The organism is Actinomadura sp. 3N407, assembly GCF_052245875.1.
GTDB lineage: Bacteria > Actinomycetota > Actinomycetes > Streptosporangiales > Streptosporangiaceae > Spirillospora.
In genome coordinates, this window is the sequence record NZ_JBQQBP010000002.1 from 57672 (window position 1) to 170472 (window position 112801).

Sequence of the window (112801 nt, forward strand, 5' to 3'; positions counted from 1 at the left end):
ATAAAGACAGAGTCTCCATCACCACCGGCGCGGATGGGCGCCCGATCGTGGCGATCGAGGACAAACATTCCGGTGCCGTCACCCTCATCAACTGCGCTGACGCCGAATGCCGCCATTCCGCGAAGAGGCAGGTGGTAGAACCCTCGGGTAGAACCTCTTTCCGGTACCTGAGTTCGGACGGCGTCGAGGTGGCCGTCCCCCCGGACGATCGCCCGGTCATCTTGCACCGCCGAATCTCGAATGGGAAGGTGCGGCTGCTTCGGTGCCGCACGCCGAGCTGCGGCGTGGTCGACGCCGTCACCGTCGCACGACCCGGCTTCGTCGGCGGGAGCCCCGACTACACGTGGCCGACACGGGCGCTGGCACTGGACCACAACGGCCTGCCCTTGATCGCCACCCACGATTTCGACGGCGGGAAGATCATTCTTCTCGCCTGTGATGCCGCCGACTGTTCTCGACGCGAAACCGTGGTGCTGCATAACGATATTCCGCAGGATTATTATCCGCCCGCGAACCTTCATATGGAGGTGGACCGGGACGGACGTCCTCAGGTTCTCGTGTCCGGCATTCAATACGGCTACCGCGGGAGCACCCGTTTGCTGATTTGCCGCGACGCCCGCTGTGGCGCGTCCTAGCCCGTACCGACGTCCCATCGATCTGCTCTACGTCCCCCTGCCCATCAGTTCCTCCCGCTTTCCGTTGCACGTTTTCGCGCTCGTCGTCATAGCGGTCGATCGGTGGCGCGTCGTACCGCGCGCAGCACCGCGTCGGTAAGCGTGATCTGCTGTCCTTCCGGGTCGGTGGCCGGGCGCTCGGGGGCCGAGGTGGTGATGTCCCACGCCGACGGGTCCAGCACGGTGGCGATCTCTTCGGCCGTGAACATCAGGTGGGGCAGGCGCGGGCGGCGGAACGTCGTCACCTCCAGGTCGGCCGGGTGGTGACCGACGATGAGCAGCGTCCCGCCGGGCCGGACGGCCGCGGCCAGCCGACGGTGCAGGGTGTCGCGCACGGACCGGGGCAGCTGCATGTACTGCACCGACACCAGGTCGTACTGCACCGGGGCGGGATCCCACGCCGCGACGTCGGCCTGCCGCCACGTGACATCCACGTCGGCGTCGGCGGCGTGCCGGGCGGCGCGGTCCAGCGCGGCCTGTGACAGGTCGACCCCGGTGACCTTCCAACCGCGCGAGGCGAGCCAGATCGCGTCCGCGCCTTCGCCGCTGCCGACGTCCAGCGCCGTGCCGGGCGGGAGGTCGGCGGCGGTGGCGAGCACATGCGGATTGGGTCTGCCGCTCCGGATCCGTTTCGCCGACCGGTACCGCTCCTCCCAGTAGTCCCCGGACAGCAGGCGAACGGTGAGCCGTGTGTCCTCGGCGACAAGGTCGGCGTTGATCGCGGCGGCCGCGGCCGCCCCGCTGGCGGCCGAGCTCATCATCTGCGCCATGACGTCGGTGACGTTGCCGGCGACCCACACCCCGGGTACGTCGGTCAGCCCCGTCGGGTCGGCCGCGATCGACTCGCCGATGCCCATCGGATGCGGGGTCGGCTCGAGACCGAGACCCGTGAGCACCCCCGAGTTGGCCACCAGCCGCGGCGGGGCCACCACCACCGAGCACGCCACGGTCGTCCCGTCGGCCAGCCGCAGGCCGGTGATCCGGTCATCGGCCACCTCCAGCGAGCCCACGGGTCCGGTGACGACGCCGATGCCCCAGGCGGTCAGCTGGGCCACCTGCCGTTCGGTCAGCGCCGGGGCGGTGTGCTGGAAGAAGGTCACCTCCGGTGTCAGCTGCCGGAGCATCAGCGCCTGGCGCACGGCCCACTCGGTGTGAGTGGCGAGCACGCCGACCGGCTGGTCGCGCGACTCCCATCCGTGGCAGTGCGGGCAGTGCACCACGTCGCGGCCCCAGCGCTCCGCCACCCCGGGGACGTCGGGCAGTTCGTCGGTGAGGCCGGTGGTCACCAGCAACCGCCGCGCCGTGATCGACCGGCCGTCGTCGAGGCTCACCTCGAACCCGCCGTCGGTACTGCGCGCCGCACCGGCCGTCGCCGGCAGCACGAGCCCGCCGTAGCGCTTGACCTCCGCACGCCCGATCTCGAGGAGTTCGAGCGGACTGATCCCGTCGCGGGACAGGAATCCATGGACGGCCTCGGCGGGCGCGTTGCGCGGCGACCCGGCGTCGACCACGACCACCGAACGCCGGGCCCGGCTCAGTACCACTGCGCCGCTCAGCCCGGCGGCACCGCCGCCGAGTACCGCGACATCGAATTTCTCCGTCATGGCAGCCACCATCGGTTCCCGATGAAAGGGGGATCAATTAAATTTGCGGGGGTGGCAAACACGGACGAGGTGGTGGCCGCGGTCGGGTCCCGGCTCCGCGCGATCCGCAAGCAACGCGAGAGGACCCTCGCCGGCGTGGCGGCCGATACGGGCATCTCGGTGTCCACGCTGTCGCGGCTGGAGGCCGGTCGCCGCCGCCCCACGCTCGATCTTCTGCTGCCACTCGCCCAGGCGTACGACATGCAGATCGACGAGCTCATCGGCGCACCGCCGACCGGTGACCCGCGCATTCACCTGCGCCCGGTGCGGCGCAACGGCATGACGTTCATCCCGCTGACCCGCCGGGCCGGCGGCGTGCAGGCCCACAAGGTGATCATCCCGAAGCGACGCCGCCCCCCTGAGCAGAGGACCCACGAGGGCTACGAGTGGATGTACGTCCTCAACGGCCGCCTCCGGCTGCTCCTGGGCGACCACGACCTGGTGCTGACCGAGGGCGAGGCGGCCGAGTTCGACTGCCGTGTGCCGCACTGGTTCGACAGCGCCGACCCCGCCCCGGTCGAGGTGCTCATCCTGTTCGGCCACCAAGGTGAACGCGCCCACCTCCGCGCCCGCTCCGCACCGCGATAGCGGCGCAGCCGCGATGAAGGGGCGCGCGCCATCGTCCGCACCCTCGTGTGGCGGTGTCGGTTCCAGTTCGGCGATCGCCGCTCGGGCAGCCGCATCCGGCGGCGGATGGCGATCGGTCCCACCGTGGCCGCGGCACGTCAGAGGCGGCGGAGCAGGTAGGCCCAGGCGTCCTGAAGCTGGGCCGGGCCGTAGCAACGATCACGCTTGGCCCGCGACTCGTCCTCGTCCGACCACGTGTAGGACGTCCCTGCCGCTGCGACCTGCAACTGCATGCGGCATGCCTTCTCCAGGAGGACGGCGGTCATCACGGCGGTGGCAACGTCCGGGCCGGCGGTGACCAGCCCGTGGCGGTGGAGCAGGAGTGCGTTGCGGTCGGCGAGAGCGGTCGCGACCGCGGCCCCGAGCTCCCGGTCGCGGATGAGGTCGCCCGTAGCCGTGAAGTGGGGGATGTCCGGAGGCCAGAAGAGAGTTCCCTCATGGCCGATCGGTCGAAGCGGGAGGCCGGTGGCGGCGAACGCGACGGCCGACTCCGCGTGGCTGTGGACGACGGCGCCGACATCGTCGCGTGCGGCCATGATCTCGGTGTGGATCGGGTATTCCAGATGGACCTTGTCTCCGCCTTCGAGCAGGTGCCCCGCACGGTCGATTCGCACGACACGTTCCGGGGTGATCTCTTCCATGCCGTAGCCGGCGGATTTCAGCCACACGCCGTGTCCGTCGGGATCGCGGCAGGACAGGTGGCCCCACACCAGGTCGGCATTGCCGTGGGCGGCCAGGACGCGGCAGCCGGTGGAGACCTCGTCCGCGGGGCTCACGGGACGTCCTTGGCGAGGAAGTCCCCGACGATGCGGTTGAACTGCCCGGGCTGCTCGAACATCGGCCAGTGCCCCGCGCCCGTGATCATGTCGAAGTGCGCGTGCGGCATGATCTGGGCCGCACGCCGGCCCACCTCGGCGGGGGTGGTGGGGTTGTGGTCGGTCCAGACGATCAGAGTCTCGTTGCCGATCCGCGCGAGGTCCGCCTCGTCCAGCATGTGGGCCCGGTTCGCCTCTCCGGGCTGCTCGGCGACCAGCTTGGCCAGCGCTTCCTCGGCTCCGGGAAGCGTGTAGTAGCGGTAGCGGCATTCGACCAGTTCGTCGGTCACCGTGGCCGGGTCGGCCATGAGCCACTCCAGCCTGGCGCGGACGCTTTCGCGCGTGGGGGCCGTGGCGGCCTTCGCGGTGACCGTCTTGACCTGGGCGTGGACTCGTTTGCTCTCATCGAGGCTCTTCTCGTCCGACAGCAGCAAGCCCGCTCCGGTCACCGAGATGACCTTTCCCACCCTGTCGGGATGCTTCAACGCGGTGAACAGTGCGGTCCATCCACCGAGGGACTGCCCCACGAGGTGGGCCCGTTTCGCTCCGATCGCGTCGAGGAATCCCAGCAGGTGTTCGGTGAAGACGGGCGCGTGGTAGGTGACGTCGGTGGGGCGCGCGGAGAGGCCGTGGCCGAGAGCGTCGATGGCGAAGACGCGCAGGCCGCGCTCTGACAGGGGGACGATGTTCCGCAGGAACGCCTCGGCATGTCCCGTCAGGCCGCCCATGAGGATGACCGCGTCGCCGTCGCCGGCCTCGATGGAGCGTGTGCGCCAGCCGGCCGCGTCCCGGAAACGCACCTCGGCGCCGAGTGAGTCAGTCCAGAAGCTCATGTGGGTCCTCCTTGGAGAAAGGCGATGAGGGCGTCGTTGACGACACCGGGCCGCTCGTAGTGCGGCCACTGCTTGGCTCCCGGGATCGTCAGGACGCGGGCGCCGGGGACGGCGGCCGCCGCCATGTCGACGACCCGGGCCGGGGTGTGTCCGTGCTCGCCCCGGATGAAAAGCGCCGGGACGGTGAGTGCGGCCAGCCGCCCGGGGGTGAGCAGGGAGGCGCCGTTGTCGGTGCCGCGTACTCGCCGATGCACCTGGCGGGCCTCGGCGGGCCGGTACAGCACGCTGCGGACCTCGACCATCTCGGGGTCCACGCCGCCGGGATCGGCGAGCAGCCCGGCGAGCCGGGTCCGGACCGCGTCCGGGGTCGGCTCGGCGTAGGCGCGGCCGCCTCGCTCGTAGGCGGCGCGGACGGTGGCGTCCGACAGCCGTTCGTCCTCCGGCTGCAGGCCGGCCGGTTCTATCAGCGCGAGCCGGCCTCCCCGGCTCGGCGCGCGCAAGGCCAGCAGGGCCGCGACCCAGCCTCCCAGCGATTGGCCGACCAGATCGGGATTCTCCAATCGCAGGGTGTCGAGGACGGCCGCCGCGTGGTCGGCGATGTCCTCCACGCCATAGCGTCCGTGGTCGGCGCGCTGGGTGAGTCCATGTCCGAGCAGGTCGAACGCGATGGCCCGGCGTCCAGAGGCGGCGATGGCGGGCAGGGTGCGGGCGAAGGTCTCCAGGTGTCCCCCGCGGCCGTGCAGGAAGACCGCCGGAGGGCCCGATCCCATGGTGACGACTCTGGTCGTCACGTCTCCGGCGCGGATCTGCCGTATCTGGGCGCCCAGCAGGTCCAGCCAGAGGCTCACAGGTGCTCTCGCAGGAACGCCAGGGTCCGTTCCCAGGTGAGTCCGGCCGCTTCGGGATGGTGGTTGGGGTGGGTGTCGTCGTGGTAGGCGTGTCCCGCGCCTTCGTAGACGTGGACCTCGGTGGGCCTGCCGCTGCGTTCGAGGGCGTCGGTGAGCCGGGAGACCTGGTCCAGCGGGATCACCTCGTCGGCTCCCCCGAAATGGGCCTGCACCGGACATCTCACCTGGTCGGCGATGTCGATGCGCGACCGTGTCCGCCCCGTCGGGCTGTAGGGGGCGGGCAGTTCCGGGAGTCCGTACAGCGGGACGGCGCAGGCGAGCCGGTCGGTGCGGGTCGCCCAGACGAGCGCCAGGCCGCCGCCCAGGCAGAACCCGACGACCGCGGCGCGGGCGGCGTTCACGTCCGTCCGGCCGGCCAGATAGTCCAGGCCCGCCTGGAGGTCGGGGACGGCCTGTTCGTCGCGGGCCGCCAGGAACGCCTTGGCCCGGCGCTCCTCCGGGGTGGTGAAGTCCTGCGGGGGCCTGCCACCGGCGCGGCTGTAGAGGTCCACGGTCAGGCACGCGTAGCCGGCGGCGGCGAACCGTTCGGTGACGTGTTCACGGTGCCTGGTCAAGCCGAGGTTCTCGTGCGCCATGACGATGACCGGCGGCGGGGGGCCGCCGGCGGCGCGCGCCGGCAGGGCGAGGTAGCCGCGGATCTCGTCCGGGCCGCTGGGGAAGGTCACCCAGCCGGCGTCGGGGGTGGTGTCCATGTTCCTCCGATTCGGGTCAGCCGGCCCGTGGCGGGGCCGGTGGCTGGATCGCCGCGGCGCGGCCCAGCCGGAGCTTGAGGTGCGCGGCGAGGGCTTCGAGTCGCCGCCGCGGCATCCGGGATGTCGGGCCGGCGACCGCGACCGCTCCGGCGGGGCGTCCCGCGACCATCACGGGGACGGCGACGCCGGCGATGCCCGCGATGAAGGCCTCGATCTCGATGGCGTATCCGCGCTGCCGACATGATTCGATCTCCCGGAGCAGAGCCGCCGGGTCGGTGATGCTCGTCGGGGTGCGCTGGGCGAGCTTCAAGGCCGGGACGATGGTCCGGGCCTCCTCGGGAGGCAGCCCGCTGAGGATGGCGCAGCTGATGCATCCGTTGGCCAGAACCGACCGGCGTCCCAGCGGCGACAGCGCCTCCGGGGAGTGCTGGGCCTCCCGCTTGCCCGTGATCAGCAGGGACCGGTCACGCCAGTCGATCTCCGCCACCAGCACGGTCTCACCGGTGGTCCAGACGAGTTCCTCCGCGATGCCCTGGGTGAGGTGGGCCAGCGCGGTGGTGGCCGAGACCAGGCTGCCCAGTTCCAGTAGCCGGTTGCCCAGGACGTACGCGCCGTCCGGCTCCTGCCGCAGGAACCCGCGTTCGACGAGGGTGACCGCGATGCGGTGGGTGCTGGTCTTGGGCAGGCCGGCCGCCTCCGCGAGCTCGGTGAGCCGGAACCGCGGGTGGGCGGCGCTGAACGCGCTCAGCACGTCCAGGGCCCGGTCGACAGAGCGGACCCCGCGGCGGCGGGGGCCGCCCGCCGCCGGCCCGCCCGCCGCGGGTCCGTCCGGGAAGGGGGATCGAGAGTCGTCCATGAGGGTGCCTCAGCCGCAGTAGGGTGGTGCCTTACTCGCATTTTCCCTGGTCACGACGGTTTCCGGCACTTTCTCGATTTTCTTGGCCCCGGGCTCCTTACGCAGCAGATCGACCACGTTCTCCACGGCCATCTCCCCGACGTCCTTGGGAGTGTTGCTGACCGTGACGGCGAACCGTCCGGAACCGACCGCCTCGACGCCTTCGGCGGTGCCGCCGTTGGTGAGGATCTTGATGTCGGTCCTGTCCGCGGCCTTGAACGCCGCTTCGACGCCGAACGCCATGTCCTCGTTGTGCACGAAGATGTACTCGACGTCCGGCTTGGCCTGCAGAAGGTTCTCGGCCACGTCCTGGGCCTTGGCCCGCTGCCAGAGGGCGGGCTGGTCGAACACGACCTTCGCCTTGGAGCCGATGCCGTTCTTGAAGGCCTTGTTCATCAGGTCGGCGGCGGCGCCCGGGGCGCCCCCGATGATCGCGACCTCGACGGGCTCGCCGCCGCTGTCCTCGACCAGCCATTCGCCGAGGGAACGGCCGACCTGCTCGACGTCGGTGACGACGGCGCCGAGGATCTTCGACTGGTCGATGCCGGACACGACCGAGGTGAGGAAGATCGGGATGCCGGCCCGGTTGGCGCGGCCGACCCCGCCCTGGAGCGAGTCGATGTTGACGGTCTGGACGACGATGACGTCGACGCCCTTGACGATCATGTCGTTGATGTTGGACAGCTCCTTGCCCGGGTCCATCGCCGAGTTGGCGGTCAGGACCTCGACGCCTTCCTCGCCGGCCTGCGCCAGCAGCGCCTTCTGAAGGCAGGTGTGGAACTGGATGCTGTTCCCGTTGACGAAGCCGATGGTGATCTTCTCGCTGGAGGGGACGGCGGCGGCCTTCTTCGTGCCCTCGTCCACCGAGCAGCCGGCGGCCGCGAGGGTGAGGGACACGGCGAGCGCCGCGTGCGGGGCCGCCGAACGCAGGCCCCTACCGGTATTGGCGAACATGAAAGATCCTTCCGGACCGGATGGGATGGACGGGTACGGGGCGGTCAGCGGGCGCGGCCCCGCAGATGGTTGGTGATGGCCGCGATGAGCAGGACGCCGCCGACCGCGACGTCCTGAAAGTGCGCGTTGACCTGGAGCAGGTTGAGCGCGTTGGCGACGATGCCGAGGAGCAGGACGCCGAGGACGGTCCCGACGAGCGTGCCGCTCCCGCCGTGCAGCGCCGTCCCGCCGATGACGACGGCGGCGACCACGGTCAGTTCGAGATGCAGTCCCCCGGTGCCCGGGCTGGCCGCGCCGAGCCTGGCCACGAGCATGGCGCCGCCCAGCCCGGCCAGCAGGCCCGCGAGCGTGTAGAGCAGAAGGCTGGTGCGCGCGACCGGGATGCCCGCCAGCCGAGCGGCGTTCTCGTTGCCGCCGATGGCGAAGGCGTTGCGGCCGAACGCCGTCCAGCGCATGACCAGCCCGGCGACCAGGCAGATGAGCACCGCGAGCACGACCAGCGCGGGCACGGCGCCCAGTACCTCGCCGAACCCCAGTTCCACCAGGTGGTCCCCGATGGAGACGCTCTGGCCGTCGATGATGAGCAGCGCCGCTCCACCGAGAACGGTGGAGGTCGCCAGCGTGGCGACGAACGGCGCCACGCGGAAGAACGTCACGACGACTCCGTTGGTCAGCCCGATCGCCGCGCCCACGGCCAGGGCCGCGAGGACGGCCGCCCACTCGTTGACGCCGGAGGCGATGAGCTGGGCGACGACGCCGCTGGTCACGGCGGCGATGGAGCCGAGTGAGAAGTCGATCCCGCCGGCGGTCATGAGCATGGTGAGGCCCACCGCCAGTACCGCGGTGACGGCGACCTGCTGGGAGATGTTGAGGAGATTCGGGCCGGTCAGGAAGACGGGACTGTTGAGTGCGGTGACCAGGGCGGTGACCAGCAGGACGGTCAGCAGGCCCAGGTGCCGGGTCAGCCCGGCCGGCAGGCTCACGCCGACGCGGCCGCGGATGTCCGCGATGGTGGTCATGGCGTCTGTCCTCCTGCGGTGAGGGATATGAGGTCATCGCGGGTGACCTGGTCGATGGGCAGGTCGGCCGCCGTCCGCCCGGCGCGGACCACGACGACCCGGTCGGCGAGCCGGACGACCTCGTCGACGTCGGAGGACGCGAGCAGGACCGCGGTGCCGCGGGCGGCCAGGTCTCCGGCCAGCCGGTGGATGTCGGCCTTGGCCGCCACGTCGACACCGTTGGTGGGTTCTTCCAGCAGGCACGCGGTCGCCTCGGTGTCGAGCCACGCGGCCAGCAGCACCTTCTGCTGGTTGCCGCCCGACAGGGTGGAGACCGCCGGGTTCGCTTGGATCGTGGTGACGCCGTACCGGTCCCGGGCGGCGCGCCCCTGCCTGCGCATCCGTCCCCACCGCACCAGCCATGGGCGTCCGAGCCCGCGGCGGGCGAGATCGAGGTTCTCGTCGACGGTCAATCCGGGCACGAGGCCGTAGGCGAGCCTGTCACCGGTGACGCACCGCAGACCCGCCGCCAGCGAGGCGCCGATGTTCCCCGGTCGTACGGCACGGCCGTTCACCCGCACCTGCCCGGACCGCGGCCGGCGAAGCCCGCTGAGGAGCGGGAACAGTTCGGACTGCCCGTCACCGGCCGGGCCGAGCACCGCGGTGATCTGCCCGGCGTGCACCTTGAGGTCGAACTCGCGCAGGCGTCCTGCGGTCACCGCGCAGAGTTCCAGCACCGGGGCGGGTTCGCGCATCGCACTGAGTTCCGGCGCCGGTTCGTCCTCGGCCGGTACATGATCGCCGGTTCCGTGGACGAGCCGGTCCCCGACCATGGCCCGCACCAGAGCCGGCAGGTCGACGTCCGTGGCCGGGACGGTGACGACGCGCCGCCCGTCCCGCATGACCGTGATCCGGTCGGCGAGATCCAGAACCTCGTCCAGGTTGTGCGAGATGTAGACGACGCCCGTCCCGCGTGAGCGCAGCGTGCGCACCAGGCGGTGGATCCGCAGGGCGTCGGCGCCGCCAAGTGACGCGGTGGGCTCGTCCAGGATGAGGACGCGTCCGCCCAGGTGCACCTCCCGTGCGATCTCCACCAGCGTCTGCTCGGCCGGGCCGAGACCGGCGGCGACCAGATCGGTGGCGATCTCGATGCCGAGGTCGGCCAGGGCGCGTGCCGCTTCCCGGTGCGTCTGCCTCCAGGCCACCTTGCCCATGCGGGTGGGCAGGCGGCCAAGGAGGAGGTTCTCGGCGATGGTGAGACCGGGGACCAGGGACCGTTTCTGGTGCACGATGCTCACGCCCGACGCGTGTGCGCGCCGGGGAGTCAGCGCCGAATGCCGGTCTCCGGCGATGACGATGGTGCCGCTGTCCGGCGCGATGGCGCCGCTGATCGTCTCGACGAGGGTGGACTTGCCCGCACCGTTCATGCCGACGACGGCGTGCACCTCCCCGGGCAGCAGCGTGAAGTCGACGCCGGCCAGGGCGTGAGCGCCTCCGAACGTCTTGCTCACCTCGCGCAGTTCCAGCACCGGTGCGGCCGCCTCGGCCCGCCCGGGCGGGGTGATTTCCACCGCTCCCCCGGTGACCTGCGCGGATTCATCGGCTGCGGGCATGTCAGCCGCCCTCTGCGAGGTCGCGGGTGTACATGTCCTGGTGGGCGACACCGAGCACGACCATGAGGTTGCGCAGCGCCACCGGGTTCATCCCGTGCGCCAGCAGCCGGTCGGAGTCCCGGCCGGCGACCGCCCGCCGTTCCGGGGCGGTCAGCGGGTAGGCGGACATGACCTCCTCCGGATCGGCGTCGAAGCGTCCGAGCAGGCCGGGCGTGTGCTCCAGGTCCCTGGCCAGCCGGTTGAGGCCGACGATGCTCACGATGCCTCCTCGGCGATCTCGAAGCCGCTGATGCCGATGCCGACGGTCCACGCGGGCATCGGCCGGTAGGCGTACACGCGCGCCGGCCCTCCGGCGGCACCCGCGGCGAGCAGCCAGGTGCGCAGTTCCAGCGCGCCGTTGCCCGCCGCTCCGGTGATGTGGTCGTCGCTCCAGTCCAGGACGTCCTCCGCACGGCCCTGTTCCAGCAGCGCGAGAAGCTCGCGGTCGAACCGCTCGTTGATCTCGCCGAAGCGGGGAAGCCCGACCCAGTGCGACAGCCCGCCGGTGGCGAGCACACCGACCCTGGTGCCGCCGGGCAGGGCGCGGGTCGTGGCCGCCAGGGCCCTGCCCAGGTCGTAGCAGCGGCGCAGGGTCGGTAGCGGTTCGGTGTTGCAGTTGACGAACAGGGGGACGATTCCGGTGCGCGCCGCCGACGGCAGCTTGGTCAGCGGCACCGTGAAGCTGTGGTCGAGCCGCATGGTGTGCGAGCGCGCCGCCTCGAATCCCCGTTCGGTCAAGCCGGCCAGCAGCCGTGCCGCGATGTCCGGCCGGCCCCGCACCGTGGGCGCGGGATTGCCGAACTCCCCCCACCCCTGGTGCTCCTCGGCGAGACCGAGGCAGAAGGAGGGGTAGTTCTCCAAGCCGAACGTCTCGTAGTGGTCGGTGGCGACCACGACGACCGCGTCCGGCTCGGCCGCGGCGATGTCCTCGTCGAGTTCTTCCCAGGCGGTGTGCAGGGCCGCGGAGACGTCGGGGTCGGCGTGGGCGTTCTTGACGATCGCACCGACGTGCGAGGTGGCGGCGGCGAACACGAGGCGTCCCATCATCCGGCCCGCCCGTCCAGCAGGCGGATGTCGTCGGGGTGCTCGCCGCCCCGGCGGACCACGTCGGTGGCGTGCAGCCGCCCGCAGGACGGGCAGGCGTACCGGCGCAGCTCCAGCTCTCGGCTGAGACGCGTCGCGTGGCCGAGCTCGTGCACGTCGTAGGTGGTCTCCAGGGCGGCATGGGGACGCCACGGTCCGTCTGCGGACGACAGCACGGAGCCGCAGCCGCAGGCGATCCAGCGCCGGCCGGCGGCCGCGATCACCTCCAGCCCGTCGCCCATCGGGTGGAGCCGGGTCCGCGGCCCGTCCGGGACGGTGGGAAGAGCGCGTTCGGGCACCCGCTCGCGGCGGTGATTCCGCAGGTCCCGCCGTCGCGCGGCGGTGGCGGCCTCGTCGATCCGCCCGTCGTCGCCGAGGACGGCCCCGTACACGCGCACGGCGGCCTCGGGGGTGACGGCACCGAAGGCCAGGTCGCCCTGGAGTGCCTCAACGGAACGATCCAGCGGATCGCCCCAGCCGCCGCCGGCCTGCGGGACGGTGGCGAGGACATCGTCGTCTCCCAGGCGGTAGAGGCCCTGGCGGCCGCGCATGACCGGCCGGTCGCCCGACAGGTCGTCCACGGCGGGGACCTCCCCTGCGGCGAGACGGCTCTTGACGTCGCTCCCGTGGACGACGGTCCGGGTGTTCTGCGCACCCGGGTACCCGCCGAAGATCCCGACGGAGTTGGGCACCTCCCAGCCGTGCGCCGAGTTCAGCGCGGTGACGTCACGGCCGCCATGGACGGTGTAGACGGCTCCCATGCTCATGCCGCCCCGGTTTCGGCCGGCTCCGCCGGAGTCGGCGACCAGGCCGCGCCACAGGTAGAGCAGCGGAGCGTCCATCTCGACGGCCTCGACGTTGGAGATGCGCTGCCGCTCGATGTTGTGCTGGCCCTGCGTCCATGCGCCGTCACGGTGGGCGTAGGCGGCACCGCCCGTGGCCAGGCAGTCCATGATCACGTAGGTCTGCCGGCGGCCGTCCGCGGCGGCTCCGGTGAGGACGAACTTGTCGGGCCCGCCGGCAGGGACGGCCTGGGCCTCGCGCAGCAGCTCGTCGGAGCAGGCCGCGAGCTTGGACAGGCATTCCGTCGCGGTCATCTCGACCAGCCAGCCCGCCTCCAGGGCGCCGCCGCTGACCGCCGCGGGACGTGACGCGTTGCAGATCAGGCCGTCCGGGCAGTGGACGTCGAGGGGCTTGAACAGGCCCTCGTTCCAGGGCGCGTCGAAGGCGAGCGTCGGCAGCAGCGCCGCCGCGATCCCCGCCATCATCCCTGAGTGGGCGCAGTTGACGTAGCCCGCGGCCTGCGGAGACGAACCGGAGAAGTCGAATCGCAGAGAGTCGCCGCGCTTGGAGAGCACCAGATCGATCACGTAGGTCACGTTGTCGGTGGACCGCGCCAGGCCGCCGTCGTTGTCGAGGAACGCGCGCGAGTGCAGGCGGGCGTCGGGCAGCCTGCCCAGCCGATCGCGCAGCCGCCGCTCGGACAGCTCGATCAGGTTGGCCATCACCTTCCGGACGGTGCCGGGTCCGTACTTGTCCGCGAGCGCGGTCATCGCCCGGATCGCGGTGTTGTTCGCCCCGACCAGAGCGCGCAGGTCCAGGTTGACCGTGGGCGCCATCCGGGTGTGAGCGAGGATCAGATTCCACACGTCGGTGCGGATCCTGCCGCCGTCGACCAGTTTGGTCGGCGGCATCTGCAGCCCTTCCTGATAGGAGTCGGTCGCGTCGATGCAGAAGCTGCCGGGTGTCATGCCGCCGACATCGACCATGTGGCACATGGCGCCGGTCCAGGCCAGCAGCTCGCCCTCGAAGAAGATCGGTGCGATCAGGCCGACGTCCTGGGCGTGCACGGTGCCCTTCCAGGGGTCGTTCACGATGAACATGTCGCCGGGGTCGATCCCGGGGTCCCCCGCGCAGTCGGTGATCACCGACCGGGTGATCGCGGCCATGGACGAGGCGTGCGACAGGATGGTGCGGCCCATCGCGGCGACCGAGCCGTCCGGAAGGTAGAGGCCGACGTTGTAGTCGCTGGCCTCGACCACGTGGGTGGAGCCGGAGATGGCGGCCAGGGTGGCGCCCTGCTCGTCGGTGATGGCCAGCAGCCGGTGCCGGATGACCTCGAAGGTGACCGGGTCGATGTCGGTGGCGTCGGTGGTCACGCCTCCCCCTTGCCGTTGATGACGAGGTTGCTGCGGCGGTCGACGGTGAGTGACTGCGAAGGCCCGATCACCACGGTGGTGCCGGCGAATTCCAAGATCGCCGGACCGCGGAGTTCGGCGCCCGCCCCCAGCCCCTTGCCGCGGTAGACCCTCGTCGCGACCCGGCCCGTCTCCGGGAAGTGGACATCGCGCTCGCCCAGGAACGCCGCGTCCGGATCGGCGGCGCCCGGGTAGGCCCCCTGCTGGACGCCGGTGATGGCGACGCGTCCCTCGACCCGCAGGGTGTGGATCTCCACTCCCGCGGCCAGGAGCGCGGTTCCCGCCCCGTAGATCCGCTCATAGGCGTCCCGGAAGTCGGCGATGAGGCCGCGGAGGACCTCGGTGGTGATCTCGCCGTCGGGCACGGTGAGCGGAAGTTCGTGGGACTGGCGGCGGAACTTCAGATGGGCGATGCGGGCGAACCGTGCCCGCGGGTCGTCCTCCAGATCCGCGCCGCACCGGCGGGCCAGCTCGTCGAAGGCGGCGTTGATCCGCGCGGCGTCCAGGTGGACGGCCGGGTCCCCGGCGCCGGGCGGGGTCCGGTGGACCTCCGTGGTCTGCACCGCCCGGTACCGGTCGGAGGTGACGGCCCCGTAGGCGGAGTGCACGGTCGAGGTCGGCGGGACGACCAATGTCGCGATGCCGGCCGCCTCGGTGTAGGCGTAGGCGTGGGTAGGCCCGGCTCCGCCGTAGGCGTAGACCACGAAATCGCGCGGATCATGCCCTTGCTCGACGGTGACCTTGCGCAGCAGATCGGCCATCTGATTGTCGGCCACCCGGCGGATGCCCGCGGCCGCCTCTTCGACGGTGAAGCCGAGCGGCTCGGCGATGTGCTCGCGGATGGCCTTCTCCGCCATGGAGCGCTCCAGCGGCATCCGGCCGCCCAGGAACCGAACCGGGTCGATGATGCCCAGGACGACATCGGCGTCGGTGACCGTCGGGCGGTCGCCGCCGCGACCGTAACAGGCGGGCCCGGGAACCGAACCGGCGCTCTGCGGCCCCACCACGAGTACCCCCGACTCGTCCACCGCCGCGATCGAGCCGCCGCCCGCGCCGATCGCGGTCACCTTGATGCGCGGCAGCGCCAGATGCAGATCGCCGACCTCCCCGGTCCGCTCCACCAGCGGTTCGCCGTCGATGATCAGCCCGACGTCGAAGCTCGTGCCGCCCATGTCGGAAGTGATCACATTCGGGTGCCCCAGCCGGGCCGCGAGGGCGGCCGAGGCCAGTACGCCCCCGGCCGGTCCCGAGGTCAGCATGGACGCCGAGCGCCGCGCGGCGTCCTCGGCCCGCATGACGCCACCGCCGGAGTCCATGATCGAGAAATCACCCGCGAAGCCCGCCGACCGCAGGCGCCCCTCGAGGTCCGCGACATAGTCGCGGATCACCGGGCCGAGATAGCTGTTGACGACCGTGGCCGCCGACCGCTCGTACTCGCCGATCACCGGGGCGACCTGGTGGGACAGGGTCAGGTAGGCCTCCGGCCACTCCTCCCCGACGATGCGCTCGACCGCCGATTCATGGGCGCCGTTGACGAACGACCACAGGAACGAGACCGCCAGCGCCCGGACGCCCTCGTCGCGCAGCCGCCGCAAGGTCGAGCGGACCTCCTGCTCGTTCAAGGCCACGACCTCGGCTCCGTCGCGGTCGACCCGCTCGGTGACCTCCGCGATCAGCGACCGCGGCACGATCTGATCCGGATTGCGGCGGCGGCTGTAGTGCCCGGTCGCCGAACCCATCCCCACCCACGAGGTCATCGACCGCTGGATGAGCATGGTGTCGCTGAAGCCGCGGGTGGTCAGCAGCGCGGTCGGCGCTCCCTTCCGCTCGATCAGCGCGTTCGTCGCCGCCGTGGTGCCGTGCGCGAAGTACACGACGGCGGCGCACAACGCCGGCAGGCTCATCCCGTAGGACCCGGCGGCGAGCCTCAACGCGTCGACGACGCCCTCGGAGCGATCCTCGGGGGTGGTCGGCGTTTTGAACAGCTGCGGGGGATGCCCGTCTTGAAGAACGACGAGATCGGTGAATGTCCCGCCGACGTCCGTGCCCACAAAGAACCGCGCCGAGGTCTCCGGTTGATGATCCACACTGCCCCCACAAGAATTTCCATCCGGTCGCCGACAAGAGCCGTGCGAGTCGACGGCGTGACATGCCGGTTACGTCTGGACAACCCTGCGGGTGTGTCCACCGTCACCGCAACGGCCTGGTCCGCAGTGCGGAACGGCGCAGCTGAAACCACGTCTGAGCAGGCCCCCGCAGGGCCCTCACCCGCCGAAGACCACAAACAGCGGCCGGTGCGGCACAGAGCCGGGAAACGAAATTCCGCAGACCTGTTCTTCGATTGACATCCCGCAGGGCCGTAGACGCCTATGAAGCCCGAGGGAAGTTTCTCGACGAGGGAGTCTCGGTCAGCTCGGATCTCGAGAGCGGCGACGTAGACCGAATGAAATGTCGACAGGTGCCCGGCTTCAGCCCCGGGGACGATCCTGATCGCGGCTTCCAGAACGCCCATCCACGCGGTAACGGGCGAGGTGGAACTCTGGTCTGCCGGTCGGAGCGCTTTCGCGGGTGCGGTGCGGAAAAGGTGCAGGGCCGCCAGACCTGTCGGTCTGACGGCCCTGTCCGGCCGGTTCATGGTCAGGCCTTGTCGAAGGTGCTCTTGGCCCACAGGTAGGAGACGGCGGCGATGCCGACGCACCAGGCGGCGGCGATGGCGCCGCTGTCGCCGATCGGGGTGCCCAGGAGCAGGCCGCGGACGGTTTCCATGATCGGGGTGAAGGGCTGGTATTCGGCGAACCAGCGCAGGGCGGTGGGCATGGAGTCGGTGGGGACGAAGCCGCTGCCGAGGAAGGGCAGCAGGATCAGGGGCATCGGTGCGTTGCTCGCGGACTCGGGGCTCTGGGCCTTCAGGCCGAGGGCGACCGACAGCCAGGTGATGGCCACGACGAACAGGGTGAGCAGGCCGGTGGCGACCAGCCATTCGACGGCGGTGGCGTTGGGGCGGAAGCCCATGGCCAGCGCGACGCCGATCAGGACGGCCATGCCGAGGAGCTGCTGGATCACGGCGCCGACGACGTGCCCGGTGAGGACCGACGGCCGCCAGATCCGCATGGTGCGGAAGCGGGCGATGATGCCTTCGGTCATGTCGGTGGCGACCATGACCGCGGTTCCGGTCGCGGCGGTCGCCCCGGCCATGAGCAGGATGCCGGGGACGACATAGTTGACGTAGACGTCGCGGCCGCCGCCCAGGCCGGCGCCCAGGGTGCCGCCGAAGACGTACACGAACAGCAGCAGGAGGATGACGGGGGTGGCGACCAGCTGGATGGTCATGGACGGGTAGCGCATGAGGCGTTTGAGTTGACGCCGGATCATGGTGGAGGAGTCGCGTGCGGCGAGGGTGAGGGTGCTCATCGTTCGGTCTCCTGCTTCTGGCCGGTGAGGGTGAGGAAGACGTCGTCGAGGTCGGGAGTGTGCACGCTGAGGTCGGCCGGTTCGATGCCCGCCGCGTCCAGCCGGGTGAGCAGTTCGCGCAGTGACGCGACACCGCCGTCGGAGGGGACCTGCAGCGTGAGCCGGTCCTCGTCGGAGGGGTCCACGAAGCCCCGGCCGAGCGCGCCGAGCGCGCCCTTGAGCGCGTCGTCGTCGGTGAACCGCAGCGACACGTGGCCGCCGGGGATGAGCCGCTTGAGCTCTTCGGCGGTGCCTTCGGCGATCAGCGTGCCGTGGTCGAGGAGGGCGATGCGGTCGGCGAGCTCGTCGGCCTCCTCCAGGTACTGGGTGGTGAGGAAGATGGTGACGCCGCTCGCGACGAGTTCGCGCACGATCTGCCACATGGAGCGGCGGCTGCGCGGGTCGAGGCCGGTGGTGGGTTCGTCCAGGAAGATCAGGCGGGGGCCGCCGACCAGGGTCATCGCCAGGTCGAGCCTGCGTTGCATGCCGCCGGAGTAGGTTCCGGCCGGTTTGCGCGCCGCGTCGACCAGGTCGAAGCGCTCCAGCAGTTCGGTGGCCTTGCGCTTGCCGTCCCTGCGGGACAGGTGCTTGAGGTCGGCCATGAGGAGCAGGTTCTCCTCGCCGGTGAGCAGCTTGTCGACGGCCGAGTACTGGCCCGTGACGCCGATCGCGCCGCGCACCTCGTCCGGCTGCCGGGCCAGGTCGAACCCCGCGATCTGGACGGTGCCGCCGTCGGCCGCGATCAGGGTGGACAGGATCTGGACGGCCGTGGTCTTCCCCGCGCCGTTCGGGCCGAGCAGGGAGAAGACGGTGCCTTGCGGGACGGCCAGGTCGACGCCGTCGAGCACGACCTTGTCGCCGTAGGACTTGCGCAGCCCGTTCGCCGCGATGGCCGGGTTCGTCATGATGCTGCTCCTTCAGAGGCTGCGGATCAAAGGGTGCGGGCGGTGATGTCGCCGTGGGAGGTGGTGGCGTGGATGTCGAGTCCGGCGGTGCCGTCGTTCTTGAGCGCGTTGCTGACGCGGCCGTAGGAGGTGCCGGCGTCCAGGCCGGCTGAGACGCCGGCGGCGGCGCTGACCGAAATGTCGCCGGACTGGGTGCGGAGCACGACCGTGCCGCGCATGGCCTCGGCGATCCGGATGTCGCCCCTCTGGGTGCTGATCTCCGCGGGGCCGTCCAGCCGGCCGATCTCGACGTCGCCGTCGGTCGCGGTGAGGCGGACGCTCGCCGCCTCGTCGATCTTGATCTGGCGGTACGCGCCTTGGAAGGCGACGTCGCCGAGGCGTCCGACGGCCCGGAACTCGGCGCTCGCGGCCTTGGCCTCGACCCGGGAGCCGGCGGGCAGCTGAACCGTCACCTCGATCGCCCCCGAGGGGCCGAGGTACTGGTTGCCGGTCGCGGCCTGGACGCGCAGGACGCCGTCGCCGTACTCGACCGTGGTCTGCTCCGCCGCCTTCACGTCGCGGCCCTTGGAGGCGTTCGCGGGCAGGATCTCGACCGCGGTGTCGGCCCGGTCTGCGGCGATGAACTGGACGCGCCCGGCGGGGACGTCCAGGACGGCGGAGATCGGGGCCGGGGTGTCGAACTTCTGCATCGTGCTCTCCCTTGCGCTTGCGGCTCGTTGTTTCGAACGATGGAAACGCTACGTTGCTTTCCAATATCGCGCAACGAGATCTTTGCACTGAAGAAGCATCTATGCAGGTAGATGCCTAGATATCATTGCAACGAGTCTCTCATTTAACGCAACGATGGAATGTTGATCGTTGCAATGCAGTGACGATTAACGCTAGGGTGGAGGCGTCGGGGAACACCGGGCGGCGCCATGGAGCACCCGTGGGCATGAAGGGAGTCAGGATGCCGGGCGGCAGGCTCACCCAGCAGGACCGCCAGCAGATCGCGCTGGGGCTGGCCGACGGCCTCGCCTACGCCGAGATCGCCAGACGTCTCGGCCGCCCGACCTCGACGATCACGCGTGAGGTCATGCGCAACGGCGGCCCCACCGCCTACCGCGCCGACCTGGCCCACCGCGCCAGCGAACGCCGCGCCCACCGGCGCACGCAGGCCGCGCCCCGGGGGGCGGACTCAGGCCCCCTGCCGCACGGACGCGACGCCGAGGCCGTGCGCGAGTACGCGGAGACGTTCACCACCGCCATGATGGAGTCGGGCCTGCCCAAGATGATGGCCCGGGTGCTCGGGGCCCTCTACACCACCGACTCCGGCAGCCTTACCGCGTCCGAACTCGCCCAGCGCCTCCAGGTCAGCCCGGCCTCCATCTCCAAAGCGATCGCCTTCCTGGAGAACCTCGACCTCGTCCGCCGGGAGGCCGCCGAAGGCCGTCGCGAGCGCTACGTCGTCGACGACCAACTCTGGTACCAGTCGATGATCCGCAGCGCCCAGACCAACGACCAGCTCGTCGCGACCGCACGCCAGGGCGTCGCCGTCCTCGGCTCCGGCACCCCGGCCGCCGCCCGCCTGGAGAACATCGCCCGCTTTCTCGACTTCGTCGGCGAGAGCATCACCCGCGCCGCCGAGCAGGCCCGCGACCTCCTCTACACCGAAACCGAAACGACCTCGGACGGCAACGCCAAGCCGAGCTCAGATCACGGATAGAGCGCCGTCCCCACGGCCACAGCACGAGACGAACCCGACCGGATGGCCGCCGACCCCATGGCGCCGGAGGCGGGAGGCGTCCAGGCGACCGCTGCCGCCGGCCGGGACACCGGCCGAGCCGGCCGCCCCCCGGTGAACGGCTATGGGATGGTCAGGCGGGTGTCGGTCAGGGAGTGGGAGACCTCGATCAGGTAGGCACCGGGTGGTCTGTGCCAGCCTTGGTCGGTCCAGATTTGGCAGGAGCGTTCGGGAACGTCGATGACCACGGTGGCGCTTGCGCCGGGTGCGGCTTCAGCGGTCGCGAAACCGGCCAGCCAGCGCTTGGGGCGGTTGGGGTCGTCGGTTTCGGGGCGAAGGTAGAGCTGGATGACTTCGCGCCCGGGTCGGTCGCCGCTGTTGCGTACGCGGACGGTCACTTGGTCGCCATTGCGGGTGGCTTCTTCGTATGTCCAGGTGGTGTATCCCTTGCCGGATCCGAATTCGAAGGCTGGTGGCGTGTCGGCTCGTTCCCAGCCGCGGTAACCGACGCGGATTCCATCCTCGTAGTGCAGGATGCCGTCGCCGGGGGCGGCCGTTGTGACGGGGCAGTCGTCCAGGGTCGCCGGCCAGGTGGTGGGGAGGCGTCCGCCGGGTTCGGCATGGCCGAGCAATAGGTCGGCCAGGGCGTGGCCGCCTTCCTGGCCGGGGAACCAGGTGAGCAGGATCGCCGCGACATCGTCGCGCCACGGCATTGGGACGGGTGCACCCGCGTTGACGACCACGATCTTGTTCGGGTTGGCCGCCGCCACTCGCGTGACGAGCTCGTCTTGGCGTCCAGGGGGGTCGAGTGATGTGCGGTCGAAGCCTTCGCTTTCGACGTCCTTGGAGGTGCCGACCACCACGACGGCCACGTCGGCCTGGTTGGCGGCTTCGACGGCCTCGGCCAGGAGGTCCTCCGGGTCGCGGACGGTGTCGGGGGCGCGGTGGCCGAGTGCGAAGGACACGGCGGGGAAGAAGCCCGGGTTCAGAAATGGAGGGTCGGTGTGCAGCAGGCTGACGGTGATCTGCCGGCCGGGGACGAGCTGCACGGCCACTTCATGCTGGAGCGGGGCGAAGATGGCACCGGCCAGGTCGGTGATGTCGGCCGTCGGCACCTGGTCGTCGAAGAGCACTTCGCCGTCCACGGTGAGCTGGAAGGCTCCGGCCCCCTCGATGCCGAGGCGGTGGGTTCCGGCAGCCGGTGCGGTGAACGTGCCGGAGATCTCGACGGAGTGGACGTCGGCCGGGTCGAGTTCGGCGGGCATGTCGCCGTGCCACATGATGGCGCCGTCCGGCAGCGGCATTTCGGCCCGGATGCGCCCTGTGGCGTCGCGCACGGTCGCGGTCAGTTCGAAGCCGTCCGCGGCGGGCCGGAACCTCGTGCTCGGGTCTGCGCCGCGCGCGTAGGTCACTTCGGCGCCCGCCGCGAGCAGCCCTTCGAGCGGGGAGACGGCGTGTTGGGGGTGGACTTGGGCGCTGCCCCCGCCCATCACCCGGGGATCTTTCGCCAGGCCGCCGATCAGTGCGATCCGTTGCTCGGGCGGGAGGGGCAGTACGCCGTTGTCGTGCAGCAGCACCGTCGACCGTGCCGCCATTCGCCTGGCTACTGCTCGGCCGTCCACCTCGCCGGTGACGGCCGGGGCAGGCGGTCCGAGCGCGCCCACTCGTTCGGCCAATGTCAGTACTCGGGCGACGTGCTCGTTGACGTGCTCCTCGGAGATTCGTCCGTCGCGGACGGCGGCTGCGAGGGCCGGACCGTAGACCGTGGCCGGGCCGGGCATCGCCACGTCGAGGCCGGCGACGGCGGCACGGGTGGTGTGGCGGGCCGCGAACCAGTCGGAGACGACGACGCCGTCGAATCCCCATTCGCCGCGGAGCACGTCGTTCAGCAGTTCGCGGTGCTCGGTCATGGTGGGGCCGTTGACGCTGTTGTAGGCGGCCATGACCCCGTACGGGCGGGCCTTTTCGATGATGTGCTCGAAGGGCGCGAGATACAGCTCCCGCAACGTCCGCTGGTCCAGCACGACGTTCGCGGTCATCCGGTCTGTCTCGGAGTCATTGGCGACGAAGTGCTTGACGGTGGCCCCGACCCCGCCCTCTTGGACGCCGATGACGTAGGCAGCTCCGATCTCACCGGTGAGAAGCGGGTCCTCGGAGAAGCATTCGAAGTGGCGGCCGCCCAGCGGGGAGCGGTGCAGGTTGATCGTGGGCGCCAGCAGGACGTGGACGCCTTTGCGGCGGGCTTCGGCGGCGAGCAGGTTTCCGGCCCGGCGGACGAGGCCGGGGTCCCATGTCGCGGCCATCGCCGTGGGGCTGGGCAGCGCGATCGAAGGTTCGGGGCCGCGCCACCGGGTGCCGCGCACTCCGATCGGCCCGTCGGACATGACCAAACGGGACCTTCATGGGCCGCACCGCGGGCCGGCTCCTGCTCGAACGCAGCGAAGGCCGCAACTCGGCGGTGCGCTTCTCCGTCACCCCGAGCCTGATCCACCGCCGTTCCACCGCCCCTCCGGACGACCGGCTCCCCGGATCGGCGCCGCTCGAACGGGTCCCGCCGGAATACGACGAGAAGGGACCGCCGGCCGGGGCTGCTCGTTAGGCGGGCGGCCGGCTGCCACACGATGTCGTGATCACAACGTCTCACTGAAAGGCTCACTGAGTCGCCCGGGAGCGCCGCGGCCGGGGTGCGGCGCTCCCGGTGTTCGCCGTGGTCCGCGAGGGTGGGCGGGGTGGCGGCGATGATCAGAAGGTCACCAGCGGGTCGCCGATGAAGTCGGCGATGAAGTTGAGGAAGAAGAACCCGAAGAACAGGAAGTTCAGCATCAGGATGACGTAGTGCCACGGGCGGGGCCGGGCCGGGCGCGGCAGCCTGCTGTTGAGGTACATGAGCATGAACGGGAAGATCAGCGCGCCCAGGTTGGACATGTTCGCCGACCACTGCACCAGGCTGACCGGCAGCGCGAGGTGCAGGATGACCCCGATGATCACCAGTAGCAGCAGCATGAACGGGTAGTAGAAGCGCCGCGGGTCGCCCTCCAGCAGGGCGCGCAGCCTGGGGCTGGTGGCGTGCGCGGCATCGGTGGTCACGCGCACCATCGCCTCGAAGATGCCGAGCTGGGTGGTGAACAGCACCAGCACGCCCAGGATCAGCGCGATGTAGAACAGCCAGCGGCCGTACTCGGCGTCCAGGGCGCCGGCCACGAAGGTCGGCACGTTCTCCTGGGTGACCTCCCGGCCGGAGATCTCGACCGCGTGGGCCATCAAGATGGTCGGCAGCAGCATGCCGATCATCGCGCCGGCGAAGAAGACGCCCCACATGTCGGTGAGCAGCAGCCGGTACCAGCGCTTCCACAGCCCCCGGTTCTTCTCGTCGTCGGGGAAGGTCACGCCGCTGGGCAGCACATCGACGCGCCGACCTCTCAGGCCCGCGATGAACCCGACCCGGTGGCCCATGCCATAGCCCTTGTCGCGGTAGTGGCCCATCACGTACCAGTTCAGCCCGGACGCCAGCGCGGTGAACCCGGCGAGCCCGCCGAGCTGGGTGGCGGTGATGCCCTCCGGCGGCGCCGCCGGGGTGACGAAGCCGGTGATGCCGTCCCACCAGATTCCGAGCGGCACCAGGAAGACGCACAGCAGCAGCAGCGTGATCAGGATGACGCTGATCAGCACCCAGTTGGCCAGCTCCAGCGCGCGGGAGACCCGGCGGGCCGCGGCGGCCATCAGGAACACCACCACCAGCAGCGCGATCGCCCAGATCCGCGGTTCCTCGGCACCCTCGGGCGCGGTCTCGGCATGGAAGAGCGCGTACAGCCCCTCCCCCGCGGAGGCCGCCCAGCCGCCGGCGATGAACGCGAAGAGGACGAGGAACACCGATGCCGGCACCCACAGGAACCAGCCGGGCGGGACGCGGCCCCAGCCCACCACCGGCACCTCACCGGTCGCGACCACGTACCGCGAGCACTCGATGTTGTAGAGGGTCTGCAGCAGCGCGGAGACGAGAATGATCCAGCCGACGCCCTCGAACCCGAACTGGCCGACCGCCTGCGGGCCCAGCAGCCACTCACCGCTGCCGATGGAGATGCCGAGCGCGATCAGGCTCGGGCCGACCGCGTACTTGACCAGCTCCTTGGGACCGATCCGGCGGACGCCGAAGACCTCCTCGGGGGTGGGCAGATCGGTGACCGCCAGGTCGGGGCGGCTCACCCCCAGCTTGTACTGCCCGGTCACGGTGGCCTTCGCCGGCCCGTCCTCGGGTGCCCTGCCGGGGTCCTCGGGAACCCCGCCCGTCGGCTCGGGGGTCTCGGTCATGGGGCGCCTCCCGCTGGAACATGCCCCCGACTTCCTCGGCTGCCTGCATGATCCGCCAGGGAGGTGCCCTCGACAAGAGGCATCGGCGTCGATTGCGGCCGTCTGCGGAATTTATTTCAAATAGAATATTCGTTCCGCCGCGGAGGGCTGCGAGCGCGTGTGCGCCGAGCCCGAAAGTGCTGTTCTTGCCGTCTGGGCCGCCGGCCTCGGCGCGTGGCGGTGTGCTCGTCACCGGGCGTCCGCACGGCAGAAGCCCGTCGACAACTTCGCCGGCATTGAGAAGATCAAGGTCGAGGGCCGGTCGGTGAACGTGTCGTGCGCCGGCGGCTCGGCCACGGACAAGCCCGTCGTCGTCCTGCTGCCCGGGCTGGGTGACGGGCTCGGCAAGATGGCCGCCCTGCAGAAGTCCCTGAGCGAAAAGAACCGGGTCTGCGTCTACGACCGGCTCGGTGAGGGCGCCAGCGACCGGCCCGAGGGGCCGCAGACCTTCGCCGACACCGGGAAGATCCTGACCGGGGTGTTCGACCGGGTCGCCGGGGACCGCCGGGGCGTGCTGGCCGGGCACTCGCTGGGCGGGATGATCGCCGCCCGGTACGCCCCCGACCATGAGGACAGGATCAAGGGGCTGGTTCTGATGGACGCCACCTCCCCCACCTCGGTCGCCGACATCAAGGACACCATCCCCGCCTCGGCCACCGGCCCGGCGGCCGAGCTGCGCGAGCAGGCCCTCGCCATCGGCCAGGGCGACAACCCCGAGCAGCTCACCATCACCGACGCCGCGGTCCGCTCCGCCGGGAACATCCCCGCCCAGGTGATCCAGCACGGCAAGCGGTTCCTGGCGGCCGTCCCCCGAGTACGGGCCCCGCCTGGAGCAGTCCTGGTCCGAGGGACAGCGCAAGTGGCTCGCGGTGTCCAGCCGCAGCAACCTCAGCACCGCCAAGACCAGCGAACACTACATCTACCTCGACCAGCCTGATGCCGCCGTCAAGGCCATCCAGCGCGTCACCGCCCAGGCCGCGCACACCGAGTGACCCTCAAAGCCGGACACGCCCGCGCCCGCACCTGCCGACCAGGGGCGGGCGCGGACGGCATGACCGAGGCAAGACCCGGTGACCGGCTCTAGTTGCCTCCCGTCTGCTTTTGGAGGCATGCCTTGAGCGCCTTTTGTGCCTTCGTGGGGTCATAGCCGGGTGGCGGCGTCCACTGCTCGCCGGTTGCCGGAACCTTGATGCCGTGCCGGCGCAGGCAGTCCGTCAAAGTGCGGATCGAGCTGGGGGGCGCGGTGCTCGGGGCGGCCGAGCCGGGCTCGGGGGACGGGGTGGCGGGCGTCGGCGTAGCGGGCGTGGAAGGAGGAGTCGCCGTCTGCGGGGCGGTACCGCCCGCATCGTCGCCGCTCCCCCCGCAGGCGCTCAACGAAAGCACCAGTGCCAGTGGCAGGACCGCGAGGCGGCCTTGGCCGAAGGTGAGCTTCATCAGGAACCTCTCGGGACGGAAGGGGCGGGCCGTCCCCGGCTGAACCGGGGACGGCCCGCGGGCATGGCGGGTACCGGTCGGAGCGTCAGGTCACCGGGTTGTCGACCAGGTAGACGGACGGCGACGGCTTGCCGCAGGTCGCCCGGGTGGGCGCGCCGCCGTCGAAGGCGAGCTGCGCGGCGGCGCCGCCCAGCATCACCCGGACGTTCTGGGATCCGGGCGACGGCTTGAACGGCCCCGCCGTCAGCGTGCCGTCCGCGGGCAGCGGGACGACGAGCCGCTGGTCGCGCACCAGGGTCGTCGCGGGGATCGAGACGCCCTGGTCCGGGATGACGTTGAGGGTCTGCGGCGTGCCGCCCTCGACCACCAGGTTCAGCTCGGACACCTTGCCCGAGACCGTCCGCACGCCCTGGTCGAGGAGGCTGTTCACCGTCTCCTTCGGCACCGTCAGCGCCCCGGACGCGTTGGTGAAGGAGAACGAACCCGACGTGCCGACCGTGAGCGGGATGCCGTCGGCGCCGACCGCGATCCCCACGTCGTGCGGCTGCCCGTTCCAGGTGCACTGGTAGGGCGCGTTGATGATGCCCGCCAGTTCACCCGACCTGGGTTCGGGGAAGTTCAGCGGCGCGCCGTGGATCTTCGCGGGCGGCTGCCCGGTCTCCCCGCCGACCGCGATCGTCAGCAGCGCGTTGCCGCCCCGCGGCTTGCAGTCCGCGGTGATCGGCAGCGAGAAGCCCGCCGAGGACTTCAGGTCGACCTTCGCGAACGCGCTGTTGAAGCCAAGCGTGACCTTGCCGTTCCGCGGGGCGGTGTACGGCCCCACGTCGAACGGGTCCTGGCCCGGCGCGGGCAGTCCGACCTTCAGCGGCTCGCCCGGTTCGACCGGGATGTCGGTGAGCGTGATCGGGTCCTCGGCGAGGTTCACCGCGTCGGGCGTCGCATTGGTCGCGCCGATGGACATGTCGCTGACCGTCGCGTCGGCCTTGTCGATGCCCAGGATCGGGGCCAGCGTGGTCAGCCAGTCCGGGAAGGTGATGCTGCCCGAGCCCTGCGTCAGCCAGAATTCCTGGCCCGGACCGAGCTGCACCGGCGCGACCCCCTGGATGTCGACGTCCAGGGGCAGCCACAGCACCGGCAGCACTCCGGCGAAGTTGATCGTGCAGGCGATCGGCAGTTTGAACCGGCCGGTGTCCACGCCGATCGCCGGCAGGTCCTGTGGGGGGATCGCGTTGGCCGCCGGGGGCGCCACCAGCGTGGGCACCAGCATGGCCAGCGCGCTGACCGCGGACAGGATCGCGGTGCGGATCGGTCTGGGACGTGCCGGACGCCCAGGAGCGGCGGGGCGTGGTGTCGGGGGGAGTCGCATGTGGTCCCTCATTCCTTCGGGGATCGGGATGCGTCCCACAGTGTGTGTCACACAGTTGACCCCCGAGTAGGAACCGGTGTGCGGTTTCCGATCGGCGAACTTCTGCCCGAACTCACAACGACGTCCCCGGGACCTCAGCCGACCTGCGCGTCCAGCGCGACGCGCAGCCGCCCAAGCACCTCCGCGTGCCAGTCGTCCAGGAGGTCCATCGCCTGCCGGGCGAGCCCCATGTCCCCCGCCTCCCAGGCGCTGATGAGCTGGTCCCACCACCACACGTGCACGCCGGGGGCGTCGAACACGACGTCGAGCACCTCCGGGACCTCGGCCAGCATCGGCCCGAGCGAGTTCAGCACCCCGAGGAAGACGCCGCCGCCGACCGCCATCGACCCCGCTCGCAGGACCTCCAGCACGCCCTGGTGGACGTCCGCCGGGCCCGCCTTCTCGTCCCGCGCCAGCATGTCGAGGCGCCGCCACGCCCGCCGCGCCGGCGCGGGGTCGTAGGCGCCGGGGTTCGCCTCGACCCTGTCCGCGACGGACTCGTAGAACATGCGCAGGGTCTCAAGGATGTCCCGGAGGATCCGTACCGCCAGGTCGGGCAGCCTCCGCGAGAACCGGAACAGGTAGCGCCACGTCTCCACCCCGCCGTACGCCTCGACATCGCGGACCACGGCACCGACCCCGTGATGGATCTCCACGAACCCCGCCGCCCGCAACTGCCCCAGGACGAGCTGGACCGTGGACGGGTTGATCCCGTGCTCCCCGGCGAGCCGCCGGATCGACGGCAGCCGCTCCCCGGCCCGCAGCCGCCCCGACGCGATCGCGAACGCGATCTGCTCGGCGACCTGCTCGACCACCGTCCCGCGGGTCATGACGCCCGTACCCCATTCCCGAACGGCCCAGCGCACGCCTGTGAGCTCCGCATGCGGGACAGCGTAAGGCCCGTCCCGCTTTCCGGTGGACGGGACGTCCGTTAGGGGTCGGACGGCACGGGTAGTCACACCCCGGTTCCGTGCTGCTCGGCATGAGGGAGGGGGTGGCGGCATGCCCGGCGGGGGCCGTTCGAGCAGTGCCCTGTTGCGCTGGACGGGTGCCGGGAGGATCGTTTCCTTCTACCGGTACTTCTCGTTGAACCTTCCGCGGACGACCACCGCGTCGGGGTCATGCTGGTCCTCGGGGTGGGCGCCATCCACCTGTATCTGCTGGTCACCGGACAGGCGTTGGGCGCCGGGTTCGGCTGGCCGACCTGCGCGACCTGCCCCGGCAGACCCAGCGGGTGCTGCACAACTGCGTCCAGGGCTGGACGAGCATCGGAGAGTGGTCCGGCCTGCCGATGCGAGACCTGGTGGAACTGGCCAGACCTCTGCCGCAGGCACGCTATGTCTGCTTCCTGACCATGCAGGACTCCGGCCGTGACGAGCCGAGCGCCCAGGGCGCCGGCCAGTTCTACGAGGTGATCGACCTCAGGGTGGCGTGTCAGTCGCACACCCTGCTCGCCTACGAGATGAACGGCGAGCCGCTGCCCATCAAGCACGGCGCCCCGCTGCGCCTGCGGGTGGAGAACCAGGTCGGGTTCAAGATGGCCAAGTGGATCGCGCGCATCGAGTTCGTCCGCGACTACTCCGGCATCGGAGAGGGGATGGGCGGATGGCGTGAGGACAACGTCTTCTACGACAAGAACGTGGGGATCTGATGGCGAGCGAGCCCACCCGCCCCGAGCTCACCGTCCTGACCGGCAAGCAGCGGGACCGGGTCGCCAAGCGGCTGCGACGGCACCGGACCCGGTGCGCCGGCTGCGGGTCGGCCGAGTTCGACGTCGGCGACGCCCTCTACCTCGGTTTCCTTTTCCGCAGCGAGCAGCAGGACATGTACCTGGTCGGGCTCACCTGCACCGACCCGGCATGCCCCGCCCCCCGCATCGGCGTCCGCATGCAGGAGACCGATCTCTTCGAACCGGGGGAGGAACCCGCCGGGGGCAGGGAGCCGGGGCGGGCCGGCGCCCCGCCGTGAGCGCTCAGGCGTCCGGCAGCGGAATCCGCGGGCGGCCGAGCCCCAGCTCGTCGATGATCGGCAGAACCTCCCGCAGCCGCGACCGGAGCGCGGTGTATCGCTCGTGCTCGTCGGCGCTCAGGTCGCCGCCGCGGTGATAGTGCTCAAGCCTCTCCAGCCGGCCGGAGAGATACGTGCCCCAGCGGACGCCGAAGTCGTAGATCCGGGTGCCGTCCCGCTCGCCGCCGGCCAGCTCGCGCAGTGCCCGCACCTGGGCCTCGAGCAGTTCGAGGTCCTCGCTCACTCCCACCTTGCCCATTCTGACCCGCACATCCTCACAGCTCGGGATTGCCGATGCTCAACAGGTAGGGGTGGCCGGACAGCGTGAGATGAACGCGCTCATCGCCGACGGCGAGGCCGGACAGCCGCGCGGTCCGCAGCGGGTCCGGCAGGCCGGCCCGGAATCCGACGGAGGCGACCGGTTCGAGTCGCGCGTCCTCGTGGCCCACGAAGGCCTCGGTCTCGAACACCACCAGCCTCGTCGCGGTCGCCGCGTAGATCCGCACATCGTCCGCGCCGACGTATTCCACGGGGGCGTCGAGGCGCGCCTGCGCCAGCACCTCCAGACCCTTCGCGCCACCCGGACGCTCACCGACGGCGAGGAGCCGATCAGTGCCCTCCTCCGCCACATAGCTGCGGGTGACGTCGATCTGGTCCACCGTGCTGCGGTGGACCGGCACATCGATCCGGTCCAGCAGTTTCACCGACCCGGGCTCACCCTTGTAGCCGGCGATGCCCCAGGGACCGGAGACGTGATATTCGATCGCTCTTCCCCGCATGGGGCCGTCCACCTCGGCGTCCGGTCCGGCCCGCACCGGTTCCGTTCCGAGCGTCCGCAGCCCGCGCAGCCGGACGGCGGTCACGGCCGACCCGTCCTTCGACATTGCCAGCAACGCCCGGGACCCGCCGTCGATGTCCACCGAGGACGGGGCGGGCCCTGCGCGGAACGTACCGGCGAGGCGCAGATCCCGCCGGCCGAGCATGGCGACCCGGCCGAGCGACGGCTGCGGCACGTACACCGCATCCCGGACCCCGCGGTCCACGACGATGTCGTGGCCGATCTCCAGCGGCGGGGACAGTGTCGTTCGCGGCCGTTCGCCCAGGTCGATCCTGGCTACCCGGCTGTTGTCCTCGACAGGCGCGAACAGTGCCCCGTCCGACCAGACCGGTTCCCGCACCGCGACCGTGACCGGCCGCACCGCCACGTCGCCAACCCCGGCCTCGCCGTCGGGCCCGGAACCGGCCGTGCACGCGGCGAGCGCGGTGAGCGCGGCGAGCACCCCCGCGAGAGCGGCGAACCGGCGCACCGGGGTCCGCACGAAGCCCATCGATTCCCCCATCAGCCGCTCGCCGGCATGGCACCGCCGATCCCAAACAGCAGCCGCACGGCGCCCTGCAGCCGAGTACCCGGCCCCGGGAGCCGCAAACGGAGGATCTCCCAGGCATGGCGAGCGTCCTTACGCATTCTTGATGTAGCTCGCGGTAGTCGCCGCCAGTACGGGTAGTCACCCCAAAACGCCTGATCACTGGGGAGTTGTGATGCCTTCACCAACCGATGGCGAGCGCTTCGAGTTCGCTTTCGACCGCCGGTTGCGGCGCCCGCTGTCGCTGCTGGGAATCCGTCCGGACACGTGCCATGCCCTGATCACCGCCACCAGGCTGGTCGTCCGTTTCGGTCCATGGACGGTGCGCTCGCCCCTGGAGAACATCGCCGGCGCCGAGGTCACCGGTCCCTTCCCCTCCTGGAAGGTGATGGGTGTGCGCATGTCGATGGCCGACCGCGGGCTCACCCTGGGGACCAGCACCGAGCAGGGCGTGTGCGTCCGCTTCCACCGGCCGGTCCCCGGCTCGGAGCCGACGGGCCTGCTGCGCCATCCGGGGCTGACCCTCACCCTCGCCGATTCCCCGGCGGCGGCGCGGCGGCTGGAGGAGATCGCGTCCGCCCTGAGCAGGCCGCGACGGGCGGCCATCCGGTGACCGGCCCGCCATGCTCGTCGCGGGGTGCTTCCGCTCATCGCGGGTGTCCCCTTGGCACCGCGTTCTTCGAGCGGCGCCGGCCGGATCGTTTCGGTGGGACTTCCGGAGGTAGTTAGGAGAAGGTCCCAGCGCCGAGCCGGAGGGGAGGACGTGTGAGGGTCGAGGAGGTGCGGACCCACGCGTTCGAGGTCCCCACCGACGGTCCGGAAGGGATGGAGGAGGACGGCACGCTCCGGTGGGAGTCCACGACCATGATCCTCGTGGAGGTGCGCGCCGAAGGCCGTACGGGGATCGGGTACACCTACGGGGACGTCTCGGTCGCCGCCTTCATCGACTCGAAGCTGGCGCCCGTCGTCCGGGGCGGTGACGCGCTCGCCCCGGCGGCGGCCTGGCATCGCATGTTCGCCGGGATCCGGAACGCCGGACGTCCCGGTGCCGGCGCGATGGCGGTGTCCGCCGTCGACATCGCGCTGTGGGACCTCAAGGCGCGGCTGCTCGGGCTTCCGCTGTTCCAGGTGCTGCCCGCCTTCCATGACGGGGTGCCCGTCTACGGCAGCGGCGGGTTCACGAACTACTCGCTGGAGCGGCTCACCAGCCAGCTCGCCGGCTGGGTCGAGCAGGGCATCGGCCGGGTGAAGCTGAAGACCTCCCGCAGGCCCGGGGAGGACCCGCGGCGGCTGACGGCCGTCCGGGAGGCGATCGGGTCCGGGCCGGAGCTGTACACCGACGCCAACGGCGCCCTGACCCGCAAGGAGGCCCTGTACTGGGCGCGGCGGTTCGCCGAGGAGTGGGGCGTCCGCTGGTTCGAGGAGCCGGTCAGTTCCGACGACACCACGGGGTTGCGGCTGGTGCGCGACCAGGGCCCCGGCGGGCTGGACGTGGCCGCCGGCGAGTACGGATTCATCCTCAAGGACTTCGCCGAGCTGCTCGACGGACCGGCCGTGGACTGCCTGCAGGCCGACGTCACCCGGTGCGGCGGCATCACGGGACTCCTCCAGGTGGCGGGACTGACGTCGGTTCATCAGATCGACCTGTCGGCGCACTGCGCCCCCGCCGCCTCCGTGCACGCGTTCTGCGCCGTGAAGCGGCTCCGCCACCTGGAGTACTTCCACGACCACGTCCGCGTGGAGCAACTGCTCTTCGACGGAACCCTCAGCCCCGCGGACGGCATGCTGGCGCCCGCCGCCGACCGTCCCGGGCTGGGCCTCCAGGTCAAGTGGGACGACGCGGAGCCCTGCCGCGTGTACGGCAGCCGACAGACCTGACCTTTCCCGCAACCGCGACCGCAGCCGCAGAATGGGGACCCTTCACATGGCAACGACCCGCGCAGCGCGGACCCAGGAGGTCCCGGCGAAGACCGATCCCTCGATTCCGGGAGCCCTGCGGGGCCGGCAGACCATCGCGGTCCGCGAGCTGTCCCGCGCACTGCGCAAGGCGGTCAAGGGAGAGGTCCGGTTCGACGCCGGGTCGAAGGCGATGTACGCCAACGACGCCTCGAACTTCCGGCAGGTTCCGATCGGCGTGGTGATCCCGAGAACGCTGGACGACGTGGTGGCCGTCCACCGGATCTGCGAACGGTACGGTGCCCCGGTGCTCAACCGCGGCGGCGGGACGAGCCTGTCCGGCGAGACGGTCAACCACGCCGTCGTGATCGACCATTCCAAATACCTCACCCGAATCGCGGGCATCGACGTCGACGAGCGCCGGGTGACCTGCGAGCCGGGCGTGATCAACGAGGAGCTCAACCGGTACACCGGCCGGTGGAACCTGGTCTTCGGCCCCGATCCGTCGTCGCACTCGCGATGCGTGATCGGCGGCAACATCGGCAACAATTCCTGCGGCATCCACTCCGTCCAGTCGCAGCTGTACGGGCCGGGGCCGCGCACCTCCGACAACGTCCACGCCATGGAGGTCGTGACCTACGGCGGCGACCGTTTCTGGGTCGGTGTGAACGAGGAGGAACACCTCGACGACATCATCGCCGCCGGCGGGCGCAAGGGCGAGATCTACGCCGCGCTGCGCGACCTGCGGGAACGCTATGCCGACGCCATCCGCGCCGGCTTCCCGTCCGTGGCGGAGATGCCGCGGCGCGTCTCGGGCTTCAACCTCGATGAGCTCCTGCCGGAGAACGGATTCAACGTCGCGCGCGCCCTGGTCGGCACCGAGAGCACCTGCGCGACGGCCCTGCGGAGCGTGCTCCTGCTCACCCCCGCCCTTTTCAAGCGGACGCTCGTGGTGGTCGAGTACGACGAACTCGCGGACGCAGCCGAGAACTGCTCGGAGATCGTCGAACGATTCCGTCCGATCGGTCTGGAGGCGCTGGACCACCGGTTGATCGAAGACCAGCAGATGCAGAACAAGAATGTCCCCGACATCGAAGAGCTGCCGCGCCAGGGCGGCGGCGCGTGGCTTCTCGTCCAGTTCGGTGCCGACACCGCCGAAGAGTCGCTGGTCCAGGCCGAGCGGTTCACCGACTGGCTGACCAGGGAGAAGAGGTACGCCCCGGACCGGATGGTCACGGTCAAGAGCGCTCAGGAAGGCGGCTGGAGCGGGGATCTGTGGGCGATCCGTGAGGCCGGTCTCGGATCCACGGCGTTCCCGCCCGGTGAGGACCACTGGCCCGGCTGGGAGGACTCGGCCGTCCCTCCGCCCCGAGTCGGCGAGTACACCCGCGCTCTGCGCCGCCTCATGGACCGGCACGGGATCGAGGGCGCCATGTACGGCCATTTCGCGCAGGGCTGCATTCATTCCCGCATGAGCTTCGACCTGCGCAGCACCCGGGGAATCGCACGCTACCGGGCTTTCATGCAGGACGCCGCCGACCTCGTCGCGTCCAACAACCACTTCCACACCGATGTGGGGGTCGCCTGCGTCGAGGCGATCGAAGCGGCGGGCTGGCGGGTGATCATGCCCGAGGGCCATGTCTGCTGCGGGCGTCCGCTCTACGACTACGGCTTCCTCAGCGCCGCCGAAAGGTACCTCCACCGCGTCCTGGACGTTCTGCGCCCGCATATCCGGGCCGGCACGCCTGTCGTCGGGATGGAGCCGAGCTGCCTGGCCGTCTTCAAAGACGAACTCACCCAGCTCCTGCCGCATGACGACGACGCGGCCCGGCTCGCCGCCGCCTCCCACCACTTCGCCGAGTTCTTCCAGGCCTACGGCATCACTCCGCCCAAGCTGTCCGGCGAAGGGAAGGCCCTGCTGTGGGGGCACTGCCACCATCGCGCCACCGGCGGAATGGACCCGGAGAAGAAACTGCTGGAGCAGATGGGGCTCGACACCGAAAGCCTCAAGGGCGGCTGCTGCGGCCTCGCCGGCTCCTGGGGCTTCGAATCCGGAAAGTACGACATCTCGATGGACTGCGGCGAACAGGCATTGCTCCCGGCCGTCCGGGAAGCCGAGGACACCACGTCCATCGTCGCGAACGGCTTCTCCTGCCGGACGCAGATCGAACACGCCAAGACCGGACGGCGAGCCCTGCACGTCGCCCAGCTGATGCAACTCGTCCGCGACCAGAATGGCCGTCTCCCGCCCGGCCGGCCGGAGCGGATTCACGGCGACGGCGAACGGAAGCCGGCTCCGCCCATGACCTACCGTGCCGCCCGCGTCTCGGCGGTGGCCGCCGCCTGCGGAGCCGCGGCATTCGCCGCCGATCACGCCCTGCGCCGACGAAGCGCAGGACGGGCAAGACGCGGCCGCCGTGGTCCTTACCGTCGTTGACGGCGACCGCTGGCCCGCTGGGGCGGTCCCCGCCGTCCGGTCATCGTTGACGCGCAGGGGCCGCCAGGCCGGATTGCGGTAGCCCGGTGCTGAACGTGACTGCGGAGGCGGTGCTTCGGTGCGGGCGCAAGCCGGCAGAACTGAGTGGGTACTTCGGGCGTAGCCGTGGGGTGCGGCGTTCGATGACGGGGCGGGCGATCGCGGGTCAGGCGCAGGGGAAGTGCTGGGCCGCGGTTTCGGTGGTGTGGCGGTGGTCGGTGTGGCGGGTTCGGATCGCGGTCGCGGCCGCGGCCTCCAGGACAGGTGCCAGCCGGTTCTCAGGATTCATGGCGGTTCCCTTCGTCGTCGCGGTGGGCGAGACCCGCCGCCAGGAGTCCGACGCCCAGTCCCAGCCACAGGGAGAAGGTCGACCCGGTGCCCTCGATCCACTTCTCGCCGAGGGACTGCTCGACCGGCACCACCACGGCCGCCGCCAGGAAGGCGGCCCCCGCCGCCATCGCGGGGATCCGCAGTCCGAGGAGGCCCGCGACTCCCGCCAGGACGCCCAGGACGGCGGCGATCACCACGGCCGTCCCCGGCATCGCGACCATCTCCCACGGGTCCCCTTCGGCGGCCGTGAAGACGACGCTGACCAGCGAGGCCAGGCCGAGGGCGAGCACGGCACGATCCGGAGCCTTCACGACAACCTCCCCAGGAGCCGGACGGCGCGGTTCGGCGACCGAAGCCAGACCGGGCGCCACAGCTCGTCGATCCCGTAGGCGCGGCCCGCCGCGGTCGCCAGCAGCGCCAGGTGGGCCAGCAGCATCAGGAAGTACGCCCAGTGCCACTCGTGCGGCGCGTACAGCACCGAGAACGTGATCACCAGGGACTGCCCCATGCCCACCAGCGCCCAGAACCGGGTCAGCAGGCCGATCAGGAGGAAGGCCCCCAGGGACGCCTCCACGAGCAGGGTCGCCCACCCGAAGAAGACGAAATTCTCCAGAACGACATGTTCCACGAACCACGCCCACGGCGGAAATACCTCGTAATCGATGGCAAATCGCGTGAACCTATACAACGCGCCGTTGTTCTTCTCCCCGAAGTGCGGCGGATACTTCCACCCCGAGTTCTGGATCCACATCAGGGCCACGCCCACGCGCACGACGGCAATTCCCGCCTTCGACGCCACGGGCGTGCCTGCGACGCCGACCGGCTCGTCCATAGCACCTCCTCCGGGAAATTGACCTGTCCAATTCAACCGCCGGGAGACGGCGTTCACCAATACCCCGGGTCCTTACGAACTGCGAACGTCCACCGGTTCAGAGAAGTGATGGCCGGCGCCGCCGCAGGGCCGTGGAGGAGTGCGACCGGTGGCGATTCGTACCGGTGGCCCCTGGTGAAGGCGATTCACGACCGGGTCTCCGGGGACGAGGGGGCGGGCCGGCCGGAAGAGGTGGGCCGAGGTGCCGCAGGCGGTCAGGGTGTCCTGTGTCACGGCGGCGCTGGTTCCGGAGGAGACGGCGGTCAGCCACGCGGCGCGTACATGATGACCGCGACGCCGATCAGGCAGACCAGGGCGCCGGTGATGTCCCACCGGTCGGGTCGGAACCCGTCGGCGACCATGCCCCAGGCGAGTGATCCGGCGACGAACACGCCACCGTAGGCGGCCAGGATGCGGCCGAAGTGGGCGTCAGCCTGCAAGGTCGCCACGAATCCGTAGAGGCCCAGCGCCACCACGCCGGCGCCGGCCCAGGCCAGGCCGCGGTGCTCGCGCACGCCCTGCCAGACCAGCCAGGCGCCGCCGATCTCGGCGAACGCCGCCAGGGCGAACAAGGCGATGGAGCGCAGCACGGTCATGGCGAGCACCTTAGGAAAGCGGTGTGCGGGTGCTGCAGGGGCTAGGACGTCGGGCCGGTGTCGTGACGGGGAGAGAGGCCGAAGCTGCGGCGCAGCAGGCGGTCGAGAAGGCGCTGGGGCATGAGGGTCTTCAGGAGCGGTACCCAGCGTCCGTCGCGTCCTGCCCCGTAGCGGTACCGCGGCGACCGGGCGCGGGCGATCTTGACGATGAGGGCGGCCACCTTGTCCGGGTCGCCGCCGCCTCGCAGGCTCTGCCGAAGGGTGCGGCGGGCGGCCTCGCGCGCACCGTCATAGTCGGCGATGGCCGCTTCGGACGCCGACGAGGCTTTCAGGACGCCGGTGGTGAACGCACCGGGCTCCACCAGGCTGACCGAGATGCCCAGCGGCCACACCTCATGCCGAAGGGCCTCGGTGTAGCGAGCGACGGCCGCCTTGGACGCCGCGTAGAACGCCTCCCCCGGCTCGCCGACCCACGAGGCCAGCGAGCCGATGTTGATGATGCGGCCCCGCCGGCGGTGGCGCATGCCGGGCAGCGCGGCGTTGGTCACTCGCGCGACGCCGAACAGGTTGGCCGCGAACACCGCGTGGGCGTCCTGCAGAGTCGTTTCCTCCGCGAACCCCTCATGCATGATCCCGGCGTTGTTGACCAGCACATCGATGCGTCCGGCCCGGTCCAGCACCTGGTTCACGCAATGGGCGACGGACTCGTCGGAGCGCACGTCCAGCCGCAGCATCTCCACGCCGTGCTCGTCGGGGCGGTCGCGGCGGCTCGTCCCGAACACCCGGAAGCCGTTCTCGGCGAACAGCTGGGCCGTCGCCCTGCCGATCCCCGAGGATGCCCCAGTGATCAGGACGACCCCGTCGGATTTCTGCCGATGCCACATCACCATCCAGCATGCCAGTGCCGTCCCGCACCCCCTACAGCGGCCACCGGGTGGCTCGCCGTGTGCGCGGGTCGGCCGCGGCCGGTTTTTGGACGCCGCCTCCGATCAGACCAGGTCGTGGTCTGCCGGCGCGGTCACCGGGCAAAATCCGGTCACGGTGCGCTTGTGCACGTCGGCGCCGGGTAGGCAGCGTCCGACCAGGGGGGAGAAATGATCAGCACACTTCACGGGCGGGGCGTGGAATCCACCCTCGTGTACGCGGCCGGCGTCGCCTCGGTCGGCGCGGCGATCGCCTCATGGGCCGCATCGAACCGGCTCGGGACAGCGGGTCTCGAACCGGCGGCGATGCGATAGCCGCCCGGAAGCGCAGGCCGGTCGTGGATCACCACTCGGACACCACGCGCGAAGACCTGTGCCTGGTGACGGGTGCCGGCGGCTACATCGGGGGGCGACTCGTCCCCGAGTTGCTGGACGCCGGTCACCGGGTGCGGTGCATGGCGCGGTCGGCGCGGCGGCTGCGCGATCACCCCGGTTCCCGGTGGTCTCGCGCGCCCTCTGGTGGAGTCGCTGCGCAACGAGGTCGTCTGCAGCGAGAACGACATCAGCCGGTATGTCGCGCCACCGCCGGAGGGCCCGATCGGCTTCGACGATTCGGTCGCGCTGGCGCTGCGCCGGGTCCGTGAAGCGGACGTCGCCACACGCTGGTCGTCGGCCGCCGTCCCCCGGCGCCCCCAGCGATCCGCTGCCGACGGATCCCGACTGGACCGGCGGCAGTCTCTACACCGACGACCGGTCGTGCCGCACGGACGCGAGGCCGGAGCGGCTGTGGGAGGTCATCGAGGGGATCGGCGGGGAACGCGGCTGGTACTCGTTCCCGATCGCGTGGCGGGCACGGGGCGTCCTCGACCGGCTGGTGGGCGGTGTCGGGCTGCGGCGGGGCCGCCGGGACCCGCGGCGGCTGCGCATCGGAGAGACCGTGGACTTCTGGCGCGTGGAGGAGATCGAGACGGGACGGCTGCTGCGGTTGCGCGCCGAGATGCGGCTGCCCGGCCTGGCCTGGCTGGAACTGGGGGTGTCGGAGGAGGACGGCCGCACCCTGGTCACGCAGCGGGCGCTGTTCCATCCGCGGGGACTGGCGGGCCACGCGTACTGGTGGGCGTTCCGGCCGTTCCACGACCGGATCTTCGGAGGGATGTGCCGCGGCATCGCCCGCGCCGCCGAGCGACCCTGCGCGGCCGTGGAGGACGGCACCTGAAGTTCCTGAAGTAAAGTCGGAAGAGCCGGGGAACCGCGACATCCAGCCCAGAGGCTGACTCGCCCCACCGGCTCACCCCCCGAGAGGGGACGTCTTGCCGCTCCTGAGAGACCTCATCGCCCCGGCTCCTTGGCGACACGGATGAACCCGGGGCCCGGCCTGAGCCTCGGCGTCCTGGCGCGCACGGCCAAGGAGAACGAGCACCGCCAGCCGATACATCCGCTGCACCTCCAGCGGATCGACCCGGGGCTGCGGTCGCGCATCTACCTCGAACGCGGCTACGGCGAGAGCTTCGGCATCCCGGACGAGCAACTCGCTCCCCATGTCGCCGGGCTGCTGCCCCGCGACCGGCTCATCGCCCGCTGCGACGTCATCCTGCTGCTCAAACCGCTGCCCCACGACCTCAAGGAACTGCGCCCCGGCCAGATCCTGTGGGGCTGGCCGCACTGCGTCCAGGATCAGGAGCTCACCCAGGCCGCCATCGACGGGCGGCTCACACTGATCGCGTTCGAAGCGATGAACCACTGGACGCCGGACGGCGGGTTCAACCTGCACGTCTTCCACAAGAACAACGAGCTCGCCGGCTACTCCTCCGTCCTGCACGCCTTGGCCCTCACCGGCTCCACCGGCGCCTACGGCCGGCGGCGCCGCGCCGCCGTCATCAGCTTCGGGGCGACCGCCCGGGGCGCGGTCACGGCCCTCAACGCCCACGGCATCCACGATGTCCACGTCCTGACCCACCGGGGCGTCAGCGCCGTCGCTTCCCCCATCCACTCCGCACAGATCGTCCACTTCGACCGTGACCCTGAGGCCCCAGCCCGCACCCGCGCCCTCACCGATGACGGCCCGATCGCGACGGCCGCCTTCCTCGCCCGGCACGACATCGTCGTCAACTGCGTCCTGCAGGACACCGGCGCCCCGCTGATGTTCGCCACGAACGACGACCTGCCGCTCTTCTCCCCCGACACCCTCATCGTCGACGTCTCCTGCGATGCGGGAATGGGCTTCGAATGGGCCCGGCCGACCACGTTCACCGACCCCATGTTCACGGTCGGCCGCAACATCCGCCACTACGGCGTCGACCACAGCCCCTCCTACCTGTGGGACTCCGCGACCTGGGAGATCAGCCAGGCCCTGATACCGCACCTGTCGACCGTCCTCGCGGGCCCCGCCGCCTGGGACGCCGACAAGACCATCCGGCGGGCCGTCGAGATCCGCGACGGCGTCGTCCAGAACCCCGCCATCCTGTCGTTCCAGCACCGCTCCCCCGACTACCCGCACACCACGAACCCTGAGGGCTAGGGCCGTGGGGTGAGGACCGCCGGCAGGCCAGGGGCCTGTATGTGGTCGTGAGGGTGGGACGCCGGTCCCCTCGACGCCTCGGCTTCGGTGCGTGCCGTGGAGACCGGGACGGTGAACAGGCGTTGGGGGCCTTGCCGCAAGGGAAGGCGGCAAGGCCCCCCAAACCGAACCCGTGTGGGTTGGGACGGGCTATAGCTGGGTCCCAGGCGTCCCGGCGGTGCGCGGTCAGATATGGGCGAGGACGATGACGTGGCGTCCGCTGTGAGCGTCACCGGCGCCGTCCCCAGCACGATGATCTTTGACATGTCCCGGGGGTTCGGTGGGACGTCGGGCCTCCAGGGGGGCTCGTATTATGCTCATACTATGAGTCAGCGGGAACGACAGAAAGCCGAGTCCCGGCAACGGATCGTTCGGTCTGCGGTGAACCTGCTCAGAGAACGCGGGCTGGCCGACGTGAGCGTCTCCGAGGTCATGGCCGGCGCGGGCCTGACCGTCGGCGGATTTTATGCGCATTTCCCGTCCAAGGGGAGGCTTGCCGAGGAGGCGGTCCGGCAGGCGATGCTCGACCGGCGCGAACAGTTCCTCGATCGCCCCGATGAGGACGGCTGGCGGCTCCGGCTGCAGTCGGCCATGCAGGGGTACTTCTCTGAACGGCATCGGGACGATGTTCGTCACCGCTGCCCGATGCCGATGGCGGCCATCGACGCGGCTCGCGACGGAAGTGCCGCCACGGTTTTCACCGAGGAGATGGCGGAAATGGCGAAGGCGTTCGAGGCCGGCGCCGATCCCACCGGCCCACGGGCCCCGCGAGACGCGGCGCTGGGCTCATTGGCACTGATGGTGGGGGGCATGATCCTGGCCCACGCCACCCGGGGGACGCCGCTCTCAGGTGAATTTCTGGAGTCGGTGTCGCGCTTTGGCGCCGCCGCGGTCGAAGACTTGGAGGAACAGGTATGAGCGGCAAAGGGGCCTGGTATGTCGTCGTGCAGTCCGTCTTGATACTGGCCGCGTTGCTCGCGCCGGTGCTCGGTATCCGTTCGGCTTCCTGGCCCGGCGCCCTCGCCGTGGCGGGCGGCCTGCTCGCTGCAGCACGGCATCTTCTCCGTCATCCGCCATCCCATCTACACCGGCCTGACCGTGTTCTTGCTCGGCTGGGGCCTGGCCTGGAGCAGCCCCGCCACCGTGGTGGGAGCGCTGATTCTCTTCGTGTTCTTCGACTTCAAAGCGCGGCGGGAGGAGCGCTGGCTGGAGGCGCAGTTCGCCGGTTACGCCACGTACAAGCGGCAGGCGAAGAAGCTGGTCCCGTTCATCTATTGAGCAGAATCCATCCAGGTACCGGTCACGTTCCGCCACTCCGGTCGGGGAAGCACGCGGGTGCCGCCGCGGTGTGACGGCATTGTCGGCGAGTGCGGCGGCACCCGTGGAGCGCCTGTCACTCGCGAGTTCCCGCGGTGGCGGCGGTGTGGTTTCGGGTGTGGGCGGCGCGGTGGGCGGCCATGCGGACGGGCGCGTTGGCGGTGCCGTAACCGGTATAGCCGGAAGAGCGCTGGACGATCTCGAAGAAGACCCGCGACCCGAGAATCTCGGTGCAGAGGTGGAAGTACTCGGCGTCGCCGTCCCGGTCGTAGAAGACGTTGTGCTCGCGAAGTGCGGCGAGCAGGGCGGGGGCCGGGGCGAGCCGGGCGTCCAGGTCGTGGTAGTAGTTGGCGGGGACGTTCAGCAGCGGGGCGCCGCGGTCGCGCAGGGCCTGCGCGGTGCGGAAGATGTCGTCGGTGTGGAAGGCCACGTGCTGGGGGTCGGGGACGGCCGGGGCCCAGGAGCCGCGGCGCAGCAGGGTCCCGTCGAGCAGGAGGCGGAGCCGGCGGCCGGGGTCGGTGACGGCCCGGCTGCGCACCAGCCCGAAAGGCGCGGCGAGTTCGGCGTCGTGCTCGGGCGCGAGCCCGAACAGGGACCGGTAGAAGAGGGTCGCCTCGTCGAACGCGTCGAAGGGCTGCGACAGGGCGAGGTGGTCGATCGCGGTGATGCCGGTCCGGGCCGGTCCCGGCGTGCCGGAGAGGATGAAGTCGCCGAGCCAGCCGTCCGGGGCGCCGGTCCGGCAGAAGAAGACGGCGGTGCCGTCGGGGGCGGCCACCGATGTCAGGTCGGCCTCGGCCGCGCCGCGGGTCCGCGGCAGGGCGGGGGCCAGCAGCGCGGTCGCGCGCCGCCCCGAGCGTTCCGGGTCGCCGGTCTCGACGGCGAACGCGCCGATGGCGGCACGGGCCGTGCCGGTGGCGTTGAGCAGGACCCGGGCGTCGCCCTGTTGCCAGAGCTGCACCGGCTTGGACCGATGCTGCCCGATGTGCGCGAAACCGGTGGCGGCCAGGGTCCGGGCCACCTCGGTGCCGGACTCGGCGTCGACCGCCAGCTCAACGAAGGCGAAGCCCTCCGGCGCCGGTGCGGGCGGGGGCGGCGCGGCGCGTCCACGGCGGGCCACCGCTGCGGGGTCGCGGCGGGCCACCGCTGCGGTCTCACGGCGGGCCGCTGCGGGATCGCGGCGCCCGAGCCCCTCCTCCAGCACGATCAGGGAACGCATCGCGTCGACGGCAGCGCGGTCGGGGGGCGCCTGCCGGAAGACGTCGTTGAAGACCTCCAGCGACAGCGGGCCGGGGTAGCCGGCCGCGAGCACCCGCGAGGTGAAGCGGGCGAGGTCGAAGGCTCCCTGCCCCGGGAAGAGCCGGTGGTGGCGACTCCACTGGAGCACGTCCATGCGCAGGTGCGGGGCGTCGGCGAGTTGGAGGAAGAAGAGCTTCTCGGCGGGGAACCCCGAGATGCCCGCGATGTCGCCGCCGCGTGACAGCACGTGGAAACTGTCGAGGCACAGACCCAGCGCGGGATGGTCGGCCCGCAGGACGATGTCCGCCGAACGCTCCCAGGTCCGGACGAACTTCCCCCAGGCCAGAGCCTCGTAGGCGACCCGGACCCCATGGTCGGCGGCGACGTCGGCGAGTGCGCGCAGTTGCCCTGCGGCCAGGGCGTCGTCGTCGACGGCCTCGGGCGCGACCGACGAGCACACCAGGACGGTCCCGGCGCCGAGCCGCCGCGCCAGCGCGAACTTGTGCGCCGCCCTGCGCAGGTTGCGCAGGTGCAGCTCCTCCGGGACGGCTTCGAAATCGCGGAACGGCTGGTAGAGCTCGACGGTCAGGCCGAGGCCGGCGCAGCGTTCGGCGACCTGTTCGGGGCTGAGCGGACAGGCGAGGAGGTCGTTCTCGAAGATCTCGACGCCGTCGAAACCGGCGGCCGCGGCCGCGCTCAGCTTGTCCTCCAGCGTGCCCGACAGGCACACCGTCGCGATCGACCGTCGCATGGTCCTTCCCTCCATCTCCGCCCTCCGTTCCTGGGCGGGCGGTTCGCGGCCCGCCGCCGGAGCGGGCCGCGAACCGCCCCGCTCCGGCCGATGCCCCGGGCCCGCGACGGCCTGCCGGACCGCCACGTCGGGGCCGGGTTCGCCGGGTCAGGGAGCGGTCGAGCGGATCGTCTTGTACAGCTCGGCCTGCTCGCCGTCGAGGTTCTCGTTGAAGTACGCCCTGGCCTTCGCGGCGAACGCGGCGCGGTCGACGTCCTCGACGATCGTGGGCTTGCCCTTGCCCTTCCACTCGGCGAGGATCTTCGCCTCGTCCTCCTCGATGCACTTCCGGTTGCCGGCGCGGGTGTCCGAGACGGCCTTCTGCAGGGCCTTCTGCTGCTCGGGCGTGAGCTTCTTCCAGCTGTCGTCGTTGACGACGATGAGCTGGGAACCGGTCTGGTGGCCGGAGAGGTTGACGTGGGTCTGGACCTCGTCGAGGCTCTTCTCCGCGATCGTCGGGACCGGGTTCTCCTGCCCATCGATGATCTTGCGCTGGAGGCTGAGGTACAGCTCCTCGAACGCGACCGCGGTGGGCGTGGCGCCGACGGCCTTGGCGTTCTCCAGGTAGATCTTGGAGTCGGGGAACCGCATCCGCAGGCCCTTGAGGTCGTCGGGCGTACGGATCGCGGAGTTGGCGGTGAAGTGCCGCATCCCGAAGTACCAGACGTCCAGCACGCGGGCGCCGGTCGCCTTGGCGAACTCCGTCTTCAGGCGGGTGCCGTGCTGCCCGTCGAAGAAGGTGAACAGGTGGTCCGGCCCGTCGAACACGTAGGCCATGTCCAGGACGCCGATGGGGGCGTAGCTCGCGGCCAGCGCGGAGGAGCCCTGCACGTCCATGTCGAGGTCGCCGGACCGCACGGAGGTGAAGCGCGTGGAGTCGTTGCCGAGCTGGCTGTTGGGGAACGTCTCGATCTTCACTCCGAGGTCCCGGCCGTTGACCGCGTCGGCGACGACCTGGATGCCGCAGCGGGTGTGCGGATGGTTGGTGGTGTAGCTGTTGGCGAAGGACAGCGTGACGGTTCCTCCGTCGTCTCCGCTGTTCATCGCGCTGCAGCCGGTCGCCACGACGGCCGCGGCGGTCAGGGTCAGCAGCGCCTTGTGGGGGGTTTTCGGCATTTGCCTTGCTCCTCACGGGGGTGGGGTGCCGGGTCGCGGTCGCGGATGGTGACGGCCCGGGATCGCTACAGGCCGAGCAGCCGGGGCAGGAAGGTGACGGTCGCGGGGACGAAGGTCACCAGCAGCAGGACGGCCAGGAGCGGGAGCAGGAACGGGAGGGTGCCGCGGAAGACCTCGTGGACCGGCATGCGCACGACGGGGCTCATGACGTAGAGCACCGCGCCGATCGGCGGTGTGAGCAGGCCGATCATCAGGTTCATGATGATGATCACGCCGAAGTGCATCGGGTCGACGCCGAACTCGGCGGCGATCGGCAGCAGGATCGGCACCGTGATCACCAGGACCGAGATGCCCTCCAGGATGGCGCCCAGCAGGATCATCAGCACGTTGACCAGCAGCAGGAAGACGAGGGGGTCGTCGGTGAGGCCGAGCATCGCCTCGGAGACCCGCTGGGGGATCCGCTCACGGGCGAGGATCCAGGCGAGGAGTCCGGACGCGCCGACGATCAGGGTGATCGACGCCGTGGTCGCGGCGGTCTCCCGGGCGATGCCGAACAGGTCCCGCCAGGTGATGCGGCCGTAGACGGCGCCGAGGACGAGCACGTAGGCGGCCCCCACCGCCGCGGCCTCGGTGGGGGTGAACACCCCGCCGAGGATGCCGCCGAGGATGATCACCGGAGCGCCCAGGGGGCCGAGGACGCGCAGCCCCGCGCGGCGCAGGGTAGCCCAGGAGAAGGGGTCGCCGCGCAGGCCGCTCCGGCGGCGCACCAGCACGTAGACCATGACGGCCAGACCCGCCGCCATGAGGAGCGCGGGGGCGACGGAGGCGGCGAACAGCGCCCCGGTCGAGACTCCGGCGATGCCGGCATAGACGACCGCGGGGATGCTCGGCGGCATGACCGGCCCGATCAGGCTGGAGGAGGCGCTGATGCCGACGGCGAACCGCGGCGGGTAGCCGTTGCGGACCATCGCGGGGACCTCGACCTTGCCGAGGCCTGCGGCGTCGGCGAGCGCCGAACCGCTCATCCAGGAGAACCCTAGGCTCACCCCGATGTTGACGTAGCCGAGGCTGCCCTTGACCCGGCCGGCGGCGGCGAGCGCGAACTCGAACAGCCGGTCGGCGATCCCGGCGTGGTTGGCGACGACGCCGAGGAGGATGAAGAGCGGGACGGCCAGCAGCGGGAAGCTGTTGACCGCCTCGGTGGCCTGCCGGACGCTCAGGCCCGCCGAGTATCCCTCCAGGGAGACGTAGGTGAGGCAGGGGCCGAGCAGCGCGAACGCCACGGGGACGCGCAACAGCAGGAGCGCGGCGATGGCCACGGCGAGTAGCACCATGCTCATGTCGGCTGCTGGTCCTCTCGGTTGTCGGGACCGGCCTGGCCGCCTTCGGCGGTCTCGTCCGTCTCGTCCACCTCGTCCGTTTCGGGTTCCGGCCGGAACACGGCGACGATGGAGCGGACGGTCGTGAGGAGCAGTCCGGCGAGCGGGATGACGTAGAACAGGCGCATCGGCATGCCGAGCGCGGGCGAGGCCTGCGCGTTGTCGGCCGTGACCAGGACCCACGCCTCGTAGAGAAGGTTGAGGCAGACGATGGCGACGGTTGCGTTGGCGACGGCGCCGATGACGCGCAGCAGCCGGGGACCGGCCACGATGTCGACGAGTTTCAGGGTGATGTGGCCGTCGCGCGCCGCGAGGTAGCCCGACATGGCGAAGGTGAGCCAGACGAAGCTGAACCGCGCGAGTTCGCCGGTCCAGACCCAGCCGCCGGCGGGCAGGTAGCGCTGCGCGGCCTGGAGCAGCATCAGCGCGCCGATCACCGCCAGCAGGAGGCTGCCGGTGATCGCCTCGGCCAGGGACAGCGCCCGCAGGACGCGGCCGGGCCGGCGACCCGGGGCCGCGGTGGTGACAGGGGTCATCGGTGGTCCTCCCCCCAGTCGGACAGGTCGATCCAGGACTTGCCGGGTGCCGTCCGCGCCTCGGCGAAGGCACGTTCGGCCTGCCGCGGGGGCACGCCCGGCCGCAGCAGCCCGGCCAGCCGGGGAGCCGCACCGGCGACCGCCGCAACGGTCGCGGCGAAGTCGTCCGGGTGGTCGTAGATGAGGGAGCCCCGCACCTGGAGCTGCCGCCGCGTCAGCTCCATCGTCGACAGCCCGACCGGTTCGCTGCTCATGCCGATCACCATGACGGTTCCGCCGGTCGCGACCTTGTGCGCCGACGTCTCCCAGGCGGCGGGGACTCCGGCGGTGTCGAAGACGAACGCGAAGGGACGCTCGTCGTCGGGGGCGACGGCCCGGGCTCCGATCCGCTCGGCGGCCACGACCCGGTCGGCCCGCGGGTCGGTGACGAACACCCCGGCTCCGGCCTCCAGGAGCGACAGGCAGGTGAGGAGGCCCTGCGATCCGGCGCCGACGACCAGGCACTCGGTACCGGGACCCACGCCGGCGCGCCGCACCGCCGACCGGGCGACCGCGAACGGCTCGACGCAGGCCAGCGTTCCGGCGCCGACCGGGGACGGCACCGGCCAGGCGAACCGCGCGGGGACGGCGACCCGTTCGGCGAGCAGTCCCGGGACGGTGATGCCGGGGCTGAGCCTGCGCTCGCAGCCGGAGGTCAGGCCGCGCGCGCACGGCGAGCAGGAGAAGCAGCAGTAGTTGGGCTCGACGACCACTTGCTGCCCGACATGCCGGTCGTGCACGGCCGACCCCACGGCGACGATCCGCCCGCCGCCCTCATGTCCCGGCACCCAGGGCAGGGCCGGTGTGGGGCGGGTGCCGTCGTGGACGGCGAGGTCCGACCCGCACAGGCCGACCGCGCTCATCGCGACGACCACGTCGTGACGTCCGGGTTCCGGCTCCGCCCAGGAGTCCACGACCTCGGTGCGCCGGGGTTCCGTCAGGACGATTGCCCGCATGTGATCCGTTCTTCGCGCACGGGTGGCGGTGCCCGCTGTGACCCCCGCCACATGTCTCTGATGTGCCGTTGACCCTAAAATCAGTGGTCGAGCGATGGCAAGCGGTTGCCAAAACTTTCCATCATGGGAAACTGTGGCCGCGCCGGCGGGCCGAGCGGAGGGTGGGCGAGTGGCAGAGGGAAGAGCGGGCAGCGGACGGCCGACGATCTACCACGTGGCGAAGGAGGCCGGGGTGTCGCCCTCCACGGTGTCGCGTGCGATGTCCAACCCCGGACGCGTCAACGCCGCGACCGCCGCACGGGTGGCCGAGGTCGCCGCCCGGCTCGGCTACCGCACGAACACCCTGGCCCGGGCGCTGCCCTCCGGCCGGACCGACACCCTCGCGCTGTTCGTCTCCGACATCACCAACCCCCACTTCTTCGGGGTCATCCGCGGCGCCGAGCACCAGGCGCGCGCCGCGGGCTGCACGCTCATCGTCGGCGACACCGAGGAGTCACCCGAGGTCGAGGCGCGCAACATCGAACGGCTCGGGCCGTCCGTCGACGGTTTCGTCATCGCGGCGAGCCGCATGTCCGACGAGGAGATCACGAAGCTCTCGGCCGGGCACCGCCTCACCCTGATCAGCCGCCAGGTCGCCGACGTGCCCAGCGTCATCGTCGACCACGCCGAGGGCACCCGCCAGATCGTCGAGCACCTCGCCTCGCTGGGGCACCGCTCGATCGTCTTCCTCGGCGGGCCCCCTCGCTCCTGGCTGGGCGCACGCCGCTGGGAGTCCCTGGCCGCGGCCGCCGGCCGGCACGGCATCTCCACCCGGCGCATCGGGCCCTTTCCCCCCACCGTGGCCGGTGGCGCCGCCGCCGCCGACGCCGCGCTGGGGACGGGCGCCACGGCCGCCGTCGCCCACAACGACCTCCTCGCCATCGGCGTCCTGCGCCGCTGCGCCGAACGGGGCGTGGCCGTGCCCGGGGACATCAGCGTCGTCGGCTACGACGACATCTTCGGCGCGGACTTCTGCTCCCCGCCGCTGACCACTCTCGCCGGCCAGTTCGAGGAGTCCGGCCGTACCGCCGTCGACATGCTCCTGGCCATGCGCGACCGCGACGGCATCCGCCCGGCCCGCGACCAGGTCGTCCTCCCCTCCCACCTCGCCATCCGCCGCACCACCGGCCCCCCGCACTGACCCGGGACCACGAATCGCGAGTCCGGCGGACTCATGATCCGCAGCTTGCGACACCGCACTCCGGGCACAGCGCCTTCACAGACGACGACTCCCAAGTCGGCTCAGGTGCCGGTGTCACGGCGAGGGGGTCGCGGCTTCGACCTCTACGTCATCGGTCGAGGCCTCATCAGCGTCGAGAACTTCCAGGCGAGCGCGAACCCGGCGCGCCTGCGGCGCCTGCAGTTCCTCGAGTATGGTCAAAGCCCTGCTCCAGGAGTCGCGTGCCGCCTGCGGCCGACCGGTTTCGAGTTGCGCCTTGCCCAGGTTGTAGAGAGTCTCACCTTGGCCTTTCCAGTCGCCGATCTCGCGAAAGACCGCGTGGGCCTGCCGGTAGTCGTCGATGGCATCGGTGAAGCAGCGGAGGCCATGGTGGGCGTAGCCGAGTCCGTGCAGGGCCCATCCTTCGGCGCGGCGTTCGGTCTCCCGAGCGATGACGAAAGCCTGCCGGAAGTGCCCGATCGCCTCATCGAACAGACGAAGGCTTCCATAGCCGTAAGCGAGTCCGCTGAGCGCCCACCCTTCGCCCCGCCGGTCACCGATCTCCCGAAAGAGGTCCAGAGCCTGCCGATGACGCTCGATGGCCTCGCCGAACCGGCGTAGCCCCCGGAAGGCGTTGCCCGTCCCATGCAGGGCCCACGCTTCGCCGTTCCGGTCGTTGATCTCTTGAAATATGTTCAGGGACCGTTCGAGGCATCCGAGGGACGCCTCGAAGTTCTGGCGATCCTGATGGGCGTAGCCCAGTCCACCGAGTGTGTAGGCCTCCCCGCCCTGATCGCCGAAGCGCTTGGCCGCATCAAGACCGCTCTGATAGGTGGCGACCCAATCGGTCCAGGGTCTTCGTAGGAAGAAGAAGCTCCATAGAGCGAGCGGAAGCCTCCACGCAATGTCGTCGTGCTCCGCGGCGGCCGCATGGCGTGCCGCCGCGAACAAGTTGAAGCGCTCGGCCTCGCACCAATGCCGGGCTTGGTCGTGCGTGGCGAACGTCAATGGCTGCCGGATCACACCTGGCAGCGCGAGTTCGGTGGTTATACGTTGTGGACAGAGAATTCGCCGCGCGCTGTCGGCTCCTTGCAGGTACCAGGCGAGTACACGGCGGACGGCACTGGACCGTTGCCGGCCGGTCTCCTCGGTTTCCACCAGTTCCGCGGCATAGCAGCGCAGCAGCTCGTGGAAGCAATAGCGGTCCTTGCCGGTTTCTTCCAGGAGGTGCATCCGGACCAGCAGGTCGAGCAATTGACGTGCGGAGGCCGGAGCGGTGTCGGTCAGCGCGGCCGCCGCCTGCAGACCGATTTCCGGGCCAGGGTGCAGGGCCAGCAGCCGGAACATGTGGGCGGCCTGAGGCGGAAGCGCGTAGTAGGACCAGGAGAACACCGTGCGCACCGCGGTATGAGGGTCAGCGGCATTCAGCATGTCCAGGCGGTTGTGCTGGGCGAGTTCATGGACGAAATCGGTCAACGTCAGATGGGGGCGCGTCGCGACGCGTTCGGCGACGACCCGTAACGCCAACGGCAGATGGACGCAACGGCGAGCCAGGTCCGCCGCCGCGGCCGGCTCGGTGTCGACCTTCAAGGGCCCGATGACGCGGCGCAACAGCGAGATCGCCTCCGCTTCCGCCAGACGCCGCAGGCCGATGGGGTGGGCACCATCGCGGGCGATCAGGCCGGCCAGGTCTCCACGGCCGGTCACCACGACCACGCAGCCCGGCGCACCCGGCAGGAGCGGCCGGATCTGTTCGGCGTCGGCCGCGTTGTCCAACACCAGAAGTACCCGCCGTCCATCCAGCAGCGATCGATACAGCGCGGACTGCGCTTCCAGATTTGCGGGCACCTTCTCAGCGGTGACGCCCAGGGCGAGCAGCATCGCTTCGAGAGCCTGCTGAGGAGCGGTGGGACGTTCGGCGTCGTAACCGTGCAGGTTCACATAGAGCTGGCCATCGGGGAATTGGTCGCGTACCTGATGTGCCCAATGTACGGCCAGCGCGGTTTTCCCCACCCCCGCGGTGCCCGTGATAACCGAGATCACCGTCCCACCGCGATCGGCACGTTCCTTCAGCAGGTTCGTCAGGACATCGAGTTCGCGCCGGCGGCCCACGAAATCCCGGACTCCCGGGGGGAGTTGGCGAGGAACGGGGTCAACGGATCCGGCTGTTCGCGGTGAGCGATCGAACGCTGCTTCATCTGCACGACCGCGGCCACGCGGTAGGTGGACCCAGGCATTCGTCCGCGTCTCTTTAACCGCAACGCGGATCGAACGATATTCATGAGGATTGCTCTGCGGCACATGCCGGATGACCTCATCGTAGAACCACGACGACGCAATCAGCGCGAGCGATTCGGGCGAGTCGCGCAATGCCGCTTTGAGTGCGTCGGCCTCCAGCATTCGAAACGCCGCGTTGATGGCGGCACCCGCCACCCCATGGGTGTCATGGTGGATTTCTCCGGCATGCACCGCGACTCGCAAGCGGAGACGGGTACGGTGGTCGGCGGCATTGTTGTATCGATCGAGCTCGGCGGCCAATTCGTCCGGCAGCGGACTTACCAATAGCTCTTTGGGTACGCTCGCAGGAACCAGGATGAGCACACCATCACCGCGGTCCTCGTGATAGCAGTCACCCCAGCGCACACCTGAGCGGGTGAAGGCATCCTGCAGAGAACGGTACATGACGGCCCGGATCTTGATCTGATCCCTGTTGGTCCGGCACCGATCTCCGAATCCTTGCACATCCACGCACACGATCGTCCGGTGCACTGCAGGCGGCATTGAGTCCATGGATGTGCCCACACCTCTTAAGTGAACGGTCCTGCCCTCAAATCGCGCGGCTCATGGCCGGATTCCCTCGAACGAATAGGGATGCACACTGGACCGTAAGGCCGCGTCAAACGCCGGCACCTACGTCCGCGCGCATGGAACTATCCGTCAGACGCAAGCACCGGCGAAGCCGGCGCCGTCCACCTCTTCTCGCCCGCACATGCCCGCTGGACGGCAGGGACGCCGGTCCGCTGGATGTCACGGCAGCCGCAGACGAGGGGTATTACGCTGCGAGCGCAAGGCGTCACGACCAGATGTGCTTTGGCGAACACTCGTCGCCAGCAACGCGCCGAGCGGTTCCGGGAGGAGTGTCTTCCGTGGGCGGAGGGACCTATGTCGTCGAGTCGACGACGACCGCGGATCTGGAGCCTCGTGAACGTTCCGAGTTCTGGAGCGAGCACGTCACGTCGTACCAGTGCCGAATGCATTACGAGTACTCGCGCACCGACGACTTCGACGGCGGGACGATCCGCCAGCACACCGACACCCACGAGCTGGTCGAATACTGGTCCGACGAGATCGGTTACGTGCGAACCGCACGCCAGGTGCGGCAGTTTCCCCTGGACGACTACCGGCTCGTGCTCCCCCTGGCCAGTGACATGGTCGTGCGCCAAGGCGACCGGCAGACGAGGCTCGCCCCCGGGAAGGCACGCCTGATCACATGGGACGCACCGGTCGAGGGTATGCAGAGCCGCTCGATGCGGGGGCTCATCATGGCGGTTTCCGCTCATGAGGTGAACAGCCTGCTGAACCGATCATCGCCGGTTGCGGTGGGCCTGGACCTGAACCGCGGTCTGGGACGGGTGGTGGGCAGCATGCTCACCGAACTGGCCAGGGAACGCGACCATCTCTGCGCAAGCCAGTTCGACGCGGTCTGCGACCGCATCGTCGAACTACTCTGCATGCTCGCAGTGGGGGATGACCGTCCCGACGCGCCCGGGCATCTCGCGGACGTGGAGGCCACGGTGCGCCGGTTCGCTCGTGATCACGCGGCCGATCCGCGGCTGAACGGCACGACGATGGCGCGGGCGTTGGGGTGGTCGTTGCGACAGGTGCAATTGGCCCTTCAGCAAGCCGGCACGACGCCCCGCGACCTGATCCGGCAGGAACGCCTGCGGCTGGTGCGAGATCGGCTGCAGAGTCCCGACTACCATCACATGACCATCACCGAAGTGGCGTACGCCTCGGGTTTCTCCGCCATGAGCACGTTCAATCCGGCGTTCCGGCAGTACTTCGGGGTGAGCCCACGCGAACTGCGGCACGGACAAGATCTGCGAACCACGACCCTCAAGCCCGAAGGCCGCCACGGCGCCGGATGCCCGTAGCCGGTGACCTTCCAGTGCCTACGGCTCAGACCTGTGGGCCCGTGGCAAGGATGGGTGGCAAGGAGTTTGTCGGAGGACTGACTCCCCGCGGCATGTCCTGCGGGTTTCGCTGGTCAGACCAGGCCTCGTCGGGCGGCGTGCACGCCGGCCTGGAATCTGGTGCGGGCGTTGAGGGTGCGCAGCAGGCGGGCGACGTGCCGGCTCACCGTGCGCGCGCCCATTCCGGTGTGCCGGGCCACCGCTTCGTCTTTCAGGCCGGCGGCGAGCAGGGTGAGCAGGTGCCGGTCGGCATCGGACAACCGGGGCCAGACATCGTGCGTACCGGACTCGTCGTCGACGTGGAGCGGTGTCGCCTGCTCCCAGCAGGTGTTGAACACGCCGATGAGGATGTCGAGGAGCGTCGAAGGGCGGATGAGCGCGGTGATGCCGGGTTCGTCGCCCTGCAGCGGCATCAACGCCATTTCATCGTCCACGATGACGAGTTTGGCCGGCGGGTTCTCCAGAATGCGGGCGCGTTCACCGATGCCGGAGTCGTGCCGGGCCATTTCGAGTCGCTCGGGGATGGCGAGGGCCTCCGGCGTGTAAATGACGCGGTATTCCACGCCGCTCGCGAGCCGATCGCGTTCGATCTCGTTGGGACGGGCGGGATCGACGGCGTAGGGCGGCTTGTCAATTGCCTTGACCTGTTCCACCGCGCCGCGCTGGACCTGCTCGTAGCGCTGAACCACCGCGTCCAGCCCGTCGATGATCTCCACCAGTTTCTCGGGGTTCGTCCGCTGCTCGGCGGCCAGCAGGTCGCCGCTGAGGCGCTTCGCCTCGATGCGCGCACGGATGAATTCCGTCTCCCGCCTGCGTATCAGCGTCTCGACGACGGCGTCCGGGGGGTAGGGGAAGTACGTCGGGTCGGCGGCGGAGTCGACGCCGACCATGCCGAGGGCCTCCAGTTCCACGAGCAGTTCCGCCAGCCGGGGCCGCGGCTCTTGCGAAAGCTGCGTCAGCTCGCTCAACGTGCTGCCGGGGTTGTGCAGCAGCGCGGTGTAAAGCGTCTGCTGCGAGGCGGTGACACCGAGAGCCGCGAATGGATTCTCACCGGCTGCGTTCGCGGGGAACATGAACGGGATTATCTAGCAAGGACGTGAAGCGGCCAAGCCTTCACGGCTCATTCGAGTCGGCCGGCTATGCGCGGCCCGTCCACGCTGGGCCCGGTTCGCGGCCGGAAACCGCAAATTCTTTCTCCGGCGCCACCGCCGACCGCACATCCTTCACGCCCGCGCGTCCATTGCGCACTTAAATCGGCTTACTTGACTTTGCACCGAGGGTCCGCGCGAGGCAAGTGGCATTGATGGCGAATATCGACACCGGCGATAACTCGCCAGAACGCGGCCGGGAGAAGGTTCCTCACCCTACGCAAAGTCATCTACTTTTGCCGCACCCCCCACTCCAAGGAGAGACCATGTCTCACAGACGCGTCTTGCGCGTCGCCGTGCTTTCCGTCGGCGCGCTGGGCCTGGCCGGCACTCAGGGCGTCGCGGCGGCCCAGCCGGACCCCGCCGGGCCGGCGCAGCCGGCGCCGTACTCCGCGGCGGCCGCGGCGGACGTGCCGCCGGCCATGCTGAAGGCGATGCAGCGCGACCTCGGCCTCACCGAAGCCCAGGCGAAGGAGGCGCTGGTCAACCAGTTCGAAACCGGCGTCACCGCCGGCAAGCTGCGGCTGAAGCTCGCCGGGAGCTTCGCCGGAAGCTGGGTCAGCGGTAAGACCGGCGCGACGCTGCACGTCGCCACCACCGACGCCGGCGAGGTGGACGAGATCGCCGACCGCGACGCCCGCGCGAAGGTCGTCGACCACAGCCTTGCCGAACTCGACGCCGCGAAGGCCACGCTGGACCGTGCCGCCGAGCGGAGCGCACCGGCCCACTCCCCGGTCTGGTACGTGGACGTCCGCAGCAACCAGATCGTGCTGCTGAGTTCCGCGCCCGCGAAGGCGCGGGCCTTCGTGAAGGCGGCCGGGGTCGGCCTCGGCAAGGTCACCGTCAAGCGGTCGAACGTCCGGCCGCGCCCGTACTACGACCTGCGGGGCGGCGACGCCTACTACATGGGCAGCGGAGGACGCTGCTCGGTCGGCTTCTCGGTCACGCGAGGCGGGCAGCCCGGCTTCGCCACCGCCGGGCACTGCGGCCGGCCGGGTACGAGCGTCAGCGGGTTCAACCGGGCTCAGCTGGGCAGCTTCCAGGGCTCCAGCTTCCCCGGCAACGACTACGCCTGGGTGGCGGCGAACAGCAACTGGACCCCGACCGCCCGCGTGAACGGCTACGGCCGGGTCCAGGACCGGGCCGTGGCAGGTTCGACCCAGGCGCAGGTGGGTTCGCAGGTGTGCCGCTCCGGCTCCACCACCGGCTGGCACTGCGGGACCATCCAGCAGCACAACACCAGCGTCACCTACCCCGAGGGCACCATCTACGGGGTGACCCGGACGACCGTGTGCGCCGAACCGGGCGACTCGGGTGGGTCGTACATCTCCGGCACCCAGGCGCAGGGCGTGACGTCCGGTGGTTCCGGCAACTGCAGCAGCGGCGGCACGACGTTCTACCAGCCGATCAATGAGCTGCTCCAGGTGTACGGTCTGACGCTGTTCACCGGCGGTTCCGATGACCCGCCGGACGACCCGCCGGACGACCCGCCGAGCGGCACCTGGGCGGCGGGCACCGTGTACCAGGTCGGGGACGTCGTCACCTACAACGGCGCCAGCTACCGGTGCCTCCAGGCCCACCAGGCGCAGGCCGGCTGGACGCCGTCCAACGTCCCGGCACTGTGGCAGCGGATCTGAGGACGGGAGCCGCCCGTCCCCCTGTGAACGACGGCGCCCGGCACCGCTGACCGGGTACGCCGTCTCGCCGGACCTTCCCCCAGCACCACCGCTGGGGGAAGGTCCGCTTCGTCACCGGCGGTGGAACTCCGGCCCGGTCAGGGCGTGGTCGCCGCCTCGCCGGCGAGCCGGGCGCGCAGGCTTTTGCGGTCGAGCTTGCCGACGGCGGTCTTGGGGATGGCGTCGCTGAAGACGACGTTGCGGGGCTTCTTGTAGGAGGCCACCCTCTCGGTCACGTGCGCGACCAGCCGCTCGCGGAGGTCGTCGTCCGGGGCGGTGCCCTGGGCGAGGACGACGACGGCGGTGACCGCCTCCACCCAGCGCTCGTCGGGGGTGCCGACGACGGCGGCCTCGCGCACCGCCGGGTGCTCCAGCAGGGCGTCCTCGACCTCGCGGGGGTAGACGTTGTAGCCACCGCTGATGATCATGTCGGAGGTCCTGTCCTTGAGGAGCAGGAAGCCGTCGTCGTCCAGGACGCCGATGTCACGGGTGCGGACCCAGCCGTCGCGGTAGGTCTCCGCGGTCAGCTCTGCGGCGTCGAAGTACCCGGCGGTGGCGGAGGGCCCGCGCACCACGATCTCGCCCGGCTCGCCCGGCGGGACCTCGCGGCCGTCCTCGCCGAGGAGCCGCAGGTCGATCTCGGCCGCGATCTGCCCGCAGGCGGCGAGCCGGTCGCCGGTGTGGTCCTCGGGACGGAGCACCGCGATGCACAGCGGGATCTCCGTCTGCCCGTAGTACTGCCAGAAGCGGTCCCGGCCCCATGCGCGCATGGCCCGCTCGATGACGGGACGCGGCATGGGAGAGGCGCCGTAGATGACCCGGCGCAGCGTGGAGACGTCGGCGGTCGCGAAGTCCGGGTGCTCGGCCAGCATCTGGATCATGGTCGGCACCAGGTTGATCGCCGTGGCCCCGTAGCGGGTGATCGCGTGCAGGAACGGCTCCGGCGCGAAACCGGGGAGGATGACGGTGCGGCCGCCGCGCAGCCACAGCGGCAGGACGAACACCCCGCTGGCGTGGATGAGACTCGCCGCGTGCAGCATGACGTCCTCGTGCGTGGCCGGGAAGAGGTTGAGCAGCACGTTCCGGCAGATCCCCGCGTAGGACGCCTGGGTGTGCTGGGCCGCCTTCAGCGTGCCGGTCGTGCCGGACGTGAACAGGGTGAGGATCACGTCGTCGGAGCCGACCCCGACGTCGGGCAGGGTCGCGGGCGCGCTCCTCGCCCGGTCCATGAGCGGCGGTTCGCCGTCCAGGCTCGTCTCCAGGCCGAGGAACGTCACGCCGGGCAGCGCGGCGGCCAGCTCGCGGGCCCGGTCGGTGAGGTCGGCGCCGAACACCACGAGTTCGCACCGGGTGTCGGTGAGCATGGTGACGTGTTCGGCCACCGACAGCCGGGCGTTGAGCGGGACGCGGTTGATCCCGCCCTTCACGCAGGCGAAGTCGAGCGGGACGCTGAGCAGGCTGTTGTTCACCAGGAGGCCGACGCGCCGGTGGTGGCCGGCGCCCTCCCGCGCCAGGGCGTGGGCGAGCCGGTTGCTGAGCTCGTCGGTCTGGCCGAACGTCAGCTCCTCGTCGCCGAACACGACTCCGACACGGTCGGTGTGCTGACGCGCGCCACGGATGATCAGCTCGCGGGTGGTGGGGCTCATCGGGTGGTCTCCTCTCGGGCGAAACGTCCGTGCCGGCCGGCGCCGTCGACGAAGCGGGCGGCGCCGGCCCGGCCCTCGCGCTCGACGATGGGGACGCCCGCGGCGCCCTCGGCGCGCAGTGCCTCGGCGAGGGGCAGATCGAGACCGGCGTAGGTCGAGGCGCGGTCGGCCAGGACGCATTCGAACGGGAAGGCCGCGATCTCGTCGGCCAGTTCCCGCGCGGTGTCGACCGCCCGCCCGGGTTCGACGACCCGGTTGGCCAGGCCGATGGCGAGCGCCTCGGCGGCTTCGACCGGCCGTCCCGTCATGATCAGGTCCAGCGCCCGGCCGAGGCCGACGATCTGGGGCAGGCGGACGGTGCCGCCGTCGATGAGCGGCACGCCCCAGCGGCGGCAGAAGACGCCGAGCACCGCGTCGCGCTCCACGACCCGCAGGTCGGCGAGCAGGGCCAGCTCCAGCCCGCCCGCGACGGCGTGACCGCTGACGGCGGCGATGAGCGGCTTGCCGAGCTTCATCCGGGTCGGGCCCATGGGGCCGCTGCCGCCGCCGTCGGGGTCGAGTTCGTTGCTGCGGGCGGGATCCCCCACCGCGGTCAGGTCGGCTCCGGCGCAGAACGTACCGCCGGCCCCGGCGAGCACCGCCACGCGCTGCCCGGGGTCGGCCTCGAACGCCTCGAACGCCTCGCGCAGTTCCGCGGCCATCGACCCGTCGACGGCGTTGCGCCGGTCGGGGCGGTCCATCCAGATCGTGGTGGTCGTGCCCGCCACCTCGACACGCACGTCAGCCATCGGTACCTCCTGCGGTCCGCAGACACACGTCCTACAGTGAAACGACCTGATCTATTTGTAACACATCTTGAAAGAATCGCACCGGGAGCTGTTACAAGTGCTCGACGAGCTGACCGCCCGCAAGCTCCTGCTGGACCTGGTGACGGCCCGCCCGCGCACCCGGTTCTCGATCTCCGCGCTGTGCCGGGCCGGGGAGATCGTGGGCCTGAGCGCGCCGAGCATCCGGATGGCCGCGAAACGGCTGAACGAACAGGGCGTTCTGGAGCGCGACGGCCGCGGCGTCTACACCCCGCACCCGGAACGGCTGCGCGCCTATCCCCACATCGAGCACTGGGCGACCCGCCACGCCTCCCGCGTGCCATGGACGGGACGCTGGGCCGCGGTCGAGAACTCCGCCACCGCCCGCACCGCCCGCACGACCCTGCGCCACCACGACCGGGCCCTGCAACTCCTGGGGTTCCACACCTGGCGCGGCGCCCTGCACGTCCGCCCCGACAACCTCAGCGGCGGCGTGGACGAGCTGCGCCGGACCCTCACCGGCACCGGCATGGCCCCCGGAGCCGTCGTGTTCGCGATCGATCGGCTCGACCCGGCCACCGACCGGGAACTGCGCGGCCTCTGGAACACCGGCGACCTGATCGCCCGCCTCACCCGGACGGCGGACGAACTCACCCGGAGCCGCGAACGCCTCGGCACCCTCAGCCCCGAGGAGTTCGCCCACGAGTCACTCCTGCTCGGCAGCCGGGCGATCTCGACGATCCTGCACGACCCACTGCTCCCCGAAGAGCTCTGCGACCCCGGACCCCACCGGCACCTGGTCGCGCTGACCACGGCCTACCAGGACACAGCCCAGGCCGTCTGGGGGCGGCTCCTCGGCCTCGACGACGACACCGGCGACACCGACCCCCCGGAATGAGTCCCGAGCCGGTCCATGCGCAGGTTCCCCTCGCCGGTCTGCAGTTCATCGACCGCGGCGTGCCGGCCGGTCAGGGCTGATGGCTCTGCGGCCGCTCGACCAGCCCGTCGGCACCCCGCCCCTGGACGGCGCTGGCCGGGTGCGCCGGCATCCTGGCGGTCTCGGTCGCGCTGTCAGGCGTCCTGTTCCGCCGCCGCACCCCTTAGCGGGATCGAATCAGCCACCGGTTTCCGCTCCGGGAGTGCGCGGATGAGGAACGCGATGACCACCAGCGAGGACAACGCCCACCAGACATGCGCCTCCCCCCAGGCGACCGGATCGAGGCGCGTCATGTACACGTAGCCGAAGGCGCCCCAGAAGGAGCAGACGATGATCAGGGGCCAGGTGCCCCGCCCCGACCGCATGATGAGGTAGGGAATCGGCCACATCAGGTACTGCGCGCCGAACCGGTAGGTCACGATGAGGAAGACCAGCAGGAGCGCGAGGGTGAGGTCGACGGGGTCCGCCCTGCGCCACCACCAGACGGCGGCGAGCAGCGCGATCCCGAGCACGGGCGTGCCGACGGTCCCGTACCCGCCGGACACCACCTGCTGGCCACCGGTCACGATCGCGGTCCATCCCCAATCTCCCACGACCGGGCGTGCCGACAGCGACGCCGACAGGGTCGCGGGCAGCCGATCGACCGGCGTGCCGAAGACCGGGATGCTGCTGAGAAGGAACGCGGCGGGGACCACGGCCGTCCACGCGAGGACGGTGAGCCGGTGGCGCAGGGCGGGGACGGCGAGCAGGACGCCGGGCAGAAGCAGCACCGACCAGTTCGCCGAGGTCACCGACAGGCCGATGAGCACCCCCGCCAGATGGACGCGGCCGTTGCGGGCGGCCAGGAGAGCCGCGACGCCCAGCGCCAGCGTGATGGGCCCGAACTGGCCGTGCAGGGCGCTCACCGCCAATACCGGCGGCGCGCACGCATACTGGAAGGCTCGTAGGGCACGGACCCTCTGGGTCGGGTCCGTGCTCAGTCTCGCCACCAGCGGGACGAGGGCGAGGTCGGCCAGGACGGGTACGACGCGTCCGGTGATCTCCCAGGGCAGCCCCAGCAGGTCGCCCAGTTCCCGTGCTCCGGCGAGGAGGTAAGCCAGCATAGGCAGGAAGTGCCAGCCACCCTCGCGCAGATCGACCAGCGGATCGCGGCCGTCGAGCACGGCGTCCGCGGTGGCGCGGAAGTCATGGTCCAGGTCGTAGGGCTGCCAGGGGTCCTGTGCGGCGATCAGCATCACCGCGAGCCGCAGCACCGCCCCGACGCCCAGAGCCACCGCCAGCGGGGGCGCCCACCGTCTCCGCCCCGCCAGCAGCGCGAGGGCCAGCCCGGCCGCCAGCGGCAGGCCCATCACCAGAACATGGATCACCGCTCGCCTCTCATCCGCTGGTCATCATGCCGGACCCGGTGCGGGTCGCCGATTCGAGTCGGTACCACGGCCGCGGTTCCGTTAGGGTCGGCGATCATAAGTTTCACGAGCGTACGGCGGGTGAGCCAATGACAGGGACGACGGCCCAGCGGGAGGAGCCCGGCCTCACGGGCGCGCGGGTGCTGGTGACCGGAGGAGCCGGATTCATCGGCGGCCGCCTGGTCACCGCATTGCTGGACGCCGGGGCGGAGGTCGTCGTCGCAGATCAGCGACCCCATCCCGACCCCGCCGTCCGGTCGGTGGTCGGCGACCTGTGCGACCCCGAGGTGCGGCGCGCCGCCGTCTCGGAGGGGCTGGACGGGATGGTCCATCTGGCCGCGGTGACCTCGGTGCTGCAGTCGGTGAAGGACCCGGCCGGCGTCTACCGGCTGAACGTCGACGCCACCGCCGACCTGCTGGAGCTGTGCCGCGAACGCGAGGTGCCGCGCGTGGTGTTCGCCTCGACCAACGCCGTGACCGGCGACGTCGGCGGCACCCCGATCAGCGAACGGATGCCGCTGCGGCCGCTCACCCCCTACGGCGCCACGAAGGCGGCGGCGGAGATGCTGCTCAGCGCCTACACCGGCGTGTACGGCATGCGGACCTGCGCGGTGCGCTTCGCGAACGTCTACGGCCCGGGCATGCGGCACAAGGACAGCTTCGTCCCGCGGCTGATGCGGGCCGCGGCGTCGGACGGCGGAGTCCAGGTGTACGGCGACGGCACCCAGTTGCGCGACTACGTACACGTCGACGACGTGGCGCAGGCCGTGCTGCTGGCGTGGCGGACCGCCCACACCGGCCCGCTCGTCGTCGGGTCGGGCTCCTCGACGAGCGTCAACGACCTGATCGAGACGGCCCGGACGGTCACCGGCGCGCCCATCCCCGTCGAGTACACGCCGGCGAAGGCGGGTGAGATGCCCGCGGTCGTCCTCGACATCTCCGAGGCGCGCGCGCTGGGCTACGAGCCGCGTCACGACCTCAGCTCCGGGATGGCGACCGTCTGGCCCGACTTCGCTCCGGTGGAGGTCGCGTGACCGGGACACGGGACCACACCGACGGAGTCGACGGCGTCGACGAGGCGGCGGCGTCCGCCTTCGCCGAGGAGTACGGCACGAAACTGCCTCCGATCGCGGTCGTCATCGCCGCCTACGACGAAGAACGCGGCATCGGCGAGGTCGTGCGCTCGATCCCCGCGGCCGTCGCCGGACATGACACCGCGGTGATCGTGGTGGTGGACGGGGCGACCGACAAGACCGCCGCCGTCGCCCGCGAGTGCGGCGCGATGGTCTGCGACGTGCCCGTCAACCGCGGGCAGGGGGCGGCGCTGCGGCTGGGGTACCGCCTCGCCCGCGAAGGCGGCGCCGAGTTCATCGTCACCACCGACGCCGACGGCCAGTACGACTCCGCCCAGATCCCGCGGGTGCTGGCCCCCGTACTGGAGGGCGACGCCGACTTCGTCACCGGGTCGCGTCTGCTGGGCCGGCAGGAGACCTACGACCGCGTCCGCCGCCTCGGCGTTCACGTCTTCGCCTGGCTGGTGAGCAGGCTGACCGGGCAGCGCATCACCGACACCTCGTTCGGCATGCGCGCGATGAGGGCCGAGGTCACCGGCGCCGTCACCCTCCGGCAGCCGCAGTACCAGTCGTCCGAGCTGCTCATCGGCGTCATCTCCAGGGGATACCGGGTGCGGGAGGTGCCGGCGACGATGCGGCTCCGCGCGGCCGGGGCCACCAAGAAGGGCGGCAACCTCGTGTACGGCTACCGCTACTCACGGGTCGTCGTCGGGACCTGGTGGCGGGAACGCCGCGGCGCGTCCGCCTCACCCGCGCCGGGCCGGGTGTCGGGTCCGCCGGCGAAGACGAGGTAGTGGAACAGGCCGAACTTCACCACGAACATCAGCCCGTAGACGGCGAGGAAGACCCCGCCGACGAACGCCGTCCGCAGGCCCCCGGACTCGAACAGCCGGGGGCCCAGCCGGTCCGCCACACCCGTCGCCCACGCGGAGATGGCCATGCTGGCCACGGCGATCCCCCAGTACGGCACCAGCTCCCGCCACAGGGACGCACGGCCTCGCCGTCCCCACGCCCACCTCCGGTTGAGGACGTAGTTCAGGCCCGCGCCCGCACCCCAGGCCGCCACGGACGCGGCACCCGGGCTGAGCAGCCCGGGTCCGTACGTCAGCAGCAGCGTCGCCTCGCTCGCCACCGCCGCCAGCACCGAGCCGATCGTGTAACGCGTGAAGATCAGCCGGAAGGCTCGCCGGCCGCGGGACCGGGGCTCGTCCTGGGAGGGGGTCCGGGACTGGGCGGGATCGGCGCGCATCAGTCCCGCGGTGTCCCCGGCTCGTCCGGTACGCGGGCGACCGCCAGGATCGACTGGCCGAAGGGCACCGGCAGGAAACGGTCCAGCACCCGGGTGACCGGGACGATCACACGGTCGTACACGCCCACGGCACCGCTGTTCGGCGCCGCCGCCCGCCCGAGCCGCATGGCCGCCCACCAGGCCAGCCCGCCGAGCAGGTTCACCGGCCGCGCCAGCTCGCACTCGAGCCCGGAACGCCGGATCGCGTCCCGCAGCGTCGCGGGCGTGTAGCGACGGAAATGCCCGACCCTGCGATCGAAATCGCTGTAGAGGCTCTGGTAGCCGGGCACCCACAGCACGACCGTGCCGCCCGGGACGACCGAACGCGCCAGCGAGGCGAGCACGCCCGCGTCGTCCTCGAAATGCTCCAGCACGTTGATCGTCACCACCGAGTCGACCGGCCGGTCCAGGCGATCGCCCGCGTCCAGGTCGAACCCGTGGACCTCGATCTCACCGGCGATCTTCCCGTCGCCGGAGAACCGGTCCTTCATCACCGCCACCGCATCGGGATCGACATCGGTGACCACGAGGCGGTCGAGGCCGGAGAACTGGGCCGAGAACTCGCCCAGCCCCGCGCCGACCTCCAGCACACCGGCACCGCAGTGCGGGGCGATCAGATCGAACTGGTAGCGCCGGTAGCGCGGCTTGTCCGCGCCCGCGGACTCGGCGTCGCGATCTCCGAGCCCGCGGCCGGTGGCGCGGGTGAAGGCGCCCTGTGAGTCGTTCATGAGGCCGCTTCCTCCATGGGGCTCCCAGCCGTCACGTTTCCTGCACGGGCCCGGCCTGCTCACGCCAGTTGACCTTGGGACGCAGGGCCTCGTCCTTCGCCCGGCCCGCGTACCGCTTGGCGACGTCGAACAGCGAAGTGATCAGCGTATCCGAGAGCAGGTGGGGCGAGAGGCCGAGATCCAGCAGCCGGGTGTGGACCACGTTGTAGTAGTGCTCCTCGCGCTCGACGCGGGGGTTGTCGAGATGGTCGATCCGGACGTCGCCGGGGAAGCACCGGGCGACGGTGTCGGCCAGTTCCTGGACGGACGCCGCCTCCGTCATCTGGTTGAACACCCGGAACTCGCCCCGCTCGGCGGGGTTCTCGCAGGCCAGTTGGACGCACCTTACGGTGTCGCGGATGTCGATGATCCCGCGCCGCTGGCCGCCGCTGCCGTACACCGTCAGCGGGTGTCCGAGCACGGCCTGGATGACGAACCGGTTCAGCACGGTGCCGAAGACGGCGTCGTAGTCGAACCGGGTCGCGAGCCGGTCGTCCAGCATGGTCTCGGGGGTCTGCTGCCCGTAGACGACGCCCTGGTTGAGGTCGGTGGCCCGCAGCCCCCAGATCCGGCAGGTGAACTCGATGTTGTGGCTGTCGTGGACCTTCGACAGGTGGTAGAACGACCCGGGCCGCTTGGGGAACAGGACCCGGTCGGTGCGGCCCTTGTGCTCCACCTCCAGCCAGCCCTCTTCGATGTCGATCTCGGGCGTGCCGTACTCGCCCATCGTGCCGAGCTTGACCAGGTGGATGTCGGGGTCCACCTCACCGATCGCGTACAGCAGGTTCAGGGTGCCGACGACATTGTTGACCTGCGTGTACACGGCGTGCTTGCGGTCGATCATCGAGTACGGCGCCGCCCGCTGCTCCGCGAAGTGCACCACCGCCTCCGGGCGGAACTCGCGCAGCATCCCGTAGGTGAACTCCGCGTCCGTCAGGTCGCCGACGTACACGCCGATCGATTCACCGGTCAGCTCCCGCCACGCCTCGACCCGGGTCTGCAGCGACTCGATCGGCACCAGGCTCTCGACGCCGAGCTCGAAGTCGTACTGCCGCCGTACGAAGTTGTCGGCGACCGCGACCTGGTGACCGCACTGCGACAGGTGCAGGGCGGTCGGCCAGCCGAGATATCCATCGCCGCCGAGGACTAGAACACGCATGTACCTCTCCTGTAGTTGTGCTGGCACTACATGAGGACCGGAACTACCTCAAGCCACGACTGGCCGGACGAGACCGCGATCGTCGCGTCCACCCCTGTGGACGTGGCGAGGTGGGCCGGACTCCCCCCACACCGACACCACTGGACCGCCCTGGGTCCGTGCTCGTCACCGTCCCGCCCATCTCGGGTGGTGGGTGTGGCTGCCTCGAAGCGGTCAGCATGGTTCCCCTCCTGAGCCGTGCCGTAACCACCGTGCCGACCAGACTTCCCGGCTCACCTGGCCGACACCCTATCGACCATCTCAACCCGGCGGCCATCGCACGCGGCGCGGGCACGCACTCGGCGAACGGCCCGCCGTCCCGCTTCGTTCCTTGTGATCATCATGGCAGCTTCCCGGACGGGCTCGGCCACGCCGCGTCGAAACCGGCCGAACTACGCGCCCACGTGGACGAACGCCGCCCATCTCTCCGGATGGCCGGGCCGGCGATTCCGTAGCCGGCGCGTGGTGGCGTACAACGCGTAGGCGGTCTCGGCCGTTCCCCGCGCGGCGACCTGCTTGACCAGATGGGCGGTCCGCTCCCCGCCGATGTCCGGCTGCTCATGTTGCTGCGCTGGCTGAACCCGGAGCTGCCGCCGGTGTACGCCGGGACCGCGCTCACCGCCGACACCCTGGGCGTGCTCGCCGCCGCCGCACTCGACCCCCTGGAAGGATCACCGCAGATCACGACGCGTGGTGGACGAGCTGACCGAGCACCACACGCTTGCGACTCTGGCGCTGTGCCCGGGTGGAGCCGAACTCGGCGCCGTGGACGGCAGGCTGCGTGACATCACCCGCCGCTGGAAGGACGTCAGCGCCCAGGCCGGCGGACGCCGTCCGGATCTGCCGCAGGCGCTGCGGGACACCCCGGAGACCAAGGCCGAGCTGTTGCTGATCGCGCTCGACGCCGGACGGGCGATGGCCCGGCTGGCGGAGCAGATCCCGGTGGGCCGGCAGTCGCTGCCCGTCCCCGTCCCCTGGTTCGATCAGCTGTCGCAGGAAGTGGGCGACGACACCGTCGGCCTGCTGGTCGTACGCCAGGCGCTGCCCGTCGCGGCGGGAGAGGCGCAGCAGATCCACAGGGAGATCATCGCCCGGGGACGCCGGCGGCCCCGAATGGGAGAGCGCGGCGCTGCGCGTCCTCGACCGCAATGCCCGTATCGCGGTGCTGGCGGCCGAGTGCGCCGCCGTGACCGCCGGCACCGGCCGGCCCCCTCCCCATCCGCTCCCCGAGCAGATGCCACTGGCCGGTCAGACCGACGACCTCACCGCCTGGTGCGCGAGCGCGGACGCGGCGATCGCGGAGACGGAGACCTGGCTGGCCGAGTCCGCGGCGATCGAGATCGGACGGCACATGGCCGAGGCCTGGCGGAGCGTCCGGCCCGGTGAGCCGGAACCCGAGGTCTTCTCCGCCGAGAAGGTCATGGAGGCCCTCCGAGCCGCGTCCCGGGCCCGCACCCGGGCGGCGACCCTGCGCGAGGCCGACCCGGATTCGCCGGCCGCCGACGTCACCCGCATCGTGGCGCGGCTCGTCACCGACGTCGCCGCGGAGGACCTGGCCACCGTCCGGCGCTCGGCCGCGAAGGCCCTCGTCCGCGACCTCGGCTGGTCGACGTTCCCGTCTATTCCGGGTATCCGATGAGCCGGCTGCGGCGGGACGCGGCGGCACGCCGGGTTCTGGACCTGTGCGACGCGGTGATCGCGGGCCCGTACGTGGCGCGGCGTGCCACCGACCAGCCGTGGCGGGGGTCGTCCAACCAGCGTCTGGTGCCGCTCACAGCGCTCGGCGAGGAGCGCTACCCCACGTCGCCCGTTGACGCCCCGCGCATGCAGGTGGTCCAGGACGGAAACCGCGTCTGGTTCATCGGTATCCCGCGTGACGAGATGGAACGCATGGCCGATCGGCTGACCAGGATGGGTGTCACCTTCGACGGCGCGACGTGGCGGGCCTGACGGCGGCGCATCGACCGTTCCGTCCCAACGGGGTCAGCGGCGCCGCCACAGTTCCGGCGATCGGGTCCGTACGCGGAACCGGCCGGTCCCGAAGACCAGGACGAGCAGGACGGCTCCGGCCGCCAGGGTGGCCAGGGCCATGATCACCGCCATGGGCGGGGTGGTCGTCGCCCAGAACACCGTGAAGACGATGAGCGCGACCGCGATGATCGACACGGGGCCGGCGAGACTCATCCGAGACGCCCGGATGGGCTGGTCGGCGCCGGCGTGGCGGGCGCGGTCCGGGAGCGGCATGGCTTCCCCCTCCGGGGGCGAGCCGGCGTGGCGGGTCAACCGCGGGCGGGATGCCGTCGTTGCCGGATACCCCTCAGTCTACGCGTTCGGATTCGCGCCTCCGTTGCGTAAGCTGGTGGTGCCGAGGGCATTTCGCGCGCGGGCCGACTCGCCGGCGCCGTCCCCGGCGATTCACGACCCGGTACCGCATGGACCGAGATTGAGGCCCGCTACATGGCCCGCTCCGCTCAGTTCGCCACCTCGCCCGCCACGGTCACGATCCCCGAACTCGTGACAGCGCCGCCGCCGCGGTTGCGCCTGGCACCGGGTGGCGAGGGACGTGGAGTCATCGACGGCGGCTGGTGGCCGCGATCACGCGCCGCCGGCACCGAACTCACCGCGCTGGTGACCGCGCTCGCCGGGCGTTCGGACATGGTCACCCGCGTGAACGTCGACTTCGACGACTGGGACGACGTCCCGCTCCGCATCACCGTCCAGGGACGCGAGGTCAGGGTCGGCTGGCTGGCCCACCTCGATCACATGGTCGCGGTGACCCGCGGCCACGCGGACCCGACCCTGCTGCTGGTCATCCCGCCCGGGGCGACGCCGTCCTCGGCGGAGGCCGCCCTGGCCATGTCCGCCGTAGAGACCGAGGACGTGATGCCGCAGGAGATCCTGGCCTCCTGCGACATCTCCACCGCCCGCACCTGAATGCACGATCCGGGCGTTGAGCCGGGCCATGAAGCTCGTCGCCCGCGACTCGTACCTCGGCCGCGCACGAAAGGCCCGCGAGGTGGGCGCCGGCGCTGGACACGTCCTACAGCGGTTCGCTGACCCAGCGCCAGGCGCCGCCTTCATGCCGCGCGCCGACCAGTTGCGCACTGTTGGAGTCCGCGAGTTCGGCGATCATCCGGATCAGCTGGCGGTGGAAGTCGCCGGGCGGGTGGGCCCCCGGCGAACCTTCCAGAAGCATCACGCTGACCTTCGCCTCGTCGCGGAGCTGTGCGGTCAGCCGACCGGTCTTGTCCAGGCGGACCATCACGATCGCATCAGCGCGGACGAAGTCGCACCCTTCCCCTGCCTCGATCCACACTTGGGACGTCGTCGCGCCCATGCGCCTCATCTCCTCGACTCGGAAGCCACAGGGCCGTCACACTCAACATAGAAGACACGAACGGGATCGAGCGGGCCGCGCGGTCGTCACCTGCCGAAACCGGATCCGGCCGGGGCCGTATCGATACCCGTTCACCCCTAGCTTCCCGAATCAAGTTCTAGTATCTAGGAAGCACAACCGGCTCCAGTCCATCAGGAGGCATCAGTGGAGACTCGAGCGGCGATCCTGTGGGAACCGCACACCGACTGGAGCATCGAAGACATCGAGCTCGATGATCCCAGGGCGGGCGAGGTCAAGATCAAGCTCGCCGCGTCCGGCCTGTGCCACTCCGACGAGCATCTCGTCACCGGCGACATGGTGCTCGACGACGAGATCTCGGCGCTGCTGGGCGTGGAGCAGTTCCCGATCATCGGCGGGCACGAGGGCGCCGGCGAGGTCGTCGCGGTCGGCCCCGGTGTCACCACCCTGCAGGAGGGCGACCACGTCGTCCTGTCGTTCGTCCCGGCCTGCGGCCGCTGCCCCTCGTGCGCCAGGGGCCGCCAGCACGTCTGCGACCTGGGCGCGGTCCTCCTGGCCGGACGGCAGATCGGCGACATGACCGCCCGGCACCACTCCAAGAGCGGCAAGGACCTCGGCATCATGTGCTGCACCGGGACCTTCTCGCCCTACACCGTGGTCAACGAGGCGTCCGCCATCAAGATCGACGACTGGCTGCCGCTCGACAAGGCCGCGCTGGTCGGCTGCGGCGTGACCACCGGCTGGGGCGCGGCCGTCAACGCCGCCGCCGTGCAGCCGGGCGAGAGCGTCGTGGTGATCGGCCTCGGCGGCATCGGCATGAACGCGGTGCAGGGGGCCGCCATGGCCGGCGCCCGCCATGTCGTCGCCGTCGACCCGGTCGACTGGAAGCGGGAGAAGGCCGCCGACTTCGGCGCCACCCACACCGCCGCGTCCATGGAGGAGGCCATGGCCAAGGTCTCCGAACTCACCTGGGGCGCCAACGCCGACAAGGCCCTCCTCACGACCGGCGTCGCCACCGGCGACCTCGTCGGCCCGATGATGGGCATGGTCGCCAAGGGCGGCCGCGGCGTCGTCGTCGCGGTCGCGCCGATCCTCCAGGAGGACGTCAAGCTCAACCTGTTCGACCTGGCGATGCAGCGCAAGGAGCTGGTCGGCTCCATCTTCGGCAACGCCAACCCGCGCCGCGACATCCCGCGCCTGCTGCGCCTCTACGACGAGGGCAAGCTCAAGCTGGACGAGCTGGTCACCAACACCTACACCCTCGACCAGGTCAACCAGGGCTACCAGGACATGCGGGACGGCAAGAACATCCGCGGAATGATCAGGTACTGACCCCGGTCGGGCCCTCCCGGCCCGCGCCGTGGCGCGGGCCGGAGCCGACCCACCGGGACGCGGCGGTCGGGCCATCGCCTCCGGCCGTGGCCTCCCGCACCATGTTGATCTACGTGATTGTGTTCGCGCGCGATCTGGCGGACGGCACGGGACTTTCCGACTATGACGGCACCCACCCCCGTCCGAGGAGGTCACGTGCGTCTGAGGATCAGACAAGGGATCTGGGCCGCGATCGCGGCCGCGGCCCTGGCAACGACCTCGCTGTCCATCGTCCACGCCGCCGTCCCGCCGCCCACCCGCGCCCCGCTCGCCAAGTACGACATCAGCGCCACCTACGTCAGCGGGGTGTCGGCCGGCGGGTTCATGGCCAACCAGCTCCACGTCGCCTACTCGTCCCTGTTCCAGGGGGCCGGCATCTTCTCCGCCGGCGCCTACGACTGCGCGCAGAACAGCCTGAGCACCGCGCTCAACGCGTGCATGGCGACCTACCTGCCCCGCAAGACCCCCGCCCAGCTCGAACAGCTGACCCGCGACCGCGCCGCGGCCGGCACCGTCGACCCCGTGGAGAACCTGCCGGGCGATCCGGTCTGGCTGTACCACGGCACGTCCGACACGACCGTCGCCGAGGCGGTCAACGACGACCTGGCCACCTACTACCGCGACCTGGGCGCCGACGTCGTCTACGACCGCGACTCCCGCGCCGGGCACGCCTGGATCAGCCCGATCGGCCCCGGCTCCTGCTCGGTCACCCAGTCGCCCTGGATCAACGACTGCGGCGGCGACGCCGTCGGGGACATGCTGACCCACCTGTACGGCACGGTGCGGCCCGCCGCCTCGACCCTGACCGGCCGGCTGATCCAGTTCGACCAGAACGCCCACGTCCCCGGCGGTGACGCCACCTCCGTCAGCATGGGCGACGAAGGATTCGCCTACGTCCCGCAGACCTGCGAGCAGTCGTCCTGCAAGCTGATGGTCGCGCTGCACGGCTGCTACCAGTACTACGGCAACATCGGCGACACCTTCATGGACAAGGCCTACCTCAACGAGTACGCCGACACCAACGCCACGATCGTCCTGTATCCGCAGGCCACCTCGTCCGGCACGAACCCGCGCGGCTGCTGGGACTGGTGGGGCTACCAGTCCGCCCAGTACCCGCTCAAGTCCGGCCCGCAGATGACGGCCGTCGTCACCATGGTCAGGGCCATGAGCGACGGCGTCACCACCCCGCCGACCACACCTCCCACAACCCCTCCGACGACGCCGCCCGCGGAGTGCGTGACCGCCTCCAACTACGCCCACACCACCGCCGGAAGAGCCCACCAGTCCATGGGCTACACATACGCCAACGGCTCCAACCAGAACCTGGGCCTGTGGAACCTCTTCACCACCAGCACCATCAAGGAGACCGACCCGGGTTACTGGGTCAAGTGCTGACCTGACCATCTGCCGGGTCTCTCGCCCGTGCGGTCAGTATGGAAGGACGTTCCGGCAGCACTGTGGCGCGGCGGTCATGGGCGCCGCCGCGCCACAGGTGCGGTGTTCGAGGGTCAGCCCGTGCTGCAGGAGACCGTCGGCCACGTCCAGTTGCCGTTGTGCTTGATGGTGACGCCCCAGTTGTTGCCGCTGCCGTTGGGCTTGGCCGTCAGGACCTGGGCGCTGGGCCAGCTGGCGTCGATGTTCCAGGTGGCGATCATCTCGGCGGGGGACGGGACGTTCATCGTCACGGTCCAGTTGCTGGAGCCGGACACCGAGACGTTGAGGTTGTACCGGTCGTCCCACTTCTCGCCGGCGGACAGCGTCGCGGTGCAGCCGTTGTTGCCACCGCCGCCACCGCCGCCGCCACCGCCGCCGCCTCCTCCTCCGCCGCCACCGGAGCCGCCCACGGTGATGTTGGAGCTCCCGCTGCTCTGGTAGCCCTCTGTCGCGAGGATCATGTAGTCATGGCTGCCCATGTTCATTCCATGGCTGGCCCACGCGTCGAAGTGGTTGCCGGAGGTGATGCTTCCGCCCGTGCGCCTCGACTGCCGGACGCTCCAGAACTGCGGGAAGGTCGCGGTGCCTTCGATGGACGGCTTGTTGTACCGCATCGTCTTGTAGATGTCGTACGTGCCGCCGTCGCTGGTGACCGTGCCCATGTAGTCCCCGGTGGGCCGGTAACTGCCCCAGTTGTCGACGACGTAGTACTCCACGAGCGGGTTCCTCGTCCACCCGTAGAGGGTCAGGTATGAATTGCCGGACGGGTTGAAGCTGCCCGAGTAGGACACGGTCCTGCGTCCGCCGGTGCTCCAGCCTTTCCCGGCAACGAAGTTCCCCGTGTTGTTCCACGAGGTGCTGTAGTTGCCGCCGGACCCGAGCTCCATGGAGACCGTGCCCTGGCTGTCGGTCCAGAACGAGTAGAAGTAGCCGTTGTGGTTGCCGGTCTGGTTGGTGGTCACGGCCGCGTTGGCGACGCCGGGCAGGGCCGCGACCAGCACGACGGCGGAGGCGGCGCCGATGAACGCCCTGAGGCGCCCGCGGCCGCGGGCGCGGGTCTTCCGGCGGGCGGGGGCGGCGCTCATGCGCGCGGGATTCGGATGCGTGATGCTCATGTGCGTTCTTCCTCCTCGTGAACGCTGGCGGGGCGGCCAGGCAGCACGACATGACCCGGCGGAACTCTCGGTGGCCAGGCGACGGCCGCCGCGGGGTCGGCGTCGTGCTACGTGGCGGGTTTCGAGGGTGGAGGTGGGGGGTGGGGTGGGGGCTGGCCGGTCGTCGTGCGGCCGACGACCGGAGGACTGTCGCGGGCGGGTGACCCGCATCGACAGCGGTCGAGGTCTGTCGATGGCGACAGTGTTGGTCCACCCCTGCAGACCTGTCAACAGTTTTCGAAAGATTTCGATGGCTTTAATCTTTTTGAGAACCCATTCGACCTGGTCAATCCATATCCCCGATCAACTCCGCTCCGATCTGTCCATGAAAGCGTCGATCAAGAGATCATGAACCGGGCCAATGTTCCGAAAGTTTCGAACCCTCGATCCCGCCGCTGAAGCGATGGGCGAGAGCGCGGGACACCACGAGATCCCGTCGGTGCCGCCGAGTACTGTCCGCGTCATGGAGCCGCCGATGTTCGCCATGCCGGACGCGAAGCCTGTGCGCCTGGACGTTCGGCCCAGGCTCGCGAGCTGGGACGCCGCCGGCCACCCCGGCCGGGTGCGGCTGGAGGAGTTCCTCGCCGAGGCCGCCCGGGTCTGCCGCCCCGAACTCGATCGGCTTCCGGATCCCCTCGCGCTACGCCTGGACGTGGCGCTCCCGCCGGCCACGCCGCTGCTGGAGCAGCACGACCTGGACAACTACCTGTTCCCGCTCGTCACTCACCTGAGCAAGACCAGCGGTCGGCGGTTCGTCTCGGTGTGGGGTACCAAACGGCACGGCGAAGCGTCGTACATCCGTGTCGCGGAGGCCACGCCGGTCGACACCGCCTCCGCCTCTGTGTTCACGGTCCGGACGACGGCGTCGAGCGGAGGCGAGGAGTTCAAGCGGCAGATCGACCGGCAACTCGCGAAGCAGGCGCCGCTCCCGGAAGGCCCGGTCGCGTTGCGGCTGTGCTTCCGTACCGGGCCCAGCCGGAGTTGGCCGAACCTCTGGAAACCGGCCATTGACGCCCTCGGCGGCCTCCTCGGACGCACGGATCCCGACCGGCCCTGGCATCCCCGCGACGGCCGCATCGTCGAGCTCGGCCTGAGCAACCACATCGAGGCGCCCCTCCGCAACGATGTGGCGATCACCATCACGGCGACCCGAGCCTGACCGCGTTTCCGTGGTGATGTCGCCGGCTCGGGCGTCGGCGGTTGGGAGGCGTTGTTCAGAGTGTGTGGCGGTACCAGCCGCCGTTGGAACCGGTGGTCAGCCACGAGCGGTCTCCGAGGGGGACGATGTCCTCCCTGGTGACGAACTCGGAGGGGAGGGGGTCGAGCACCCGCCCGGTCCGCGTGTCGACCAGGTGATTGTGGTGGAAATCCGTCAGCGACTCGTCCATTTCCGGATCGGCGCGCTCGCCGTGAACGGAGACGATCGCGGTGACGGCGTCGAGATGGCCCACGATCCAGCCGATGAAGAACGTCTCGTGCTCTTCTTCGTCGTACCCGAGTTCTTCGGACGAGACGATGACGTCCTCCTCCCCGTCGGGGCACGTACGGAAGACGAGTTCCTGGAGCAGGGTTCCCGGCGTGTCCCGGACCGTCGTCATGCGGCTGCCGTCCGGGGACAGGTCGTACAGGGTCGCGTCCCACGGGTATTCGGCCATCGCGATTTTTCCGTCCTCGATCCGGGCGCGATACACCCTCGATCCCTCTTGGCCTTCACCGACGTCCAGCAGTATGTGCCTGCCGTCCGGGTGGACGAAATGCTGCGCGCCGTGGCCCATGCTTCCCAGCTCGACCTGGTCCAGGACGCGGCCCGTGGCCGTGTCGAACGCGAGCCACTGGTCGACGTGGCCGCGTCCCTTCATGGCCAGGTCGGGCCGGTAGAGCCACACCACGTCGCCGTCCAGCGAGAACGCGCAGTCGGCCCGGCCGTTCATGTACTGCTTCGGCGCCGCACCGAAATCGCTGCGCCACCTGGACGCACCGTCGCGCCCGACGCAGACGAGGGCTTCACCGGTCGTGTACACGGCGCATTCCAGATCGGGGGACGCCGCATGGCCGCGCGGCTCGCCCTCGGCGGGGAACACCGCCGCCCGGTCGAGGAGGCCCGCGTTGACGACCAGCCCGGAAAGGTCGTAGGCGACGACGTGGGTGAGTGTGGCCTTTGTCAGAATGCGCCGATTCGCGGTCATGTGCCGGTAGATTAGCTGATCAAGTCGTATTGGACCGGGGAAGTGCGATGGACGAGACTCGACCCGGACGACTACATCCAGCGGCCTTCTCACCGGCGGCGAATTCGGGTCCGCCAGGTAAAGGATCTACGCGGCCGAGGTGTACGATCTGTTCCTCCGCGTTCCGGGCATACGGGCTCGGAGTGTTGTTCCGCCGCTGCGACAGTCGAGCATGATTCGACCCTGTCCCACTCGCGCAAGGAGAATCATGGCCGACTCCGTCAAGCTGCAGGTGACCGGTTCGCCCGACCTGGTCGGTCCCCTGCTGGAGCAGGTGTTGCAGGCCGAAGGCTTCCGTTTCACCTGGGCGAACGCCGGGGACTGCATCATCGAGAAGGGCAGCCGCACCAAGGCGTTGCTCCTTGGGGCGTTCGGCACCCACTACAAGTACCGCGTGCTCCTCCACCAGCAGCCCGACGGCAGCCTGGTCGTCGACCTCGGCCTCGCCACGACCGGCATGTCCGGCGGCGCCGTCGGTGTCGCGAAGGTCCGCAGGAAGCTCGACGAGATCGGCGGCATCCTGGTCAACGCCTTCCAGCAGGCCGGCACGCTCATCAGAGCATGAACTGACGGCCTCTCTCCTCACCTTGCGGCGGCCGACGGCCGGTGGACGTCCCGAGCCCGCCGCCACCGCCCTTCAGCAGCGCTGACGGCGTCGTCGGAGACGCCGATTCTCCTGCGTACGCGGCCTTCATGTGGCGACGATCACACCCCGTGTTAGCAAGATCTACCGCGGCGACCCCTTATTTCCGGCCGTGCTCATGGCTAACGTTCGCCCTGTCCGTCCTGTCCGCACCAGTTCGTCACACATTGTGACGCCATGACCGACCAGTGGTGACCACCGTGCGTCCCGCGAGGGCCGCACACGGTCACCAGGAGGCACGTTCACAGGAGGCAGTCCGATTCAGCGCCAAGAGTTCGGGGACAATCCGACCGAGGTTCGCGACACCGATCACTACACGGAAGAGTACGTCCAGGGCTTCGTGGAGAAGTGGGACGAACTCATCGACTGGAAGAGGCGCTACGAGAGCGAAGGCAGCTTCTTCATCGACCAGCTCAGGGAACGAGGCGTCAAGAGTGTACTCGACGTCGCCACCGGTACCGGGTTCCATTCGGTCCGGCTCCTTCAGGAGGGCTTCGACACCGTAAGTGTCGACGGCAGCCCGGAGATGCTGCGCAAGGCGTTCGACAACGGCTTCGCGTTCGGCGGCCACATTCTCCGCGTGGTGCACGCCGACTGGCGCTTCCTGAACCGGGACGTCCATGGTGAGTTCGACGCGATCATCTGCCTGGGCAACTCGTTCACCCATCTCTTCTCGGAACGCGACCGGCGTAAGGCCCTGGCGGAGTTCTACGCCATGCTCAAGCACGATGGCGTGCTCATCATCGATCAGCGCAACTACGACTCCATCCTGGACAACGGCTTCTCCAGCGAGCACTCCTACTACTACTGTGGTGAGGAGGTGCTGGCCGAACCGGAATACGTCGACGAGGGACTCGCGCGATTCCGGTACCGGTTCCCGGACAACAGCGAGTACTGCCTCAACATGTATCCGCTGCGCAAGAACTACATGCGGCGGCTCATGCGGGAGGTGGGCTTCCAGCGCATCGACACGTACGGCGACTTCCAGGCGACCTACAATGACGACGACCCCGACTTCTTCATCCACGTGGCGGAGAAGCGTTACTGGGAAGACGACATGAACACCGCCTACTCCCCCGCGGTGAACACCGCTCGCGAGTACTACAACTCAAGCGACGCCGACGCCTTCTACCACTCCGTCTGGGGCGGGCAGCACATCCATGTCGGCGTCTACGAGGAGAACGACACGATCGACGCGGCCAGCGACCGCACCGTCCAGCGGATGGCGTCCGGCCTGGACCTGACGCCGGACACGCGGGTCGTCGACCTCGGAGCGGGATACGGCGGATCCGCCCGATATCTCGCCCGCACCTACGGCTGCCGGGTCACCTGCCTCAACCTCAGCGAGGTGGAGAACGCGCGCAACCGCGCGATGAACGAGGAACAGGGACTCGACCACCTCATCGACGTGGTGGACGGGTCCTTCGAGGCTCTCCCGTTCAACGACAACGCGTTCCATGTCGTGTGGTCGCAGGACGCGCTGCTGCACGGCGGCGACCGGATCCGGGCGCTGGAGGAGATCGCCCGGGTGCTCAAGCCCGGCGGTGACTTCGTCTTCACCGACCCCATGGCGGCCGACGACTGCACCAGGGACGCCCTGCGGCCCATCCTGGACCGCCTGCACCTCGACACCATGGGATCTCCCGGCTTCTACCAGCGCGAGATCGCCCGCCTCGGCATGACGCCGAGTTTCGACGACCTCACCACGCACCTCACCACGCACTACGGGCGGGTGCTCCAGGAGACCGAACGGCGGGAGGCGGAGTTCTCCGGGCAGATCAGCACGGACTACCTCGAACACATGAAGGCGGGCCTTCGGAACTGGGTCCACGGTGGCGAGTCCGGCCACCTGAAATGGGGAATCTTCCGCTGTAAGGCGTGAGAAGGACGAGGCCGGGAGTGGGCGCTTCCCCTCCCGGCCTCGCCGTGCGCCCTCCCCGTCAACTCCAGCGGAACGTCTTCGCGGCCGCGGCCCCGGCCAGGAGGGCCGCTCCGGCCAGGGCGGCGAGGTGCCACAGGTCCGGCGCCACGCCCATCCAGGTGGCGCCCAACGCCTCCAGGCCCGCCCCGAACGGCAGGTACTGGCCGAGCGCGGCCAGCCCGTCCGGCAGGTTCTCCCGGGACCCGAACCCGCCGCCGAGCGCCATCGTCGCGAAGAACGACACCAGGCCGATGGCGACGGCCGCGTTCGTGCTGGGCGCGATCGCCGCCACCAGCATGCCGATCGCGTACATCGCCGCCGTCACCAGGCAGAACACGCCGATCGCGGTGAGCGGATCGCGGGGCATCGACACGTCGAACGCCAGCCGCGCCAGGAGCAGGGCCAGCGCCACGCCCACCAGCACCTGGGCCAGGCCGGCCACCACCTGCGCGACCAGCACCATCACCGGATGCGCGGGCGTCACCTCCAGCCGCCGCAGCACGCCCGACGTGCGGTAGGACGCGAGGACCGCCGGCATGTTCACCATGCCGATGAGCGCCACGACCATCACCATCGTCAGCGGCACCACATAGGCGTCCAGGGCCGGGAGGCCGCGGAAGCGTTCGGCTCCCCGGCCGCCCGCGCCGAGCCCGTTCATCACCATGATCAGCATGGGCAGGCCGAGCGGAATGACCAGCCCGGGGGTGTCCCGGGTCACCAGCTTGCCCTCGGTCCAGGTCAGCAGCGCCCACGCGCGCACGGAGGGCCGGTACGTCGTCATGCCGTCTCCTCTCCGGCGCGGCCTTCGCCGGGCGCCCGGCCGGTCAGGGCGAGGAACGCGTCTTCGAGCGTCGCGTTCTCGAGCCGGGTCCCGGTGGCGACCACGCCGTGCCGGACGAGCGCCGAACTGACCGTGTGCAGCAGGTCCCCCGTCCCGGTCACGACGGTTTCGCCGCGGTCGGTGCGCACCTCGCCGACGCCTTCGAGCCCCGTCAGCACCGCGGCGTCGAACGGCGCGGCCGCCCGGAACCGGACCCGCCGCGGGGAGTCCAGCCGTGCGATCAGCCCGCCCGGGGTGTCCAGAGCGGCGAGCCGCCCCCGGTCGATGACGGCGACGCGGTCGCACAGCCGCTCGGCCTCGGCCATGAAGTGCGTGACCAGCAGCACCGTCACGCCGGTGTCCCGGATCTGCTCGATGAGGTCCCAGACGCCCCTGCGCGCCTGCGGGTCGAGTCCGGTGGTGAGCTCGTCGAGCACCGCGATCCGCGGCTTGCCGATCAGCGCCAGCGCGATCGACAGCCGCTGCGCCTGACCGCCCGACAGATTCTCGAACGCCGTGTTCCGCTTGGCGGACAGCCCCAGCTCGTCCAGGAGCCGCCCGGGATCGGCGCCGTCGGCGTAGAACGAGCGGAACAGCGCGACCGCCTCACCGACCCGCAGCTTCTCCGGCAGCGCCCCGTCCTGCAGCTGCGCCCCCATCACCTGCCTGAGCCGCGCACGGTCCCGCAGCGGGTCCAGCCCCAGCACACTGATCCGGCCCCGGTCGGCCCGCCGCACCCCCTCGACGCACTCCACGAGGGTGGTCTTGCCCGCGCCGTTCGGGCCGATGATCCCGAAGATCTCGCCCTGCTCGACGGCGAACGACACGTCCTCGACGGCGACCGTCTCGCCGTACCGCTTGCACAGCCCCTCGACCTCGACCACCGCCATCGCCACGTCCCCTTCCGGCCGGCCTGTACCGGCCCGGCAACGCTAAGCCGCCACCCGGCGCGTCGGCGCGTGCCGGAGGTCATGACCCGCACCCATGACTTCCGGCACGGTCAGGCCGGGCACCGTGCCCGTAACCTTCGGGGCATGGCCAAGTCCCATCTCGAAGCCTGGGGTGCGGCGAGCGCACTGACCGTCTGCCTGCTGGTCGGGTCGCCGGTGCTGCTGGCCGACGGGGACCCGACCATCGGGCCGGCCTGGCTGTGGTGGGTCTCCTACCTGGGGTTCCTCGCGCTGTTCACGCTGACGCTGCTGGACGTCGCGCCGGGGCGGACCGGCCGGAGGGCAGTGCTGCTCGCCCTCGTCCCGGCGGGGGCCGCGACGGTGCTGCTGGGCGCGCACGCCGGCTGGCTCTCGATCCTGCTGGTGTTCGTCACCGCGCTCGCGGCCCACTTCTCCTCACGTCGCAGCACGTTCGCGGTGCTCGGGTTCAACAGCGCGGTGGCCGCGGCGGCGCCGCTGATCCGGGACGGCAGCGCCATGGACGTGACGCTGACCGCGATGATCTACACGATGCTCCAGGTCTGCACGGTCTGGGCGGTACGGAGCGAGCAGCGGGAGGCCGCGGCCCGCGAACGCCTCGCCGTGGCCAACACCGAACTCCGCGCCGCGACCGCCCTGCTGGCCGAGTCGAGCCGGTCGGCCGAACGGCTGCGCATCGCCCGCGAACTGCACGACCTCCTCGGCCACCAGCTCACCGCGCTCGTCCTCGAACTGGAGGTCGCCGCGCACCACAGCGCGCCGCCGGCCGGCCCGCACGTGGAGCGCGCCCGCGGTCTCGCCAGGGACCTGCTCGGCGATGTGCGCACCGCCGTCGGTGAGCTGCGCTCCCGCACCCCGTCCCTGCGCCAGGCCCTCGCGGAGATCGTCGCGGACCTGCCGGCCCCGCGCGTGCACCTGAGCGTCGACGACTCCGCCGAACCGGACGAGGCCTGCACGGCGGCGCTGATCCGCTGCGTCCAGGAGGTCGTCACCAACACCATCCGCCATTCGGAGGCGGGGAACCTGTGGATCGACGTCGGGCGAGCCGGCACCGGGGAGATCGTCCTCACCGCCCGCGACGACGGCCGCGGCGCCTCGCTGCTGCGGCTGGGCAACGGCCTGACCGGCGTCCGCGAACGCATCGCGCAACTCGACGGCGTCGTGTCGTTCGACACCCGGTCGGGCTTCACGGTCAACGCCAGGGTGCCGGCACCGTGATCCGGGTGTGCGTCGCCGACGATCAGACGCTGGTGCGCCAGGGGATCCGGCACCTGCTGGAGCTGTCACCGGAGGTGACCGTCACCTCGGAGGCCGCCGACGGCGACGAGGCGCTGGCCGTCCTGCGGGACGACCCGCCGGACGTGCTCCTGCTGGACCTGCGGATGCCGCGCCGGGACGGCATCGCCACGCTCACCGCCATGCGGGAGCGGAACATCACCGTGCCCACCCTCGTCCTGACCACCTTCGACGACGATGAACTCGTGTTGCGGGCACTGCGCGCCGGAGCGTCCGGCTACCTGCTCAAGGACGTCACCCTCGACCAGGTCGTCGGCGCGATCCGCGCCCTCGCGCGAGGCGGCACGCTGGTCCAGCCCGCGCTGACCGAGCGGCTGCTCCAGGCCACCAGGCGCCTGCCGGACCCGGACGAGATCCGCGATCTCCCGCCCCAGCCGCTCACCGACCGGGAACAGGACGTCCTGCGGCTGCTGGCCGGCGGCTACGCCAACCGCGAGATCGCCGACGCCCTGCACCTGGCCGAGGGCACGGTGAAGAACCACGTGTCCAGCCTCCTGGCCAAGCTCGGCGTCCGCGACCGCACCCGCGCCGTCCTGAAGGCCCTCCACCACGGACTCCTCCCCGACCCCCCACCAGACCGCTAGACCGTCGCGGGCCGGTTGTTCAGAGTCGCGGGAGGGGTCCGTGCCGGGGCGCGCTCACCGACGCGCGAACCCCGGAGGGCGTAGACTCGTGGCGAACGAGGGGTTCCCGATGCGAGCGACCAAGCCCGCGTCCCCCTGGTTCCCCGCTACTCGGTCCCCTTCGGGGGCCCAGACAGGTCGGCGCCCATGACGCCGCAACACCAGCCCGTCCGGACGCGGACGTTCGTTTCCCGCGCCGGGGCCGTAGTGGACACCGCCCGTGACGCCGAGTGGCCGTCACTTTGACCCCGGAGCCGCGGCGCCAGTGCCGCGAGCTCCTCACCACGGGCTGACCGCCCGTGCCACCGTCCGGAACCGGCTTCGGCCGTGACCGGCGCTCTCATACTCCGGATCGGAGATCCAGCATGCCCACCATCGTCACCGCCTCCACCGAGGCGGGGCTGAGCCGAAAACGGCTCGCGGAACACACCGTCATCGCCATCAGCGGCGAACTCGACATCGTGTCCACGCCGTCCCTGCGCGAACGCCTGCACGCCGCGCTGCGGGACACCGGACCGTACGTGGTCATCGACCTGTCGGGCGTGACGTTCTGCGACGCGTCCGGCCTGGCCCTGCTCGTCGACGCGCGCCGCCGGACGGAGCCGAAGGGCACCACCGTGGTCCTCGCCGCCCCGCGCCCGCAGATGGGCAGGCTGCTGCGCCTCACCGGGCTGGCCCGCACCTTCACGATCCGTCCCTCCGTCACCGCCGCGCGGCTCACCCGCACCGGCACCCGATCGGCCGCGGCCTGACCGCGGCGTTCCCGGCCGGAGGAGGAGAACGGGATGACGACATGACCGGCGACGAGCTGCCGTCGATCGGGTGGGGGCCGCCGGCGGTCACCCGCGCCGCGGACGACCACGCGCGGTTCGGCGCGTCGATCGACCTGATGACGGCGGTCCTGAACGGGACCCGCCTGCCCGAACTGCTGACCCTCCTGGCGACGCACGCGCGCACGATGGCGCGCGTCCCTCTGGCGTTCATCGCCATGCCCGTCGAGGACGGCAACACGCTGCGGATCGAGATCGCGGTCGGTGCCGACGGCGACCGGATCCGCGGGCTGATGGTGCGGCGCGGACGGTCGATGCTCGGCCGGGCGTTCAGCTCCCGCCGCGCCCTGTCCGCGCGGATCGCCGCCGACCAGACGCTCAGCGCCCTGCCGGCCGGCCCGATCCTGATCCTGCCGCTGGACACGGGCGAGGACACCCGCGGGGTGCTCGCCGTCCTGGGGCATCCGGGCGCGCAGCCGTTCAGCCCGGCCACCGCCCGCCAGCTGCTCCTGTTCGCCGACATGGCCGCCCGGCTGATCGAGCTGGCCGAGGGCCACCGCGCGACCGCCCCGGCGGATCCCGCCGCCGGCGGCGCGCACATCGTCCGACCCCTCCGCCCGCCGCGGTTCACGCAGATGTGAGGCGAATCGGGCCGGATGACGGCCTTCGAAACCCGTCCGAGCCGGGCTGAGCCCCGGCGCGGTGGGACTTTCGTGCGCGGCGGCGCTCACCGGATTCACGGATATGGGGCGCGGCCGCGCGGGTTCCGTACGGGTCCGAGCGGGATCTCAGAGCTTGAAGAGCTTCGCGTACGGGGCGAGGATCCGGACCTTCCGCGTCCCGAAGTCGACCAGGACGGCACGGCCGTCCTCGACCTCGACGACGCGTCCGAGCCCGTACTTGTCGTGGGTGACCTGGTCGTGAGGTGCGAACTCCTTGGTCGGTGGCGCAGCGGGCGGGGGTTTGAAGGGGCTGGTGGGCAGATGTCGCCGCCTGGCGGGTCCTGTGGGTTTCATTACTGCCAGTATGCGCCCACCTGAGCGATGTGGGGAGTCCGACCCCGCTGCCGTCACAGAATTCACGGTTTCCTGTTCCGTCCCGCGGACCACGTGGTAGTATTTGGGTAGTTGCGGTTCCCATAGACATGTGTGTGCGCCTGCCGGTTCCACCACAGGCGCATTTTTTGTTGTTCTGGATCTTCCGGATGGGCCATCGCGGCGTCCCCGGTCGCACAAGGTGTGCGACAGGGACCGACCCCAGAAGGAGACTGTCATGGCCACAGGCACTGTTAAGTGGTTCAACGCCGAAAAGGGCTTCGGCTTCATCGAGCAGGACGGCGGCGGCGCCGACGTCTTCGCTCACTACAGCAACATCGCGGCCCAGGGCTTCCGTGAGCTTCAGGAGGGCCAGAAGGTGTCGTTCGACATCACGCAGGGCCAGAAGGGCCTGCAGGCGGAGAACATCGTCCCCGCCTGATCACCGACGACGCGGCGGGCGGGCGTTCGACCGCCCGCCGCGTGCGGTGCCCCTCACGGGCATCGTCCCGGGCCGCGGTTCACCGCGCGGCCACGCTTCACCCCGCCGCCACGGTTCATCCCGCGGCCGGCGCTCCCACCACGGCGCACGGCACGAACGCCGCACGCCGTCTCCCGGTTCGTTCTTGAGAATCCTTCGCCCGGCCGCAATCCAAGGCCGCGAGCCCCGCGCAGCGGAGCACTTCCTCGACACGCACCGCTTCGAGGAAAGGCTCCACAGTGCCCCGCACCAACCCTCCGGCCGCCCGCGGCCGCTCCCCCCGATCCCGTCCCGCCGCCGGTCATCGCCGTCCGGCGCAGCAGGGGCAACGCCCCGGCACGGAGTTCGCGCAGCCGGCAGGCGCCACCCCGCCGCTGCCCCCGATCGAGTCGTTCACCGAGCTGAGGATGCCGGCGCCCCTCCAAGAGGCCCTGGCCCGCCAAGGCGTGTCGGCCCCCTTCCCCATCCAGGCCACGGCGCTGCCGAACGCCCTCGCCGGACGGGACGTCCTCGGCCGGGGCCGCACCGGCTCCGGCAAGACCCTCGCCTTCGGCCTGGCGCTGCTCAGCCGCACCGCCGGCCGCCGAGCCGAACCCCACCGCCCCCTGGCCCTGGTCCTCGCCCCCACCCGGGAGCTCGCCCAGCAGGTCACCGGTGCGCTCACCCCGTACGCGGACGCCTTGGGCCTGCGGCTGACGACCGTGGTCGGCGGACTGCCGATCTCCCGCCAGGCGAACGCCCTCAAACGCGGCACCGAGGTCCTGATCGCCACCCCCGGACGGCTCGCCGACCTCATCGAACGCGGCGACTGCCGGCTGAGCGAGGTCGGGATCACCGTGCTGGACGAGGCCGACCAGATGACCGACATGGGGTTCCTGCCCCAGGTCACCCGGCTCCTTGAGCAGACCCCGCACGGCGGGCAGCGGATGCTGTTCTCCGCGACGCTCGACCGCAACATCGACCAGCTCGTCCGCCGGTTCCTCAGCGACCCGGTCACGCACTCGGTCGACCCGACGGCCGGTGCGGTCACCACCATGGAACACCACCTGCTGCACGTGGACGACACCGACAAGCACGAGACGACCGTGCACATCGCGGCCCGCGACGGCCGGGTGATCATGTTCGTCGGCAAGAAGCACGGCGCGGACCGCCTCGTCCGCAAGCTGACGGCCCGCGGCATACGCGCCGCCGCGCTGCACGGCGGCAAGACCCAGTCGCAGCGCAACCGCGCCCTGGAGCGCTTCCGCAGCGAGGAGATCACCGTGCTGGTCGCCACCAACGTCGCCGCCCGGGGCATCCACATCGACGACATCGATCTCGTCGTCAACGTCGACCCGCCCGCCGACCACAAGGAGTACCTCCACCGCGGCGGACGCACCGCCCGCGCAGGCCGTACGGGAACCGTGGTCACCCTCGTCCTGCCCGACCAGCGCCGCGAGGTGGACGGTCTGATGGCCGAGGCTCGCATCACCCCCCGAACCCTCCGCGCGCGTGTCGGTGACGGTGAGCTGGCCCGTATCACCGGTGCCCGGCCGCCCGCCCACGCCGCCCCGGACGTCAACCGCCCCGCGAAGCCGCGCCAGGGAGACTCAGCCGGGCGTGGCTCCGCCCGCGCGAACACGCAGGCCGCCTCCGCGGGGCGCGGCTCCCCACGCGCGAACACGCAGGGCGCCGCACCCAAGCGCAGGCCGCGGCGCCGCACGTCCTCCCAGAACACCTGACGCCGCCACCGCGGTCAGTCACCGGGGTTCGACAGGTGGCGCTCCTTCAGCAGGGCCTTGTGGATCTTGCCGACGGGGGTCATCGGGACCTCGGTCGTGACGACGAACTGGCGGGGGACCTTGTAGTCGGCCAGGCGGTCCCGGCAGTAGGCGGTGAGTTCCTCCGCGGTGGGCGGTTGGTTGCCCGGGCGCGGGACGACGTAGAAGCGTCCGACCTCGCCCAGCACCTCGTCCGGGACGCCGATCCCGGCGGCCATCGCGACCTTCGGGTGCGCGGTCAGCACGTTCTCGATCTCCACGGGGTAGACGTTGAAGCCGCCCTGGATGTACATCTCCTTCTTGCGGCCGCGCAGCACGAGATGCCCGCCGGGCTCCATCGCGACCATGTCGCCGGTGGCCAGCCAGCCGTCCGGCAGGAAGACCTCGGCGGTCTCGGCCGGCATGTCCCAGTAGCCGGCGGCCACGCAGCCGCCGCGGACCTGGAGTTCGCCGGTCTCGCCCGGCGGGAGGACGGCCCCGTCCGGTCCGGTCACGCGAGCCTCGAAGTCGCCGATGATCACGCCCAGGGTGCGCGAGACCGTTTCCGGGTCGTCGTCCAGCGGGGACAGCACGCACGCCCCCGAGGACTCCGACAGGCCGTACAGCCCGTACAGGGGCGCGCCGGGGAAGCCGCGCCGGATCGCCTCGGCGAGCGCCGGCTCCACGTTCGAGCCGCCCGCCACGCAGAGCCGCACGGACGACAGGTCGTGGTCGGCGAAGTCGTCCCGTCCGAGCATCAGCACGTACATCGTCGGCACCGCGCCGCAGAAGGTCACCCGGTAGCGTTCGATGGCGCGCAGTGCCGCGTCCGGGCCGAACGCCGGCAGCAGCGCGACCGAACCGCCGCTGACGAGGGCGGACATGATGGTGCAGGTGATGCCGCCGACATGGTTGAACGGCAGATGCCCCAGCAGGACGTCGGATTCGCTCATCCCGAAGTGGTCGGCCTGTGCCTGCGCCGACGCCAGGACGCTCCGGTGCGTGATCGTCGCCCCCTTGGGGCGCCCGGTCGTCCCCGAGGTGTAGAGGATCAACAGCGGGTCGGCCGGGTCCACCGCGGCGCGCGCGGCGGCCAGCGCCGCCGGGTCGGGCGGCGCGGCGGTCAGCTCGTCGAACGTGCCGCTGCCCGCGAAGCCAGCGCCGAAGAACACGTAGTCGCTCACGCCCGGGACCCGGTCGCGGAATCCGTCGAAGAACGCGGCGAAGTCGAAGTCGGGGACGGCGTCGACGCTGATGACCGTCCGGGCGCCGCTCCGCTCCAGCATGTGGGTCAGCTCTTGCTCCCGGTAACGCACGTTGAGCGGGACGACGACGGCGCCGATCCGCGCCGCGCCGAAGAACGCGGCCAGCCATTGCGGCGTGTTGAGGCCCAGCAGCCCGACCCGGTCGCCGCGGCCGATCCCGCGTGCCAGCAGCCCCGCCGCGACCCGGTCGGCCAGCTCGTCGAACTCGGCGAACGTGACGGTGTCGTCGCCGTCGTGCAGAAACGCCTTGCCCCGCGCCGCCGCGTCCGCCAGCGCCGCCCCGGCCGTCCTCGCCCGCATGTCGCCTCCCACGCCCGATGCCCACTTAACGATCACTGATCGGGCGGCGATCTGCCAAGACCGCGACGCGAACGCCCTGCGGATTCTGGCACGATGACGACCATGAGCGACCGCATCGGCCTGCGCACGGCCGAGGACGATCTGCTTCCTCCCGCGGACTGGGGCCGCCGCGAGCCCGCGGCGCCCGGCACCCGCGCAGCATGGGCGTTCGGCCTGCTGGCGGCCGTGCTGGTGCTCGGGCGGACCTGGGTGGCGCCGCTCGTCGACGCGGGCGCCCTGGACGCGTGGACGACCATCTTCGTGGCGGTGTGCGTCCAGGCGCTGCCGTTCCTCGTCTTCGGGGTCGCGCTGTCGGCCGCGATCACCGCGTTCGTCCCGCCGTCGCTGTGGCGGCGGATACTGCCGCGTCGGCCCGGGGCGGCGGTGCCCGTCGCGGGCGCGATGGGGGCCGTGCTGCCGGGCTGCGAATGCGCGTCGGTGCCGGTCGCGGGCGGGCTGATGGCCCGCGGCGTCGTCCCCGCCGCCGCGCTGACCTTCCTGCTCGCCGCCCCCGCGATCAACCCGATCGTGCTCGTCGCCACCGCGGTCGCCTTCCCGAACCAGCCTGAGATGGTCGTGGGACGTTTCGTCGCGTCCCTGCTGGTGGCCGTCCTCGCGGGCTGGACGTGGCTGCTGCTGGGCAAGGGCGAATGGATCAAGATCCCGTCCCGGCCGGAGGCGCACGGGGCGGCGGGGCGGCTGGAGGCGTTCCGGCAGGCCATGCGGCACGACATCGTCCACGCCGGGGGGTTCCTGGTGGTCGGCGCCTTCGCGGCCGCCACCATCAACGTGGTCGTGCCGGCCGGGTGGGTGTCCGCGGCCGCCGGCAATGCGGTGGTGTCGGTGCTGCTGCTGGCGACACTGGCCGTGCTGATGTCCATCTGCTCGGAGGCGGACGCGTTCGTCGCGGCGAGCCTGTCGCAGTTCTCGACCACCGCGCGGCTGACCTTCCTCGTGGTGGGCCCGATGGTGGACCTGAAGCTGATCGCGCTCCAGGCGGGCTTCTTCGGCCGCCGCTTCGCCGTCCGGTTCGTTCCGCTGACGTTCTGCCTCGCGGTCGGGGTCAGCGTGCTGGTGGGAGGGCTGCTTTCATGAGCAGGGCCGCGCAGAACCTGCTGCTCATCGGTCTCGGCGTCGCGATGCTGTGGATCACGCTGGGCAGCGGCGAGTACGTCAACTACGTGCGGCCGGGCTTCCGGTATCCGCTGGTGGCCGCGGCGGTGGCGCTGCTGGCGCTGGGCGCCGCCGGGCTGCGCCGGGAATGGCGGGACGCCGGCGACGATCAGTGCTGCGGGCACGGGGACGATGGGCACGACCATTCGCGGGGGCCGCGGGTGGCGTGGCTGCTGGGCCTGCCCGTGCTGGCGATCTTCGTGATCGCTCCCCCGGCGCTCGGGTCGTTCACCGCCGCCCGCGACACCGACCGCGCGGCGCCCCCGCCCGCACCTCCGGATGACGGCTTCCGCCCCCTGTCCACCACCGGCGGGCCCGTCGAGATGACCATGGGCGAGTTCATCGGCCGCGCGTACGAGGCCCAGACCGGTGATCCCGCGAGCCTCCGGGGCGTCCCCGTACGGCTGACCGGGTTCGTGACCCCGGGCGGGAAGGGACGGGACGGCTGGCAGATCACCCGGATGAAGATCGCCTGCTGCGCGGGCGACGCCGTCCCGTTCCCCGTGACGGTGCGCGGCGTCCCGCAGCCGCCCGCCGACTCGTGGGTCCGGGTCGTGGGCGTCTGGGAGCCGCCCGCCCCGGACCGCGGTGACAGGACGGTCGTGCAGACGCTCCGCGCCCGCTCCCTGCAGAAGATCGAGAAGCCGAAGAACCCGTACGAGTGACCGCGGCCCGTCAGGGTGCGCGCGGAGCGGCGGTTCCGGTCACCGGGACCTGCCTTGGCAGGACGGCCGGGGGCTTCTACCGTCGGCCTGTTCGGGGCGATCGGGCCAGGCGCGGGTCCTCACGAAATGGTCGCCCGGCCATCGGCGGACGCTGAGAGGAACACATGGACCAGACCGCTGATTACGTCGTCGTGGGAGCCGGCAGCGCGGGGTGCGTGCTGGCGAAGCGCCTGGCCGAGTCGGGCGCGGACGTCGTCCTGGTGGAGGCCGGCGGCCCCGACCGGACCCGGCTCGTCCGCAAGCCGGGTCTGATCGCCGTCTTCCACAATGTCCCGCAGCTGAAGAAGCGGCTGGACTGGGGCTTCTACAGCGCGCCGCAGCCGAACGCGCTCGACCGGAAGATCCCGCAGACCAGGGGCCGGGTGCTGGGCGGCTCCGGATCGATCAACGGGCTGCTGTTCGTGCGCGGCAACCGCAGGAACTACGACGACTGGGCGGCGGAAGGCTGCACCGGCTGGGGCTACGACGACGTCCTGGACAGTTTCAAGCGGATGGAGAACTGGGAGGACGGCGCGACCGACCTGCGCGGCGCGGGCGGGCCGATCCAGGTGACCCGCCAGCGGGACCTCACGCCCGCGTCCGAGGCGTTCATGGAGGCGCTCGCCGAGACGGCCGGTGTGAAGCGGAACGACGACTACAACGGCGAGGTGCAGGACGGCGTGGGCGTCTTCCAGCAGAGCGCCCACGAGGGGCTGCGCTACAGCTCGTCCGTCGGCTATCTCGACGACCACGCCCTGCCGAACCTGACGATCCTGACCAAGGCGATGGTGGAACGCGTGGTCGTCCGCGACGGCCGCGCGACGGGCGTCGAGGTCGTCACCGGGAAGGGACGCGGAACGATGCGCGCGACCCGTGAGGTGATCCTCGCGGCGGGGGCGTTCGGCTCACCGCATCTGCTGATGCTGTCCGGGGTCGGTCCCGCGGCGCATCTCCGTGAGCACGGCATCGAGGTCCACGCGGATCTGCCCGTCGGGGACAACCTCCACGATCACATGTTCATGCCGATGACCTACGTCATGGAGTCCGCGCGCAACCGGGGCACCGCGCCCTACTTCGCGTCCGGCGTGATCAAGGAGATGGTCCGGGGCGGCACGTGGGTGAGCCGCACCGTGTTCGAGGCGGTCGGGTTCGTCCGCAGCCCGCGGGCCGGCGACATCCCCGACCTGCAGATCCACGCGCTGCCCTGGTCGTACCCGTTCCCCAACCAGGACGCGCCGGTGCGCCACAAGGTGGACAAGCGCCCCGCTCTCACGATCATGCCGACGCTGATCTATCCGAAGAGCCGCGGCACGGTGCGGCTCGCGTCCGCCGACCCGGCCGACGCGCCGGTCATCGACCCCGGCTACCTCAGCGACCCCGATGACGCCCGGCTGCTGCTGGACGGGATCGAACTCGTCCGCGAGGCGATGGCGAGCAAGACCATCGCCGGCGGCGTGACCGCCGAGCTGTCCCCCGGTCCGGACTTCCCCGACCGCGCCGCGATGGCCGAGGAGCTGCCGAACCGGGCGACGACCGTCTACCACCCCGTCGGCAGCTGCCGGATGGGCGCGGACGAGCGCGCCGTGGTCGATCCCGCGCTGCGCGTCCGCGGCGTCGAGGGGCTCCGCGTCGCCGACGCCTCGATCATGCCGAGCATCACCGGCGGGAACACCGCCGCCCCGAGCATGATGATCGGCGAACACGCCGCGAAGCTCATCCTCGGCGGCTGATCCCGGCCGGCGGTCCGCTCAGGCCGGGAATCCGGTCACCCAGCGGCGCTGCCACGGGGTTTCGACGGCTCTGGGGTGGTGGTGTTCGCGCGTCCAGGGGACGGCGTCGGCCGGGTCCAGGCCGGACAGGACGGCGAGGCAGGCGATGACCGTGCCGGTGCGCCCGACGCCGCCTCCGCAGGCGACCTCGACGGACGCGCCGGACCGGGCCCGCTCGTGCAGCGCGCGGATCTGCCGGACGGCGTCCGCCCGGTCGCGCGGCAGCAGGAAGTCGGGCCACTCGATCCACGCGGAGGACCAGCCCAGCTCCGGCTCGTGGCGCCGGCGGAGACGGCGGGAACCCAGATAGAGGCCGAAGTCGGGCACCGGGCCTTCCGGCGCCGGGTTCCGCAGGCCGCGTCCCCGGACCCACGTGCCGTCGGGGAGCCGCAGAGAGCCGGTGAGCGGGGCCGTCACGAGATCACCACACCTCCTGGACGAATTCAGGAGGACTTTACGCCTAGACCGTCTCCCTGGTGGTGACGTGGAACTCCAGGCCGCCGTTCACGGCGGAGATGCGGATGTGGCTGCCGTGCCGCAGATCACCGGCGAGCAGCAGGTCGGAGAGCTTGTCGTCCACCTCCCGCTGGATCGTGCGGCGCAGCGGGCGGGCGCCGAACTCGGGCTGGTGGCCGCGCTCGGCGAGCCAGTCGACCGCCTCGGTGGTGAAGGTGACGTCGACGTCCTGCGCGTGGAGGCGGCGGCGCGTCTCGTCCAGCAGCAGGTCGGTGATCTGGCGGAGCTGGCCCGCCTCCAGCCGCTGGAACACGATGATCTCGTCGATCCGGTTGAGGAACTCGGGCCGGAACGCCTCCCGCAGGCGGCGCATGATCCGGTCGCTGAGCGCCGTGCCGGGGCCGTCGCCGGGCGTCCCGAAGCCGATCTCCATACGGCCGGTGATCAGTTCGGAGCCGAGGTTGCTGGTCATGATGACCACGGTGTTGCGGAAGTCGACGGTGCGTCCCTGCGCGTCGGTGAGGCGGCCGTCGTCGAGGAGCTGGAGGAGGACGTTGAAGACGTCCTGGTGCGCCTTCTCGATCTCGTCCAGGAGGACCACCGAGTACGGCTGCCGCCGGACCGCGTCGGTGAGCTGCCCGGCCTCCTCGTACCCGACGTATCCGGGCGGCGCGCCCATCAGCCGGCTCACCGTGTGCCGCTCCTGGAACTCGCTCATGTCGAACCGGACCAGCCGGTCGCGGCTGCCGAACAGCGCCTCGGCGAGCGCCTTGGCCAGCTCGGTCTTCCCGACGCCGGTCGGGCCGAGGAACAGGAATCCGCCGATCGGGCGGTCCGGGTCGCCCATGCCCGCGCGGGACCGGCGCACGGCCCGCGCCACCGCGGCGACCGCGTCGTCCTGCCCGATCACACGCCCGTGCAGATGCTCTTCGAGCCGGGCCAGCCGCTCACGCTCGGCCTGGGTGAGCTGCGTGACGGGGACACCGGAGATCCGGGACACGACCTCGGCGATGTCCTCGGTCGTCACCTCGGGGACCGCCGTGGGACCGCCGTTGTCCCGCGTCGCCGCGAGGTCCTTCTCCAGCCGGACGATCTCGTCGCGGAGCTCGGACGCCTTCTCGTAGTCCTCGTCGGCGACGGCCTGGTCCTTCTCCCGGCGCCGCTGGTCGAGGCGGTCCTCCAGCTCGCGGCGGCCGCCGTCCCGCGTCCCCGAACGCAGCCGCACGCGGGCGCCGGCCTGGTCGATCAGGTCGATCGCCTTGTCCGGGAGGAAACGGTCGGTCAGATAGCGGTTGGACAGGTCCACCGCCGCGATCAGCGCCTCGTCGCTGAACCGCACCGAATGGTGCGCCTCGTACCGGTCGCGGAGGCCGCGCAGGATCTCGACGCTGTCGCCGACGCTCGGCTCCGGTATCAGGATCGGCTGGAACCGGCGTTCCAGCGCGGCGTCCTTCTCGATGTTGCGGCGGTACTCGTCGATGGTCGTCGCGCCGACGACGTGCAGCTCGCCGCGCGACAGCGCGGGCTTCAGCATGTTGCCCGCCGACATCGCCCCCTCCCCGCCGCCGGCGCCCACGAGCGTGTGGATCTCGTCGATGAACACGATCAGCTCGTCGGCGTGCTCGCGGATCTCGTCCACGACCTTCTTCAGCCGTTCCTCGAAGTCGCCCCGGTAGCGGGTGCCGGCGACGACCCCGCCGAGGTCGAGCTGGACGATCCGCTTGCCGCGCAGCGTCTCCGGGATGCCGTCGTCGACGATCCGCTGCGCGAGGCCCTCGGCGATCGCGGTCTTCCCGACGCCCGGGTCGCCGATCAGCACCGGGTTGTTCTTGGTGCGCCGCGACAGGACCTCGACGGTCTCCTCGATCTCGTCCTCACGTCCGATGACGGGGTCGATGCGGCCCTCCCTCGCGAGCGCGGTCAGGTCGCGGCCGAACTCGTCCAGCGTCGGGGTACCGGTCGCCTGCCCGCCGCCGCCCGGCCCGCCCGGAGGCTGCTGGCCGCCGGCCGCCGCCGACTGCAGCGAGTCCGGGGTGACGTGCTCGGCGTCCAGGATCCGTCCCGCGCCGGAGCCGCGGTCGAGGGCCAGCGCGAACAGCAGGTGCTCGGGCCCGATGTAGGACGACCCGAGCGCACGCGAAACCTGGTGGGAGTCCAGCAGGGCGCGTTTCGCCGACGGGGTCAGCTCGGGCGGGACGTCCCGCGGCTCGCCCCGCCGGGCACCGTCCTCGATCTCGCCCTTGATCTTGTCCGGGTCGGCCCCGGCCCGCTCCAGCCAATGCCGGGTGCCCTGCTGCCGCGTCGCCGCCCACAGGAGGTGATCGGTGTCCAGGTCGACGCTCCCCCACCGCGCCGCCTGCGTGGCCGCGTCCCGCACCAGCTCACGCGCGGGTTCGCTCATCAGCCGCGCGATGCTGATCCGCTCCATCGGACGGCGGTGCGCCCGAGCCCCGAAGAAGCGGGCGAGCATCTCCTCGAACGGATCCATGCCGCCCGATCCGTACCACCCCGAGGTCATCTCCGATCCCCCCTGCACAAGCCGTCATAGCAACGGTCAGTCACGTGCCCGTGGACGACCTTCGGAAACCCGGCCGTCCGGCCTGCGGGAGGATGCGTTCGCCGCGTCGCGAGCGTCGAACGAGGTCGCCGGCGGCCGCCGGCCATTGGGGATGGTCGAAGGCGAAACCCGCTTCGAGGAGCCGGCCGGGGACGACGCGGCGGCTCTTCAACAGGAGTTCGGTGTCCGAGCGCATCGCCAGCGCTCCGAGTTCCGCCATCCACGCGGTCGCGGGCAGGCCCACCGGGACGCCCCACGCGGCCCGCAGCGCGCGCATGAACCGGCGCTGCGGGAGGGGGTTCGGGGCGGCGAGGTTCACCGCCCCGGCGATGTCGTCCCGGTCGACCAGGAACTCGATAGCGCGGACGAAGTCCCGGTCGTGGATCCAGGACACGTACTGCGCGCCGCCCGCGACCGGTCCGCCGAGGCCGAGCCGCGCCAGCCGCAGCAGGACGTCGAAGACGCCGCCGCGGTCCGGGCTCATGACCATGGCGGAGCGCAGGGCGACCTTGCGGGTGGACGGGGTCTCGGCCCGTTCCTGTGCCCGCTCCCAGTTCTTCGCGATCTTGACGCTGTAGGCCCAGTAGCCCGGGACTCCGGGTTCGGCGCCGCCGAGCACGCCGGTCGCCTCGTCGTTGGGGGCGCCGAAGCGGTGGGCGTAGATGGTCGCGGTGCTCATCTGCAGCCAGACCCGGGGCGGCCGTGCGGCGGCCGCGATCGCCTCACCCACGACCTGGGTGGAGTGCACGCGCGAGTCCATCATGGCCTGCAGGTTGGCCGGCGTGTAACGGCAGCTGACGCTGCGTCCGGCCAGGTTGATCACCACGTCGCTGCCATCGACGACCTCGGCCCAGGCGCCCGCCGTCCGGCCGTCCCAGCCGACCTCGCGCTCGCGCGTCGGCCTCCTGGTCAGGACCACGACCTCGTGGCCCGCCGCGGTCAGGGCGCGATCCAGAATCGCGCCCACCTGCCCGGTCCCCCCGGGAATCACAATCTTCATCGCGCACCCCTCGGCATGTGCGAACAGCCTAACCCCGAGAACTGAACACGTTCAAAGAGGGGTGCGCCTCTCCCGCGTCATGGTGTTCGAGCAGGTTTCCGCGTCGGCGGCTACACGGTGGTGAGGTAGTCCCGCAGGCCGGCCAGGTCGTCGGGGACGCCCCATGCCTGAAGCATGGTCTCGATCACCGCGTCGTCCCACGAGTCCGGGGGCAGGTCGGCGAGGGCCCGGACAACGTCGCGTTGCCGGTCGTCGAGGTCCTCGAAGGGTTCGAGCTCGTCGCCCGCCGGGAGTTCCTCCTCGTCATAGGGGACCTTGATGCCGGCCAGGAACGGCGCCGTGGTGTGGATCGAGGAGTCGCCCAGGTCAAGGATGCCGAAGGCGAACGTCAGCGCCGCCCCCACCATCAGCCGCGTCTGTGCCACCGGGCCGGTGCGCAGCCCCTCGAGGGCCCGGTCGAACGCGGCCGGGTCGGCTTCGGCGTTCCGCAGGGACCGCGTGGCCGACTCGAGTGAGCCCGAGGCGGCGAGGGTGCGGAAGGCGTCGTCGGTGTGGCCGAGATTCGCCCAGACGGAGGAGACGGTGAGCTGCCCGATCACGGTCTCGTCCACCTCGCTCAGGCCCACGAGCGCCGTCGCCGCCGCGAGCCGGTGCACGGGACGGTCACCGGACAGGAACGTGCGGATACGCGGGATCGCCGGCCGGTGCCCGAGCATACCGAGCGCGGTGATCACGTTGCTGAGCGCGAAGGCGTCGCTCTCGGCCTCCAGGCGTGCGCTCAGGGCGGGGATCGAGGAGGCCGCTTCCTCCGGGAACAGACCCAGCAGGGCGGCGGTCCAGGTGCGCAGGCCGCTCTCGGGGGACTCCAGCAGCGGCCGCAGCACCGGGACGCCCACCAGAACGGCGTCGTAAACGGCCAGATCAATCTCCATTGCACGCAATTCGGCCTGCGGATCCCGCTTCTCACGCAGCCAGGTGCGCCTGTCGCGCTGGTGCTCGTTCGGCGCCTCCGCCACCCAGGCGTCGAGCCGGCGCTCCCATCCCTCCGGGGTCAGCGTGCGCCGTTCCCGGAGGTCGGCACGCCAAGCGGCGATGTCGACGCCGTGCGGCAGCTTGTCGTCCGGGTAGCCGACGGACAGCATCATGAGCAGGTGAACGATCTCCGCGCGATCGGGCGTGGCCGGATCCGCGGCCAAGGCGACCAGGAAGGGCACCGTCGCGACGGTCGCCGGATAGCGGGTTCCCTGGTGCCAGATGCTGTGCCACAGGCGTTCGTTGAGCGCTTCCCCGCGCTCGTCGGAGGAGGGGGATCGCAGCGCTCGCAATGCGGCGGGGATCCCCTCCGCCGACCCGTAGGCGTGGCGGAGGGACGCCCAGTCGATGTCGTCGAGTCCTTCAAGAGGGTCCATGACCTTCATCCTGCCGGGCACCGACCCTACGGCACGGCCCCTTCTGGAACCCCACGCGGCGGCGGATGGCGCTCAGTCGGCGATCGCCGGATAGATCGGCTCCTCCCCGTACTCGTATTCGTCGTCCTCATCCTCGTCCTCGTACTCTTCGAGTTCCTGGCGCTCGCCGACGTCAACGCCGACCCCGGCCTCGGTGAACCGGCCGCGGAGCCGCTCGGTCATCTCCTCCGACATGTGGTGGTAGTGCAGGTCGAGGCGGTCCAAGTCGAGGAACACCGGGGTATCGAGCAGAATCTGGGCGCCCTTGTCGGTGAGGGTCCCCAGTGACAGGTCGAGTACGGACAGCCGGCCGGTGACGGGGGCGTCGGCCAAGGCGGCGACCAGCGCATCGGTGTCCTGCCCGTTGCGCAGTCCGAGGGATGTCAGGGCCGGGAAGGCCGCGCCCGCGAGCAGCGGAGCCAGGTCCTCCGGGGAGGCGCCGTCGCCGTCGGCCGAGCCGAGGTACAGCTCCAGGTGCTCCAGCGCCGGAAGATCCGAGGAGAGGACGCCGCGCACCACGGCCGGGTCGAGCCGATGGGTCTCGAACGTCAGGCGTCGAAGCTCATCGTGCCGGGGCACGTTCCAGGCGAGGGTGAACGTCCCCCAACTCCCCCCGAACGTCATCTCGTCGGCCCCCCGGACGATGAACTCGCGCAATCCGGGAAAGGCGGCCAGGAGCGGGGAGACATCGGTCTGCGCGATCCACGAGAGCCTGTCGGTCTCCTCGCGGGTGACCTCACCGAAGAACAACGCGCGCAGCGCGGGGAATGCCCCGGCGTACTCGGTCAGCACGTCGCGGACGGCGTCCACGTGGTCGTTGGCCAGCGCGGGATCCCAGCAGTTCCCGACGATCAGTGCGGTGACGGCGGCGGTGTCGATCTCGGCGATGAAACGCCCGAGGTGGGTCCGGAAGTCCTCCTCTTCCCCGAAGGGCATCAGCTGCAGCCGCCACGCGAACGCGCCCGGCCCGGCCTTCGCCGCCGCGAAAGCTTCGTCCGGCGGAAGCGCGTCGGGCCTGGGAAGGCCCTGCTCCTCCGCCTCGAACCCGGCGCGCAGAAGCCGCGTGGCGAGCACCTCACGTGAGGGGAACTCGATGGTTCGCAGCCCTGCGAATTCAGGGAGATGCTTCAGGTTCGGCATGCACGGGCTCCTCACGACGACAGTGCCGATCAAGGTACACGGAGCCCGACAGTCCGCCGTGCCGTCATGCCGGCCGGTCGTCGCCGGATCTTCGGCGCTCGACTCCGCGCCGCATCGCTTCGAGCAGAACCTTCACCACGAGGCCCAGGATGACGAGGTCGCCGAACATCTGCACCGTCGTCAAAGCACGTGCCGCCTGCGAGCGGGGCTCACCACGTACGGGCGGCAGGGTGTTCAGCGCCTTCGGAGGGTGAAGGTGGTGCAGTCGCGGGTGAGAATGCGGCCCTTGATCCTGCTGGGCCGGGCCTCGGTGACATCGGCGGAGAGTGCCACCCGCACGTAGCCGCCGCCTTCGGGCTCGTCCACCCATTGGTCCGGGTCCAGTGTGAGGTGGCCGTTGTACAGGAGACCGGTCTGTTCGAAGGAACTGTAGGGGCGATCGGGATTGCCGGGCACGGGACTCGACTCGAAGAGCGACTTCAGCTCGCCGTCGTCGCCCTTGCGGATCGTGAGCTTCAACCCGGTCGGTTTGCCGCTGCACTGGTAGGTCCCCGCCCACGTGCCGGTGACCGCCGAAACGGGGGTGCGGTGCGTGACCGCCTTCGTCCGGGACAGCACGACCGTGTCACCGAACTTGGGGTCGACGGAGATCTGGTTCTTGTCGCCGGTCAGGTCGAGTCGGAGATCGGAGCAGTGAGGGGACCCCTTCATCCGTTTGGATTCGAGGAGAACCCGGCGCTCGTACGCCTCCTTCACTCTCCCGGTCGCCACGCACTCTTCCTTCAAGGAGGTGATCCGGACAACCGCCACCCGGTCGCCCTGCTTTCCCTGCTCAACGGAGAGAAGCATTTCCATCGGGTCGCTCTTCGAGTCCACCTCGCCCGACCATGTGCCGACGAACTCCGCCGGCACGGACGCGGTGACCTTACCCCGCTCCTCCCTGTCCTCCGCCTGCCGCTTCTCCGATTGAAAGCCGGCGAAGGCGATGAGGCCGATGAAGGCGAGGACGGCGCAACCGGCGGCCATCAGCACTTGCCTGGTGATCGCGAAGACGAAGATGAAAGCCCCGAAGGACACTGCGACGAAGAGCACTGATCCCCCGGGATGACAACGGCCGGTGCGACGCCGAGCGTCAGCCTTACCGCGTTCGTACGTGGACGCCTCGGTCCAGGATTTCTACCACGAGGCCCGGCAGGTCGGCGATCCATATCTCCCCACCTCGTCGATCGACCGGGGGGGGGGCGGCGAAAGCTTACCAAGTGGTAAGTTCTGTGCGTGCGTACTTCGTTTCCGGACGGGTTCCTCTGGGGCGCGGCGACCAGCGCCCACCAGACCGAGGGGAACAATGTGGCCAGCGACTTCTGGGCGCTGGAGAACAGGCCCGGCTCGTTCCTCCCCCAGCGCAGCGGGGACGCCTGCGACTCCTACCACCGCTGGCGGGAGGACCTCGACATCGTGCGGGGCCTCGGGCTCAACGCGTACCGCTTCAGCATCGAGTGGGCGCGCGTCGAGCCGGTGGAAGGCCATGTCTCGCGGGCCGAACTGGCTCACTATCGCCGCCTGATCGAAGGGTGCCTGGAACGCGGCCTCACTCCGGTGGTGACGCTGCACCACTTCACGAGCCCGTTGTGGTTCCAGAAGGCGGGCGGCTGGAAGGCGCCGGGGGCGGTCGAAGGTTTCCGCCGCTACGTGCGCGCCGTCCTCCCGATCCTGGACGGCGTCGAGTGGGTCTGCACGATCAACGAGCCGAACATGCTCGCGATGATGGCCGCCGCGGTGAAGGCGGAGAAGCGCGAGGAGAACGTCGCGGGCGCGATGCCGCCGCCCGACCGGGCCATCGCGGACGCGCTGACGGCCGCGCACCGCGCCGCCAGGGAGGAACTCGCCGGGTTCAGGTCCGGGTGGACGATCGCGAACCAGAACTTCGAGGCGGTCGGCGGCGCGGACGCCGAATGCGAGGAGTGGGCCTGGTCGCGGGAGGACCGGTTCCTCGACGCCGCCGCGTCCGACGACTTCATCGGCGTGCAGGCGTACACGCGGGTGCGGATCGGCCGGGACGGAGCGCTGCCCGTCCCGGACGACGCCCGCCGCACCGTCACCGGCTGGGAGTTCTACCCGGAGGCGCTCGGCAACGCCGTCCGGCACACGGCGTCCCGCGTTCCTGGCGTGCCGATCCTGGTGACCGAGAACGGCATCGCGACGGCCGACGACGCCGAGCGCGTCGAGTACACCCGGGGCGCCCTGGCCGGGCTGCACGAGGCGATCAAGGACGGGATCGACGTGCGCGGCTACCTGCACTGGTCCCTGCTCGACAACTACGAGTGGGGTTCCTACGAGCCGACGTTCGGGCTCGTCGCGGTCGACCGCACGACGTTCGCGCGGACGGTCAAGCCGAGCGCCCGCTGGTTCGGCGATGTCGCCTCGGGCCGGGCGGCCTACCCGTCCTGACCGTCGAGGTTCCGGACGGCCGCCACGAGGTCGTCCACGACCTCGGTGGTCAGGCCGATGCCGAACGTGCTGAACTTCGCGAGCGGGATGCCGCGCGCCAGCGCGAAGAGCGCCGGTGAGCTCACCGCGGTGCCGGTCAGGGCCGGCGCGAGCCGTTCCTTGAGCACCCGGCCGCCGACCGGATGGTCGAGCCATTCGCCGAGGGTGGACATCCGCCCGAGGGCGTCCACGTGTCCGTCGCCGGCGGCGGTCAGTTCGGCGCGCAGCCGGATGTCGCGGGACGAGGCGCCCACCTCGACCGTGAAGGTTCCCGCGTCGATCCGCCAGCCGCCGCGGGCGACCGACCACCATGCGATATCGCGTCCCGACAGCGTGAACGAGACCCGCGTCCCGGCGCCGGCGGCCAGTTCGACCTTGGTGAAACCGCGAAGCTCGTGCCGGGGACGCGTCGGCATGTCCTCATCGAAGGCGACGTAGAGCTGGACGACCTCGGAGGCGGTTCGCCCACCGGTGTTGGCGACGGTGCATTCCACGGCCCACTCGTTCGCCCCCGTCTCGCGGACGGCCAGGTCGGAGTACTCGAACCGCGTGTAGGTCAGGCCGTGCCCGAACGGGTAGGCGACGTCCGTCCCGAGGGTGTCGTGATACCGGTAGCCGACGTACCGGCCCTCGCCGTACGCGACGTGACCGTCCGAGCCGGGGAAGTGCAGGTGGGACGGGACGTCCGCGAGCCGGTTCGGGATCGTCTCGGTGAGCCGCCCGGACGGGCTGCACACGCCGAGCAGCAGGTCGGCGATCGCCGAGCCGCCCGCCTGGCCGGGCAGCCACGCTTCGAGGATCGCGTCGGCGTCGTCCTGCCAGTCCGCGACCGACACGACTCCGCCGTTGGCGAGCACGACGACGACCCGCGGGCACACCCGGGCGACCTCGCGGAGCAGGTCGATCTGCACGCCCGGCAGGTCGATGGACGTCCGGTCGAACCCTTCGGACTCCGCTTCACCGGGCAGCCCGAGGAACACCAGTGCCACGCCGGCCGCCGATGCGGTCTCGGCCGCCTCCCGGGCCAGTCGCCCGTCCGGTTCCCCGTCCAGGCGGTATCCGGCGGCGAAGGTCGTGTCCGGCCCGGCCGCCTTCAGGGCGTCCCAGGCGGAGTCCAGCCTGGTCGGGACGACATGAGAGCTGCCGTGCCCCTGGTAGCGGGGGCTCCGGGCGAGTTCTCCCACCACGGCGACCCGCTGCGCCGCCACGTCCAGCGGCAGGACGGAGTGCTCGTTCTTCAGCAGGACGGCCGATCCGCGCGCCGCCTCGCGGGCCAGTTCGTGGTGCGCGTCGATGTCCCAGTCGTCGGCGGGCTCGGCCGCGGAGACGCGCCGCGCCAGCGTCCGCACCCGCTCGGCCGCCAGCGTGACGGCCGGCTCGGGCAGCCGGCCCGCCCGGACGGCGGCGACGATCTCCTGGTCGGTGCCGGTGGGCGGCATCTCCAGGTCGAGCCCGGCCGCGAGGGCGGCGACCCGGTCGTTGACGGCGCCCCAGTCGGAGACGACGACGCCGTCGAAGCCCCACTCGCCGCGCAGGACCTCGGTGAGCAGCCAGGGGTTCTCACTCGCGTAGACGCCGTTGATCTTGTTGTAGGAGGACATGACCGCGTGCGGCCGGGCGTCGCGGACGATGTACTCGAACGCCGCCAGGTAGATTTCGCGGAGCGTCCGCTCGTCCACGTCGGCGCTGATCCGCATGCGGTCGGTCTCCTGGTTGTTGACCGCGAAGTGCTTGACGCACGCGCCGATTCCGAGCGACTGGATCCCCGTGACGATGGCGGCGCCCATGATCCCCGTCAGGTGCGGGTCCTCGGAGAAGTACTCGAAGTTGCGTCCGCACAGCGGGGAGCGCTTGATGTTGACGCCCGGCCCGAGGACGACGTCGGCGCCGAGCGCGGACGCCTCCCGGGCGAGCGCCTCGCCGACGCGGCGGGCCAGGCCGGCGTCCCAGGACGAGCCGAGCGCGACGGACGGCGGGAAGCAGGTGGCGGGGACGCTGTCGGTGAGGCCGAGCGCGTCGCCCGACCCCCTGACCTGCCTGCGGATCCCGTGGGGTCCGTCCGCGAGCCTGATGGCGGGGACCACGTCCCGGACGGCGGTCGTGCGCCAGGTGCTGTCGCCGGACGTGAGCGACGCCTTCTCTTCCAGCGACAGCTCGCCGGTGGCGGTCGGTACGGACTCGGACCGGGTCATGAGTTCCCTCGGGGAGCGAAGTCGGTGGTGAGGCCGAGCTGGCGGAGGAAGGCGACGACGGACGCGTGCATGTCGACCGCGTCCGGTTCCAGGAGCCACTGGGTCTGCAGACCGTCCATCAGCCCCAGGAGCTGGCCCGCGACGAGTTCCGGGTCGTGGGTCAGCGGCGGGTCCGCCTGCGCGAACAGTGCCGTGAACGCCTGCGTCAGCCGTTCGCGGAGCAGCCGGTAGCGCTCGACGAAGTAGTCGTGCGCCGGGTGCTCGGGGTCGGCGGCCTCACCGGAGATCTTCACGTACAGGCCGACGAGGCCCGGCGTCTGCATGTTGCGCCAGACGATGCCGACGATGATGCCGAGCAGTTCCTCGGGCCGGTCCTGCACGCCGGGGCCGAACAGCAGCTTGGCGTCGACCCGGTCCCGCCGTCCGAGCACCTTGATCAGCAGGCTCTCCTTGCCGGGGAAGTGGTGCAGCAGCCCCGCGTGGGTCAGGCCCGCGTGCGCGGCGATGTCGCGCAGCGACACCGCGTGGAACCCCGACTTGGAGAAGAGCTCGGCCGCGGAGTCGAGGATGCTCGCGCGGGTTCGCTCGCCCTTCGTCGGCTTGCGCGCGGTCTGTTCGGTCATTGAGCGGGGGCCTCTCTGGGATGTCCGGCGTTCTCGGGCACACCGGGGGCGCCGGCGGTGCGTGGGGTGCTGCGCCAACGGTACGGCCTGCGCCTTCCTCCCTGCCGCAGCGAAACCTACCAGTTGGTTAAATTCGTCTCAGAAAACCTACCACGTGGTTAGTTCCATCTGTATGCTCGCCGGAATGAAGAAGATCACAAGGGGCACCGCCCTCCTCGCGGCCTGCGTCACCGCGACCGCCCTGGCGGGATGCGCCGACTCCGGCGGCGAGACCGGAGCGTCGGCGAACCTCACCATCGCCACCCTGACCCTTCCGCAGAGCCTCGACCCTGCGGATGCGACCGGCAGCGCGCTGCCGTTCTTCCAGGCGGTGTACGACACGCTGGTCAAGCGCGAGGCGGACGGGTCGTTCAACCCGATGCTCGCCACCAAGTGGGAGTACAACAGCGACCGCACCGAACTGACGCTCACGCTGCGCGGCGACGTGAAGTTCGACGACGGCTCGCCGTTCGACGCGGCGGCGGTGAAGGCGAACATGGAGCGCTTCGCCAAGGGGACGGGGGCCTCCGCCAAGACGCTCCAGGACGTCGAATCGATCGAGGTGGTCGACAAGACGCACCTGACCCTGAACCTCGCCCAGCCCAACCCCGCGATGCTGCACTACCTCAGCGACGCGGCCGGGCTGATGGCCAATCCCGCCGGCTTCGGCAAGTCCGGCGACCCGCTGAAGACCAGGCCGGACGGCACAGGCCCCTACGACCTCGACCCGGGGCGGACGGCCATCGGCACCAAGTGGGTCTACAAGCGGGCCCCGGACTACTGGGGCGCCCGCCTGCCCTACAACGAGGTCACGTTCCGGTACTTCAACAACGAGACCGCGATCGTCAACGGGATCAAGACGGGGCAGATCAACGCCGCGCTGCTCCAGGCCGCCGATCAGCAGCTGCGGATCGAGTCGGACCCGAAGGTCGAGGCGACCAAGCAGGAGTTCGACTTCCAGGGCCTGCTGCTCTTCGACCGCGACGGCAAGATCACGCCCGCGCTCGGCGACCCCCGCGTCCGGCAGGCGCTGAACCACGCGATCGACCGCAAGACGATGCTGGACAAGCTCCGCCAGGGCCGCGGCGAGCTCACCGACCAGGTCTTCGGCACCCAGACCGCGGCCTACGACAAGCGCCTCGACACCTACTACGCGCACGACCAGGCCAAGGCCCGCGACCTGCTCGAGCAGGCCGGGTACGCGGACGGGTTCACCCTCAAGCTGCCGCGCATCACGGCGATCGTCCCCGACGCGCTGGCCGCCTCGCTGAAGACCGACCTCGGGGCCATCGGCGTCGAGGTGGTCTGGGACGTCATCGACCCGTCGCAGGTCAAGCGGATCTACACCGAACGCGAGTACTCCGCGATGGTGATGAACGTCGGCCAGTCCTCCAACGACTGGGTCACCATCGGCGGGCTGGTCCTGCCCGGGATCGGCAACATGTTCGGCACGACCGACGCCACGGTGCAGAAGCTGCTGCCCAAGATCCAGGCGACGTCGGCCGACAAGGCGCAGGCGGACCTGCGGGCGCTCAACGAGCACCTCGTCGAGGACGCCTGGTTCGTGCCGTTCTACCGGATGTCGTACCTGCACGTGTCGGACGGGAGCGTGAAGATCAAGCCGCAGGCGGGGATGGCCGTCCCGTCCATCTACAACTACGCGCCGGCCTGATGCCGGGCTTCGTTCTCCGCAGGTCCGCGTCGGGAGCGGTGCTCCTGTTCGTGATCTCCTTCCTGGCCTACCTGCTGCTGTCGATCCCGGACAACGACGTGGGACGCCAGCTCCTCGGCGGCCAGGCGTCCCAGGACCTCGTCGACGCCAAGAACGCCGAACTCGGGCTGGACCGCACCGTGCTCGTCCAGTACGCCGACTGGCTGGCGCACGCCGTCCGCGGCGACTTCGGGACGTCGTGGTTCACCGGCGAGAACGTGGTCCAGGCGATCTCCACCCGGCTGCCGGTCACCGTCAGCCTGATGGTCGGCGTCACGCTCGTCACGGCCGTGCTGTCGCTGCTGCTGGGCGTGTGGGCGGGCGTCCGGCGCGGCCCCGTCGACCGGTTCGTGCAGATCCTCGGCGTCGTCGGGTACGCGCTGCCGGGCTTCCTGGTCACGCTGATCATCGTCGTGGTGTTCGCGGTGCGGCTGCGCTGGTTCCCCGCCATCGGCTACACCGGTCTGACCGAGTCGCCGTCCGGCTGGCTGTCCACGGTCACGCTGCCGATCGCGTCGCTGTCGATCGCGGGCGTCGCCGGGGTCTCCCAGCAGGTCCGCGGCGCGGTGATCGACGTCCTCCGGCAGGACTACGTCCGGACGCTGCGGGCGCGCGGGCTGCCGCCGTCCCGGATCCTGTTCCGGCACGTGCTGCGCAACGCGGCGGCGCCCGCGCTGACCGTCCTCGGCATGCAGTTCGTCGGCCTGCTCGGCGGCGCCGTGCTGGTGGAGCAGATCTTCGGGCTGCCGGGCATCGGCAGCATGACCGTCACCTACACCACCCGCGGCGACATCCCCGTGATCATGGCGCTGGTCATGGTCACCGTGATCGGCGTGATCGCGGTCAACCTCCTCGTGGACGTCCTGATCGGCTGGCTCAACCCGAAGGCGAGACTCACATGAGCGGAACCCGGCGGTCGGGGGCCGTCCGGCGGCTCCTGCGGAACCCGCTCGGCGTGATCTCCGGGGTCGTGCTGCTGGCCATCACCCTGGCGGTGATCTTCGCGCCCGCCCTCAGCCCGCAGGACCCGGGCGCCGCCGACCTGAGCGACTCGTTCGCCGGTCCCGGCGCCGGGCATCCGCTCGGCTTCGACTCGGCGGGACGCGACGTCCTGTCGCGCCTGCTGCACGGCGGCCGCAACACCCTCGGCGGCGCGGTCATCGCCCTGCTCGTCGCCCTCGGCATCGGCGTCCCGTCCGGGCTGCTGGCGGGCTACCGGGGCGGACGGTTCGACGCGGCGGCGAACTGGACGGTCAACCTCGTCATGGCGCTGCCGGCGATGGTGGTGCTGCTGGCGTCCCGCGCGATCCTCGGCTCGACGGTGTGGGTGCTGATGATCGTCCTCGGCGTGCTCGTCGCGCCGAGCTTCTTCCGGCTGGTGCGCGGCATCGTCGCCGGGGTGCGGGGCGAGCTGTACGTGGACGCGGCGCGCGTGTCGGGTCTGACCGACCTGCGGATCGTGGCCCGGCACGTGCTGATCGTGGTGCGCGCCCCGATCATCATCCAGACCGCGCTCGTCGCCGGGCTGGCGATCGGGCTGCAGGCGGGGCTGGAGTTCCTCGGCATCGGCAGCGGCGACACCCCGACCTGGGGCGCGATGCTCAACGAGGCGTTCCAGAACATGCAGCGCGCCCCCACCATGATCGTGTGGCCGGGGCTCGCGCTGGGCCTCACCAGCGCGTCGCTGGTGCTGCTCGCCGGTGCGCTGCGGGACGCGCTGGAGGACCGCGGGACGTCCCCGTCCCGGCGCCCCCGTCCCAGGACCGCCGTCGCCCCGCCCGGTGCCGACGCGACCGGGACCGCTCTGCTGTCCGTGCGCGGCCTGTCGGTCGCGTACGCCCAGGCCGACGGCACCGCCAAGGAGGTCGTGCACGGCGTGGACCTCGACGTGCGGGAGGGAGAGATCGTCGGGCTGGTCGGGGAGTCGGGTTCCGGCAAGACGCAGGCGGCGTTCTCGATCCTGGGGATCCTGCCCGAGGGCGGCCATGTGAGCGGCGGCAGCGTCATCGTGGACGGACGGGAGGTCGTCGGCCTGCCCGAGCGGGAGCATCGCGCGCTGCGCGGCGGTGTCATCGCCTACGTCCCGCAGGAGCCGATGAGCAACCTCGACCCGTCCTTCACCATCGGGAGCCAGCTCGTGGAGCCGATGCGCTACAAGCTCGGCATCTCCAAGGCCGAGGCGCGTGAGCGAGCCCTCGGCCTGCTGCGCACGGTGGAGATCGACGACCCGGGGCGGACGTTCGGCTCGTACCCGCACGAGATCTCCGGGGGCATGGCGCAGCGCGTGCTCATCGCGGGGGCGATGTCGTGCGACCCGCGGCTGCTCATCGCGGACGAGCCGACCACCGCCCTCGACGTCATGGTGCAGGCGGAGGTGCTCGGCCTGCTGAAGCGGCTGCAGCGGGAACGGGGCCTCGGCGTCCTGCTGGTCACCCACGACCTCGGCATCGTCGCGGACGTGTGCGACCGCGTGGCCGTGATGCACGGCGGGCGCGTCGTCGAGACCGGCCCGGCGGCGCGGGTCCTCCGCGACCCCCGCGAGTCCCCCACCCGGCGGCTGCTCGACGCCGTCCTGGACGACATGCCGGCACGGGAGCCCTGGCGTCCGGCGGAGGCCGCGGAAGGCGCGTCGTTGAAAGGCGAGAAGGCGTGAACGTGAACGCGACGGTGAACGTGAACGATGAGCTGCTGACGGTCGAGGACCTGCGGGTCTCCTTCCCTGGGAAGGGCCGGCGCGCCCCGCGCAACGAGGTGCTGCGCGGCGTCTCCCTGGGCGTCCGTCCCGGGGAGACCCTCGGCCTGGTCGGCGGGTCGGGGTCGGGCAAGACGACGATCGGCCGGGCGATCCTCGGGCTCGCCCCCGTCCGGTCGGGCGCGATCACGTTCGCGGGGGAGCGCGTCGAGCGGGCGGCGGCCGGGCGGCGCCGCGAGCTCAGCAGGGACCTCCAGGTCGTCTTCCAGGACCCCTACACGTCGCTGAACCCGTCGCTGACCATCGGTGACACGCTGTCCGAACCGCTGCTGGCACAGGGGCGCGGCAGGGCGGACGCGCGCCGCCGCGTCGGGGATCTGCTCGACCGTGTCCGGCTGCCGTCCGACGCCGCCGGGCGGCTGCCGCGCGAGTTCTCCGGCGGGCAGCGCCAGCGCGTGGCCATCGCCCGCGCGCTCGCGATCGGGCCGAAGCTGATCGTGTGCGACGAGCCGGTGTCGGCGCTCGACCTCACCACGCAGAAGACCGTCCTGGAACTGCTCCTGGAACTGCAGGAGCAGACGGGCGTCGCCTACCTGTTCATCTCCCACGACCTGTCGGTGATCCGGGTCGTGAGCCACCGGGTCGCCGTCGTCCACGAGGGCCGGATCGTGGAGACGGGCGACGCGGCGGAGGTGACGTCGCGGCCACGGCACGCCTACACGCAGGCCCTGATGGCGGCGGCGTCCCACGCGACGGCGTCCCACAGAACGGCGGCCCCCGGGACGGAGTCCTAGGGCTCGAACACGTCCGCGGAGCGGTAGTAGCCGTCGAGGCCGAGGCGGCTCCACCAGTCGCCGTGCCCGGCCACGCGGGCGCGGTAGCCGTCCCAGTCCGTGCGGGACGGAGTCCACGCCTTCTCCGCGATGCCCGCCAGCCGGGGCAGCAGGAGGAACGTGAGGTCGTCGAACCCCGCGACGGTCTCGCACCAGACGGCGGCCTCCACCCCGGCGAGCCGCGCCGCGTCCGGGATCTCCGTCAGCGCCGTCGGCGACCAGCCGAACAGCTCGCGACAGGTGCGCGGCTCGTAGGAGTCGTGCCCGACCTCCGTCCGCCGGGCGGTCTGCCCGGCGAGCCGGGACTCCTCGGCGTACTGGCGGTCGAGGTACATGACGCTGCTGGCCGAGGCGAGGACCGGGGCACCCGAGGCGACCGCGGCCGGGACGTCGTGCACCGAACGGGCGAACGTCTCCGCGACGATGTCCAGCAGCGGATGGTATTCGGACGGTGTCTTCTCCCGGGCCGCTTCGAGGTCGAACTCGTCACCGGCCCCGATCCACGCCTGCGCCACGTCCGCTGAGGTCAGCGCACCCGACCTGGCGATCTCCTGCCAGCCCACGACATTCTTCCCGGTGCCGCGCGCGATCTCCAGGGCGCGGACGACGAACGCCGTGAACAGCTCTTCCGGCATGCCGAACGCCTCGTCGCCGCCGAGGTGCAGATACGGGCCGGGTGTGAGGGCGGCGACCTCCTGGAGAACGTCCTGGACGAACCGGAACGTCACCTCGGCGCGCGGGTCGAGGTAGGCGAGGTACCTGTGCGGGGGCTCCGCATCGCCCTGCAGCTCGGGATAGGCGCGGACGGCCGCCAGCACGTGACCGGGCATGTCCAGCTCGGGGACGACGGTGACGAACCGCGCCGCCGCGTACGCGACGATCTCCCGGTAGTCGTCCCGCGTGTAGAACGGCCGCGCGGCGTCGCCGGTCAGCCGCGGCCACCGTGAGATCTCCAGGCGCCACGCCTGGCTGTCGGACAGGTGCAGGTGCAGGACGTTGAACTTGTAGAGGGCCAGCACGTCGATGACCTTCTTCACCTGCTCGACGGTGAAGAACCGGCGGACGACGTCCAGTGACAGCCCGCGCCACGCCATGGCCGGGCCGTCCGCGATCAGCGTCGCGGGGACGGCGCCGCCGCCCGTGCGGTCCGGTTCGAGAAGCTGCGCGAACGTGGTCGCGCCTCGGAACAGCCCCTCGGGCGAAGACGCGGTCACGGTGGCGCCTTGCTCACGGACGTCCAGCTCGTACAGTTCGCGTCCGTCGTCGCCCTCGTCCAGCGGGTCGATGCCCTGGACGCGCACGATGTCCGCGACCGGCGGGTCCTGCGTCAGCAGCAGCGTCAGGTCGCCCTCGCCGCCGACGCGCAGAACCGGGTCCACGCCGTGCAGCGTCCGCAGCAGGCCGACGACGACCTCGCCCAGCCCTCGCAGGCTCTCGGACGGTACGGCGACACGGGGCCGCGGGCCGAGCCGCAACGGCGCGTCTCCGGCCGGCGTCACTCGCTGAGGAAGGGGCACGAGGGCGGCGGTTTCACTCACCCCCATTTTCTACCACGTGGTAAGCAATGGTGCCGCGGTGAGTCAGACGTGGTCGGCCGGCTGGACCAGGGGACGCAGCAGAGTGGCCTGGACGCGGTGGTCCTCGCCGACACCCGTCATCGGGTACTTCTGCGCGATCCGCAGGTGGTCGCGCAGCAGACGGGCCACGCCGTCGGCGTCGCCCTCCTCGATGAGGGCGAGCGCCTGAGCGTGCTCGTCCAGGGCCCGGCGGCGCAGCGCCGGCTCGGGGAAGAAGCCCGCACGGGTGGCGTGCTCGGACCAGTCCCTCTCCTGCGCCGTCCACAGGGTCTCCAGGGCACCAGCCACGACGAACAGCGTCTCGTTGCCGCAGAGCCGGACGATCGCCTCGTGGAACTCGCGGGACGCCGGCGTCGCGCGCTTCTCGTCACCGGTCTCGACGGCGTCCACGAGGCTCTCGTGGGCGCGGCGCAACGCGGGCACGACGGCCGTGTGCCGGTCGGGACGCTGCGCGCAGAGTGAGGCGCAGAACGGCTCTATCTGCTGGAGCGCGAACCCCACGTCCGGCAGCGCGGCCTGCCTCGACTCCAGGACGAGCGCGAGCATGTAGGCGACGCTGTCGCGCTTCGGCGCGTGCACGACCGACCCGCCGGTGTTACCGCGCCGGACGGTGATCAGGCCCTCGGTCTCCAGGATCCGCAGCGCCTCCCGGGCGGCGAGCTTGCTGACCCCGAACTCCTCCAGCAGATCGGACTGCTTGGGCAGCAGGCTCCCATCGGGCAACTCGCCTCTCAGGATCCGTGCCCGCAGCGTGTCGGCGAGCAGGTCCGCCACCCGCGGCTGGCGCATCTGCGCACGCGGTTCCGGGGCACCCGTGTCCTCCACCGTGTCCGTTTCCTCTCGGCTGTCGTTGTTCCGGCCATCACCCGCATCTCATCTTCCCCCCTGCGGCGAGACGGCGCGCGCCGCGTCCTCGGGCCTCCCGGAGGCCGTGACGCCCATCGCGCGCTGATACGCGGCGTCCAGGTCGCGGCCCCCGTCGACGGGGTCGGACGCCTGGCCGCGCAGCAGCACATAGCCGCGGTCGAGACGGTCCCGGATGGCCCCGATGGACGGCTCGACGACCACCACGGCGGTGCCCTCGTCGGCGAGCCGGCGAGCGGTGTCCATCAGCTCGGCGACGATGAGGGGCGCCAGGCCGGTGGACATCTCGTCCAGCAGCAGCGCCTTCGGGGAGCCCATGAGGGCGCGGGACACCGCCAGCATCTGCTGCTCGCCGCCGCTGAGGACTCCCGCGAGCGCCCGTGCCCGCTCCCGCAGGACGGGGAAACGGTCGAGCGCCGCCTCGACCTCGCCGGCGGGCAGGCCGAGCGTGTCCACCATGACCTGGAGGTTCTCCCGGACGGTCAGCCTCGGGAAGATCTGCCTGCCCTGCGGGACGAGCGCGAGCCCGCGGCCGGCGCGGCGGGCGGCGCTCAGCCCGCCGATGTCCTCGCCGTCCAGGGTGACGCGGCCGGTCGACGCGACGGACCCGTACGCGGCGAGGAGCAGGCTGGACTTCCCCGCGCCGTTGGGGCCGACGACGCCGGTGACCGCTCCGCCCGTGAAGGTGAGCGAGGCGTCCGCCACGGCCACGGACTCGCCGTACCGGACGGACAGCCCGCTCACCGTGAGCTCATGCGCGTCCCTGGATTTACGCGACAACGTTCTCACCGCCGGTTCCGAAGTAGACGTCCTGCATCTCTGGGCTGGCCAGGCATTCGGCGGGATCGCCGTCGAAGACGACCGTGCCGGAGCGCAGCAGCATGATCCGGTCGACGAGGGACGCGACGATGTCCACGTTGTGGTCGACCAGGATGATCCCGCAGCCCTCGGCCCGGACCGCGCGCACCGCGTCGGAGATCGCCGCGATGCCGGCCGAGTCGGCGCCGGCGAACGGCTCGTCCAGCAGCAGCACGGACGGTTCCTGGGCGAGCGCGCGGGCGACCTCGACGAGCCGTTGCTCGCCGAGCGTGAGGTCGCCGCAGCGGCGGCCCAGATCGCCGATCTCCAGGGCGGCGGCGACACGGTGCAGGGTGGCGTCGAAGCGGGCCCCGGCGGGACGGAACGCGCCCGCGACCAGCCCGCCGATCAGCCCGCCGATTCCGGCGAGCTTCGGCGCCGCGGCGCCGAGCAGGATGTTCTCGCGGACGGTGAGGTCCAGCGCCAGGTGCGGGTGCTGGAACGTCCGGGCGAGGCCGGCGCGGGCGCGGCGCGACGGCGGGCCGGTGAGCCTGCGGCCCCGGATGGACAGGCTCCCCCCGTCGGCGGGCTGCGCGCCGTCGAGCAGGTCGACGAGTGTCGTCTTCCCGGCGCCGTTTGGGCCGATCAGGCCGAGGACCTCCCCGGCCGACAGGCGCAGCGACACGTCGTCGACCGCGTGGACACCGCCGTAGCTCTTGCGGAGCCCGGTGCCCTCCAGCAGAACGGTCTCGGTCATCGCCGTGCTCCTCCCGCCGGTGCTTCGTCCTTGGGCGCCCCGCCCTCGGGTGCTTCGCCCTCGCGGGCGAGGAGTCCGCGCAGCCATCGCGCGCCCCGCCCGGTGTAGCCGAGGATGCCGCCCGGCGCGATCAGCAGCACGGCCAGCACCGCCACGCCGAAGATCAGCGATCCGGCGCGCTCGAAGATCTGCAGGTTGAAGGTCAGCTCGACGACCAGAACCGCGCCGAGCACAGGTCCCCATGCCGACCCCTGCCCGCCCAGCAGCGGCATGAAGATCGCCAGCATGATCAGGTGGAGTGTGAACGTGTCCGGGCCGATCGCCAGATTGGCGGTGGTGAACAGGCCGCCGCCGAGCGACGCGATCGCCGCGCCGGCCCCGAGGACGGTCAGCCGGAGCGTGGGGACGCCGATCCCGGCGGCCTCCACGGCGGCCGGGACGTCCCGGGAGCTCTGCAGCGCGACCCCGAACGGCGACCGGCGGATCCGGTCCACCGCCACCGCGACGATCCACACGACCAGCAGGGTGAGGGCGATGAACGTCTGCCGGTCCAGCTCGTTTCCGAACAGGGTGAGCGGACGGATGGAGCCGATGCCGAGCGCCCCGCCGGTGATGCTCTCGGCGTCCAGGAGGAAGCTCTGGAACGCCATGCCGAACAGCAGCGTCACCGCCGCCAGGTAGAAGCCCGACAGCCGCCGCGTCGCGAACCCGAGCACGACGGCCAGCAGCGCGGACGCGACCGCGCCGAGCAGGTAGGCGACCGGCAGCGGCCAGCCGGTCTTCGTCGCGACGAGCCCGACCGCGTACCCGCCGATCGCCACGTAGGCGCTGTAGGCGAGCGAGAGCGCACCGGCCAGGTTGAACGGCATGTACATGCCGAGCGCCAGCAGCGCGTAGGTGGCGCCGAGGAGCGCCAGGTCCTGCTTGAACAGGTCGCCGCCCGCCCACGCGATCACGCACAGGGTCAGCGCGAACGTGCCGAGAATGCGGCCCGTCTCCGCCGACCGGACCCACCCGAACGACCCGACGCCCGCGGGCCCCTTCTGCGTCGCTTCGCTCATATTCTCTCCTCCTGTGGGGGGACGCCCCCCCACACCCCCCGGTTCGCCGCGCTCATATTCGGACCTTCCGCACGAACAAGCCGCTGGGACGCAGCGCGAAGAACAGGATCGCGACGGCCAGGACGGCGTAGTCGAGCGACGCGCTGCCCAGGTAGTAGGGGACGAAGGTCTGGGCGAGTGCGAGCAGCAGCCCGCCGGCCAGCGGCGCCCACACCGAACCGGTGCCGCCGATGACCATGGCGAGGAAGCCCGAGAGCGCCCAGCCGAACCCGGACTGGAAGCTCACCCCCGCCTTGGCCGAGAACAGCTGCCCCGCCAGGCCCACGACGAGGCCGGCGAGCCCGAACGCGACCAGCCGCACCCGCCCGACCGGCATCCCGAGGGTGCGCGCCGCCTCCCGGTTGCTGCCGACCGCGCGCAGGATCCGGCCGTACTTGGACTTGCGCATCCACAGCCACACGCCGGTGAACGAGACGAGCGTGCAGGCGACGAGCACGAGCGTCTGCCCGTCGATGGTGACCACGCCGAGGTCGAGGGACGTGCCGGGCAGCCATGACCGG

General features: G+C 70.9%; 105 protein-coding genes and 2 pseudogenes (2 of these 107 only partly in view). 43 read left to right on the top strand and 64 right to left on the bottom strand.

Going from position 1 to position 112801, the window contains the following annotated elements; genetic code table 11:
* Positions 1-635 carry the 3' end of a hypothetical protein gene (locus ACTWPP_RS04335; RefSeq protein ID WP_443102759.1) on the top strand. The gene continues 1636 nt to the left of window position 1, outside the view, so 635 of the gene's 2271 nt are visible here — the last part of the coding sequence; its start codon lies beyond the left edge, outside the window; the stop codon is at positions 633-635.
* Positions 636-721: 86 nt separating this feature from the next.
* Here the strand turns inward: ACTWPP_RS04335 and ACTWPP_RS04340 are convergent, their stop codons facing one another.
* On the bottom strand, positions 722-2278 hold the full coding sequence (locus tag ACTWPP_RS04340; protein ID WP_443102760.1) for a methyltransferase domain-containing protein: 1557 nt from the start codon (positions 2276-2278) through the stop codon (positions 722-724).
* A gap of 51 nt (positions 2279-2329) precedes the next feature.
* On the opposite strand from ACTWPP_RS04340, the gene ACTWPP_RS04345 reads away from it, so the two are divergent.
* Positions 2330-2905, top strand: coding sequence for a helix-turn-helix domain-containing protein (locus ACTWPP_RS04345; protein WP_443102761.1), 576 nt, complete (start codon positions 2330-2332; stop codon positions 2903-2905).
* Positions 2906-3042: 137 nt separating this feature from the next.
* Here the strand turns inward: ACTWPP_RS04345 and ACTWPP_RS04350 are convergent, their stop codons facing one another.
* The 15 genes from ACTWPP_RS04350 to ACTWPP_RS04420 all read right to left on the bottom strand — a co-directional run bounded on the left by ACTWPP_RS04350 (position 3043) and on the right by ACTWPP_RS04420 (position 19016).
* Entirely contained in the window at positions 3043-3720 is a 678-nt protein-coding gene (locus tag ACTWPP_RS04350; RefSeq protein ID WP_443102762.1) for a class II aldolase/adducin family protein, read from the bottom strand.
* Positions 3717-4592: an alpha/beta fold hydrolase gene (locus ACTWPP_RS04355; protein ID WP_443102763.1), complete on the bottom strand. Its 876-nt coding sequence runs from the start codon at positions 4590-4592 to the stop codon at positions 3717-3719. The genes ACTWPP_RS04350 and ACTWPP_RS04355 overlap by 4 nt, the downstream gene beginning before the upstream one ends.
* Positions 4589-5440 (bottom strand): alpha/beta fold hydrolase, encoded by an 852-nt coding sequence (locus ACTWPP_RS04360; RefSeq protein ID WP_443102764.1) that lies wholly within the window; start codon positions 5438-5440, stop codon positions 4589-4591. The genes ACTWPP_RS04355 and ACTWPP_RS04360 overlap by 4 nt, the downstream gene beginning before the upstream one ends.
* On the bottom strand, positions 5437-6192 hold the full coding sequence (locus ACTWPP_RS04365) for a dienelactone hydrolase family protein (RefSeq protein ID WP_443102765.1): 756 nt from the start codon (positions 6190-6192) through the stop codon (positions 5437-5439). Before ACTWPP_RS04365 ends, ACTWPP_RS04360 begins: the two co-directional genes overlap by 4 nt.
* Before the next feature lie 16 nt (positions 6193-6208).
* Positions 6209-7048: an IclR family transcriptional regulator gene (locus tag ACTWPP_RS04370; RefSeq protein ID WP_443102766.1), complete on the bottom strand. Its 840-nt coding sequence runs from the start codon at positions 7046-7048 to the stop codon at positions 6209-6211.
* Positions 7049-7057: 9 nt separating this feature from the next.
* Positions 7058-8041 (bottom strand): sugar ABC transporter substrate-binding protein, encoded by a 984-nt coding sequence (locus ACTWPP_RS04375; protein WP_443102767.1) that lies wholly within the window; start codon positions 8039-8041, stop codon positions 7058-7060.
* Between the two features lie 44 nt (positions 8042-8085).
* Positions 8086-9060 carry an ABC transporter permease gene (locus ACTWPP_RS04380; RefSeq protein ID WP_443102768.1) on the bottom strand — a complete coding sequence of 325 codons (975 nt, stop codon included), beginning with the start codon at positions 9058-9060 and terminating at the stop codon, positions 8086-8088.
* Positions 9057-10652 carry a sugar ABC transporter ATP-binding protein gene (locus tag ACTWPP_RS04385; protein WP_443102769.1) on the bottom strand — a complete coding sequence of 532 codons (1596 nt, stop codon included), beginning with the start codon at positions 10650-10652 and terminating at the stop codon, positions 9057-9059. The genes ACTWPP_RS04380 and ACTWPP_RS04385 overlap by 4 nt, the downstream gene beginning before the upstream one ends.
* A 1-nt stretch (position 10653) precedes the next feature.
* Positions 10654-10911 (bottom strand): hypothetical protein, encoded by a 258-nt coding sequence (locus tag ACTWPP_RS04390; protein ID WP_443102770.1) that lies wholly within the window; start codon positions 10909-10911, stop codon positions 10654-10656.
* A complete protein-coding gene (locus ACTWPP_RS04395; RefSeq protein WP_443102771.1) occupies positions 10908-11738 on the bottom strand; it encodes a hypothetical protein in 831 nt (276 codons plus the stop codon). Before ACTWPP_RS04395 ends, ACTWPP_RS04390 begins: the two co-directional genes overlap by 4 nt.
* The gene (locus ACTWPP_RS04400; RefSeq protein ID WP_443102772.1) at positions 11735-13933 is read right to left on the bottom strand and encodes a hydantoinase B/oxoprolinase family protein; all 2199 of its coding nucleotides are present in this window, start codon (positions 13931-13933) and stop codon (positions 11735-11737) included. The genes ACTWPP_RS04395 and ACTWPP_RS04400 overlap by 4 nt, the downstream gene beginning before the upstream one ends.
* A complete protein-coding gene (locus ACTWPP_RS04405; protein WP_443102773.1) occupies positions 13930-16059 on the bottom strand; it encodes a hydantoinase/oxoprolinase family protein in 2130 nt (709 codons plus the stop codon). Before ACTWPP_RS04405 ends, ACTWPP_RS04400 begins: the two co-directional genes overlap by 4 nt.
* 550 nt (positions 16060-16609) lie before the next feature.
* Positions 16610-17383, bottom strand: a complete 774-nt coding sequence (locus ACTWPP_RS04410; RefSeq protein ID WP_443102774.1) for an ABC transporter permease — start codon at positions 17381-17383, stop codon at positions 16610-16612.
* A complete protein-coding gene (locus tag ACTWPP_RS04415; protein ID WP_443102775.1) occupies positions 17380-18327 on the bottom strand; it encodes an ATP-binding cassette domain-containing protein in 948 nt (315 codons plus the stop codon). Before ACTWPP_RS04415 ends, ACTWPP_RS04410 begins: the two co-directional genes overlap by 4 nt.
* 26 nt (positions 18328-18353) lie before the next feature.
* Positions 18354-19016, bottom strand: coding sequence for a DUF4097 family beta strand repeat-containing protein (locus ACTWPP_RS04420; protein WP_443102776.1), 663 nt, complete (start codon positions 19014-19016; stop codon positions 18354-18356).
* Positions 19017-19276: 260 nt separating this feature from the next.
* On the opposite strand from ACTWPP_RS04420, the gene ACTWPP_RS04425 reads away from it, so the two are divergent.
* A complete protein-coding gene (locus tag ACTWPP_RS04425) occupies positions 19277-20032 on the top strand; it encodes a helix-turn-helix domain-containing protein (RefSeq protein ID WP_443103402.1) in 756 nt (251 codons plus the stop codon).
* A 140-nt stretch (positions 20033-20172) separates the two neighbouring features.
* Here the strand turns inward: ACTWPP_RS04425 and ACTWPP_RS04430 are convergent, their stop codons facing one another.
* Complete coding sequence (locus ACTWPP_RS04430; RefSeq protein WP_443102777.1) at positions 20173-22434, bottom strand: glycoside hydrolase family 3 protein; 2262 nt, start codon at positions 22432-22434, stop codon at positions 20173-20175.
* A gap of 17 nt (positions 22435-22451) precedes the next feature.
* On the opposite strand from ACTWPP_RS04430, the gene ACTWPP_RS04435 reads away from it, so the two are divergent.
* Positions 22452-22649, top strand: coding sequence for a hypothetical protein (locus ACTWPP_RS04435; protein WP_443102778.1), 198 nt, complete (start codon positions 22452-22454; stop codon positions 22647-22649).
* A gap of 143 nt (positions 22650-22792) precedes the next feature.
* Here ACTWPP_RS04435 and ACTWPP_RS04440 read toward each other — a convergent pair whose 3' ends face one another.
* Positions 22793-24358, bottom strand: coding sequence for an Nramp family divalent metal transporter (locus tag ACTWPP_RS04440; protein WP_443102779.1), 1566 nt, complete (start codon positions 24356-24358; stop codon positions 22793-22795).
* Between the two features lie 157 nt (positions 24359-24515).
* Between ACTWPP_RS04440 and ACTWPP_RS04445 the strand changes: the two genes are divergently transcribed.
* Positions 24516-25334: an alpha/beta fold hydrolase gene (locus tag ACTWPP_RS04445; protein WP_443102780.1), complete on the top strand. Its 819-nt coding sequence runs from the start codon at positions 24516-24518 to the stop codon at positions 25332-25334.
* Between the two features lie 143 nt (positions 25335-25477).
* Here the strand turns inward: ACTWPP_RS04445 and ACTWPP_RS04450 are convergent, their stop codons facing one another.
* The 3 genes from ACTWPP_RS04450 to ACTWPP_RS04460 all read right to left on the bottom strand — a co-directional run bounded on the left by ACTWPP_RS04450 (position 25478) and on the right by ACTWPP_RS04460 (position 28066).
* Entirely contained in the window at positions 25478-25831 is a 354-nt protein-coding gene (locus ACTWPP_RS04450) for a hypothetical protein (protein ID WP_443102781.1), read from the bottom strand.
* A gap of 85 nt (positions 25832-25916) precedes the next feature.
* Positions 25917-27197, bottom strand: a complete 1281-nt coding sequence (locus ACTWPP_RS04455; RefSeq protein WP_443102782.1) for a hypothetical protein — start codon at positions 27195-27197, stop codon at positions 25917-25919.
* 134 nt (positions 27198-27331) lie between these two features.
* Positions 27332-28066: a GntR family transcriptional regulator gene (locus ACTWPP_RS04460; RefSeq protein WP_443102783.1), complete on the bottom strand. Its 735-nt coding sequence runs from the start codon at positions 28064-28066 to the stop codon at positions 27332-27334.
* 365 nt (positions 28067-28431) lie between these two features.
* Here ACTWPP_RS04460 and ACTWPP_RS04465 point away from each other — a divergent pair, with 365 nt between their 5' ends.
* Complete coding sequence (locus ACTWPP_RS04465) at positions 28432-28887, top strand: molybdopterin-dependent oxidoreductase (protein ID WP_443103403.1); 456 nt, start codon at positions 28432-28434, stop codon at positions 28885-28887.
* Positions 28887-29204 carry a hypothetical protein gene (locus tag ACTWPP_RS04470; RefSeq protein ID WP_443102784.1) on the top strand — a complete coding sequence of 106 codons (318 nt, stop codon included), beginning with the start codon at positions 28887-28889 and terminating at the stop codon, positions 29202-29204. The genes ACTWPP_RS04465 and ACTWPP_RS04470 overlap by 1 nt, the downstream gene beginning before the upstream one ends.
* A gap of 4 nt (positions 29205-29208) precedes the next feature.
* On the opposite strand, the gene ACTWPP_RS04475 is transcribed toward ACTWPP_RS04470, so the two are convergent.
* Both ACTWPP_RS04475 and ACTWPP_RS04480 read right to left on the bottom strand, forming a co-directional pair.
* Positions 29209-29493, bottom strand: a complete 285-nt coding sequence (locus tag ACTWPP_RS04475; RefSeq protein WP_443102785.1) for a hypothetical protein — start codon at positions 29491-29493, stop codon at positions 29209-29211.
* Positions 29494-29518: 25 nt separating this feature from the next.
* Positions 29519-30571 carry a hypothetical protein gene (locus ACTWPP_RS04480; protein ID WP_443102786.1) on the bottom strand — a complete coding sequence of 351 codons (1053 nt, stop codon included), beginning with the start codon at positions 30569-30571 and terminating at the stop codon, positions 29519-29521.
* A 211-nt stretch (positions 30572-30782) separates the two neighbouring features.
* Between ACTWPP_RS04480 and ACTWPP_RS04485 the strand changes: the two genes are divergently transcribed.
* The 3 genes from ACTWPP_RS04485 (at position 30783) to ACTWPP_RS04495 (ending at position 34940) form a co-directional block, all read left to right on the top strand.
* Complete coding sequence (locus ACTWPP_RS04485; protein ID WP_443102787.1) at positions 30783-31220, top strand: hypothetical protein; 438 nt, start codon at positions 30783-30785, stop codon at positions 31218-31220.
* A gap of 152 nt (positions 31221-31372) precedes the next feature.
* Positions 31373-32485, top strand: coding sequence for an enolase C-terminal domain-like protein (locus ACTWPP_RS04490; RefSeq protein ID WP_443102788.1), 1113 nt, complete (start codon positions 31373-31375; stop codon positions 32483-32485).
* Positions 32486-32531: 46 nt separating this feature from the next.
* The gene (locus ACTWPP_RS04495) at positions 32532-34940 is read left to right on the top strand and encodes an FAD-binding and (Fe-S)-binding domain-containing protein (protein WP_443102789.1); all 2409 of its coding nucleotides are present in this window, start codon (positions 32532-32534) and stop codon (positions 34938-34940) included.
* Positions 34941-35145: 205 nt separating this feature from the next.
* Here ACTWPP_RS04495 and ACTWPP_RS04500 read toward each other — a convergent pair whose 3' ends face one another.
* From ACTWPP_RS04500 to ACTWPP_RS04520, 5 genes are all read right to left on the bottom strand, one after another.
* The gene (locus tag ACTWPP_RS04500) at positions 35146-35268 is read right to left on the bottom strand and encodes a hypothetical protein (RefSeq protein ID WP_443102790.1); all 123 of its coding nucleotides are present in this window, start codon (positions 35266-35268) and stop codon (positions 35146-35148) included.
* Entirely contained in the window at positions 35258-35620 is a 363-nt protein-coding gene (locus tag ACTWPP_RS04505) for an Rv1678 family membrane protein (protein WP_443102791.1), read from the bottom strand. Before ACTWPP_RS04505 ends, ACTWPP_RS04500 begins: the two co-directional genes overlap by 11 nt.
* Positions 35617-36141 carry a TQO small subunit DoxD gene (locus ACTWPP_RS04510; protein WP_443102792.1) on the bottom strand — a complete coding sequence of 175 codons (525 nt, stop codon included), beginning with the start codon at positions 36139-36141 and terminating at the stop codon, positions 35617-35619. Before ACTWPP_RS04510 ends, ACTWPP_RS04505 begins: the two co-directional genes overlap by 4 nt.
* 302 nt (positions 36142-36443) lie before the next feature.
* Positions 36444-36776 carry a YnfA family protein gene (locus ACTWPP_RS04515; RefSeq protein ID WP_443102793.1) on the bottom strand — a complete coding sequence of 111 codons (333 nt, stop codon included), beginning with the start codon at positions 36774-36776 and terminating at the stop codon, positions 36444-36446.
* A gap of 41 nt (positions 36777-36817) precedes the next feature.
* Complete coding sequence (locus ACTWPP_RS04520) at positions 36818-37660, bottom strand: SDR family NAD(P)-dependent oxidoreductase (protein ID WP_443102794.1); 843 nt, start codon at positions 37658-37660, stop codon at positions 36818-36820.
* Positions 37661-37956: 296 nt separating this feature from the next.
* Here ACTWPP_RS04520 and ACTWPP_RS04525 point away from each other — a divergent pair.
* The 5 genes and pseudogenes from ACTWPP_RS04525 to ACTWPP_RS04545 all read left to right on the top strand — a co-directional run.
* Positions 37957-38127 (top strand): annotated as a pseudogene (locus ACTWPP_RS04525) (hypothetical protein); the annotation flags it as partial.
* Between the two features lie 55 nt (positions 38128-38182).
* Positions 38183-38915 (top strand): annotated as a pseudogene (locus ACTWPP_RS04530) (SDR family oxidoreductase); the annotation flags it as partial.
* Positions 38916-39056: 141 nt separating this feature from the next.
* On the top strand, positions 39057-40217 hold the full coding sequence (locus ACTWPP_RS04535) for a N(5)-(carboxyethyl)ornithine synthase (protein ID WP_443102795.1): 1161 nt from the start codon (positions 39057-39059) through the stop codon (positions 40215-40217).
* 363 nt (positions 40218-40580) lie between these two features.
* Positions 40581-41174, top strand: a complete 594-nt coding sequence (locus ACTWPP_RS04540) for a TetR/AcrR family transcriptional regulator (protein WP_443102796.1) — start codon at positions 40581-40583, stop codon at positions 41172-41174.
* Between the two features lie 138 nt (positions 41175-41312).
* Positions 41313-41534: a methyltransferase family protein gene (locus ACTWPP_RS04545; protein WP_443103404.1), complete on the top strand. Its 222-nt coding sequence runs from the start codon at positions 41313-41315 to the stop codon at positions 41532-41534.
* A 115-nt stretch (positions 41535-41649) separates the two neighbouring features.
* On the opposite strand, the gene ACTWPP_RS04550 is transcribed toward ACTWPP_RS04545, so the two are convergent.
* From ACTWPP_RS04550 to ACTWPP_RS04570, 5 genes are all read right to left on the bottom strand, one after another.
* A complete protein-coding gene (locus tag ACTWPP_RS04550; protein WP_443102797.1) occupies positions 41650-43560 on the bottom strand; it encodes a TIM barrel protein in 1911 nt (636 codons plus the stop codon).
* Positions 43561-43707: 147 nt separating this feature from the next.
* Positions 43708-44715 (bottom strand): DctP family TRAP transporter solute-binding subunit, encoded by a 1008-nt coding sequence (locus tag ACTWPP_RS04555; protein ID WP_443102798.1) that lies wholly within the window; start codon positions 44713-44715, stop codon positions 43708-43710.
* Positions 44716-44780: 65 nt separating this feature from the next.
* Positions 44781-46055 carry a TRAP transporter large permease gene (locus ACTWPP_RS04560; RefSeq protein WP_443102799.1) on the bottom strand — a complete coding sequence of 425 codons (1275 nt, stop codon included), beginning with the start codon at positions 46053-46055 and terminating at the stop codon, positions 44781-44783.
* Positions 46052-46630, bottom strand: coding sequence for a TRAP transporter small permease (locus ACTWPP_RS04565; RefSeq protein WP_443102800.1), 579 nt, complete (start codon positions 46628-46630; stop codon positions 46052-46054). The genes ACTWPP_RS04560 and ACTWPP_RS04565 overlap by 4 nt, the downstream gene beginning before the upstream one ends.
* Positions 46627-47625, bottom strand: a complete 999-nt coding sequence (locus ACTWPP_RS04570; protein ID WP_443102801.1) for a zinc-dependent alcohol dehydrogenase — start codon at positions 47623-47625, stop codon at positions 46627-46629. Before ACTWPP_RS04570 ends, ACTWPP_RS04565 begins: the two co-directional genes overlap by 4 nt.
* Before the next feature lie 169 nt (positions 47626-47794).
* Here ACTWPP_RS04570 and ACTWPP_RS04575 point away from each other — a divergent pair, with 169 nt between their 5' ends.
* Entirely contained in the window at positions 47795-48805 is a 1011-nt protein-coding gene (locus ACTWPP_RS04575; RefSeq protein ID WP_443102802.1) for a LacI family DNA-binding transcriptional regulator, read from the top strand.
* 114 nt (positions 48806-48919) lie between these two features.
* On the opposite strand, the gene ACTWPP_RS04580 is transcribed toward ACTWPP_RS04575, so the two are convergent.
* Positions 48920-51571: an ATP-binding protein gene (locus ACTWPP_RS04580; protein ID WP_443102803.1), complete on the bottom strand. Its 2652-nt coding sequence runs from the start codon at positions 51569-51571 to the stop codon at positions 48920-48922.
* Between the two features lie 398 nt (positions 51572-51969).
* Here ACTWPP_RS04580 and ACTWPP_RS04585 point away from each other — a divergent pair, with 398 nt between their 5' ends.
* Complete coding sequence (locus tag ACTWPP_RS04585; RefSeq protein ID WP_443102804.1) at positions 51970-52977, top strand: AraC family transcriptional regulator; 1008 nt, start codon at positions 51970-51972, stop codon at positions 52975-52977.
* Positions 52978-53090: 113 nt separating this feature from the next.
* Here ACTWPP_RS04585 and ACTWPP_RS04590 read toward each other — a convergent pair whose 3' ends face one another.
* Positions 53091-54089, bottom strand: coding sequence for a LuxR C-terminal-related transcriptional regulator (locus ACTWPP_RS04590; RefSeq protein WP_443102805.1), 999 nt, complete (start codon positions 54087-54089; stop codon positions 53091-53093).
* A 341-nt stretch (positions 54090-54430) separates the two neighbouring features.
* Between ACTWPP_RS04590 and ACTWPP_RS04595 the strand changes: the two genes are divergently transcribed.
* Positions 54431-55801 (top strand): carbohydrate-binding protein, encoded by a 1371-nt coding sequence (locus ACTWPP_RS04595; RefSeq protein ID WP_443102806.1) that lies wholly within the window; start codon positions 54431-54433, stop codon positions 55799-55801.
* Positions 55802-55938: 137 nt separating this feature from the next.
* On the opposite strand, the gene ACTWPP_RS04600 is transcribed toward ACTWPP_RS04595, so the two are convergent.
* Both ACTWPP_RS04600 and ACTWPP_RS04605 read right to left on the bottom strand, forming a co-directional pair.
* Positions 55939-57486, bottom strand: a complete 1548-nt coding sequence (locus ACTWPP_RS04600) for an AMP-binding protein (RefSeq protein WP_443102807.1) — start codon at positions 57484-57486, stop codon at positions 55939-55941.
* On the bottom strand, positions 57483-58274 hold the full coding sequence (locus ACTWPP_RS04605; protein ID WP_443102808.1) for a crotonase/enoyl-CoA hydratase family protein: 792 nt from the start codon (positions 58272-58274) through the stop codon (positions 57483-57485). The genes ACTWPP_RS04600 and ACTWPP_RS04605 overlap by 4 nt, the downstream gene beginning before the upstream one ends.
* Positions 58275-58371: 97 nt before the next feature.
* Here ACTWPP_RS04605 and ACTWPP_RS04610 point away from each other — a divergent pair, with 97 nt between their 5' ends.
* On the top strand, positions 58372-59190 hold the full coding sequence (locus ACTWPP_RS04610; RefSeq protein ID WP_443102809.1) for a hypothetical protein: 819 nt from the start codon (positions 58372-58374) through the stop codon (positions 59188-59190).
* Positions 59191-59363: 173 nt separating this feature from the next.
* On the opposite strand, the gene ACTWPP_RS04615 is transcribed toward ACTWPP_RS04610, so the two are convergent.
* Positions 59364-60596: a glycosyltransferase 87 family protein gene (locus tag ACTWPP_RS04615; RefSeq protein ID WP_443102810.1), complete on the bottom strand. Its 1233-nt coding sequence runs from the start codon at positions 60594-60596 to the stop codon at positions 59364-59366.
* A 128-nt stretch (positions 60597-60724) separates the two neighbouring features.
* Between ACTWPP_RS04615 and ACTWPP_RS04620 the strand changes: the two genes are divergently transcribed.
* Positions 60725-61669: an NAD-dependent epimerase/dehydratase family protein gene (locus tag ACTWPP_RS04620; protein WP_443102811.1), complete on the top strand. Its 945-nt coding sequence runs from the start codon at positions 60725-60727 to the stop codon at positions 61667-61669.
* Positions 61666-62502: a glycosyltransferase family 2 protein gene (locus ACTWPP_RS04625; RefSeq protein ID WP_443102812.1), complete on the top strand. Its 837-nt coding sequence runs from the start codon at positions 61666-61668 to the stop codon at positions 62500-62502. The genes ACTWPP_RS04620 and ACTWPP_RS04625 overlap by 4 nt, the downstream gene beginning before the upstream one ends.
* Here ACTWPP_RS04625 and ACTWPP_RS04630 read toward each other — a convergent pair.
* From ACTWPP_RS04630 to ACTWPP_RS04645, 4 genes are all read right to left on the bottom strand, one after another.
* Positions 62400-62957, bottom strand: coding sequence for a GtrA family protein (locus tag ACTWPP_RS04630; protein ID WP_443102813.1), 558 nt, complete (start codon positions 62955-62957; stop codon positions 62400-62402). The two genes, ACTWPP_RS04625 and ACTWPP_RS04630, sit on opposite strands and share 103 nt — an antisense overlap.
* Entirely contained in the window at positions 62957-63724 is a 768-nt protein-coding gene (locus tag ACTWPP_RS04635) for a class I SAM-dependent methyltransferase (RefSeq protein WP_443102814.1), read from the bottom strand. The genes ACTWPP_RS04630 and ACTWPP_RS04635 overlap by 1 nt, the downstream gene beginning before the upstream one ends.
* Before the next feature lie 31 nt (positions 63725-63755).
* Positions 63756-64922 (bottom strand): NAD-dependent epimerase/dehydratase family protein, encoded by a 1167-nt coding sequence (locus ACTWPP_RS04640; RefSeq protein WP_443102815.1) that lies wholly within the window; start codon positions 64920-64922, stop codon positions 63756-63758.
* Between the two features lie 720 nt (positions 64923-65642).
* Complete coding sequence (locus tag ACTWPP_RS04645) at positions 65643-66038, bottom strand: hypothetical protein (protein ID WP_443102816.1); 396 nt, start codon at positions 66036-66038, stop codon at positions 65643-65645.
* Positions 66039-66123: 85 nt separating this feature from the next.
* On the opposite strand from ACTWPP_RS04645, the gene ACTWPP_RS04650 reads away from it, so the two are divergent.
* Positions 66124-66600: a hypothetical protein gene (locus tag ACTWPP_RS04650; RefSeq protein WP_443102817.1), complete on the top strand. Its 477-nt coding sequence runs from the start codon at positions 66124-66126 to the stop codon at positions 66598-66600.
* On the top strand, positions 66597-66911 hold the full coding sequence (locus ACTWPP_RS04655; RefSeq protein ID WP_443102818.1) for a hypothetical protein: 315 nt from the start codon (positions 66597-66599) through the stop codon (positions 66909-66911). Before ACTWPP_RS04650 ends, ACTWPP_RS04655 begins: the two co-directional genes overlap by 4 nt.
* 33 nt (positions 66912-66944) lie before the next feature.
* On the opposite strand, the gene ACTWPP_RS04660 is transcribed toward ACTWPP_RS04655, so the two are convergent.
* On the bottom strand, positions 66945-67205 hold the full coding sequence (locus tag ACTWPP_RS04660) for a hypothetical protein (protein ID WP_443102819.1): 261 nt from the start codon (positions 67203-67205) through the stop codon (positions 66945-66947).
* A gap of 213 nt (positions 67206-67418) precedes the next feature.
* On the opposite strand from ACTWPP_RS04660, the gene ACTWPP_RS04665 reads away from it, so the two are divergent.
* Positions 67419-67895, top strand: coding sequence for a DUF5994 family protein (locus ACTWPP_RS04665; RefSeq protein WP_443102820.1), 477 nt, complete (start codon positions 67419-67421; stop codon positions 67893-67895).
* A gap of 106 nt (positions 67896-68001) precedes the next feature.
* Here the strand turns inward: ACTWPP_RS04665 and ACTWPP_RS04670 are convergent, their stop codons facing one another.
* Complete coding sequence (locus tag ACTWPP_RS04670; protein WP_443102821.1) at positions 68002-68298, bottom strand: hypothetical protein; 297 nt, start codon at positions 68296-68298, stop codon at positions 68002-68004.
* 204 nt (positions 68299-68502) lie between these two features.
* Here ACTWPP_RS04670 and ACTWPP_RS04675 point away from each other — a divergent pair, with 204 nt between their 5' ends.
* Both ACTWPP_RS04675 and ACTWPP_RS04680 read left to right on the top strand, forming a co-directional pair.
* Positions 68503-69648 carry an NDMA-dependent alcohol dehydrogenase gene (locus tag ACTWPP_RS04675; protein ID WP_443102822.1) on the top strand — a complete coding sequence of 382 codons (1146 nt, stop codon included), beginning with the start codon at positions 68503-68505 and terminating at the stop codon, positions 69646-69648.
* A 195-nt stretch (positions 69649-69843) separates the two neighbouring features.
* Positions 69844-71082 (top strand): extracellular catalytic domain type 2 short-chain-length polyhydroxyalkanoate depolymerase, encoded by a 1239-nt coding sequence (locus tag ACTWPP_RS04680; protein WP_443102823.1) that lies wholly within the window; start codon positions 69844-69846, stop codon positions 71080-71082.
* A 113-nt stretch (positions 71083-71195) separates the two neighbouring features.
* Here the strand turns inward: ACTWPP_RS04680 and ACTWPP_RS04685 are convergent, their stop codons facing one another.
* Entirely contained in the window at positions 71196-72206 is a 1011-nt protein-coding gene (locus ACTWPP_RS04685; RefSeq protein WP_443103405.1) for a glycoside hydrolase family 11 protein, read from the bottom strand.
* A 472-nt stretch (positions 72207-72678) separates the two neighbouring features.
* On the opposite strand from ACTWPP_RS04685, the gene ACTWPP_RS04690 reads away from it, so the two are divergent.
* Positions 72679-73434, top strand: a complete 756-nt coding sequence (locus ACTWPP_RS04690; RefSeq protein ID WP_443102824.1) for a hypothetical protein — start codon at positions 72679-72681, stop codon at positions 73432-73434.
* Between the two features lie 55 nt (positions 73435-73489).
* Here the strand turns inward: ACTWPP_RS04690 and ACTWPP_RS04695 are convergent, their stop codons facing one another.
* Positions 73490-74461, bottom strand: a complete 972-nt coding sequence (locus ACTWPP_RS04695) for a hypothetical protein (protein ID WP_443102825.1) — start codon at positions 74459-74461, stop codon at positions 73490-73492.
* A 247-nt stretch (positions 74462-74708) separates the two neighbouring features.
* Between ACTWPP_RS04695 and ACTWPP_RS04700 the strand changes: the two genes are divergently transcribed.
* Together ACTWPP_RS04700 and ACTWPP_RS04705 are read left to right on the top strand one after the other, a co-directional pair.
* Positions 74709-75065, top strand: coding sequence for a hypothetical protein (locus tag ACTWPP_RS04700; protein ID WP_443102826.1), 357 nt, complete (start codon positions 74709-74711; stop codon positions 75063-75065).
* A gap of 337 nt (positions 75066-75402) precedes the next feature.
* The gene (locus tag ACTWPP_RS04705; RefSeq protein ID WP_443103406.1) at positions 75403-77025 is read left to right on the top strand and encodes a glycine/sarcosine N-methyltransferase; all 1623 of its coding nucleotides are present in this window, start codon (positions 75403-75405) and stop codon (positions 77023-77025) included.
* Positions 77026-77083: 58 nt separating this feature from the next.
* Here the strand turns inward: ACTWPP_RS04705 and ACTWPP_RS04710 are convergent, their stop codons facing one another.
* Together ACTWPP_RS04710 and ACTWPP_RS04715 are read right to left on the bottom strand one after the other, a co-directional pair.
* Positions 77084-77845, bottom strand: coding sequence for an ABC transporter permease (locus ACTWPP_RS04710; protein ID WP_443102827.1), 762 nt, complete (start codon positions 77843-77845; stop codon positions 77084-77086).
* On the bottom strand, positions 77842-78774 hold the full coding sequence (locus tag ACTWPP_RS04715) for an ABC transporter ATP-binding protein (RefSeq protein ID WP_443102828.1): 933 nt from the start codon (positions 78772-78774) through the stop codon (positions 77842-77844). The genes ACTWPP_RS04710 and ACTWPP_RS04715 overlap by 4 nt, the downstream gene beginning before the upstream one ends.
* Positions 78775-78918: 144 nt before the next feature.
* Here ACTWPP_RS04715 and ACTWPP_RS04720 point away from each other — a divergent pair, with 144 nt between their 5' ends.
* From ACTWPP_RS04720 to ACTWPP_RS04735, 4 genes are all read left to right on the top strand, one after another.
* Complete coding sequence (locus ACTWPP_RS04720; protein WP_443102829.1) at positions 78919-80031, top strand: sensor histidine kinase; 1113 nt, start codon at positions 78919-78921, stop codon at positions 80029-80031.
* Positions 80028-80693, top strand: coding sequence for a response regulator (locus ACTWPP_RS04725; protein ID WP_443102830.1), 666 nt, complete (start codon positions 80028-80030; stop codon positions 80691-80693). The genes ACTWPP_RS04720 and ACTWPP_RS04725 overlap by 4 nt, the downstream gene beginning before the upstream one ends.
* A 404-nt stretch (positions 80694-81097) precedes the next feature.
* Positions 81098-81484: an STAS domain-containing protein gene (locus ACTWPP_RS04730; RefSeq protein WP_443102831.1), complete on the top strand. Its 387-nt coding sequence runs from the start codon at positions 81098-81100 to the stop codon at positions 81482-81484.
* A 41-nt stretch (positions 81485-81525) separates the two neighbouring features.
* Positions 81526-82143, top strand: coding sequence for a GAF domain-containing protein (locus ACTWPP_RS04735; protein WP_443102832.1), 618 nt, complete (start codon positions 81526-81528; stop codon positions 82141-82143).
* Positions 82144-82290: 147 nt separating this feature from the next.
* Here the strand turns inward: ACTWPP_RS04735 and ACTWPP_RS04740 are convergent, their stop codons facing one another.
* Positions 82291-82518 carry a hypothetical protein gene (locus tag ACTWPP_RS04740; protein ID WP_392912835.1) on the bottom strand — a complete coding sequence of 76 codons (228 nt, stop codon included), beginning with the start codon at positions 82516-82518 and terminating at the stop codon, positions 82291-82293.
* Between the two features lie 256 nt (positions 82519-82774).
* On the opposite strand from ACTWPP_RS04740, the gene ACTWPP_RS04745 reads away from it, so the two are divergent.
* Together ACTWPP_RS04745 and ACTWPP_RS04750 are read left to right on the top strand one after the other, a co-directional pair.
* On the top strand, positions 82775-82978 hold the full coding sequence (locus tag ACTWPP_RS04745) for a cold-shock protein (protein ID WP_024936225.1): 204 nt from the start codon (positions 82775-82777) through the stop codon (positions 82976-82978).
* Between the two features lie 278 nt (positions 82979-83256).
* Positions 83257-84738 (top strand): DEAD/DEAH box helicase, encoded by a 1482-nt coding sequence (locus ACTWPP_RS04750; RefSeq protein ID WP_443102833.1) that lies wholly within the window; start codon positions 83257-83259, stop codon positions 84736-84738.
* 14 nt (positions 84739-84752) lie between these two features.
* Here ACTWPP_RS04750 and ACTWPP_RS04755 read toward each other — a convergent pair whose 3' ends face one another.
* On the bottom strand, positions 84753-86321 hold the full coding sequence (locus ACTWPP_RS04755) for a class I adenylate-forming enzyme family protein (protein WP_443102834.1): 1569 nt from the start codon (positions 86319-86321) through the stop codon (positions 84753-84755).
* 93 nt (positions 86322-86414) lie between these two features.
* Between ACTWPP_RS04755 and ACTWPP_RS04760 the strand changes: the two genes are divergently transcribed.
* From ACTWPP_RS04760 to ACTWPP_RS04770, 3 genes are all read left to right on the top strand, one after another.
* Positions 86415-87455, top strand: a complete 1041-nt coding sequence (locus tag ACTWPP_RS04760) for a permease (RefSeq protein WP_443102835.1) — start codon at positions 86415-86417, stop codon at positions 87453-87455.
* Positions 87452-88198 carry a TIGR03943 family putative permease subunit gene (locus tag ACTWPP_RS04765; RefSeq protein ID WP_443102836.1) on the top strand — a complete coding sequence of 249 codons (747 nt, stop codon included), beginning with the start codon at positions 87452-87454 and terminating at the stop codon, positions 88196-88198. Before ACTWPP_RS04760 ends, ACTWPP_RS04765 begins: the two co-directional genes overlap by 4 nt.
* A 164-nt stretch (positions 88199-88362) precedes the next feature.
* Entirely contained in the window at positions 88363-89967 is a 1605-nt protein-coding gene (locus ACTWPP_RS04770; RefSeq protein WP_443102837.1) for a GMC family oxidoreductase, read from the top strand.
* Between the two features lie 18 nt (positions 89968-89985).
* On the opposite strand, the gene ACTWPP_RS04775 is transcribed toward ACTWPP_RS04770, so the two are convergent.
* The 6 genes from ACTWPP_RS04775 to ACTWPP_RS04800 form a co-directional block, all read right to left on the bottom strand.
* Positions 89986-90423 (bottom strand): protein-tyrosine phosphatase family protein, encoded by a 438-nt coding sequence (locus ACTWPP_RS04775; protein ID WP_443102838.1) that lies wholly within the window; start codon positions 90421-90423, stop codon positions 89986-89988.
* Between the two features lie 43 nt (positions 90424-90466).
* Positions 90467-92980, bottom strand: coding sequence for an ATP-dependent Clp protease ATP-binding subunit (locus tag ACTWPP_RS04780; RefSeq protein WP_443102839.1), 2514 nt, complete (start codon positions 92978-92980; stop codon positions 90467-90469).
* Between the two features lie 40 nt (positions 92981-93020).
* Complete coding sequence (locus ACTWPP_RS04785; protein ID WP_443102840.1) at positions 93021-94019, bottom strand: TIGR01777 family oxidoreductase; 999 nt, start codon at positions 94017-94019, stop codon at positions 93021-93023.
* A gap of 110 nt (positions 94020-94129) precedes the next feature.
* Positions 94130-95428: a HEAT repeat domain-containing protein gene (locus ACTWPP_RS04790; protein WP_443102841.1), complete on the bottom strand. Its 1299-nt coding sequence runs from the start codon at positions 95426-95428 to the stop codon at positions 94130-94132.
* Positions 95429-95500: 72 nt separating this feature from the next.
* Positions 95501-96607, bottom strand: a complete 1107-nt coding sequence (locus ACTWPP_RS04795; protein WP_443102842.1) for an STM4015 family protein — start codon at positions 96605-96607, stop codon at positions 95501-95503.
* Positions 96608-96841: 234 nt separating this feature from the next.
* Positions 96842-97699: a hypothetical protein gene (locus ACTWPP_RS04800; protein WP_443102843.1), complete on the bottom strand. Its 858-nt coding sequence runs from the start codon at positions 97697-97699 to the stop codon at positions 96842-96844.
* A gap of 183 nt (positions 97700-97882) precedes the next feature.
* Here ACTWPP_RS04800 and ACTWPP_RS04805 point away from each other — a divergent pair, with 183 nt between their 5' ends.
* Positions 97883-99055, top strand: coding sequence for a glycoside hydrolase family 1 protein (locus ACTWPP_RS04805; protein WP_443102844.1), 1173 nt, complete (start codon positions 97883-97885; stop codon positions 99053-99055).
* On the opposite strand, the gene ACTWPP_RS04810 is transcribed toward ACTWPP_RS04805, so the two are convergent.
* Positions 99043-101286: a glycoside hydrolase family 3 C-terminal domain-containing protein gene (locus tag ACTWPP_RS04810; protein WP_443102845.1), complete on the bottom strand. Its 2244-nt coding sequence runs from the start codon at positions 101284-101286 to the stop codon at positions 99043-99045. The genes ACTWPP_RS04805 and ACTWPP_RS04810 overlap by 13 nt on opposite strands.
* Positions 101283-101909, bottom strand: a complete 627-nt coding sequence (locus tag ACTWPP_RS04815; protein WP_443102846.1) for a TetR/AcrR family transcriptional regulator — start codon at positions 101907-101909, stop codon at positions 101283-101285. The genes ACTWPP_RS04810 and ACTWPP_RS04815 overlap by 4 nt, the downstream gene beginning before the upstream one ends.
* 184 nt (positions 101910-102093) lie before the next feature.
* Here ACTWPP_RS04815 and ACTWPP_RS04820 point away from each other — a divergent pair, with 184 nt between their 5' ends.
* Genes ACTWPP_RS04820 through ACTWPP_RS04835 form a run of 4 tightly spaced genes read left to right on the top strand, consistent with a single transcriptional unit; the run spans position 102094 to position 107145 of the window.
* Positions 102094-103620, top strand: coding sequence for an ABC transporter substrate-binding protein (locus tag ACTWPP_RS04820; RefSeq protein ID WP_443102847.1), 1527 nt, complete (start codon positions 102094-102096; stop codon positions 103618-103620).
* Positions 103620-104561: an ABC transporter permease gene (locus ACTWPP_RS04825; RefSeq protein ID WP_443102848.1), complete on the top strand. Its 942-nt coding sequence runs from the start codon at positions 103620-103622 to the stop codon at positions 104559-104561. The genes ACTWPP_RS04820 and ACTWPP_RS04825 overlap by 1 nt, the downstream gene beginning before the upstream one ends.
* The gene (locus tag ACTWPP_RS04830; RefSeq protein WP_443102849.1) at positions 104558-106312 is read left to right on the top strand and encodes a dipeptide/oligopeptide/nickel ABC transporter permease/ATP-binding protein; all 1755 of its coding nucleotides are present in this window, start codon (positions 104558-104560) and stop codon (positions 106310-106312) included. Before ACTWPP_RS04825 ends, ACTWPP_RS04830 begins: the two co-directional genes overlap by 4 nt.
* Complete coding sequence (locus tag ACTWPP_RS04835; protein WP_443102850.1) at positions 106309-107145, top strand: ATP-binding cassette domain-containing protein; 837 nt, start codon at positions 106309-106311, stop codon at positions 107143-107145. The genes ACTWPP_RS04830 and ACTWPP_RS04835 overlap by 4 nt, the downstream gene beginning before the upstream one ends.
* On the opposite strand, the gene ACTWPP_RS04840 is transcribed toward ACTWPP_RS04835, so the two are convergent.
* The 6 genes in view from ACTWPP_RS04840 to ACTWPP_RS04865 are tightly spaced (at most 52 nt apart) and all read right to left on the bottom strand, a layout consistent with a single transcriptional unit that may run on beyond the window.
* The gene (locus ACTWPP_RS04840) at positions 107142-108722 is read right to left on the bottom strand and encodes a family 20 glycosylhydrolase (protein ID WP_443102851.1); all 1581 of its coding nucleotides are present in this window, start codon (positions 108720-108722) and stop codon (positions 107142-107144) included. The genes ACTWPP_RS04835 and ACTWPP_RS04840 overlap by 4 nt on opposite strands.
* 42 nt (positions 108723-108764) lie before the next feature.
* Positions 108765-109586, bottom strand: a complete 822-nt coding sequence (locus ACTWPP_RS04845) for a FadR/GntR family transcriptional regulator (RefSeq protein WP_443102852.1) — start codon at positions 109584-109586, stop codon at positions 108765-108767.
* Between the two features lie 48 nt (positions 109587-109634).
* The gene (locus ACTWPP_RS04850; RefSeq protein ID WP_443102853.1) at positions 109635-110369 is read right to left on the bottom strand and encodes an ABC transporter ATP-binding protein; all 735 of its coding nucleotides are present in this window, start codon (positions 110367-110369) and stop codon (positions 109635-109637) included.
* Between the two features lie 25 nt (positions 110370-110394).
* Positions 110395-111180, bottom strand: coding sequence for an ABC transporter ATP-binding protein (locus ACTWPP_RS04855; RefSeq protein ID WP_443102854.1), 786 nt, complete (start codon positions 111178-111180; stop codon positions 110395-110397).
* Positions 111177-112241 (bottom strand): branched-chain amino acid ABC transporter permease, encoded by a 1065-nt coding sequence (locus tag ACTWPP_RS04860; RefSeq protein ID WP_443102855.1) that lies wholly within the window; start codon positions 112239-112241, stop codon positions 111177-111179. The genes ACTWPP_RS04855 and ACTWPP_RS04860 overlap by 4 nt, the downstream gene beginning before the upstream one ends.
* Before the next feature lie 52 nt (positions 112242-112293).
* Positions 112294-112801, bottom strand: partial view of a branched-chain amino acid ABC transporter permease gene (locus tag ACTWPP_RS04865; RefSeq protein ID WP_443102856.1) — the 3' portion only. Its footprint extends 365 nt past the window's final position; only the last 508 of its 873 coding nucleotides appear in the window; its start codon lies beyond the right edge, outside the window; it ends in the stop codon at positions 112294-112296.

Excerpts from the sequence above, each read along its gene's own strand:
- ACTWPP_RS04600 (WP_443102807.1), bottom strand. The coding sequence starts at position 57,486 with ATGAGCCCCACCACCCGCGAGCTGATCATCCGTGGCGCGCGTCAGCAC.
- ACTWPP_RS04730 (WP_443102831.1), top strand. The coding sequence starts at position 81,098 with ATGCCCACCATCGTCACCGCCTCCACCGAGGCGGGGCTGAGCCGAAAA.
- ACTWPP_RS04855 (WP_443102854.1), bottom strand. The coding sequence starts at position 111,180 with ATGACCGAGACCGTTCTGCTGGAGGGCACCGGGCTCCGCAAGAGCTAC.
- ACTWPP_RS04415 (WP_443102775.1), bottom strand. The coding sequence starts at position 18,327 with ATGACGAACCCGGCCATCGCGGCGAACGGGCTGCGCAAGTCCTACGGC.
- ACTWPP_RS04660 (WP_443102819.1), bottom strand. The coding sequence starts at position 67,205 with ATGCCGCTCCCGGACCGCGCCCGCCACGCCGGCGCCGACCAGCCCATC.
- ACTWPP_RS04715 (WP_443102828.1), bottom strand. The coding sequence starts at position 78,774 with ATGGCGGTGGTCGAGGTCGAGGGGCTGTGCAAGCGGTACGGCGAGACG.
- ACTWPP_RS04455 (WP_443102782.1), bottom strand. The coding sequence starts at position 27,197 with ATGCGACTCCCCCCGACACCACGCCCCGCCGCTCCTGGGCGTCCGGCA.
- ACTWPP_RS04665 (WP_443102820.1), top strand. The coding sequence starts at position 67,419 with ATGGCCCGCTCCGCTCAGTTCGCCACCTCGCCCGCCACGGTCACGATC.
- ACTWPP_RS04540 (WP_443102796.1), top strand. The coding sequence starts at position 40,581 with ATGAGTCAGCGGGAACGACAGAAAGCCGAGTCCCGGCAACGGATCGTT.
- ACTWPP_RS04700 (WP_443102826.1), top strand. The coding sequence starts at position 74,709 with ATGGCCGACTCCGTCAAGCTGCAGGTGACCGGTTCGCCCGACCTGGTC.
- ACTWPP_RS04450 (WP_443102781.1), bottom strand. The coding sequence starts at position 25,831 with ATGAAGCTCACCTTCGGCCAAGGCCGCCTCGCGGTCCTGCCACTGGCA.
- ACTWPP_RS04520 (WP_443102794.1), bottom strand. The coding sequence starts at position 37,660 with ATGTGGCATCGGCAGAAATCCGACGGGGTCGTCCTGATCACTGGGGCA.
- ACTWPP_RS04735 (WP_443102832.1), top strand. The coding sequence starts at position 81,526 with ATGACCGGCGACGAGCTGCCGTCGATCGGGTGGGGGCCGCCGGCGGTC.
- ACTWPP_RS04440 (WP_443102779.1), bottom strand. The coding sequence starts at position 24,358 with ATGACCGAGACCCCCGAGCCGACGGGCGGGGTTCCCGAGGACCCCGGC.
- ACTWPP_RS04365 (WP_443102765.1), bottom strand. The coding sequence starts at position 6,192 with ATGGACACCACCCCCGACGCCGGCTGGGTGACCTTCCCCAGCGGCCCG.
- ACTWPP_RS04495 (WP_443102789.1), top strand. The coding sequence starts at position 32,532 with ATGGCAACGACCCGCGCAGCGCGGACCCAGGAGGTCCCGGCGAAGACC.
- ACTWPP_RS04635 (WP_443102814.1), bottom strand. The coding sequence starts at position 63,724 with ATGAACGACTCACAGGGCGCCTTCACCCGCGCCACCGGCCGCGGGCTC.
- ACTWPP_RS04670 (WP_443102821.1), bottom strand. The coding sequence starts at position 68,298 with ATGGGCGCGACGACGTCCCAAGTGTGGATCGAGGCAGGGGAAGGGTGC.
- ACTWPP_RS04385 (WP_443102769.1), bottom strand. The coding sequence starts at position 10,652 with ATGCCCGCAGCCGATGAATCCGCGCAGGTCACCGGGGGAGCGGTGGAA.
- ACTWPP_RS04710 (WP_443102827.1), bottom strand. The coding sequence starts at position 77,845 with ATGACGACGTACCGGCCCTCCGTGCGCGCGTGGGCGCTGCTGACCTGG.
- ACTWPP_RS04640 (WP_443102815.1), bottom strand. The coding sequence starts at position 64,922 with ATGCGTGTTCTAGTCCTCGGCGGCGATGGATATCTCGGCTGGCCGACC.
- ACTWPP_RS04745 (WP_024936225.1), top strand. The coding sequence starts at position 82,775 with ATGGCCACAGGCACTGTTAAGTGGTTCAACGCCGAAAAGGGCTTCGGC.
- ACTWPP_RS04460 (WP_443102783.1), bottom strand. The coding sequence starts at position 28,066 with ATGACCCGCGGGACGGTGGTCGAGCAGGTCGCCGAGCAGATCGCGTTC.
- ACTWPP_RS04820 (WP_443102847.1), top strand. The coding sequence starts at position 102,094 with ATGAAGAAGATCACAAGGGGCACCGCCCTCCTCGCGGCCTGCGTCACC.
- ACTWPP_RS04480 (WP_443102786.1), bottom strand. The coding sequence starts at position 30,571 with ATGGGCTTCGTGCGGACCCCGGTGCGCCGGTTCGCCGCTCTCGCGGGG.
- ACTWPP_RS04590 (WP_443102805.1), bottom strand. The coding sequence starts at position 54,089 with ATGTTCCCCGCGAACGCAGCCGGTGAGAATCCATTCGCGGCTCTCGGT.
- ACTWPP_RS04655 (WP_443102818.1), top strand. The coding sequence starts at position 66,597 with ATGAGCCGGCTGCGGCGGGACGCGGCGGCACGCCGGGTTCTGGACCTG.
- ACTWPP_RS04605 (WP_443102808.1), bottom strand. The coding sequence starts at position 58,274 with ATGGCTGACGTGCGTGTCGAGGTGGCGGGCACGACCACCACGATCTGG.
- ACTWPP_RS04410 (WP_443102774.1), bottom strand. The coding sequence starts at position 17,383 with ATGAGCACCCTCACCCTCGCCGCACGCGACTCCTCCACCATGATCCGG.
- ACTWPP_RS04425 (WP_443103402.1), top strand. The coding sequence starts at position 19,277 with ATGCCGGGCGGCAGGCTCACCCAGCAGGACCGCCAGCAGATCGCGCTG.
- ACTWPP_RS04810 (WP_443102845.1), bottom strand. The coding sequence starts at position 101,286 with ATGACCCGGTCCGAGTCCGTACCGACCGCCACCGGCGAGCTGTCGCTG.
- ACTWPP_RS04620 (WP_443102811.1), top strand. The coding sequence starts at position 60,725 with ATGACAGGGACGACGGCCCAGCGGGAGGAGCCCGGCCTCACGGGCGCG.
- ACTWPP_RS04695 (WP_443102825.1), bottom strand. The coding sequence starts at position 74,461 with ATGACCGCGAATCGGCGCATTCTGACAAAGGCCACACTCACCCACGTC.
- ACTWPP_RS04485 (WP_443102787.1), top strand. The coding sequence starts at position 30,783 with ATGCCTTCACCAACCGATGGCGAGCGCTTCGAGTTCGCTTTCGACCGC.
- ACTWPP_RS04815 (WP_443102846.1), bottom strand. The coding sequence starts at position 101,909 with ATGACCGAACAGACCGCGCGCAAGCCGACGAAGGGCGAGCGAACCCGC.
- ACTWPP_RS04830 (WP_443102849.1), top strand. The coding sequence starts at position 104,558 with ATGAGCGGAACCCGGCGGTCGGGGGCCGTCCGGCGGCTCCTGCGGAAC.
- ACTWPP_RS04720 (WP_443102829.1), top strand. The coding sequence starts at position 78,919 with ATGGCCAAGTCCCATCTCGAAGCCTGGGGTGCGGCGAGCGCACTGACC.
- ACTWPP_RS04740 (WP_392912835.1), bottom strand. The coding sequence starts at position 82,518 with ATGAAACCCACAGGACCCGCCAGGCGGCGACATCTGCCCACCAGCCCC.
- ACTWPP_RS04340 (WP_443102760.1), bottom strand. The coding sequence starts at position 2,278 with ATGACGGAGAAATTCGATGTCGCGGTACTCGGCGGCGGTGCCGCCGGG.
- ACTWPP_RS04550 (WP_443102797.1), bottom strand. The coding sequence starts at position 43,560 with ATGCGACGGTCGATCGCGACGGTGTGCCTGTCGGGCACGCTGGAGGAC.
- ACTWPP_RS04355 (WP_443102763.1), bottom strand. The coding sequence starts at position 4,592 with ATGAGCTTCTGGACTGACTCACTCGGCGCCGAGGTGCGTTTCCGGGAC.
- ACTWPP_RS04565 (WP_443102800.1), bottom strand. The coding sequence starts at position 46,630 with ATGACCCCTGTCACCACCGCGGCCCCGGGTCGCCGGCCCGGCCGCGTC.
- ACTWPP_RS04535 (WP_443102795.1), top strand. The coding sequence starts at position 39,057 with ATGAACCCGGGGCCCGGCCTGAGCCTCGGCGTCCTGGCGCGCACGGCC.
- ACTWPP_RS04785 (WP_443102840.1), bottom strand. The coding sequence starts at position 94,019 with ATGAAGATTGTGATTCCCGGGGGGACCGGGCAGGTGGGCGCGATTCTG.
- ACTWPP_RS04765 (WP_443102836.1), top strand. The coding sequence starts at position 87,452 with ATGAGCAGGGCCGCGCAGAACCTGCTGCTCATCGGTCTCGGCGTCGCG.
- ACTWPP_RS04515 (WP_443102793.1), bottom strand. The coding sequence starts at position 36,776 with ATGACCGTGCTGCGCTCCATCGCCTTGTTCGCCCTGGCGGCGTTCGCC.
- ACTWPP_RS04685 (WP_443103405.1), bottom strand. The coding sequence starts at position 72,206 with ATGAGCGCCGCCCCCGCCCGCCGGAAGACCCGCGCCCGCGGCCGCGGG.
- ACTWPP_RS04795 (WP_443102842.1), bottom strand. The coding sequence starts at position 96,607 with ATGCCGAACCTGAAGCATCTCCCTGAATTCGCAGGGCTGCGAACCATC.
- ACTWPP_RS04860 (WP_443102855.1), bottom strand. The coding sequence starts at position 112,241 with ATGAGCGAAGCGACGCAGAAGGGGCCCGCGGGCGTCGGGTCGTTCGGG.
- ACTWPP_RS04370 (WP_443102766.1), bottom strand. The coding sequence starts at position 7,048 with ATGGACGACTCTCGATCCCCCTTCCCGGACGGACCCGCGGCGGGCGGG.
- ACTWPP_RS04555 (WP_443102798.1), bottom strand. The coding sequence starts at position 44,715 with ATGCCGAAAACCCCCCACAAGGCGCTGCTGACCCTGACCGCCGCGGCC.
- ACTWPP_RS04380 (WP_443102768.1), bottom strand. The coding sequence starts at position 9,060 with ATGACCACCATCGCGGACATCCGCGGCCGCGTCGGCGTGAGCCTGCCG.
- ACTWPP_RS04790 (WP_443102841.1), bottom strand. The coding sequence starts at position 95,428 with ATGGACCCTCTTGAAGGACTCGACGACATCGACTGGGCGTCCCTCCGC.
- ACTWPP_RS04375 (WP_443102767.1), bottom strand. The coding sequence starts at position 8,041 with ATGTTCGCCAATACCGGTAGGGGCCTGCGTTCGGCGGCCCCGCACGCG.
- ACTWPP_RS04760 (WP_443102835.1), top strand. The coding sequence starts at position 86,415 with ATGACGACCATGAGCGACCGCATCGGCCTGCGCACGGCCGAGGACGAT.
- ACTWPP_RS04630 (WP_443102813.1), bottom strand. The coding sequence starts at position 62,957 with ATGCGCGCCGATCCCGCCCAGTCCCGGACCCCCTCCCAGGACGAGCCC.
- ACTWPP_RS04470 (WP_443102784.1), top strand. The coding sequence starts at position 28,887 with ATGGCGAGCGAGCCCACCCGCCCCGAGCTCACCGTCCTGACCGGCAAG.
- ACTWPP_RS04430 (WP_443102777.1), bottom strand. The coding sequence starts at position 22,434 with ATGTCCGACGGGCCGATCGGAGTGCGCGGCACCCGGTGGCGCGGCCCC.
- ACTWPP_RS04595 (WP_443102806.1), top strand. The coding sequence starts at position 54,431 with ATGTCTCACAGACGCGTCTTGCGCGTCGCCGTGCTTTCCGTCGGCGCG.
- ACTWPP_RS04770 (WP_443102837.1), top strand. The coding sequence starts at position 88,363 with ATGGACCAGACCGCTGATTACGTCGTCGTGGGAGCCGGCAGCGCGGGG.
- ACTWPP_RS04420 (WP_443102776.1), bottom strand. The coding sequence starts at position 19,016 with ATGCAGAAGTTCGACACCCCGGCCCCGATCTCCGCCGTCCTGGACGTC.
- ACTWPP_RS04435 (WP_443102778.1), top strand. The coding sequence starts at position 22,452 with ATGGGCCGCACCGCGGGCCGGCTCCTGCTCGAACGCAGCGAAGGCCGC.
- ACTWPP_RS04570 (WP_443102801.1), bottom strand. The coding sequence starts at position 47,625 with ATGCGGGCAATCGTCCTGACGGAACCCCGGCGCACCGAGGTCGTGGAC.
- ACTWPP_RS04755 (WP_443102834.1), bottom strand. The coding sequence starts at position 86,321 with ATGCGGGCGAGGACGGCCGGGGCGGCGCTGGCGGACGCGGCGGCGCGG.
- ACTWPP_RS04825 (WP_443102848.1), top strand. The coding sequence starts at position 103,620 with ATGCCGGGCTTCGTTCTCCGCAGGTCCGCGTCGGGAGCGGTGCTCCTG.
- ACTWPP_RS04780 (WP_443102839.1), bottom strand. The coding sequence starts at position 92,980 with ATGACCTCGGGGTGGTACGGATCGGGCGGCATGGATCCGTTCGAGGAG.
- ACTWPP_RS04395 (WP_443102771.1), bottom strand. The coding sequence starts at position 11,738 with ATGATGGGACGCCTCGTGTTCGCCGCCGCCACCTCGCACGTCGGTGCG.
- ACTWPP_RS04560 (WP_443102799.1), bottom strand. The coding sequence starts at position 46,055 with ATGAGCATGGTGCTACTCGCCGTGGCCATCGCCGCGCTCCTGCTGTTG.
- ACTWPP_RS04510 (WP_443102792.1), bottom strand. The coding sequence starts at position 36,141 with ATGGACGAGCCGGTCGGCGTCGCAGGCACGCCCGTGGCGTCGAAGGCG.
- ACTWPP_RS04690 (WP_443102824.1), top strand. The coding sequence starts at position 72,679 with ATGGGCGAGAGCGCGGGACACCACGAGATCCCGTCGGTGCCGCCGAGT.
- ACTWPP_RS04500 (WP_443102790.1), bottom strand. The coding sequence starts at position 35,268 with ATGAATCCTGAGAACCGGCTGGCACCTGTCCTGGAGGCCGCGGCCGCG.